The following is a 113,471-nucleotide window of genomic DNA, read 5'->3' as shown; positions in this document are numbered from 1 at the left end:
GGTCTCGACGGCGGCGAGTGCTGCTGCGGCCTCTTCGGCTGCAGCCTCGTCGGTGTCGGCATCGGCCAGCATCAGGGCGTCTGCATCCGGAGCACTCTCGTGTACCGGGATCCCCATGTCATTGATCATGCGGATGATGTCTTCCACCTGCTCAGGATCTGAAATGTCCTCAGGCAAGTGGTCGTTGACCTCTGCGTAAGTCAGATACTTCTGCTCACGACCCAGGGTGATCAACTCTTTGATACGAGATTGCTGCTGCGCTTTTACGGACATAACACCCTATCCACTGAAGGTCTTGGCGGGCTGAAAACAAGCCGAGGATTATACCTCGGTTTTGGCTTTAGGCGCCAGTTGGGGACTTGCTGCTCTGCGAGGAGGCCAGGCTGTAGTGCTCTCTGAGCAATGTCTTTTCCTCGTCTGTGAGCTCGCTGGGGCTTTTATGAATGATGCTGCGGAGCGCCTTTTCACGCCGCCTCTGCGATTGACTGTTTGCAAGTGTAGTAATGGTGTCGAAAAACTGCTGTTCAAGGTTGTCACCCTGGATCAGCCATTCCTTCTCCGCCAGCGCCCGCAGCAGGCGACCTTGTTCGGTGCCGTGCCAGCGGGCGATCAGTTGCAGCGAACGCAGGTTGGGCGCTTTCTGCAGGGCACCGACCAAGGCCACGAGAAGCTGAGCGTAGGTGTCATCTTCGTCGGCGAAATGGCTGACATCTTCGACCTTCTGCGCCAGGTGCGGATGGTGCAGCAGCGTGCGCAGTGCGATCAGGTGCGGTGATTCGACGCTCACGGCAGTGCGCGGGGCACGTGGCGCGAAGTCGCCCTTGCCCTTCTTGTTCCACTTGCCGCCACCGTCTTTTTTCCAGCTGCCCTTACCGCCTTCGTTGCTGCGCTCGTAGTGCTGCTGGGGCGGTGCGGGCTGCTCGTAACCGCCGACGTCCGGCAGGTTGTCGTAGTAGGCGCTGTCGGGGACGTCGCCGTAATCCGGGTAATCGCTACTGGGCGCCTGGCTGGTGGTGCTCGGCGCGTGACTGCGCGGAGCACTGGCGACCTGGCTCAGCGCTTCGCCGGAAAGGCCGGTGATCTCGCTCAGGCGCTGGCGCATCAGGGCGCGCAGGTTGTTGCCGGGAATCTTGTCGATCAACGGCGCGGCCAGGGTCACCAGGTGTGCCTTGCCTTCCAGTGAGCGCGGGTCTGCTTCTTCACACAGCTGCTGGAAGAAGTAGTCGGCCAGCGGTTGCGCGTGCTGGTTGATGCGTGCGCGGAAGGCGTCGGTGCCCTCGGCGCGGACCAGGGTGTCCGGGTCTTCGCCATCGGGCAGGAACAGAAAGCGTGCGCGGCGCCCGTCCTGCAGGCTCGACAGGGTGGACTCCAGGGCGCGCCAGGCGGCATTGCGCCCGGCAGCGTCGCCGTCGAAGCAGAACAGCACGCTGGGCACGATGCGGAACAGGCGCTTGAGGTGTTCTTCGCTGGTGGCCGTGCCCAGTGTCGCCACGGCATTGCGCAGGCCCTGCTGAGCCAGGGCGATGACGTCCATGTAGCCTTCGACCACCATGATCTCGTCGAGATCGCGGTTGTGCTTGCGCGCCTCGTAGAGGCCGTAGAGCTCCTGGCCCTTGTGGAACACCGGGGTTTCCGGTGAGTTGAGGTACTTGGGCTTGTCGTCGCCCAGCACGCGGCCGCCGAAGGCGATCACCCGGCCGCGGCTGTCGCGGATGGGGAACATGATGCGGTCGCGGAAGCGGTCGTAGCGCCTGCCGTTCTCGGCGTTCTCGATCAGCAGGCCGGCGTCGATCATGACTTTCTGCTGCAGGGCATCGGCGCCCAGTTGCTTGAGCAGGTTGTCCCAGCCGGGCGGTGCGAAACCAATGCCGAAGTCGCGGGCGATTTCGCCGGTCAGGCCGCGGCCCTTGAGGTAGTCCACCGCGTATTTACGTTGTGGATGGCTTTTCAGTGCCTGGCGATAGTGCTCGGCGGCGGCATTGAGCAGCGGGTAGAGCGGTGAGTCGACCGGCTGTCTGGGTTTGTGTCCGCGACCACTTTCCTCGCGCGGCACGTCCATGCCGGCGCGTTTGGCCAGCTCCTCGATCGCCTGGGGGAATTCCAGTTGATCGTGGTCCATGACGAAGCCGAGGGCGTTGCCGCCGGCGCCGCAGCCGAAGCAGTAGTAGAACTGCTTGTCGGGGCTGACGGTGAAGGAGGGGGTCTTTTCCTTGTGGAACGGGCAGCAGGCGCTGTAGTTCTTGCCGGTCTTCTTCAGCTGGATGCGCGAACTCACCACATCGACGATGTCGGTGCGGTTGAGCAAGTCATCGATGAAGGATTGCGGGATCAGGCCGGCCATAGGCGCTCAGCATACTGCCCGGCGCAAGCGCGGGACAACGATGGGTAGAAAAGCAAAAACTCCGCTCACTCGCTGAAGCGCGAGGCGGAGTCTTTCAAATGCAATGCCCGGCCAGAGCCGGGCATTCGAGCGTTGCGTGTACGGTATTAGTACAGGCGAACGCTGCGACGCTGTTCGCGCTGCACTTTCTTGGCGTGACGCTTAACAGCGGCAGCGGCCTTGCGCTTACGCTCAGCGGTCGGCTTTTCGTAGAATTCGCGGCTACGGACTTCAGCCAGTACGCCGGCTTTCTCGCAGGAGCGCTTGAAACGACGCAGGGCTACGTCGAAGGGTTCGTTCTCTTTAACTTTGACGGCTGGCATCCAGGTCGTACCTTCGTTAATTACCGGTGTTCAACGCGCTCCCGGCAAATGGCTCGGGTTGCGTCGGTTTTTAAGGGTTGCGGATGTTACCCCCTCGAGCCGAGGAATGCAAAGGCCTCTGATCGAAAAGCGCTGGCCGCTCCGCCGGGCGGCGCTTATCATGCGCGCCTTTGTTCCACGCGGCAAATCAAGGCTCAAGCTCCATGCTCGTACTGGGATTGGAAACCTCCTGCGATGAAACCGGTGTCGCGCTCTATGACAGTGAGCGCGGCCTGCTGGCTGACGCCCTGTTCAGCCAGATCGACCTGCATCGCGTCTACGGCGGCGTCGTGCCGGAATTGGCCTCGCGCGATCACGTCAAACGCATGCTGCCGCTGATTCGCCAGGTGCTGGATGAGGCGGGCAAGCAGGCCGGCGACATCGACGCTCTGGCCTACACGGCAGGCCCTGGCCTGGTCGGCGCGCTGCTGGTCGGCGCGTCCTGCGCCCAGGCGCTGGCCTTTGCCTGGGATGTACCGGCCGTCGGCGTGCACCATATGGAAGGTCACTTGCTGGCTCCGATGCTGGAAGAGCAACCTCCAGCCTTTCCGTTCGTCGCCTTGTTGGTGTCCGGTGGTCATACCCAGTTGGTGCGAGTCGATGGCATCGGTCAGTACCAGTTGCTCGGCGAGTCGCTGGACGACGCTGCCGGTGAGGCCTTCGACAAGACTGCCAAGCTGATGGGCCTGAACTATCCGGGCGGCCCGGAGATCGCCAAGCTGGCCGAGCAGGGCACGCCGGGGCGTTTCGTTTTCCCCAGGCCGATGACCGATCGTCCGGGCCTGGATTTCAGCTTCAGCGGCCTCAAGACCTTTGCGCTCAATACCTGGCAGCAATGCCGCGACAACGGTGACGACCTCGACCAAGCCCGTCGCGACATCGCGCTGGCCTTCCAGCAGGCGGTGGTCGAGACTCTGACCATCAAGTGCAAGCGCGCGCTCAAGCAGAGCGGGCTGAACAGCCTGGTGATCGCCGGTGGCGTGAGTGCCAACAAGGCGCTGCGCGAGCATCTGGAGCGCATGTTGGGCGAGATGAAGGGCAAGGTGTTCTATGCGCGGCCACGCTTCTGCACCGACAACGGCGCGATGATCGCCTACGCCGGTTGCCAGCGTTTGCTGGCCGGGCAGCATGAAGACCTGGCGATCAAGGTGCAGGCGCGTTGGCCGATGGAGTCGCTGCCGGCGATTTAACGAAACGCATGTACCGTAGGAGCGGCTTCAGCCGCGAAAATCGCGGCTCAGCCGCTCCTACGGGTTGTTCAAAAGCGCCGCTCGCGGCCGGCGAACAGGTCACGCAGATTGCTGCGGTGGCGCCAGACGATCAGCCCAGCCAATACGCAGGCTGGCAGCAACGCCGCCGGTTGTTGCCAGGCCAGCAGCGGTAGCGTCAGCGGTGTAGCGATCAGCGAGGCCAGCGAGCTGGTGCGGGTCAGCAGGAATACCAGGGCCCATGCCGCCAGGGCGAGCAAGGCGGCTGGTGGGTAGAGGCCGAGCAGCATGCCGGCGGCAGTGGCCACGCCCTTGCCGCCACGAAAACGGAAGTACAGCGGGTAAAGATGGCCGACGACGGCCGCCAGGCCGATCCAGGCTTGTTGGTGCAGGCTGAGGCCGAGCAGCTTGGCGATCAGGATCGGTAGCAGGCCTTTGAGCAGGTCGCCGATCAGCGTCATTACGGCGAGCTTCTTGCCGGCCACGCGCAGCATGTTGGTGGCGCCGGGGTTGCCCGAGCCGCTGACGCGCGGGTCTGGCCTGCCAGCGAGTCGGCTGAGCAGGATGGCGAAGGACAACGAACCGAGCAGATAGGCAAGGATTGCCAGAAGCCAGAACATGGTGGCCATTCCAGGGCATGGGGTGGCCCGATTCTAACGAGGTGCAGCGCCCTTGTCGTGGCGCGGAGAGTGCGGGTGGACAGAGTATTTATCGAGGGGCTGGAAGTCGACACGGTGATCGGCGCCTACGATTGGGAGCGCGACATTCGTCAGTGCCTGCGTCTGGACCTGCAGATGGGCTGGGACAATCGCCCCGCCGCAGCCGGTGACGACCTCAACCTGGCGCTCGACTACGCCAGCGTGTCCACGCGTATCCAGGCCTTCGCGGCCGAGTCGCAGTTCATCCTGGTCGAGACCTTCGCCGAACGGCTGGTGCAGACCCTGATGGATGAATTCAACATTCCCTGGATGCGTCTGAAGCTGACCAAGCCCGGCGCGGTGCCAGCCGCACGCGGTGGCGTGGGCGTGGAGATCGAGCGCGGATGCCTCTGACACGCGTCTTTCTCGGCCTCGGCAGCAATATCGAGCGCGAGGCTCACCTCGTCGCGGGGCTCGATGCACTGACGTTACTGCTCAGTGATATGCGCTGCTCGCCGGTGTTCGAGAGCCATGCCGTAGGCATCAAGAGCGGCAATTTCTTCAATCTGGTGGTGGTGGGCGAGACGGAGCTGCCGCTTTTGGAGTTGGACCGCCGCCTGAAATTCATCGAAGCCGACAATGGCCGCTACGCGCCGGACCGCAAGGGGTTGCCGCTGGACATCGACGTGCTGCTGTATGGTGAGCAGGTCGGTAATTTCAACGGCCTGATCCTGCCGCGCGCGGAAATTCTCAAGAACGCCTTCGTGCTCTGGCCGCTGGCGCTGTTGGCACCGCAGCTACAGCACCCGGTGGATGGTCGTTCGTTCGCCGAGCTGTGGGCTTCGGCGCAGATTGATCAGCAGCTCTGGCCGGCGGCCTTCCAGTGGCGCGGTGTCGAGCTGACGCCGGTAGAGTTGCTGCAGACGCGCCCTGCGTAGCCCGGGTGCAATCCGGGGATCGGCCTCAGAATCGCCCAGGATTTCATCCGGGCTACAGCTGCTGCGGCGGTCTGTAGGAGCCGGCTTGCCGGCGATGATCGCCCGCAAGCGGGCCCCTACGAGGGGGCATGTTGCGCTTTGTAGGCCTTGAGCGCTTGCAGGCGTTCGCGGTTGAGCGCCTCGCCCAGCTCTGCACCCTTGAATCCTTTCTCCAATAGCGGTTTGACCGGCACTTGCCGGGCAGCCTCGGCAGCGCCCAGGAGGTAAGCTGCCTGCGGGTAGTCGCGTTGCTCCAGGCCCAGGCGACCGCGCGCATCCATCTCGCAGGCCGCGACGAATTCGGCGAAGCGCTGCGGGCGGCGAAACACGTCGAAACGTTGCAGCAGTTCCAGTAGCGTCGAGGGGCGCAACTCCAGTGCGCGATGGCCATGGGTATGAAACTCGCCGACCAGCATTGCCAGCTCGGCGCAGTCGCGGGGTGCTTTGCAGCGCTCGTTGATCGCCTGGATCAGTGGCAGGCCTTTGGGCTCGTGGGCGATATGCCGTGGCCATTCGGCCTCCGGTGTGAGGCCTTTGCCGACGTCATGCAGCAGGCAGGCCCAGCGCACGTTCAGCGGCTGGTCGTGCTCCGCACACTGGCGCAACACGCACTGCACATGCACGCCGGTATCGATTTCTGGATGGTGTGCCTGCGGTTGCGGCACACCGAACAGATCGTCGACTTCCGGCAGCAGGGCGGCCAGCGCGCCGCAGTCGCGCAGCACCTGGACGAACACATCCGGGCGCGGCTCCATCAGGGCGCGGGATATTTCCTTCCAGCTGCGCTCGGCTGTGAGGTGGGCCAGCTCGCCGGATTCGGCCAATTGACGCATCAGCTCAAGGGTTTCTGGCGCGACGCTGAAACCGAGCGGTGCATAGCGAGCGGCGAAGCGGGCCACGCGCAGGACGCGCAGCGGATCTTCGGCGAATGCCGGCGAAACGTGGCGCAGGATGCGGGCCTCAAGATCTTGCTGGCCGCCATAAGGGTCGATCAGGTTGCCCTGGTCGTCCTCGGCCATGGCGTTGACGGTCAGGTCGCGGCGGATCAGGTCTTGTTCCAGGGTGACGTCGGGGCTGGCGTGGAAGGTGAAGCCGCCATAGCCGCGCCCGCTCTTGCGCTCGGTGCGGGCCAGTGCGTACTCCTCGCCCGTTTGCGGGTGCAGGAACACCGGAAAGTCGGCGCCCACCGGACGATAGCCGAGTTCGAGCATTTGCTCGGCGCTGGCGCCAACCACGACCCAGTCCACTTCACTGATGGGACGGCCGAGCAGGCGATCGCGCACGGCGCCGCCGACTGTGTAGATCTGCATGTCTGTTCCTCCACTGAGCGCAGAGGATACCGAAGATCGAGGTGGGACGCGCCGTGTGGGCCGGTTTATGGGGCCAGGGCGCGATCATGGCCGGCAGCTGGACCTGCAACCGCTCAGATCGGCGGAATGATCAGGTCCAGCCTCGGGTATTCGCTGTCGTTCTCCGAGCTGCCGCGTGGTGGTACATGCTGGGTGGTGATCAACTGGTCGCCCTGGCAGACCTCCAGGTGAATGTCGAAGCCCCACAGCCGGTGCAGATGCTTGAGTACTTCGCCAGTGGAGTCACCCAGTGGTTTGCGGTCGTGTTGCTGATGGCGCAAGGTCAGCGAGCGGTCGCCGCGGCGGTCGATGTTCCAGATTTGCACGTTAGGCTCGCGATTGCCCAGGTTGTACTGCGCGGCGAGCAGCTCACGGATGGTGCGATAACCCGGTTCGTCATGAATGGCCGGTACCAGCAGCTCGTCCTTCTGGTCGTCGTCGAGAATGCCGAACAGCTTGAAGTCGCGAATCACCTTGGGCGAGAGGAACTGCAGAATGAAGCTCTCGTCCTTGAAGCTGTTCATGGCGAACTTGAGCGTGGTCAGCCAGTCGCTGCCGGCGATATCCGGGAACCAGCGTTTGTCTTCTTCGGTGGGGTTTTCGCATATACGGCGAATGTCGCGGTACATGGCAAAACCCAGGGCGTAGGGGTTGATACCACTGTAGTAGGGACTGTCGAACGGCGGCTGGTAGACCACGCTGGTGTGCGACTGCAGGAACTCCATCATGAAACCGTCGGTGACCAGGCCTTCGTCGTACAGATCGTTCATCAGGGTGTAGTGCCAGAAGGTGGCCCAGCCTTCGTTCATCACCTGAGTCTGACGTTGCGGGTAGAAGTACTGGGCGATCTTGCGCACGATGCGAATCACCTCGCGCTGCCAGGGCTCCAGCAACGGCGCGTGTTTTTCCAGAAAATAGAGGATGTTTTCCTGCGGTTCGGCGGGGAAGCGCTTGTTGTCCTTCTCGCCACCCTTGTCCGCGTTCCTGGGAATGGTGCGCCACAGGTCGTTGATCTGCTTCTGCAGGTGTTCCTCGCGTTCCTTCTGGCGCCGGCGCTCTTCTTCGGCAGAGATGGGGTAGGGGCGTTTGTAACGGTCGACGCCGTAATTCATCAGCGCGTGGCAGGAGTCGAGCAGCTCCTCCACGGCGTCGATGCCATAGCGCTCCTCGCACTGCATGATGTACTGCTTGGCGAACACCAGGTAATCGATGATCGAGCTGGCGTCCGTCCAGGTACGGAACAGGTAGTTGCCCTTGAAGAAGCTGTTGTGGCCGTAGCACGCGTGGGCAATCACCAGTGCCTGCATGCAGATGGTGTTCTCTTCCATCAGGTAGGCGATGCACGGGTCGGAATTGATCACGATCTCGTAAGCCAGGCCCATCTGCCCGCGCCTGTAGCCTTTCTCGGTAGCGAGGAAATGCTTGCCGTATGACCAGTGGTGATAGCCCAGCGGCATGCCGACCGAAGCATAGGCATCCATCATCTGTTCGGCGGTGATCACTTCGATCTGGTTGGGGTAGGTGTCCAGCGCGTAACGCTCGGCGATGCGCGCGATCTCCTTGTCGTACTGGCGGATCAGGTCGAAGGTCCACTCCGAACCGGTGGACAGCGGTTGGCGTTTTTTGGCTGTAGCGCTCATGGCATTGACCTCAACTCACCAGGCGACGCTGGAACAGTTCGCGGAACACCGGGTAAATGTCCGCGGCGGACACCAGCTGCTGCTGGGCGAAGCTGTCGGCGAAGGCTTCGGCCACCTGTTCGTACTCGAACCACAGCGCCTGGTGCTCACGTGGGGTGATCTCGACGTAGGTGAAGTACTGCACGAACGGCATGATCTGGTTGATCAATATATCCCTGCATACCGGTGAGTCGTCATTCCAGTTGTCGCCGTCCGACGCCTGGGCGGCATAGATGTTCCACTCGTTGATCGGGTAGCGCTCGGCCATGACTTCCTGCATCAGCTTCAGCGCGCTGGAAACGATGGTGCCGCCGGTCTCGCGGGAGTAGAAGAACTCTTCCTCGTCGACCTCTTTTGCACTGGTGTGGTGGCGGATGAACACCACGTCGATCTTGTCGTAATTGCGCTTGAGGAACAGGTAAAGAAGGATGAAGAAGCGCTTGGCCACATCCTTGGTGGCCTGGGTCATGGAGCCGGAAACGTCCATCAGGCAGAACATCACCGCCTTGGAGCTGGGGTTGGGCTGCTTGGTCAGCAGGTTGTACTTGAGGTCGAAGGTGTCGAGAAACGGCACGCGATGGATGCGCACGCTGAGGCGTTCGATTTCTTCGTGAATGGCCTGTATATCGCCGAAGTTGTCCGGCTCTTCACGTCGCAGTCGCTCCAGTTCGGCCTTGGCTTCGCGCAATTTGGCGCGGCTGGAACCGGACAGGGCGATACGCCGAGCGTGGGCCGAACGCAGGGTGCGCACGATGTTGATGCGTGAGGGGTTGCCCTCGTTACTGATGCCGGCGCGCACGGTCTTGAAGGTTTCCGCGCCGGTCAGGTGGCGTTTGACCAGATTGGGCAGCTCCAGGTCCTCGAACATGAAGTCGAGAAATTCCTCCTGGGTGATCTGGAAGACGAACTCGTCCATGCCCTCGCCGGAGTTGCTCGCCTTGCCACTGCCGCGTCCACCGCCGCCGCCTTGTGGTCGTGGGATGCGCTCGCCGGTGGTGAATTCCTTGTTGCCGGGGTGGACGATGGTCTGCTTGCCGCCACGGCCGTGATGCAGCACTGGCTCATCGATATCGCGGCCGGGAATGCTGATCTGCTCGCCGTGCTCCATGTCGGTGATGGAGCGCCGGCTGACGGCTTCCTCCACCGCCTTCTTGATGTGTTCACGGTAACGCCGCAAAAAGCGCTGGCGGTTCACCGTGCTCTTGTTCTTGCCATTCAGGCGCCGGTCGATCACATAGCTCATAAGCCCCTCCGGGGCGGCTTCAAGCTGCAAGCCGCAAGCTGCAAGTAAGCGAAGGGCGTCCAGCGCTCCCGCTCGTTCTTGCCGCTTGAAGCTTGTAGCTTGCGGCTGCTGTTATTGCGATTTGCGAACCCGCAGGTACCACTCCGACAGCAGGCGCACCTGCTTCTCGGTGTAGCCGCGCTCGACCATGCGTTTGACGAAGTCGTTGTGCTTCTGCTGATCCTCCTTGCTGCCCTTGGCGTTGAAGCTGATGACCGGGAGCAGGTCCTCGGTGTTGGAGAACATCTTCTTCTCGATGACCACGCGCAGCTTCTCGTAGCTGAGCCAGGTGGGGTTCTTGCCGTTGTTGTTGGCGCGGGCGCGCAGCACGAAGTTGACGATCTCGTTGCGAAAATCCTTCGGGTTGCTGATGCCGGCAGGCTTTTCGATCTTCTCCAGCTCCTCGTTGAGCGCCACGCGGTTGAGGATCTCGCCGGTCTCCGGGTCGCGGTACTCCTGATCCTGAATCCAGAAGTCGGCGTACAGCACATAGCGGTCGAAGATGTTCTGACCGTATTCGCTGTAGGACTCCAGGTAGGCGGTCTGGATTTCCTTGCCGATGAACTCGATGTAGCGCGGCGCCAGGTACTCCTTGATGTAGCGCAGGTAGCGCTCGCGCACCTCGGCGGGGAACTGCTCCTGCTCGATCTGCTGCTCCAGCACGTACAGCAGGTGCACCGGGTTGGCGGCGATTTCGTGCGGGTCGAAGTTGAACACCTTGGACAGGATCTTGAAGGCGAAGCGGGTCGACAGGCCGTTCATGCCCTCATCGACACCCGCGCTGTCGCGGTACTCCTGGATCGACTTGGCTTTCGGGTCGGTGTCCTTGAGGTTCTCGCCGTCGTAGACGCGCATCTTCGAATAGATGTTGGAGTTCTCCGGTTCCTTCAGGCGTGACAGGGTGGAGAACTGGGCAAGCATCTTCAGGGTGTCCGGCGCGCAATGGGCCTTGGCCAGCGAGCTGTTGATCAGCAGCTTGTCGTAGATCTTGATCTCGTCGGTCACGCGCAGGCAGTACGGCACCTTGACGATATAGATACGGTCGATGAAGGCCTCGTTGTTCTTGTTGTTACGGAAGCTGTGCCACTCGGACTCGTTGGAGTGGGCCAGCAGTATGCCGCTGTAGGGAATCGCGCCGAGGCCTTCGGTGCTGTTGTAGTTGCCTTCCTGGGTGGCGGTCAGCAGCGGGTGCAGCACCTTGATCGGCGCCTTGAACATCTCGACGAACTCCATCAGGCCCTGGTTGGCCCGGCACAGCGCGCCCGAGTAGCTGTAGGCGTCGGCGTCGTTCTGCGGGAATTCTTCCAGCTTGCGGATATCCACCTTGCCGACCAGAGCGGAGATGTCCTGGTTGTTCTCATCGCCTGGTTCAGTCTTGGCCACGGCGATCTGGTTGAGGATCGACGGGTACAGTTTGACCACGCGGAACTGGCTGATGTCGCCGCCGAACTCCTGCAGGCGCTTGGTGGCCCAGGGCGATATGATCGAGTTGAGGTAGCGGCGCGGAATGCCGTAATCCTCTTCGAGGATGGCGCCATCCTCGGTGGCGTTGAACAGCCCCAGGGGCGACTCGAATACCGGTGAGCCTTTGATGGCGTAGAAGGGCACCTTCTCCATCAGCTGCTTGAGCTTCTCGGCCAGCGAGGATTTACCGCCGCCCACCGGGCCCAGTAGATAGAGAATCTGCTTCTTCTCTTCCAGGCCCTGAGCGGCATGGCGGAAGTAGGAGACGATCTGGTCGATGCACTCTTCCATGCCATGGAAGTCGGCGAAGGCCGGATAACGGCGGATGACCTTGTTGGAGAAGATGCGTGACAGGCGTGAATCGCTGGAGGTGTCCAGCAGTTCCGGCTCGCCAATGGCCATCAGCAGGCGCTCGGCCGCAGTGGCGTAGGCGCTGCGATCCTGTTTGCACAGTTCGAGGTACTCCTGCAGCGAGTACTCCTCCTGGCGGGTCGCCTCGAAACGTTGTTGGAAGTGACTGAAAATGCTCATGACTTCACCTCGCTCGATGCTGAAAGCTGGCTCGGGATCGGTCGTGCAGGTGCTGGGTAACCCCGGCCTAGAGACAAGTCGGGAAGAATCCCCCAAAACCTAAAAGTCGTTACCGATGGCCCGATGCCGGTTGGCCGGCTCTACCTTGAGTGGGATGGCCTGAGTAACAGAATAGTTCGTTCTGCCGAGGGTCAAGGGCTGGGTAACGATAACTGGATGTTACCGTACGTCGGGAAGTGGCGGCAGACCAGAGCGGGCGCGGCTTGCCGCCTGGAGAAATTTATTCTTCGCTGCTTTGAGCCGTTTCGCTCGGGTAAGTGGCGCGCCACAGTTCGAAACCGCCGTCGAGGCTGTACACCTCGGAGAAGCCCTGGCCGACCAGATAGGCCGCTGCGCCCTGGCTGGAGTTGCCGTGGTAGCAGGACACGATCAATGGCGCGTCGAGGTCGGCGTGGGTGATGAAATCATGCAGGGAGTGGTTGTCCAGGTGACGCGAGCCGCTGATATGGCCATTGGCGAAGCTTTGCGGGTCGCGAATGTCGACCACGACGGCACCCTGGGTGCGCAGCTCCTGCGCCTGTTGTGGAGAAATGCGTTTGAACTCGCTCATGTTCGTTGCCTTCGAGTGATTCGTGGGGCGCCTCTGGCGCTTATTCCTTGGGACAGGTGCAGCGGTGAAGTGCTCCGCTGTCGACATCGAGCAAGGTCATCGCACCGCCCCAGACGCAGCCGGTATCCAGCGCGTAGAGGCCGGGCTCCGTGCAGTTGCCTTCCAGCGCTGCCCAGTGACCGAAGATGATCTTCTCACCGCGCATCTTGCGCTGCGGGTGGCTGAACCAGGGGGCGAAGCCGGGCGGGGCGCTGCCAACACCTTCCTTGCTCTTCAGATCCAGCGTGCCATCGGCCTTGCAGAAGCGCATACGGGTGAAATAGTTGGTGATCACCCGCAGGCGAGTCACGCCGTGCAGTTCCTTGTTCCATTTGGCCGGTTCGTTGCCGTACATGCCGTCGAGAAACAGCGGCAGACGGGCATCGTCACGCAACGCTTCTTCGACCTCGGCTGCGCGGCGTAGCGCCTTGCTCAGCGTCCATTGTGGAGGGATGCCGGCATGTACCAGGGTTACCTTGCGCTCGGCGTCGTGGTGCACCAGCTTCTGCATGCGCAGCCAGTCGAGCAGGTCGTTACGATCCGGCGCATCGAGAATCTCGCGCAGGGTATCGCCCTTCTTCAGACGTTCGATATTGTGCGCTGCGGCCAGCAGATGCAGGTCATGGTTGCCCAGTACACAGGTGATCGCATGACGAATGGAGTAGAGAAAACGCAGAGTCTCCAGCGACTGCGGGCCGCGATTGACCAGATCGCCGACCAGCCACAGCTGGTCTTGCGCCGGATCGAAAGACACTTGTTCGAGCAGGCACTTGAGCGGTTTCAGGCAACCCTGCAGGTCGCCGACGGCATACACCGCCATCAGTGAAGTGCCCCCGGTACGGCGAGGCGAAACGGAGCGATGGTCGCATCGAAGCGTTTACCGTCCTCGGCGAGCATCTGGTAGCTGCCCTGCATGGTGCCGACCTGCGTGGCCATGACCGTCCCGCTGCTATAGGTGTGGCTGGCGCCGGGTTCGATGTGCGGCTGCTGGCCGATCACCCCGGCGCCGCGGACCTCCTGCACACGGCCATCGCCGTCGGTGATGATCCAGTGACGCGACAGCAACTGAGCCGGTAGCTCGCCGTTATTGGCGATGGTCACGGTGTAGGAGAACGCGTAGCGGTTCTGCTCCGGCTGCGATTGGGCTGCCAGGTAGCGGGTGGTGACGCTGACGTCGATCTGATAACGAGGGTCGGACATGCGCGTGATCCGTTTAGCGTGATTGCAGTTTAGTCCTGCTCGGCCGAAGGCTGCAGGGCCAGCTGGTCGGCCAGGCGGACGAAGGCGGCCAGATCCAGCTGCTCGGGGCGCAGGCTGCCGTCGACGCCTGCCGCTTCGATGGCCTCGGCGGGCAGCAACTGCTTGAGCGTGTTGCGCAGGGTCTTGCGGCGCTGGTTGAAGGCTTCACGCACGACGCGCTCGAGCAGGTGATGGTCCTTGGCCGGGTGCGGCAGGGTTTCATGCGGCACCAGGCGGACGATGGCCGAGTCGACCTTGGGCGGCGGGTTGAAGGCCCCGGGGCCAACGTTGAACAGATGCTCCACGCGGCAGTGGTACTGCACCATGATCGACAGGCGACCCCAATCTCCACCGCCTGGGCCGGCGGCCATGCGCTCGACCACTTCCTTCTGCAGCATGAAGTGCATGTCGCGAATCAGCGGTGCGTTGTCCAGCAGATGGAAAATCAGCGGCGTGGAGATGTTGTAGGGCAGGTTGCCGACCACGCGCAGGCTGCGTGGCGCCGCTTCGAGGCGGGCGAAGTCGAATTTCAGTGCGTCGCCCTGATTCAGGCGAAAGCGCGGATTGTCACCGAACTTGCCTTGCAGGATAGGGATCAGGTCGAGGTCGAGTTCGATCACGTCGAGCTGCGCGCCGCTGCCGAGCAAGCCCTCGGTAATGGCACCCTGGCCTGGGCCGATTTCCAGCAGGTGCTCGTCCTCCTTGGCGCGAATGGCGCGCAGGATACGGTCGATCACCCCGGCATCATGCAGAAAGTTCTGGCCGAAGCGCTTGCGCGCGCGGTGTTGGTATTCGGACATGGCGACAGCTCCAAGTCTCAAGCTGCAAGCATCAAGCAGGCGCCGAGAGCGATAAGGCAAAGTCACGCAGTTTAACAGCGAAAGATGCTGCGGCTGTAGGCGCGCGCGGATTTTGTGACCCTGACGGGCCGTAGCCCGGATGCAATCCGGGAAAGCATGGCGGCGATGGCCCTGGATTGCATTGGGCCATATGGCCGGTCGTGATCAACCCGCCGCTAGTGGCTTGCTGCGGGTGGCTGCTGCCATCTGGTAGGCCGTCTCTAGCGCCACCTGCAGGCTGCCGGTATCGATATTGCCGGTGCCGGCCAGATCCAGGGCAGTGCCATGATCCACCGAGGTGCGGATGATCGGCAGGCCCAGCGTGACATTGAGCGCCGCGCCGAAGCCCTTGAACTTGAGCACGGGCAGGCCCTGGTCGTGGTACATGGCCAGTACGGCATCTGCATGTTCGAGATACTTCGGTGTGAACAGGGTGTCGGCCGGCAGCGGTCCCATCAGGTTCATGCCTTCGCTGCGCAGACGCTCCAGTGTCGGTTCGATGATCTCGATTTCCTCGCGGCCCAGATGACCGCCTTCGCCCGCGTGCGGATTGAGCCCACACACCAGGATGCGCGGCTCGGGGATGCCGAACTTGCCTTGCAGATCGGCATGCAGGATGCGCGTGACGCGTTCCAGGCGCTCGGCGGTGATGGCGGCTGCGACGTCTTTCAGCGGCAGGTGCGTGGTGACCAGCGCGACGCGCAAACCACGGGTCGCCAGCATCATCACCACTTGCTGGGTATGGGTGAGTTCGGCGAGAAACTCGGTGTGGCCGGAGAAGGCGATGCCCGCTTCGTTGATCACGCCTTTGTGCACGGGGGCGGTGATCATCCCGGCAAATGTCCCGTCCAGGCAGCCCTGGGCTGCGCGGGTGAGGGTTTCCAGCACGTAGGCGGCGTTGGCAGGCGTCAGTTCGCCGGGGGTGGCAGGGGCCGCCAGCGGCGTATCCCAGACATACAGGGCACCTGCTGCTGCAGGGCCGTCTGGCCATTGCTGTGGGCCTGCGGTCAGCAATTCGATATTCAGCCCCAGCTGTTTTGCGCGGTCTGCCAGCAGCTTGCGACTGGCGATGGCGACCAATGGCGCAGGTTGTGCCTGCTGCGCCAGCAGCAGGCACAGATCGGGGCCGATGCCGGCTGGCTCGCCGGGTGTGAGGGCAAAGCATTGCTGCGCAGTCATGGTCGCTCTCTGTAAAGGCTGGGGCGTCAGTTTACGCTGCAGGGCCGATCACGAAAAAGCCCGGCACTTGGCCGGGCTTTTGGGGCGATACCGCTATTACAGCTTGGTCTCGACGTAGGCTTCGTCGCGGATCTGGCGCAACCAGGCCTGCAGTTCCTCGTCGTACTTGCGGTTGCGCAGCAGGTTTGCGGCCTGTTGTTCGCGGAACTGCGCGCTGCTGTCGGTGGCGCGGCGGCCCATGACCTGCAGTACGTGCCAGCCGTACGGGCTTCTGAAGGGTTTGGACAACTCGCCGCTGGGAGTATCGTTCATCACTTCGCGGAATTCGGGAACCAGCGCGTTGGGGTCGATCCAGTTCAGGTCGCCCCCATTGAGCGCGGAGCCCGGATCTTCGGAGAAACTCTTCGCCAGTTCGGCGAAGTCCTCGCCAGCGACGATGCGGTCATGCAGGCGCTCGACCAGGCGAAGGGCCTCTGTCTCGCTGCGAATCTCGCTGGGCTTGATCAGGATGTGGCGAACATGCACTTCGTCACGTACCTGGGTGTCGCCGCCGCGTTTCTCGATCAGCTTGAGGATGATGAAACCGCCCGGGGTTCGCACCGGCTCGGTGACTTCGCCCGGATTCAGCTGGCTGATCATGCTGTCGAACGGAGGCGGCAACTGGCCGGCCTTGCGCCAGCCCATTTCACCACCTTCCAGGGCGTTCTCGCTGGCAGAGCGAGAGACGGCCAGTTGGGCGAAGTCCGCGCCTTGCTGCAGTTGCTGATACAGCTCCTGCGCCTGACGATCGGCAGCCTGGATTTCGCTGGAGGATGCACCCTCGGAAACCGGGATCAGGATATTGGCCAGACGGAACTCTTCCGACAGCTGCATCTTGCCCAGATCAGAGGCGAGAAAGTTCTGCACTTCCTGATCGGTGACCTGGATGCGTTCGGCCACGCGGCGCTGGCGCACGCGGCTGATGATCATCTCGCGACGAACCTGGTCACGGGCGTCGGTATAGGACAGGCCGTCACGTGCCAGCGCTTCGCGGAACTGCTCCAGGCTCATGCCGTTACGCTGGGCGATGGTACCCATGGCCTGGTTCAGCTCTTCGTCGGTGATACGGATGCCGGAGCGATCGCCGATCTGCAGCTGGATGTTCTCGATGATCAGGCGTTCGAGCACCTGCTGGCTGAGTACGTTATCGGGAGGCAGGGCGCCGCCGCGCTTGTCGATGGTCTGTTGCACTTCACGCAGGCGAGCGTCGAGTTGGCTCTGCATGACCACGTCGTTGTCGACGATGGCCACGACGCGATCCAGTGGGCGAACCTGGGCCTGAGCCGTTGCCGCCAGCAGTGCTGCGCCCAATAACAGGGGGCGCAGGCGATCAGAAAGCTTGGTCTTCACGTTCACGGTAACCTTGAATGCCTTGGTCGAGGAAAGATTCCACCTTGTTGCCAACAACGCCGCCGAGGCCCTTGAGGACGATCTGCAGGAAGATGCCGCGGTCCGGCTCGTCGTTGCGCGATGGGTCGAGGCTGACTTCGTCGTAATCGATCCAGTAGCGGTTGATCAGGCGCAGTTTCCAGCAGCAACTGTCGTATTCGAAACCACCGAAGGCTTCGAGGGTACGGTTGCGGCCGTAGTCGTACTGCCAGCGCGAGATCAGGCTCCACTGCGGAGCCAGCGGCCAGATGACGGAGAAGTCATGCTGGTCGATCTTGTAGTAGTTCTTGATGTAGTTGGGGTTCGGCTGTCCGTTGCCCAGCGTTGGATTGCCATAGTCCGGGTTAGTGGTCCAGGTGCCACTGTCACGGTCGTAGCGCAGGGTGTCGTTGCGGTAGCGATAGCCGAAGTTGACGATCTTGTTCGGATTGGCTTCCGGCTGGTAATGGAACATTGCGCTGCCCGAGCGGGTGCTGTGCTGGTCCGGATCCCAGTTGAAGGTCGAGGAGAAGCGCCAGTCGCGGTTGAATCGATACAGGTACTCCAGTGCGTACGGAGATACATCTGAGGTGGCATCCTGGCGGCCGCGATAGTCGATCCCCGGCATCTGCACCTTGCGGTCTTCGAAGTAGAAGGCTTGTCCGATGCTGAAACGCTGACGCTCGAAGCCGTTCGACTCGACCCAGCGGCTGGTCACGCCCAGCGACAGCTTGTTCTCGTCACCGATGCGATCCTTGCCGCTGAAACGGTTCTCACGCCACAGCGAGGCGTAGCTGAAGGTCGGCTCGCCGGTGTCGAAGACCGGGATATCGGTCTGGTCTTCTTCAGGCACGTAGAGGTAGAACGCACGCGGCTCCAGGGTCTGGCGGAAGTCCTTGCCGAACAGCTGGGTGTTGCGGTCGAAATACAGACCGCTGTCGACGCTGAACAGGCCCACGCCGCGGTTGGGCGAACGCTTGTAGTCGACACCGAACCACTGATTGTTTGGATCGTTTGTCGCCAGCTCAGATTTACCCTTGCCATCCAGGTTGATCTGGTACTGCGTCTGCAGATACTTGACCTGAGGTTTGACGAAGCCCCAGCTCCAGTTCAGCGGCAGGGCAACACCTGGTTCCAGGTGCAGACGTTCACCGTCTGCGCGGTTAAGACCGGTCAGGCGTTCGTCATACCAGAGGTCTTGCGGACGACCGGTCACGCCGTCCTCGTCGACGAAGAAGCCCGAACGCAGGTTGCGATCGAAGCGCACGTATTCGGTGCCGTAGGTGAAGTCCAGGCCACCCGGATTGAACGGCAGCTTGCCGTCCAGGGTGATCTGCGGCAGACGATCATAAGGCGTCACATCGGTGATGTTGGCCAGTTCGTATGCATGCACGTTCAGGCGTGCGGTATAGCTGCCACCGCGATAGGTCAGGGTGCCGCGCTGGTCGACGTAGGTTTGCTTGTCGATGCCCAGGTCGGTATCGAGATCCTGGAAGTAGTAGGGGTCGCTGATATTGGTGTAGTCGACCTCGGCGAGCAGGCGCGAGTTGAGCCCCTGCTTGTGCTGCCAGCTGTACATCCAGCGCTGATCTTCGTACTCGGACTGCAGTTTGCGCTCGTCTTCGCTGTCGTTCAGCCATGCGCCGCCGACCTGGCCTTCGCTGCTCTCGGTCAGGTAGCGGAACTCACCTTCCATCAGCAGGCCGCGTTGGGCCATGTAGGTCGGGTACAGCGTGGCGTCGTAGTTCGGCGCCAGGTTGAAGTAGTACGGCGTTTGCAACGAGAAGCCGTTGCTGCTCGACGTGCCGATGCTGGGTGGCAGGAAGCCGGACTGGCGACGGTCGTCGATCGGGAAGTAGATGTACGGGGTGTAGAACACCGGAATGTCCTTGACCCGCAGTGTGACGTTGGTCGCGGTGCCGAAGCCGGTCGCCGGGTTCAGGGTGACGTTGTTGCCTTTCAGGTGCCAGGCATTGTCGCCCGGTTCGCAACGGGTGTAGGTGCCATCCTTGAGGCGGATGATCGCGGTCTCTTCGCGCTTGGCGTAGAGCGCGCTGCCGCGCACGTGGGCCTGATGCATCACGTATTCGGCGTTGTCGATACGGGCTTCGCCGTTATCCAGCTGCAGTTCGGCGCGGTCGCCGACCACCAGCGTACCCTTGTCGCGCAGACGCACGTTGCCGACCAGTTCACCACGGTTTTCCGTCTGGTGCAGGCTGGCTTCGTCGGCCTCGACCTGCATGCCGGACTGACGCAGGACGACGTCGCCTGCGAGCGTGGCGATCTGCTTTTCCTGCTCGAAGCGCGAGGCCTTGGCGGAAATGAACATCGGTGCCTCGTCCAGTGGCGTGGTGTCATCCATGCCCGGACGCAGCGGCTCGACGTAGGTGCCTGCGCAGTAAGGACCGGCCTCGGCCAGTTGCGCGGCAGTCAACTTGTCGCGCGGGACCCAGTCCAGGTGACTGTAATCAGGACTGCGCGAGGCGAGGGCACGGCCCTTGCTTTCGGTGACCAGCACCGGGGCAGCATCCTGCTTGGCTACGGCCTCGCTGGTGGCGCCACCTACGCTGACAGCATCACGGCTGTGCACCGGGCGCGGAGGCAGGGCGCTGGCCGCCGATTTCGGCGCGCAGGCCCAGCCGCCCGTGGGTGACGCCTGGCAATCGTATTGCTCGGCGGCAAAGGACTGTAGGCTGAACGCGGGCTGTAAGGCCAGGAGGCTGCCGGTGACCAGCAGCGGGAATTTTTTGCGGAACGCGGGGTATTTTACTGCCATCTTGTTAGTCCGGGCTTCCTGCGCGCTATCGGCCCAGGGGCCGCACGCCTCTCGATGGGCTGAAAAAGATGCTGGATAATAAAGCATGACCCGCGCAACGGCTAGCGCCGTCGGAGACCCCTTGATGTCTGAACACGATGTACGTCTGCAACAGCTGCAAACCTGGCTCGTCGAGCAATTGCCCTCCCTCTTCGCGGCACGCGAATGGGGAGCGGTGCCTGAGGCCGAACTCACTCCCGCCAGCAGCGATGCCAGCTTTCGCCGCTATTTTCGTTGGCAGGCCGGTGAGCGCAGCCTGATCTTGATGGATGCGCCGCCACCTCAGGAAAACTGCGAACCCTTCGTGCGTATTGCTGCATTGCTGGCCAGCGCCGGTGTGCATGTGCCTCAGGTGTTGGCTGCCGATCTCGAGCAGGGCTTCCTGATTCTCGATGACCTGGGCCGCCAGACCTACCTGGACGTGATAAACGAACACAATGCCGACGCGCTGTTCGACGATGCCATCGAGGCCTTGCTGCAGCAGCAGCGTTTACCGCTCGACAGCCATCTGCCGCATTACGACGAGGCGTTGCTGCGTCGTGAGTTGCAGCTGTTTCCCGAGTGGTACGTCGAGCGCCATCTGGGGCATGCCTTTACACCTGAGCAGGAAGCAGCGTGGCAACGTATCAGCCGCCTGTTGATCGACAGCGCCCTGGCACAGCCCAAGGTGGTGGTGCATCGCGACTTCATGCCGCGCAACCTGATGCAGAGCGGGCCTAATCCCGGCGTGCTGGATTTCCAGGATGCCGTCAACGGCCCGGTCACCTATGACATCACGTGTCTGTTCAAGGATGCGTTTCTCAGTTGGCCCGAGGTGCGCGTGCAAAGCTGGCTGCAGGACTACTGGCAGCGTGCCAAGGCAGCGGGCATTCCGGTACAGGCATCGTTCGACGACTTTATGCGAGCCAGTGACCTGATGGGCGTGCAGCGTCACCTCAAGGTCATCGGCATCTTCGCGCGCATCTGCCACCGCGATGGCAAGCCCAAATACCTCGGCGATGTGCCGCGTTTCTTCTCTTATATAGAGGCTGTGCTGGCGCGTCGGCCGGAGCTCGCCGAGTTGGGTGAGCTGTTCGCCAGCCTGGCGAAAGATGAAGGGGCACGTGCATGAAGGCGATGATCCTCGCGGCGGGCAAGGGCGAGCGCATGCGTCCTTTGACGCTGCATAAGCCAAAACCGCTGGTGAAGGCGGCGGGCGTGCCGTTGATCGAGTATCACATCCGTGCGCTGGCGGCCGCTGGTTTCACCGAACTGGTGATCAATCATGCCTGGCTCGGCCAGCAGATTGAGGATTACCTCGGCGATGGCTCGCGCTTCGGCGTGCATATCGTCTATTCCCCCGAAGGTGAGCCACTGGAGACGGGTGGCGGCATCTTCAAGGCGCTGCCGCTGTTGGGTGCCGAGCCATTTCTGGTGGTCAATGGCGATATCTTCACCGACTACGCCTTCGCCGCACTGCGTGAGCCGCTCGCCGGTCTGGCGCATCTGGTGCTGGTGGATAACCCGGCGCATCACCCGCAGGGCGACTTCGTGCTGGCGGCGGGGCAGGTTCGTGACGGTGAGGCGACAGGCGAGCGGTTGACCTACAGCGGTCTCGCCGTGCTGCACCCGCGTCTGTTCGGCGCTTCTCAGCCCGGTGCCTTCAAGCTGGCGCCGCTGCTGCGTGAGGCGATGGCGGCCGGGCAGGTCAGTGGCGAGTATTATGGCGGCTGCTGGGTCGACGTCGGTACGCACGAGCGCCTGGCCGAAGTCGAGCGTTTGTTGCAGGAGGCGCGCTAGGTGTTGTGGCCGGCCACCATGCTCGGGGCTGCCGCCGGCCTCGCCCTGGCCAGTATCCCAGGTGCTCTGCTGGGCGGTCTGCTCGGACAGGTGCTGGACCGTCGTCTGCGCCTGCATGGCTGGGACAATCTGCGTGAGCGTTTGGGCGGTCGCGCGGCGCCGACGGATGACGATTTGCTGTTTCTGATGCTGGGGCGTCTGGCCAAGAGCGATGGCCGGGTGGTGCAGAGCCATATCCAGCAGGCGCGCTCGGAAATGCAGCGGCTGGGGTTGGACCCGGTGGCTCAGCGTCGCGCCATCGAGGCTTTCTCCCGTGGCAAGACCGGGCGTGACAACCTGCGTGCGCCGCTGCAGCGTCAGCGTGAGCGCGCCGATCTGTTGCTGCGAGCCTGCTGGCGCATGGCCTGGGTCGATGGCCGGGTGTCGGCCAGCGAGCATGAACTGATCCTGCTCTGGGGCAAATGGCTCGGCTGGGACAGTGCCCGGCTCGATAGTCTGGGTGAGGAGTACGCGCCGCGTCGCAGTCAGCAGCCGGCACCGGCTGGCGGCAGTTACCAGGAAGCGCTGCGGTTATTGGGTGTGAATGAAGGCAGCGAGCCGGAGCAGATCAAGCGCGCTTACCGGCGGCTGCTCAGCCGGCATCACCCGGACAAACTGGCCGGCTCCGGCGCCTCGCCCGAGCGCATCCGCGAAGCCACCGACACCACGCGCCAATTGCATCAGGCCTACGCGCTGATTCGCCAGCGCCGGGGGATTCGCTAGCCGGTAGTTTTCAGCCGCCTGCTAGCTGCCTGCGGCGCGTATGTGCTGCGTCAGCCAGCCGCGTAGACGGCGGTAGAGCTGTTCTTGCTGAACATCCAGATTGCCTGGCAGCGCCTTCATCGACACCTGTACGTACGTGGGTAGCTTCGCTCGCTTGCTGGCCTGCAGGCGCTTCAAGGCAGCCGTGCGGTCGGTGGCTTGATCCTTGTAGAAGAAGTCGCCGGTGGCCACGGCCAGCTGTGTGACCATTTCATCCAGTGGCGGCGCGAAGCCGGCAGGTAGTTCGGCTGCCACCATCAGCAGATTCTGCACGTTGTCCGGCTGGCGTTCGCTCAGGTAGCGCGCGGCCCAGTAGGCGCCGCTGCCGTGGCCTAGCAGGACGATTTCCCTGGCTTGCTGCTGGCTGGCGAAGGCGATGGCGGCATCGATGCGCGCCATCACGCGATCGACGTGGGCCTGACGCCGCTGCTCCGGGCTGATCGCGCTGCTGTCCGTGGGTTGAACACCTTCTGCCGCCGGCGTTTGTACAGGGTCATCGGCAGCGGAAGCCGCCTCGGTACTTGCAGGATCAGCGGGCACCGCTGGAGTGTCGGCGCTGGCATCACGCAGTGGCAGCGGGTCACCGTCCGGGTCCGGCAGCGTCAGGCTCAGGCTGTGCCAGCCGGCGTCGGGCAGCTTGCGCCGCAACGGACCGACAGCCGCGGCGCCATCGGCATTTTCCACGTCGCCGGGCACCAGGATCACCGCGCCACTGGGTTCGCCGACGTTGGCCGGAAGCCAGAGGGCGAGGAAGCTTTCTGCGCCGGCCTGCAGCATCTGCTGCTCACGCTTGTCCAGACGTTGCTCAAGCACCTGTGCGTCGCTGACGCTGCGTTCGGGCAGCAGTGGGCGTTCGCTGGGAGTCGATGTTTCGGCCTCGCCGGGCGTCGCGTTCTGTGTGTCCTCGGTCGGCTCCTGCGCCCAGCTCGTGGCAGTGCAGAACAGGCAGAAACCGAGCAGTGCGAGTGAGTTCAAGCGCATCGATGAAGCTCCTTGGTGACTGCTACAGAGCCTAATGCCGAGCTCCGCTTTTGTCAGGCGATTAGCGCAAGACTGGAGTAAGGTAGGGGATCGCGTCACCGGATTCGCCGTGCATGAACTCCCTTCTCCGTTCCCTCGCCCTCCTGCTGATGCTGGCCATTCCCACCGCCTGGGCCGAGAGCACGCGCATGCCATTGCGCCCCGCTTTCGATGCCGAGCAGCGCGCCTGGCTCAAGGAGCATCCGGTGCTGCGCGTGGGCCTTGTCCAGCAGGCGCCCTGGGTCGTGCGTGACCAGAACCGACAGTTGACGGGCGCCAATGTCGAACTGATGCAGCGTCTGCTCGAAGGCATGGGTGTGACCCCCGACTGGCGCTTGTATCCGAACCTGGGGGCCCTGGAACGTGCCGCAAGCGCCGGCGAGGTGGACCTGGCCCCAGGCCTGCAGCAGACACCGGCCGGCCTGCGCATCTGGCATTACTCCATGCCTTACCTGCGCGTACCGCATCTGGTGGTTGGCGAGCGTAGCGGCAATGGCGCGGTGGATCTCGACCAACTGCCGCTGGAGCAGAGGGTCGCGTTGCGTACGCCGAGTCAGGCTGCCGAATACCTGGAACGGACTCATACCAACCTGCGTCTGCGCGCGACGACTTCGGAGCGTTCGGCGTTGCTCTTGGTTCTGAATCAGGAGGTCAGCTACGCGGTGCTGGATGAAGCGAGCCTCAGCCTGCTGCTACGCGAGTCACGCTTCTCCAGTTTGAGCATCGTGGGTGACATAGGTCTGCCGCAGCTCCTGCGTCTGGCCACGCGCCGCGATCAGGCGCTGTTGCCCGGCATCGTCGATCAGACCCTGAAGGCACTGCCGGCTCGCGAATTGGAGGCGTTACGGGAAACCTGGATGCCTTTGCGCTATCCGCAGTCCACTGATTTCGTCGGTTTCTGGAAGACGCTCGCGCTATTTTTCGGTCTGGTGTTGATGCTGGTTGCAACTGCGCTCTATCGGCAAAGGCAGCAGACGCGTTTGCTGGAGCGAGGGCTGCTGGGTGCCCGTGGTGAGCTGGATCGTCACCAGCAGGCGGCCGAGGCATTGCGTCTGAGCCAGTTTTCCATCGACCACAGTACGGTGGGCATTCTCTGGGTCAACTGGGACAGTCACCTGCGCTACGCCAACCGCGCCGCCGAACGCATGCTTGGCTACGCCGCTGGCGAGCTGGTGGACAAACCATTGAGTCAGTTGGAGCCCGGCCTGCACATGGATCGTTGGCTCAACCTGTGGAAGCGCGTGCGTGAGCAGGAAGAGGGTTCCCCCAGCTTCGAGGTCGACTGCCTGCGCGCCGACGGCAGCCGCATGCCGGCCGATGTTTCCCTGAGTTTCCTGCGTTATCGCCAGGCCGAGTATCTGGTGGTGTTTCTCAGCGACGTCACCGAACGCCGTCGGGCGCGTGCGGCGCTGGAGGAGAGCGAGGCACGCTTCAAGGGTATCGCCGGCAACGTGCCCGGCCTGGTGTTCCGCCTGGAGCGCGCCGGGCCGGGAGCGGTGGTCAACTTCGCCTACATCAGCGAGGCCAGTCAGGACATGGTCGGCTGGCCGGCGCACGAGTTGCAGCGCGAGGAGCGCGGTATCCGCAGCCTGGTGCATCCGCAGGATCTGAACAGCTATCTGAACAGCCAGACGCTGGCGCTGGAAGGCGAGAGCGACTGGTACTGGCAGGGGCGCATCCTCACCGCCGATCAGGAGGTGCTGTGGGCCGATATCCGCACCACCGCGCGCCCGCTGGGCAATGGGCGTGTGGTCTGGGACGGGATTCTCTGGGATATCACCGAGAACAAGCTGGCCGAGCTGGCGCTGGCCGACTCGCGGGCGCGTCTGCGCGAACTGTCGGCGCACCTGGAAAGTGTGCGCGAGGAGGAAAAGGCACGGATCGCCCGCGAAGTGCACGACGAGCTGGGGCAGGTGCTGACCGTACTCAAGCTGGAAACGGCGATGTGCGAGTTGGTTTGCGCCGGACAGATTCCCGAGCTGGACGAGCGCCTCAACAGCATGAAACGCCTGATCGCTCAGTTGTTCCAGCTGGTGCGTGATGTGGCCACGGCGCTGCGCCCGCCGATTCTCGATGCCGGCATTGCCTCGGCCATCGAATGGCAGGTACGGCGTTTCGAGGAGCGCACGCAGATTCCTTGTCTGGTCGAAGTGCCGGAGCACCTGCCGCATCTGCCGGATGCCCAGGCCATAGGTATGTTCCGCATTCTCCAGGAGGCACTGACCAACGTGATGCGACATGCCGGTGCGCACAGCGTCGAGGTGCGCCTGTGGCAGGAAAGGGGCGCCTTGTGTCTGTCGGTCGTCGACGATGGCAAGGGCTTCGATCCGGCGCTGCGCAAGCCGGGGCAATCCTTCGGCCTGGTCGGCATGCAGGAACGCATGCTCATGCTCGGCGGACAGTTGCAGATTGACAGCCAGCCGGGCGAGGGCACTACGCTGTGTGCGCGTATCAATCTGGAAGAGGAGATCGCAGCGTGATTAGGGTACTGGTGGCCGAAGACCACACCATCGTTCGGGAAGGCATCAAGCAACTGATCGGTATGGCGCGTGATCTCGAGGTGGCCGGCGAAGCCTGTAACGGCGAGCAACTGATCGAGGTGTTGCGCCGCACCTCTTGCGATGTGGTGCTGCTGGATATCTCCATGCCCGGCGTCAATGGTCTGGAGGCCATCCCACGTATTCGCGCGCTGACCGAAGCTCCGGCGATTCTGGTGCTGTCGATGCACGACGAGGCGCAGATGGCGGCGCGTGCGCTCAAGGCCGGGGCGGCCGGCTACGCCACCAAGGACAGCGACCCGGCGCTGTTGATCACCGCGATTCGCAAGGTGGCCGGCGGTGGGCGTTATATCGATCCGGCGTTGGCCGACCGCATGGTCTTCGAGGTCGGCCTGACCGATTCGCGTCCACCTCATGCGCAACTGTCCGAGCGTGAGTTTTCGGTGTTCGAGCGTCTGGTTCGGGGAGAGGGCGTCAACGATATCGCCCTGCACCTGGCGATAAGCAACAAGACCGTGAGCACGCACAAGGCGCGTCTGATGCAAAAGCTCGGCGCGCATTCGATGGCCGATCTGGTGCGTTACGCGATGGAGCATCGCCTGGTCTGAGTTGCGCATGGCTTTGCGTGCAGAGTGCGCGGTGCGCACCAATGCCGTGGAACCGGAAGATTGGTGCGCGCAGCCCAGGCGGCCCCGCGACACCTTACGGGCGTGATGCCCGAGATACTGACTCGGGATTTGTAGGACAATCCCTACACGAGATTCTCCTCGCGCCTGATATCAGCTTGTCATCCCGCCCGATTTTTCGCCCTTTCTCGCCGACCTAATCTTGGGTCATCGGCCTGAGACAAGAACAAGGGTGTGGTGTGATGGCAAACGATGTACTGGTGAGCTTCCGTGGCGTGCAGAAGAGCTATGACGGCGAAACGCTGATCGTCAAAGACCTCAACCTGGATATCCGCAAGGGTGAGTTCCTGACCCTGCTCGGCCCGTCCGGCTCCGGCAAGACCACCAGCCTGATGATGCTGGCCGGTTTCGAGACGCCGACCGCTGGCGAGATCCTCCTCGATGGGCGCTCCCTGAACAAACTGCCGCCGCACAAGCGTGACATCGGCATGGTGTTCCAGAACTACGCGCTGTTTCCGCACATGACCGTGGCCGAGAACCTGGCCTTCCCGCTGAGCGTGCGTGGCATGTCGCGCACCGACATCAGCGAGCGGGTCAAGCGCGCGCTGTCGATGGTACAGCTCGACAGCTTCCGCAACCGCTATCCGGGCCAGCTCTCCGGTGGCCAGCAGCAGCGCGTGGCGCTGGCCCGTGCGTTGGTGTTCGAGCCGCAACTGGTGCTGATGGACGAACCCCTCGGTGCGCTGGACAAGCAACTGCGCGAACACATGCAGATGGAGATCAAGCACCTGCACCAGCGTCTGGGCGTGACCGTGGTCTACGTGACCCATGACCAGGGCGAAGCGCTGACCATGTCTGATCGTGTAGCTGTGTTTCACCAGGGCGAGATCCAGCAGATCGCCGCGCCGCGCGAACTCTACGAAGCGCCGCACAACACCTTCGTCGCCCAGTTCATCGGTGAGAACAACCGCCTGGCTGGCGAGCTGATCAGCCGCGATGGCGAGCAGTGCGTTGTGCGCCTGGCGCGTGGTGAAGAGGTGCGCGCCACGGCAGTCAATGTCGGCGCAGTGGGCGATGCCGTGAGCCTGTCGATCCGCCCCGAGCGCATCCGTTTGAATGGCCACAGCGAAACCTGCCCGAATCGTTTCTCCGGGCGTATCGCCGAGTTCATCTACCTGGGTGACCACGTGCGTATTCGCATGGAGGTCTGCGGCCAATCCGATTTCTACGTCAAACAACCTGTGGCCGAGCTCGATCCGGCCCTGACGGTTGGTGACCTGGTTCCGCTCGGCTGGTCTGTCGAGCATGTCCGCGCGCTGGATCCACTCCAAGCCGAGTGAGCCTTTCGCGCAGTGCTTCACCTTTACCCCGAAACACAGAGGAGCTGATAAGAATGACGAAATCCCTGAAGCTCGCGGCGTTGGCCCTGGGCGTTAGCTGCGCCATGCCGGCACTGGCGGTGGATCTGACGGCGGTTTCCTTCGGCGGCGCGAACAAGGCGGCGCAGGTCAAGGCGTTCTATGAACCCTTCGAGAAGGACACTGGCAACAAGGTGCTGGGCGGCGAATACAACGGTGAGATGGCCAAGGTCAAAGCCATGGTCGACACCCGCAGCGTGAGCTGGGACCTGGTGGAGGTGGAGTCTCCGGAGCTGGCCCGCGGTTGCGACGAAGGTCTGTTCGAGGAACTCGACCCGGCGCAGTTCGGCGATGAGGCTAACTTCATCGACGGCGCAATCCAGCCGTGCGGCGTCGGCTTCTTCGTCTGGTCCACGGTGCTGGCCTACAACGCCGACAAATTGAGCGCTGCACCGACCAGTTGGGCCGACTTCTGGGACGTCGAGAAATTCCCGGGCAAGCGTGGCCTGCGCAAGGGCGCCAAGTACACCCTGGAGTTCGCCCTGATGGCCGACGGCGTGCCGGTCAAGGACGTATACAAGGTGCTGGCCACCAAGGAAGGCCAGGATCGAGCGTTCAAGAAGCTCGACGAACTGAAACCCAATATCCAGTGGTGGGAAGCCGGTGCCCAGCCGCCGCAGTACCTGGCCTCCGGCGACGTGGTGATGAGCTCGGCCTACAACGGTCGTATCGCGGCCGTGCAAGCCGAGAGCAACCTGCAAGTGGTGTGGAACGGTGGCATCTACGACTTCGACTCCTGGGCCATCCCGCGTGGCGCCAAGAACGTGGAGCTGGCCAAGGAATTCATCGCCTATTCGGTCAAGCCGGAGGCGCAGAAGACTTACTCGGAAAACATCGCCTACGGTCCGGCCAACAAGCAGGCCATCGAGTTGCTGGCGCCGGAGCGTTTGAACCTGATGCCGACCACCCCGGAAAACATCGCCAACCAGGTGGCCATCGACGTGACCTTCTGGGCTGACTATGGCGAGCAGCTGGAGCAGCGTTTCAACGCCTGGGCCGCCCGTTAAGCAAGGTGTCGCGCAGCGACGCCTTCCTCGTCCCCTTCTCCTGCGGGAGAAGGTGGCGCTTAGCGCCGGATGAGGGGGCGGAGCTGCCCAAATGATGTTTGTCGTATCCCCGAATTTCTGCCGCCTGGAGCGGCCTTAGCTTGCGGAGTTGTCCATGGCCGCCGTACTGCCTGCCAACGATTTGCCTGGGCCGAGCCTGAAGCAGCGTCTGGCTCGTGCCGAGCGTTTCAATCGCCTGAAATCCAAGGCGCTGATCCTGCCGCTGTTGCTGTTTCTCCTGCTGACCTTCCTGCTGCCCATCGGCGCGCTGCTGATGCGCAGCGTGGACAACCCTGAGGTGGTCGGCAGCCTGTCGCGTACCGTCGAGGCGATTGCCGGATGGGATGGCCGTGGTCTGCCGGATGAATCGGTATACCGGGCGATTGCCGACGATATGCTCGAGGCGCGGCGCAACCAGAGCCTGGGCGATCTGTCCAAGCGCCTGAACATGGAGCTGGCGGGCTTCCGTAGCCTGGTCAGCAGTACCGCTCGCAAGTTGCCGCTGCGCGAGGAACCAGCGTCCTACCAGGAAGCCTTTCTCGACATGGACGAGCGCTGGGGCGATCCCGCCTACTGGCAGGTGATACGCCGCAATGCTTCGTCGGTGACGCCCTACTATTTGCTGGCCGCGCTCGATCACCGCATCGACGACCTTGGCGAACTGGCCAAGGCCACACCGGACCAGGCCATTTATCTGGACATCTTCGCCCGCACCTTCTGGATGAGTCTGGTGATCACCGCCATCTGTCTGGTGCTGGCTTACCCACTGGCTTACCTGCTGGCCAACCTGCCGACGCGCCAGGGCAACCTGCTGATGATTCTGGTACTGCTACCGTTCTGGACCTCGATTCTGGTGCGGGTGGCGGCCTGGATCGTGTTGCTGCAGTCGGGCGGGCTGATCAACAGCGCGCTGATATCGCTGGGCATCATCGAGCAACCGCTGCAACTGGTGTTCAACCGTAGCGGCGTGTACGTGGCCATGGTTCACATCATGCTGCCGTTCATGATCCTGCCGATCTACAGCGTGATGAAGGGTATCTCGCCCAGCTACATGCGTGCGGCGGTGTCGCTGGGTTGCCACCCGTTCGCCAGTTTCTGGCGGGTGTACTTCCCGCAGACCCTGGCCGGTGTCGGCGCCGGTTGCCTGCTGGTGTTCATCCTGTCGATTGGCTACTACATCACCCCGGCGCTGCTGGGCAGCCCGAACGACCAGATGATCAGCTACTTCGTCGCCTTCTACACCAACACCACCATCAACTGGGGCATGGCCACGGCCCTTGGCGGCCTGCTGCTGGCCGCGACCCTGGTGCTTTACGTGGTGTACAGCTGGCTGGTTGGTGCGAGCAAGCTGAGGCTTGCTTGAAAACGGTCTGCACAGCAGGCCATCTGATGACCCTCTCCCATTCATGGGAGAGGGTGCCCGAAGGGCGGGAGAGGGCGGCTATTAGTTGCGCCCATCCCTCTCCCCTACGCCGGGCGCCCCCAACCCCTCTCCCGCAAGCGGTAGAGGGGAGCTTAAAAAGCTCACTGGAGTAAAACCGCATGCTCAGCCCCTACATGTCACCCGTCGAGCGTCTCTGGTACTACGGCCTGCGCATTCTCTGCGGCCTGGTGCTGCTGTTTCTGATCCTGCCGGTGCTGGTGATCGTGCCGCTGTCGTTCAACTCCGGCACCTTCCTGGTCTATCCGCTGCAGGGCTTCTCGCTGCGCTGGTACGAGGACTTCTTCATGTCCGCCGACTGGATGCGCTCGCTGAAGAACAGCCTGATCATCGCCCCGGCCGCGACCATGCTGGCCATGGTCTTCGGCACCCTGGCGGCCATCGGCCTGACCCGTGGCGAGTTTCGCGGCAAGGCGCTGGTGATGAGCCTGCTGATCTCGCCGATGATCGTGCCGGTGGTGATCATCGGTGTGGCCAGCTATCTGTTCTTCGCCCCGCTGGGCATGGGCAACAGCTACCTGTCGCTGATCCTGGTGCATGCCGTGCTCGGCGTGCCGTTCGTGATCATCACCGTGTCGGCCACCCTGCAGGGCTTCAACCACAACCTGGTGCGCGCCGCCGCCAGTCTCGGCGCCTCGCCACTGACGGCGTTTCGCCGGGTGACCCTGCCGCTGATCGCGCCGGGCGTGATCTCCGGCGCACTGTTCGCCTTCGCCACCTCGTTCGACGAAGTGGTGGTGACCCTGTTCCTCGCTGGCCCCGAGCAGGCCACCCTGCCGCGGCAGATGTTCAGCGGTATCCGCGAGAACCTGTCGCCAACCATCGCTGCCGCGGCGACCCTGCTGATCGGCTTCTCGGTGTTGCTGCTGCTGACTCTGGAGTGGCTGCGTGGGCGTAGCGAGAAGCTACGCACTTCGATGCCGGAATAGATCGCCGCAGTTGTATGTTCAGGGCCTCGCTGGGAAACCGGCGGGGCCTTGCTCGTTTCCGGGCGTAGAATGTGCAGTTTCTCCTGTCCCAACAAGGCGGCCAGATGGACTTCGATGATCCCGGTTTTCGTGAGCTGATCGACGCGTTGCACGATGGCGTCTACATCACCGACGCCGATGGCATCACCCTCAAGGTCAACAGTGCTTATGAGCGCCTGACCGGGCTGCGTGCCGAGGACGTCGTCGGCCAGCACATGCAGGCGCTGGTAGAGCAGGGCGTGATCTCGCAGTCGGTGTCCTTGCGTGTGCTCAAGGAAGGCAAGGCGCTGTCGCTGATGCAGAGCGTCAGCCAGGGCAAACGCCTGCTGGTCAGTGGTACGCCGATCTTCGCCAGCGATGGCCGCGTGCGTTACGTGGTCAGCACCGTGCGCGACATGACCGAGCTGTTGCGCATGAAGCATGAGCGTGATGAGCTGCAGCAGCTGAAGCAGTTACGCAGCAGCACGGCCAGGCTGCATGCCGGGCAGCGTGACGATCTGCTCGATGCCTCACCAGTCGCCGATCAGCCCGCTTCCGGGCGCGTCTTCATGCAGGCGCGGCAGGTCGCTGCCAGCGACGTGAAGGTGCTGCTGCAGGGGGAGACCGGCGTTGGCAAGACCCTGATCGCCCAGTACATCCACAAGAGCAGCCCGCGCGCAGCGCAGCCGTTCCTGGCGCTGAACTGCGGTGCGCTGCCGGAGAACCTGATCGAAGCCGAGTTGTTCGGCTATGTGCCGGGCGCGTTCACCGGTGCAGGCAGCAAGGGCAAGCGCGGTCTACTGGAGCTGGCGCACCAGGGCACGGTTTTCCTCGATGAGATCGGTGATCTGCCACTGCCGCTGCAGGTCAAGCTGCTCAAGGTGATCGAGGAGAGCCGCTTCATCCCGGTCGGTGGCCTGGAGTTGAAGGAGGTGGACGTGCGCATCATCACCGCCACCCACCACGACCTGCGTACGATGGTCGCCGAGGGGCGTTTTCGCGCCGACCTCTACTACCGGCTCAACGTCGTGCCGATCCACATTCCGGCCTTGCGCGAGCGCCCCGAGGAAATTCAGCCGCTGCTGGATTTTTACCTGGCCGAATTCAACCAGCGTTATGGCCGAGCGCTGAGCTGGGAACTCGAAGCGCTCGATGCACTGACCGACTACGCCTGGCCCGGCAATATCCGCGAGCTGATCAATCTGGTCGAGCGCCTGGTGGTCACCTGCAGTGGCGAACGCATCGAGCTGTTCGACCTGCCTGAGGAGATGCGCATCGCCCGCAGCGCCGCAGGCGAAGACGACCTGCTGCCATTGCGCAAGCAGGTGGAGAACCTTGAGCGGCGCCTCATCCGCCGTGCGCTGATGCAGCACAAGACCACCCGAGAGGCAGCCAAGGTGCTTGGTCTGAGCCAGGCGACGCTGGTGCAGAAGATGAAACGCTGGGAACAGGGTTGATTGAAAAATGGATCGAATCACGGTCTTTTGATTGATTTTCTGATCAAGCGCAGCCCGTAGCGCGCTGTGACAAATCGACGCAAGCCTTCTACCACGCCGCTTTCGGCGAGCTGGCACAGGAATGGCTATGGCAAGCCCCGAACCCGCTCAGCACAACAACGCATAAGGGGCCTGCTGATGAACACTGCCGCATTCAAGATCGCCAACAAGCTGCTGACCGGCCAGGGTGCCGTGGAGCAATTGGCGCTCGAACTGCCTCGACTGAATATCACCAACCCGCTGATCGTCACCGACGCCATCCTGATCAAGTCCGGTACGGTCGAGCATGTCCTCAAACAGCTCGGCGAGCGCCGCTATGGCATCTATGACGGTGTCGAGCCGGAGCCGGAGATCGCCATCGTCGAAGCCTGCGCCAAGGTCTATCGCGACGGCGGTCACGATGGTCTGATCGGCGTCGGCGGCGGCAGCGCCATCGATATCGCCAAGGCCGTGGCCGGTTATGTTGGTCATGACGGTGCACTGGAAGAGCTGTTCGGTGTCGATCAGATCAAGCGCAAAGGGCCGCCGCTGATTGCCATCCCGACCACCGCCGGCACCGGCTCGGAAGTGACCAACGTGTCGATCCTCTCCGACAAGCAGGCCCAGCTGAAGAAGGGCATCGTCAGCGATTACCTGCTGCCCGACGTGGCCCTGGTCAGCCCGCTGATGACCCTGACCTGCCCGCGCGGCGTGACCGCTGCCAGTGGCGTCGATGCATTGGTGCACGCGGTGGAGTCCTATCTGTCGGTCAACGCTTCGCCGATCACCGATGCCCTGGCCATTGGCGCCATCAAGCTGATCGCCAAGGCGCTGCCCAAGGCCTATGCCAACCCGGCGGATCTGGTCGCTCGCGAAGACATGGCCACTGCCAGCCTGATGGCCGGCATGGCTTTCGGCAATGCCGGCGTTGGCGCTGTGCATGCGCTGGCCTACCCGCTGGGCGGTCGTTTCAACATCGCTCATGGCGTCAGCAATGCCTTGCTGCTGCCCTACGTGATGGCCTGGAACAAGCTGGCCTGCGTCGAGCGCATGGCCGAGATCGCTGCTGCTCTTGGCGTGCAAACGCATGGCCTGGGCGACAAGGCCGCCGCCGACCTGGCCGTCGAGGCCATGGCCGAGCTGTGCGCCAGCGTCGACATTCCCAAGGGCATGCGCAGCTTCGGTGTACCGGAAGACGCCATCCCGGCCATGGCCGAGGAGGCGAGCAAGATCGACCGCCTGATGCGCAACAATCCGCGGCGCCTGACGGCTGGCGACATCGAACAAATCTACCGCGCTGCCTACTGATTACCGCAACGAAGATGACAGGCCCCAGTGTGCTGGGGCCGGCTGAAATACAACTCTAATAAAGCTGGGTGACTCAAATGTCCGAACTGCATCAACAAGACCTTGGTGTGGAAGCCCCCTACTGGCCGGTGGGGCCATTCAAGGTGCGTCTGCCTTTCATTCATTACCGCTTCGAAATATCCGACTACATGCAGGGCCTGCTCATGTGCGCGGTGGATCTGGCGGCGATTCCGTTGATGACGGAATTCCTCGGCATGCCTTTCGAGGTGGCGCTGGCGGTGGTCATGCTCAACGGGCTGCTGTACCTGACCCACCACCTGCTGGGCGACCCGGTGGTTCCGGGCTGGATCACCCCGGCGATTCCGCTGTTGATGGCTTACTGCAGCCAGTTCCCGGAGGGCCCGGAGCGGGTGCATGCGCTGATTGCCTTCCAGTTGATGCTCGGGGTGTTCTCGATAGGCCTGGGCATGACGGGTATGGCACGCAAGGTGGTGTCCTTGGTGCCCTCTGCGCTCAAGGCCGGCATCATCATGGGCGCCGGCCTTAGCGCGGTGGTGACGGTATTCAAGGAAGGCGGTCGCTTCGACAGCTTCCCCTGGACCATTTCCATTGCCATCGGCATCGCCTTTTACCTGGTGTTTTCCATCCATTTCCAGGAGCTGAAGAAGCGCAATCGCTTCTGGTGGAACTTCGCCAAGCTGGGCATCTTCCCGATCATTCTACTGGCGGTAATCGTCGCGCCGATTTTCGGCGAGGCACCCTGGCCCAGCATCGAGTGGGGTATCAGCCAGCCGGACTTCGTCACCCTGTGGAACGAATACACCGTATTCGGCCTTGGCATGCCGCCGCTGATGATGTTCGTCACCGCCATCCCCACCGTGTTCGCCGCCTATCTGGTGGTGTTCGGTGACGTGCTCGGCGCCAAGGCGATCCTCGGCGAGGCCGACCATGTGCGCCGTGACGAGAAGGTCGACTTCAACCCTAACCGCTCGCACCTGATCTTTGGTGGGCGCAATGCCTTCATGAGCATCTTCGGGCCGGACGTGGCCATGTGTGGCCCGCAGTGGTCCGCCATGCAGGTGGTAATCACCGAGCGCTTCAAGGGTGGCGCCAAGGCGATGAAATCGATCTACGGCGGGGTTGGCTCGTTCCGTTGGGGCACCAATACCGGTCTGCTGTTGTTGCCGGTGGTGACGCTGGTGCAGCCGATCCTCGGTGTTGCGCTGGCGCTGACTCTGCTGATCCAGGGCTACGTCAGCGTGCGCCTGGGCATCATGGAGGCGCGCAGCCAGCGTGACCTGGGTATCGCCGGGGTGATCGGTGCGGTGCTGGCGATCAAGGGCGCCGGCTGGGCCTTCGCCATCGGTGTTGGTCTGTGCGCGCTGATCTATGGGGCAAGGATGTTCCGTGGCGAGAACGACCAGACCTTCACCAAGGATCTGCCGCCCGCCGAGTGAGGCCTGTGCAATCCCCAATTCAGCCGAGGGGCGAACGCCTCCCTCGGCAGCAGGAGAAAATCATGCAACTGAACGATCCCGATCTGCTGCGCCATCAGGCCTATATCGATGGCCAATGGTGCGACGCCAGCAATGGCGATGTGACTGAAATCTTCAACCCTGCCAACGGCGAGTTGCTGGGCGTCGTGCCGAACATCGGCGGCGCGCAGGCCCGTCAGGCCATCGAAGCGGCGCAGGCTGCCCAACCCGCCTGGCGTGCGTTGACGGCCAAGGAGCGTGCGGCGCGACTGCGCGAATGGTACGAACTGATGCTGGCCAACCAGGAAGACCTGGCCCGGATCATGACCGCCGAGCAGGGCAAGCCGCTGACCGAAGCGCGTGGTGAGGTGCTCTACGCTGCTTCGTTCATCGAGTGGTTCGCCGAGGAGGCCAAGCGCGTCTACGGCGACACCATTCCCGGCCATCAGCCGGATAAGCGCTTGATCGTGACCAAGGAGCCCATTGGCGTGACCGCAGCGATCACGCCCTGGAACTTCCCGGCGGCGATGATCACCCGCAAGGCCGGCCCGGCGTTGGCCGCTGGCTGCGCCATGGTGCTCAAACCGGCGCCACAGACACCGTTCAGTGCGCTGGCGCTGGCGGTGCTGGCCGAGCGCGCGGGCATCCCGGCCGGGCTGTTCAGCGTACTGCCGGCCGATGCCGAGCGTTCCCGTGAAGTCGGCGCCGAGCTATGCGCCAACCCCATCGTGCGCAAGCTGTCGTTCACCGGTTCCACCGGCGTCGGCATCAAATTGATGGAGCAATGTGCGCCGACGCTGAAGAAGCTCTCGTTGGAGCTTGGTGGCAATGCGCCGTTCATCGTCTTCGAGGACGCCGATCTGGATGCTGCGGTCGAGGGCGCGATGGTCGCCAAGTACCGCAACGCCGGGCAGACTTGCGTCTGCGCCAATCGCCTGTATGTGCATGAGTCCGTCTACGACGCCTTTGCCGAAAAACTGGCTGTAGCTGTGGCCAAACTGCGGGTTGGGCCGGGTGATGAAGCAGGCGTCGTCATTGGCCCGCTGATCGACGGCAATGCTGTGGCCAAGGTGCAGGCTCATCTGGCCGATGCGCTGGAGAAGGGCGCCAAGGTGCTGCAGGGCGGCAAGGCGCACGCGTTGGGCGGGCATTTCTTCGAACCCACGGTCATCACCGGTGTCACCGCGGATATGCGCGTGGCCCGCGAAGAGACCTTCGGCCCCCTGGCACCGCTGTTCCGTTTCAGTGACGAAGCCGAAGTGGTGCGTCAGGCCAACGACACCGAGTTCGGTCTGGCCGGCTACTTCTATACCCGTGACTTGGGCCGCACCTTCCGTGTAGCCGAAGCGCTGGAGTACGGGATGGTGGGTATCAATACCGGGCTGATTTCCAATGAGGTCGCGCCATTCGGCGGCATGAAATCCTCTGGCCTGGGCCGTGAAGGCTCCAAGTACGGCCTGGATGAGTATCTGGAGATCAAGTACCTCTGCCTCGGCGGTATCTGAGGCAGGCGGCTCACGGTGGGAGGGACTTCAGTCGCGATTGGCTTGGCACAAAAGCCAGAAGCTCGCCGCTGAAGCGCCTCCCACTGTCTCCTGCGCTTGTCGATCAAGGGCGCCACAGCCGTTACAATGCGCGTCACCGTGATCCAGCACTCAGAGGTGCGCCATGCAACCCTTCGCCATCGCCCCGTCGATCCTTTCCGCCGACTTCGCCCGCCTGGGTGAGGAAGTGGACAACGTACTCGCCGCCGGGGCGGACATCGTCCACTTCGATGTCATGGACAACCACTACGTGCCCAACCTGACCATCGGCCCGATGGTCTGCTCGGCGCTGCGCAAGTACGGCATTACTGCGCCGATCGACGCGCACCTGATGGTCAAGCCGGTGGATCGCATCATCGGTGACTTCATCGAGGCGGGCGCTTCCTACATCACTTTCCACCCGGAAGCCTCCGAGCATATCGACCGTTCCCTGCAGCTGATCAAGGCTGGCGGCGCCAAGGCCGGCCTGGTGTTCAACCCAGCCACCCCGCTGGACGTGCTCAAGTACGTGATGGACAAGGTCGACATGATCCTCTTGATGAGCGTCAACCCCGGTTTCGGCGGGCAGAAGTTCATCCCCGGCACCCTCGACAAGCTGCGTGAGGCCCGTGCGCTGATCGATGCCAGTGGCCGCGAGATCCGCCTGGAGATCGACGGCGGCGTCAACGTGCAGAACATTCGCGAGATCGCCGAGGCGGGTGCGGACACCTTCGTCGCCGGTTCGGCAATCTTCAACCAGCCGGACTACAAGGCGGTGATCGACGCCATGCGCGCCGAGCTGGCCGTGGTGCGTGGATGAAACCGCTGCGCGCATTGTGCGGCGGTGAGCTGCCGCGCCTGGTGATGTTCGACCTGGACGGCACCCTGATCGACTCGGTGCCGGATCTGGCCGAGGCGGTCGACCGCATGCTGATCGAGCTGGGTCGCCCGCCGGCTGGCGTTGAAAAGGTGCGTGACTGGGTCGGCAACGGCGCGCGGGTGCTGGTGCGCCGCGCCCTGGCTGGCGGCCTGGATCATGCAGCTGTGGGCGAGGCTGAAACCGAGCAGGCGCTGGCGCGCTTTCTTGATATCTATGCCGACTGTCATCACCTGACCGCGTTGTATCCCGGCGTGCACGAGTTGCTCGAAGCGCTGAGCACGGCGGCCGTCGAGCTCGCCGTAGTGACCAACAAACCGGAGCGCTTCGTCGCGCCGTTGCTGGAGCAGGTCGGCCTGGGCGGCTATTTCCGCTGGATCATCGGCGGCGATACCCTGGCGCAGCAGAAACCCGACCCGGCTGCGCTGCTGCAGGTGATGCGCCTGGCCGGGGTCGAGGCGGCGCAATCGTTGTTCGTCGGCGACTCGCGTAACGACGTGCTGGCCGCGCGCGCTGCCGCGGTGCCCTGCGTCGCCGTGAGTTACGGCTACAATCACGGCCGGCCGATTGCCGAGGAGCGGCCGAGTCTGGTGGTCGATAGCCTGGCCGAGCTGCTGTAATTGCATTTGTGCGTAGGAGCCCGCTTGCGGGCGATGATTCGGTTGATCGCCCGCAAGCGGGCTCCTACGGGTTGCTTAGCCTGAGCGGCTGCGCTACCTTGGCCGCTCTCCCCATTCCCCGCCTGTCGAGATCGCACCGTGGTGGTTAGCTGCAAACTCTGGATGAAAGTGATCAAGGCTCTGGCCCGTTGGCGCTGGCGCGCCTGATCTCGTCCTGCCGCCGCCGCGCGGCCCGTTTGCACCCGACCGTTTACCCCGAGCCATGAGGCTGATCATGACCCATGAAGAATTCCTGCGTTTAGCCGCTGAAGGCTACAACCGCATTCCGCTTGCCTGCGAAACCATCGCTGACTTCGATACCCCGCTGTCGATCTACCTGAAACTGGCCGATGCGCCCAATTCCTACCTGCTGGAGTCTGTGCAGGGCGGCGAAAAGTGGGGCCGCTACTCGATCATCGGCCTGCCGGCGCGCACCGTGCTGCGTGTGCACGGTCATGAGGTGGTGATCACCACCGACGGCGTCGAGGTCGAGCGTCATGAGTGCGCCGATCCGCTGGCCTTCGTCGAGCAGTTCAAGGCGCGCTACAAGGTGCCGACCATCGCCGGGCTGCCGCGCTTCAATGGCGGGCTGGTCGGCTACTTCGCCTACGACAGTGTGCGATACGTGGAGCCCAAGCTGGCTGCCGGGGTGAACCCCGATGTGCTGGGCACGCCGGACATCCTGCTCAATGTCTCCGATGCCGTGGTGGTGTTCGACAACCTGGCGGGCAAGATGCACGCCATCGTGCTGGCCGACCCGGCTGAGGCGCAGGCCTTCGAACGTGGCCAGGCGCAACTGCAGGAAATCCTGCACAAGCTGCGTCAGCCGTTCACCCCGCGTCTGGGGGTGGATCTGAACAAGCCTGCGGGCGAGGAGCCCGCGTTCCGCTCCAGCTTCAGTCGCGAGGATTACGAACGCTCGGTCAGCGCCATCAAGGATTACATCCTGGCGGGCGACTGCATGCAGGTGGTGATTTCCCAGCGCATGTCGATTCCGTTCAAGGCGGCGCCCATCGACCTGTACCGCGCGCTGCGTTGCATCAATCCGACGCCTTACATGTACTTCTTCAACTTCGGCGATTTCCATGTGGTGGGTTCGTCGCCCGAGGTGCTGGTGCGTGTCGAGGACAACCTGGTCACCGTGCGGCCCATCGCCGGCACCCGCCCGCGTGGCGCCACCGAAGAGGCCGATCTGGCGCTGGAAGAAGACCTGCTGGCCGATGCCAAGGAAGTCGCCGAGCACCTGATGCTGATCGATCTGGGCCGCAACGACACCGGGCGCGTCTCGGAAATCGGTTCGGTGAAACTCACCGAGAAGATGGTCATCGAGCGTTATTCCAACGTCATGCACATCGTTTCCAACGTCACTGGCGAGCTGAAGAAGGGCCTGACTTCGATGGACGCGCTCCGGGCCATCCTGCCAGCCGGCACCCTGTCCGGTGCGCCGAAGATCCGCGCCATGGAAATTATCGACGAGCTGGAGCCGGTCAAGCGCGGCGTCTACGGCGGTGCGGTCGGTTACTACGCCTGGAACGGCAACATGGACACCGCGATTGCGATTCGGACTGCGGTGATCAAGGACTTTGAGCTGCACGTGCAGGCCGGCGCCGGCATCGTTGCCGACTCGGTGCCCGCGCTGGAGTGGGAAGAAACCCTGAACAAGCGCCGCGCCATGTTCCGTGCCGTCGCGCTCGCCGAACAGACTGCCGTCCAGGCCCAGGAATAAGAGGAGCCGTACCATGCTTTTGATGATCGACAACTACGACTCCTTCACCTACAACGTCGTGCAGTACCTGGGCGAGCTGGGTGCCGACGTGCACGTGATCCGCAACGATGAACTGACCATCGCCGAGATCGAGGCTCTGCAGCCCGAGCGCATCGTCGTCTCGCCCGGCCCTTGCACGCCTACCGAGGCCGGTGTGTCCATCGAGTCCATCCTGCATTTCGCCGGCAAGCTGCCGATCCTGGGTGTTTGTCTCGGCCACCAGAGCATCGGCCAGGCCTACGGCGGTGATGTGGTGCGTGCGCGCCAGGTGATGCATGGCAAGACCAGCCCGGTATTCCATGAGGACAAGGGCGTGTTCGCCGGCCTCAACAACCCGCTCACCGTGACCCGCTATCATTCCCTGGTGGTCAAGCGTGAAACCCTGCCGGATTGCCTGGAAATCACCGCCTGGACCCAGCATGAAGACGGCTCGGTCGACGAGATCATGGGCCTGCGCCACAAGACTCTGAACATCGAGGGCGTGCAGTTCCATCCCGAATCCATCCTCACCGAGCAGGGTCACGAACTGTTCGCCAACTTCCTCAAGCAGACCGGAGGCGTGCGCGCATGAATATCAAGGAAGCTCTGGGCCGCATCGTCGCCCAGCTCGATCTGACCACCGAGGAAATGCAGGCGGTGATGCGCGAGATCATGACCGGCCAGTGCACCGACGCGCAGGTCGGCGCCTTCCTTATGGGCATGCGCATGAAGAGCGAGACCATCGACGAGATCGTCGGCGCCGCCAGCGTCATGCGTGAGCTGGCCGCGCCCGTGGTCATCGATGCCGAGCGGCTGGTCGATACCTGCGGCACTGGTGGCGACGGCATGAACATTTTCAACGTCTCCACCGCGGCAGCCTTCGTCGTCGCGGCAGCCGGCGGCAAGGTGGCCAAGCACGGCAACCGCGCGGTCTCCGGCAAGAGTGGCAGCGCCGATCTGCTCGAAGCCGCCGGCGTCTACCTGGGGCTCAAGCCCGAGCAAGTGGCGCGCTGTGTCGAGAGCGTGGGCGTCGGTTTCATGTTCGCGCCGTCTCATCACGGGGCGATGAAGCACGCCATCGGCCCGCGCCGCGAGCTGGCGTTGCGTACCCTCTTCAACATGCTTGGCCCGATGACCAACCCGGCAGGTGCCAAGCATCAGGTCATCGGTGTATTCAGCCAGGCGCTGTGCCGGCCGATGGCCGAAGTGCTGCAGCGCCTGGGTAGCGAGCACGTACTGGTGGTGCACGCGCAGGATGGGTTGGACGAAATCAGCCTGGCCGCGCCAACCTTCATTGCCGAACTCAAGAATGGCGCGGTCAGCGAGTACCGCATCCAGCCCGAGGATTTCGGCATCAAGAGTCAGAGCCTGATCGGCCTGACCGTCGACAACGCCGAGCAGTCGCTGGCGCTGATCCACGATGCCCTCGGCCGGCGCAAGACTGACAATGGCCAGAAGGCCGCCGACATGATTGTGCTCAACGCTGGCGCGGCGCTCTATGCTGCTGACCATGCCAGCAGCCTGCGCGAAGGTATGCAACTGGCGCATGACGCCCTGCACACCGGCCTGGCGCGCGAGAAGCTGGAAGAGCTGGTGTCCTTTACCGCAGTATTCAAACAGGAGAACGAAGGGTGAGCGTGCCAACCGTACTGGAGAAGATCGTCGCCCGTAAGTTCGAGGAAGTCGCGGCACGTCGCGCTCAGGTCAGCCTGGCCGAGATCGAGGCTGCTGCGCGCAGTGCCGACGCACCGCGTGGCTTCGCCCGCGCGCTGCTCGAGCAGGCGGCGCGCAAGCAACCGGCCGTGATCGCCGAGATCAAGAAGGCCTCGCCGAGCAAGGGCGTGCTGCGCGCCGACTTCGTACCGGCGGATATCGCCCGTAGCTACGAAGCGGGCGGCGCCACCTGCCTGTCGGTGTTGACCGATATCGATTTCTTCCAGGGCGCCGATCAGTACCTGCAGCAGGCGCGCACCGCCTGCGCGCTGCCGGTGATCCGCAAGGACTTCATGGTCGATCCGTACCAGATCGTCGAAGCGCGTGCACTGGGCGCCGACTGCGTGCTGTTGATCGTGTCCTGTCTGGATGACGTACGCATGGCCGAGCTGGCCTCGGTGGCCAAGGACGTCGGTCTCGACGTGCTGGTCGAGGTGCATGACGGCGACGAACTGGAGCGTGCGTTGAAGACGTTGGATACGCCACTGGTGGGTATCAACAATCGCAACCTGCACACCTTCGATGTCAGCCTGGAAACCACCCTCGACCTGCTGCCGCGTATTCCGCGTGATCGTCTGGTGGTGACCGAAAGCGGCATTCTCAATCGCGCCGATGTCGAGCTTATGGAGATCAACCAGGTTTATGCCTTCCTGGTCGGTGAAGCCTTCATGCGTGCGGAAAGTCCGGGCAGCGAATTGCAGCGCTTGTTCTTTCCCGAACGCGGCCGGCCGGCTGTCATCGGCAACGATCCTGAGTAAGACGCATAAAAAAGCCGGCAATCAAGCCGGCTTTTTTATGGAGGCTGGTTCAGCGCGTGCCGAAGACCACCATGGTCTTGCCTTTGACGTGTACCAGGCCCTGTTCTTCCAGCGACTTGAGTACCCGACCGACCATCTCGCGGGAGCAGCCGACGATGCGGCCGATTTCCTGACGGGTGATCTTGATTTGCATGCCATCCGGATGGGTCATCGCATCCGGCTGCTTGCACAGGTCAAGCAGGGTGCGCGCAACACGGCCAGTGACATCGAGGAAGGCCAGGTCGCCGACCTTGCGCGTGGTATTGCGCAGGCGCTCGGCCATCTGGCTACCGAGGGCGAAGAGGATTTCGGGGTCTTGCTGGGTCAGTTCGCGGAACTTGGCGTAGCTGATTTCCGCTACTTCGCATTCGGTCTTGGCGCGAACCCAGGCGCTGCGTTCCTTCTCTGAGCCATCCTTTTCGAACAGGCCCATCTCGCCGAAAAAGTCGCCAGAGTTGAGATAGGCGATGATCATTTCACGGCCATCGTCATCCTCGATCAGGATGGTGACCGAGCCCTTGACGATGAAGAACAGGGTTTCGCAGCGATCACCTGCGTAGATGATGGTGCTTTTGGCTGTGTAACGACGGCGATGACAATGTGCGAGAAGCTTGTCGAGGTTCTTGATCTTTGGTGTAAGGGTAATAGCAACCATGCCCGAGTCCCGAATATGAAAAGTGAAGGCCTTTGTCCAACGGCAATTTCTTATTTGTTATCCGGCCAAGTGTGACAGCATTCCGACGCCAGCTTAACAGACATACTATGACCAAGGAGTTTTTTGCGACTTGGGTAACGTTACGGCGTGGAACTTTCGCGCATTCGGCGCACATCGGATTGCAGCCTGCCTGTGCTAATCTGCCGAACTTTTCCACTCTGGGAGCCAATATCGATGAAAGCGCGTGTGCAATGGGCCGGTGAAGCTCTGTTCCTCGGCGAGTCCGGTAGTGGCCATGCCGTGGTGATGGACGGTCCGCCCGATGCGGGTGGTCGTAACCTCGGTGTTCGGCCGATGGAGATGCTGCTGATCGGCCTCGGTGGCTGCAGCAACTTCGATGTGGTCAGCATTCTGCGCAAGGGCCGCCAGCCGATAGAAAGCTGCGAGGTGTTCCTCGACGCCGAGCGCGCAGACGAGGAGCCCAAGGTGTTCACCAAGATCCACCTGCACTTCGTGGTCAAGGGCCGCGGGCTGAAAGAGGCTCAGGTGAAGCGGGCGGTGGAGCTGTCGGCGGAGAAGTACTGCTCGGCCTCGATCATGCTGGGTCGTGCCGGTGTGGATATCAGCCACGATTACGAAATCGTCGAGCTGGGCTGAGGTTTGCTGGAAGTAACGAGGGCGCCGATTGGCGCCCTCGTTCGTTTCAGATGCGGTAGGTGCTCTTGGTCATGACCTTCGACAGCAAGGTCATGCCGAACTTGATTGGCGCCGGGAAGCGCACACCGCCGGCTGCGATGGCGCTGTTGGCGTGCTGCTGTTCGTCGATGCGCATCTGTTCGAGGATGGCGCGTGACTTGGTGTCGTGCTCGGGCAGTTGCTCCAGGTGCTCGTCCAGATGCTTGCACACCTGATCTTCTGTGGCGGCGACGAAGCCCAGACTGACGCGATCACTGACCAGTCCGGCAACGGCGCCAACGCCGAAGGACATACCGTAGAACAGCGGGTTGAGTACACTGGGCTGGCTGCCCAGCTCACGAATGCGCTGTTCGCACCAGGCCAGGTGGTCGATTTCCTCATCAGCCGCATGCTCCATGGCGCTGCGCACTTCCGGGAGTTTGGCGGTCAGCGCCTGGCCCTGATAGAGCGCCTGGGCGCACACTTCTCCGGTGTGATTGATGCGCATCAGGCCGGCGACGTGGCGCGACTCCTCGCTGCTCAGCTCGGTCTCGTTCTGTACGATGGCAGGCGATGGGCGACCCGGCGCACCGCTGAATGGCAGCAGTGTGCGCAGCGCTGCATCGGCTTGCAGCAGCAGGCGGTCGACGGGGGAATACTGACGTTCGCTGGCCATGGGGCACCTCCAGAGGTAACAACCGGGCTAGTTTACTGCAAAGTCGCCAGGTCGTCCGCGCTCAAGGCAGCTCGCGCAGCACGCGAAAGCCCAGGGCATAGTCGCGATGATGTGGCTGCTTGAGATCGCGCATGCTGCTGCGCAGGTAGACCGGGCCGCTGTTCCAGGCGCCGCCGCGCACCACGCGCGGGCTGTTGTCGAGCAAGCCGGCGCTCTGTGTTTCGCTGCCGTCGAAGCGCTGGGTGAAGTTCGAGGCTGTCCATTCCCAGACGTTGCCCGCGGTGTCATGCAAGCCGAAGCCATTGGCTGGGAACTGACCGACGGCCGCCGTCTTGTTGCGCAGCAGGCGTGAGCTGGCGCAACCGCGGCAATGAGCGCGGGGTGCCTGTTCATCGCTGTCGAGTTCGTCACCCCACCAGTAGTAGCTCTGGCTGCCGCCGCGTGCCGCATATTCCCATTCGGCTTCGGTAGGCAGGCGATAACGCGCGCCTGTCTCGCGTGACAGCCACTGGACATAGGCGTGAGCGTCACGCCAGGACACATGAATCACCGGGCGCTGCGCCGAAAGGCCCCAGCCCTCGTTGTCAGGCATGGGCAGCCCGTTGGCGTCGGCGTACTTTTGCCAGTCGGCGAAGGTGACTTCGTAGCGACCGATGGCGAAGGCTTGATCGAACGCAGTCGATCGTTGCGGGCGCTCGTTGTCATTGCCACGACCGCTGGCATCGCCAATGCGGAACTCGCCAGCCGGAATCACCACCATTTCGGGGCCCTGAGCGCCACCGGGCAACGGGTCGCTGATGGTTTCGCTGGCGACGACTGGCAGGTTGACCAGCAGGCCGGCTGCGATGGCCATGGATACTGTGACACGACGCGCTTTCAGCACTTGCACGGGGTGATGCCTCCGGCGACGATCTGCGTGTTCAGGCGGTCCATGCTGTAAGTTCTCGATGCTGTGAAACCGCGGATGGTAACCCTGCGTGCCTGGCTGGCCAAATCTCACAAGGAGTCGGTGTTGAAGAACGATATTCATGATCTTGGGCTGGTGCTGGATTCCAAGGTCAAGCTGGTGGTGATCGAGTCCTGGGACGAGCTGCGCGTGCTGGAAACCCTGACAGGTTTGGCGATCAAGCGCGGTCTCGGCCTGCACACCTGGTCGGTGACCGAGGGCCTGCAGCGTCTGGGTTTCGGCGGCGCAGCGGTGGACGAGTCTGCGACCCTCGAGCCCGAAGCGGCTCTGCGCATGATCAAGGCCGATCTGCAGCCGAACCTCTACGTGATGTGCGACCTGCATCCCTTCCTCGATGACAACCCCAGGCTGGTGCGCTTGCTCAAGGAAATCGCCATGAGCGAGGCCGCACACAAGCCGACGCTGGTGCTGGTGTCGCATGCGCTCAAGCTGCCTGCCGAAGTGCAGCGTTTCGCGGCACGCTTCAGTCTCGCGCTGCCGTCGGAAGACGAACTGCTGAGCATCGTGCGTGACGAGGCGACGCGTTGGAGTGAAGGCAATCGCGGCGCACGCGTGCGCACCGACAACCGCACCTTGCAGCAGGTGGTGAAGAACCTGCGCGGCCTCAGTCATGCCGAGGCACGCGCGCTGGCGCGCAACGTGATCTGCGATGACGGCGCGATCACCCAGGAAGACATCCCGGAGCTGAACAAGACCAAGTTCCAGCTGCTGGATCTGGAGGGCGTGCTCAGCTTCGAATACGACACCGCGCGCTTCGCCGAAGTCGGCGGGTTGGTCAACCTCAAACGCTGGCTGGCCGAACGTCAGGCCGGCTTTCTCGAAGGCAAGCTCCTTGATGCGCCGAAAGGGGTGATGCTGGTCGGCGTACAGGGCGGTGGCAAGAGCCTGGCGGCCAAGGCCGTTGCCGGACTCTGGGGCTTGCCGCTACTGCGTCTGGATTTCGCCTGCCTGTACAACAAGTTCTTTGGCGAGACCGAGCGTAATCTGCGTGAGGCGCTACGTCTGGCCGAACAGATGGCGCCCTGTGTGCTGTGGATGGACGAGGTGGAGAAGGGGTTGGCCAGTGGCGACCACGACGGAGGCGTGAGCCAGCGTGTGCTCGGCACCCTGCTGACCTGGATGGCCGAGCGCAAGGCACCGGTGTTTGTGGTGGCCACGGCCAATGCCATCGACCGTCTGCCGCCGGAACTGGTACGCAAGGGGCGCTTCGACGAGTTGTTCTTCGTCGACCTGCCCAGTGCCGAGGTTCGTGCCGACATCTTCCGTATCCACCTGCAACGCCGTGAACTGGAGCCAGGCGGCTTCGATCTTGCGCAACTGGCTGCTGCCAGCGAGGGCTACTCTGGCGCCGAGATCGAGCAGGCAGTGGTCAGCGCGTTGTACGCAGGTCAGGCGCAGCAGCAGGCGGTCGATCAGGGTTTGCTGCTGCGTGCGCTGCAGAGCACGGCGCCGCTGTCGGTGGTAATGGCCGAGCGCTTGGCGGCGTTGCGGGAGTGGGCCGATGGGCGGACGGTCAATGCCGGCTGAGCACCCGGTCAGGCGCCGGTGAAGGGGCGGGTCAGGCGACCACTGAGTTTGCGTACCAGCCAGCGCGGGGCGAGGCGTGGACTCAGGGCCAGCAGGCGGTTGCGCCAGCCGGGAATGATGATGGCGCGATTCTTTTCCAGTGCGCGAACGGTGATCAGCGCCACTTCCTCGGCGCTCATCATCAGCTTGCTGCCGGCAATCCGCGTGACGTCCATCTGCGCCGCACGGAAAAAGGCGCTGCGGGTCGGGCCGGGGCAGAGTACTGACACACGCACGCCGCGGCTTCTCAGCTCTTCGCGCAAACCCTCGGAAAAGTTCAGCACATAGGCCTTGCTGGCGTAGTAGCTGCTCATCCAGGGGCCGGGCTGGAAGGCCGCGACCGAGGCGACGTTGAGAATCTGCCCGCTGCCGTGCTCGGCCATGCGCTGACCGAGTGCGTGACACAAGCGGGTCAGTGCCAGCACGTTGACTTCCAGCTGCTCCAGCTCGCGACTCCAGTCCTGCTCCAGGAACGGACCGGCGCAGCCAAGGCCGGCGTTGTTCACCAGCAGATCGACATGCCACTGGCCTTCTTCCAGCTCCAGCAGCAGGCCGGACAATTGCAGCGGCTCGCTCAGGTCGCAGAGGCGAAACAGCACGTCGACGCCGAAGCGCTGGGCCAACTCGCAGGCGATGCTTTCCAGCGCATCACGCCGTCGCGCCACCAGAATCAGGTTGCGCCCACGGCGCGCCAGGGCCTCGGCCAAGGCCAGGCCAATGCCGCTGGACGCTCCGGTGATCAGTGCATAACTGCGCATGGTCGAGGGTTACTGCTCCTGAAACTCGGCAGCGCGCTCGACATAACCCTGGTACTGCGGAATGGCGATGGCGGCGACGATACCGGTCACTGGCACCAGCAGGAACAACCAGGCCAGTACCTTGACTGCGGTGCTGTTGGGGGGCGGTGGCGGGCCGTAGCGGTTGACGCCCTGAGTGCCGGGGATGATCAGCATCAGCAGGGCGAACACGCTGCCGACGACCGGGATCAGGTGGACCAGCAGCAGCCAGCCGGACCAACCGATGTCATGCAGACGCTGCACGCCGATGAAGACGCCGATCACGACCGCAGCAATACTGACGATACCCAGCGCCAACATGGCCAGGGTCGAGGACATCGCGGCAATGCCGGTACCGATCAACATGATCGGGATGAAGCACAGCGTCATCGCCATCAGCCAGCCCAGGTAACGCACGCGGCCGATCCGGCCGCTGACGCCGAGAACCTTGAGCTCGGAGTACTGCGGCAACTGCTCGGCGACATTCGCCTGGGGTGGCGCATAGGGCGATGCAGTCGCTGCGACGGGAGCTGGGGCAGGAGCGGCTTCGGCCAGCTGTGCCTGGCGGGCGAGGTATTTGTCGATGATGATGCCGCAGGCAGAGCACTCGCTCGCCTTGGCTTGCTCATGGCCGCATTTGGGGCAGGTCATGTCCGAGGTAGCGGCCTCCACAGCCTGCTCGGTTTCGGCTTCGGTCGGCACCAGGCTCATGCTGGCGGCCTGATCCAGCTCCTTGCGCACCTTGGCGCCCGCCTTTTGCAGCGCGTTGAGGTACTGCTCCGCCTCGCCTTCGCCCAGATCACGCTTGAGCGCCACCGGCGCTCCGCTGAACAGACTGTCGATACGAGCAAGGTCGCTCTTGAACAGGCGGGCCAGGTTTGTCTTGACCATTTCCAACGATGCCTCGGGCATTAGTTGACCGTCGAACACGATCTTGTAGCGCGGTTGATTCATGCGAGCTTCCTTGTCGGCGGGAAGTGGAGGTGAGCGAAGCGCCCGTTGAGCAGCGGGCGAGGCATAAGCCTAGAGTGCCGCGAGGCCAATATACAAGCGGCCTGACGCGGAGCTCCTGGCTATTTTTCAGGCGTTGCCTATTGTGCTCCAGCGGCCGACCAGTTGGCCGCGGCGTAGTAGACGTATTTCGCTGAAATCACCCAGCACACCTTCGCTGGTCGCAGGGCGCAGAAATACCCAATCGTTGCTCGTCAGTTGTGTGCCTTCACCACCGATCAGGCGCTCCTGATTGGCGCTACGGCCATAGAGTTCGTCGTAGTCGAGCCCGGCCGGTGAGACGGGCTGCGCCGGCCAACGACCGCCGTAGAGGTAGTAGGCGTTCTCTCGGTTGGGGTTCCAGGCGCTGATCAGGGGCTTGAGTGGTTGCAGGTAGGGCAGGGCGCCGTCGACCACCTTGAGTACGGGGCTGGCGATCCACAGGGCTGGCTGATGTTCCTCCAGCAGTGGCGTGTCGAACTCCGCGGGCTTGAGCAGGGCGGAACCGACGGCGACTTCATTGAGCGAAGTCTCCTGCTGGCTGTGCAGCAGGTAGGTCAGACTGCCTGCACCGTTGAGCAGCGGCTTTGCTGGCCAAAGATCGCTGAACCCCTGAGCGTTGCTGATGAATTGTCGATAACGCGCATCGCTCTCGCTGAATGCTCGCCGCTGACTCTGCCAGGGTGGGCTGTGCGCGACATGCGCGTCATAACCCATCAGCCCCTGTAGTTGCAGTGTCGGCTGCTGGCGAAGCTGCTGCAGTGCCTGAGCCAGCGCCTGCGGGGTGGCGAAACCGCCGCGTTCCAGGCCAACGTCGATTTCCAGTGCGATGCGCAGCGGTCGCCCCAGTGCCTTGGCCAGTTCGGCGTACTCCATGAGGCGCCGCTCGCTGTCGATCAGCCAGGTCACCTGGCGGTTGGGATCGAAATTCAGGTGGTGCGCAAGTTGGCGATAGAAGTTCAGGGCCGCAGCGACCGGCATGGGTTTGCCAAGCAGCAGGTCGGCCTGGGGAAAGCTCCTGGCCAGGCGATTCAGTTGCGGCTGATGAAAGACCATGAAACGCTGGGTCTGCAGACGCTTGGCCAGGTATTCCAACAGACCGGTGCTGGCCAACGACTTGGCGACCAGGCGCAGCTGGAGGCGGCTGCCTAGCCGTGCTGCCAGCAGGTCGGCGTTGGCGTCGAGCCGATCGAGATCGAGCAGCAGGATGGGGATGCCCTCGCCATCGCGCTGCAGTTGCCGGTTGAGTTCGGCGAAGTAGGCGTCATGCTCGCGACCATGATCGGCCGGGCGCAGCGCCCAGCCACCGAGCAGGCCGAGCGCGCCCAGCCCCAGCAGGTGGCGACGCTTCATTGCGGCCAGCGTTGCCCCAGCGCTTGGCTACGTGTCAGTGCGGCGCGATATTCGTGGTCGAGTCGCGACACCAGCTCCTGCACCGACGGCAGATCGTCGATGCCGCCAACGCCCTGGCCGGCCGACCAGACGGTTTTCCAGGCCTTGGCTTCTTCATCCATCGGCTTGAGCTTCTCGCCGTAGTTGATATCGCCCTTGTTCTGCAGCTGTCTCAGGTCGTAGCCGGCCTGCTCCAGGCTCTGGCGCATGAAGCTGGCCGGTACACCGGATACGGCGGGTGTGTGAATGATGTCGGCGGCCCGAGCTTCGAGAATCATCGCCTTGTAATCGGCCGACGCGTTGTTCTCGGTCGTGGCGATGAAACGGGTGCCCATATAAGCCAGGTCGGCGCCGAGCAGCTGCGCGGCGAGAATTTCGTGGCCGTGATTGAGGCAGCCGGACAGCAACACGGTCTTGTCGAAGAACTGACGAATCTCGGCCAGCAGGGCGAAGGGACTCCAGGTACCGGCATGGCCGCCAGCGCCGGCGGCCACGGCGATCAGGCCATCCACGCCAGCCTCGGCAGCTTTTTCGGCATGGCGGCGGGTGGTCACGTCATGGAACACCAGGCCGCCGTAGCTGTGCACCGCATCGACCACTTCCTTCACCGCGCCCAGGCTGGTGATGACGATGGGCACGCGCCGCTCGACGCAGATGGCCAGATCCGCCTGCAGGCGCGGATTGCTGTTATGCACGATCAAATTGACTGCGTAGGGTGCGGCGTTGCTCGCGAGGCTGGCTTCGATCTCGTCGAGCCAGGCGGCGAAACCGGCGCTCTCGCGCTGGTTCAGCGCCGGAAAGCTGCCGACGATGCCGCTGTTGCAGCAGGCACTGACCAGCGCCGGGTTGGACACCAGAAACATCGGCGCAGCGACCAGAGGCAGGCGCAGGCGTTGTTCGAGCAGGGCAGGCAGAGACATGGCGAACTCCTCAGAAGGGGCGGACGACAACCAGGATGACGATGCCCAGCAGGGCCAGCACCGGCGCTTCATTGAACCAACGATAGAACACGTGACTACGGCTGTTCTCGCCGCGGGCAAAGCGCTTGAGCTGAGCACCGCACAGGTGGTGATAGATCACCAGGGCCACCACCAGCGTGAGCTTGGCGTGCATCCAGCCCTGCGTGAAGTAGTACGCCGAATTGAGGCTGAACAACCAGATGCCCAGGCCCAGCGTGGCGATCATCGAGGGGATCATGATGCCGCGATACAGCTTGCGCTCCATGATGCAGAAACGTTCGTGACTGGCGGCGTCGCTGCTCATGGCGTGATAGACGAACAGACGCGGCAGATAGAACAGGCCGGCGAACCAGCAGACCATGGCGATGATGTGCAGAGCCTTGAGCCAGAGATAGAGCATTTTCGCTTCCCGCGCTGAAAAATGGCCTCGATAGTAGAGGCAGCTGACGGTCTGCGTCACCTCCGCGGTTGGAGCTTGGCCGATGCGGCTTTATCATCGGCAACTTTCCAATGGCTTTTGCAAAGGGGCATGTGATGATCAAGGTCGGTATCGTCGGCGGCACGGGCTACACCGGTGTCGAACTGCTGCGTCTGCTGGCGCAACACCCGCAGGCAGAGGTGACCGTGATCACTTCCCGTTCCGAGGCCGGCCTGCGCGTCGATGAGATGTACCCCAATCTGCGCGGCCACTACCCTGAACTCGCGTTCAGTGTGCCGGATGTCGCCACCCTGGGCGCCTGTGATGTGGTGTTCTTCGCCACCCCGCACGGTGTGGCCCATGCTCTGGCTGGTGAGTTGCTGGCTGCCGGTACGCGGGTGATCGATCTGTCCGCCGATTTCCGCCTGCAGGACGCCGAGGAATGGGCCAAGTGGTACGGCCAGCCGCACGGCGCTCCCGAGTTGCTGAGCGAGGCGGTGTACGGTCTGCCCGAGGTCAACCGCGAGGCGATCAAGACTGCCCGTTTGATTGCCGTACCCGGCTGCTACCCGACCGCCACTCAGCTGGGGCTGATTCCGCTGCTCGAAGCCGGACTGGCCGAGACCGGTAGCCTGATCGCCGACTGCAAGAGCGGTGTCAGCGGTGCCGGCCGTGGTGCCAGCGTTGGCTCGCTGTTCTGCGAGGCCGGCGAGAGCATGAAGGCCTACTCGGTCAAGGGCCACCGTCACCTTCCGGAAATTCGTCAGGGGCTGCGCCAGGCAGCAGGTAGCGATGTCGGCCTTACCTTCGTGCCGCACCTGACACCGATGATTCGTGGCATTCACGCGACCCTCTATGCGCGCGTTGCCGATACCTCGGTCGATCTTCAGGCGCTGTTCGAGAAGCGTTACGCCGGCGAGCCCTTCGTCGATGTGATGCCGGCGGGCAGCCACCCGGAAACCCGTAGTGTGCGCGGAGGCAACGTTTGCCGTATCGCCGTGCATCGTCCGCAGGGCGGCGACCTAGTGGTGGTGCTCTCGGTGATCGACAATCTGGTCAAGGGGGCCTCGGGCCAGGCGGTGCAGAACATGAACATCCTCTTCGGTCTCGACGAGCGCCTCGGTCTGTCGCACGCGGCCCTGCTGCCGTGATACCGGGCTGGGAGGTCCGCCTCAGGGATCCTCGTCGCGAACGTAGACGCCGTTGGCTGCAGTTGCTGCTGGTGCTCGCCATCCCGGTGGCCTTTGCCCTGGGATGGTACTGGCCGCAGGCGCAGCCGCAACAGGCGCCCGCGGATACGCGGGCACTGCTGACTCGCCTTGCCGAACAGGAGCAGGAGCTGGAGTTGCTGCGCCAGCGCCTGGCCGTGGTCGGCAGTAGCGACAAGGTCACGCAGCAGGCCATGGAGCAGAATCGTCGTACCATCAAGCTGCTGGAAGAGCAGATCTTCAAGCAGCAGCAGGATCTGGCCTTCTACAAAGGCGTGCTGGCACCTGCCAGTCGTCGTGAAGGTATTCGCATTCGCGCCTTTGAGCTGCAAGCCACGGACGCGCCGCAGCGATTTCGCTACAAATTGCTGATGAGCCGAGTCGGTGCCAGTGATGAGGCATTACAGGGGCGTTTGCGTATTACTGTCGAAGGGCAGCAGAACGGTAAGCCGGCCTCGTTGGAGTTGGCGGCGCTGTCCGACGAGGTAAGCGAGAGCAGCATTGCGTTCTCCTTCAAGCACTTCCAGTCCTTTCCCGAAGCGGGTCGTTTCGGCGAGCTACAACTACCTGCGGGCTTCGAGCCGCGTCAGGTCAGGGTTCAGGCGGAGGTCGAGGGCGACAAGCCGCTGAGCCGTACATTCGAATGGATAAAATCAGGAGCGATAGCCACCCATGTGGAGTAAAGACAAGACCAAACCCGACTTGCAGCGCTTCAGCGGCAAGACCAGCCTGATTGCCGCTGGCGCCGAGCTGGTAGGCGACATGCGCTTTCAGGGCGCGGTGCAAGTGGATGGTCGGGTCACCGGTAATCTGCTGGCTACCGAAGGGCTGGTGCGCGTGAGTGCAGGCGGCCTGGTTGAAGGTGAGATACGGGCACCCCATATAGTGATCGATGGAGAGGTGAGTGGTGATGTATTCGCCAGTGGCCATCTTGAGCTGGGTTCACGCTCTCGGGTTCGCGGCAACCTGCATTACGGCCTGATGGAGATGGCCATGGGGGCGCAGATCGAGGGGCGTCTCTGTCATATCAAGGATGGTGAGCGGCCACTCGAGCTTCCCGCTACGCTGGAAAACGAGCAATAGTTGACCAATTTTGTAGGGCAAGCGGATAATGCACGCCCAAAGCAGTATGGCGCATGGCGCCGGGAGTCCAGAATGAGCGTCGAAACCTTCACCCCTGCCCCCATGCACTTTACCCAAGGCGCGGCCAGCAAGGTGAAGAACCTGGTCGATGAAGAGGGTAATCCGCGCCTGAAGCTGCGCGTGTTCGTCACGGGCGGCGGCTGCTCGGGCTTTCAGTACGGTTTTACCTTCGATGAGGACGTGGCTGAGGATGACACCATCGTCGAGCGCGAAGGCGTTAGCCTGGTGGTCGATGCCATGAGCTTCCAGTATCTGGCTGGCTCCGAGGTCGACTATCAGGAAGGGCTGGAAGGTTCGCGTTTCGTGATCAAGAACCCCAATGCCACCACCACCTGTGGTTGCGGGTCGTCCTTCTCGATCTGAATGTATCGCCTGATGACAGACGCCGTGCTCGATGCGCGGCGTTTTCGTTTTCACGCCGGGTAGATGGCGCCAAGCACGCGCAGGCCTTTGGCGCCGGTCACGCTCGGGCGATTACCAGCAATGCCCTCAAGCGCGCAATGTGCCAGCCAGGCGAAGGCCATGGCTTCGACCCAGTCCGGATCTACGCCCTCAGTCGCGGTGCTGCTCACCTCGGTTCCAGCCAGCATCTCGCGCAGGCGCTTCATCAGACAAGCGTTGTGCGCGCCACCTCCACACACCAGCAGAGCATCCGTGTGAGCCTGCGCGTTGCGTAGGGCGCTGACGATACTGCATGCGGTGAGTTCTACCAGGGTGGCCTGAACGTCTTCGCTGGCCAGTCGCGACGACGCTTGCAGATGGCCAAGCAGCCAGTCGAGGTTGAACAGTTCGCGACCGGTACTCTTCGGGCCCTGGGTGGCGAAGAAGGGATCGCTCAGTAGTCGCGACAGCAGCGCGCTGTCTACCTTGCCGCTGGATGCCCAGGCACCGTCACGGTCATAGGCCAGGCCCTTGCAATGCTGAATCCAGGCATCGAGCAGAACGTTGCCAGGGCCGCTGTCGAATCCCAGAACCTCCTGGCCGGGTGAAAGCAGGCTGAGGTTGCTGAAACCGCCGACATTGAGCACGGCAACCTGCCGCTGGCTATTGCCGAACAGGTCATGGTGGAAGGCTGGGACCAGAGGAGCCCCTTGACCGCCAGCGGCAACATCGCGCCGGCGGAAGTCTGCGACCACGCAAATGCCCGTAAGCTCGGCCAGCAGCGCAGGGTTGCCGATCTGGATGGTGAAGCCGCGCGCCGGTTCATGGCGCACCGTCTGGCCATGGCTGCCGATGGCGCGAATCTGCTGCGCGGTCAGGTTCTGTTGCTGCAGGAGTTCGTTGACAGCGGCAGCGGCCAGTTCGACCCAGTGTTGTTCTGCAATGGCTGCGCGTGCCAGTTCATCATTGCCAGAGGTGCACAGCGCCAGCAGGTCGCTACGCAGTTGTTCTGGCATGGGGCGGTAGAGCGTGGCGAGAAGGTGAGGACGCTGATCCTGATCGATCAGCGCGATGTCCAGTCCGTCCAGGCTGGTGCCGGACATCACGCCAATATAGAGGGCCACGGCTTACTGCTGGTTGGCGGCTAGCATGGTGGCCTTTTCCTGGTCCATGCGTGCCATCAGCGGTTTGCTCAGTTGCATGAAGCGCTGTTTCTCGCTCGCTGCAATGGGGTCTGCCATCGGCAGCTTCTGGCTGAGTGGATCGACGTGTACACCGTTTACCTGGAACTCATAGTGCAGGTGAGGGCCGGTGGAGAGGCCGGTAGTACCGATATAGCCGATGATCTGGCCTTGTTTGACGTTCGCACCGTTGCGAACACCTTTGGCAAAACCCTGCATGTGTGCGTAAAGGGTGCGATAGCGCTGGCCGTGCTGGATGATCACGGTATTGCCGTAGCCACCGTTACGCCCTGCCAGTGCTACGCGACCGTCACCGGCAGCCTTGATTGGCGTGCCACGTGGCGCGGCATAGTCGACGCCCTTGTGTGCACGGATCTTGTTCAGGATCGGATGCTTGCGACCCGTGGAGAAGCGCGAGCTGATGCGAGCGAAGTCCACCGGAGTGCGGATGAACGCCTTGCGCATGCTTTCGCCATTGGCGTTGTAGTAGCTGGTAGTGCCTTGTTTGCTGGTGTAACGCACGGCGGTGTAGGTCTTGCCGCGATTGGTGAAGCGCGCCGAAAGGATGTTGCCGGTGCCTACGGGCTTGCCGTTCACTACCTTCTCTTCGTAAATCACTTCGAATTCGTCACCTTCGCGAATATCCATGGCGAAGTCGATGTCGTAGCCAAACACGTTGGCCAGGTCCATGGTCAGGCTGTGCGACAGGCCGGCACGCTTGGCGGAGAGGAACAGCGAGCTGTTGATCACGCCGCGGCTGTATGCGGTGACCACCTCAGGCTTGATCTGATCACGCTCGAAGTCGAAGCCTTTATCGGTACGGCTAAGGCGAATGGTTTCCAGATCGTTGAGCTTGCTCTGCAGGCTCTTCAGCTTGCCATCTTCGTTCAGCTCGAAGTCCAGCACCTGGCCCACTTTGAGACGGCTGAACTGCTTGGCGTCCTTGCTGCTATTGAGGGCTTCGTGCAGATCATTGGCGTTCAGACCAACCTTGGCGAATACGGTAGAAAGCGTATCGCCATTGCTGACCGTGATGTTGTGGCGGTTGGGGTCGGAAGGAGGAGTGGTGTCAGCTGTTTCTAGGCGGTCTTTGTCAGCGTCTTCTGCGCTGTTCTCTGCGGTGTTCGCGCTTTGCTCGATCTTGGCGAAGGGCGAAGCGGCGCCAGGCACTGGCTGTCCCGCTCGGAGGTCGTCCTTTTCCTGCAGCACCTGCTCGGTATCGTTACCGAGGTCCAGGTCGAGAAAGGTTTTCTGCGCTTCGACTTCACGCGAAGGAAACACCAGCAGAGCCAGGCTCAGCAGCGCAGCTACGCCGCTAGCAGCCAGGATATGGCTTTTAGGGTAGGGCGGGGCTTTGGGGATATTTTGCGTCATGGCGTGAGGCGTTTTCTTGGAATATGCATTAACTGTATAAAATATAACCAAAATCGGCTTGGGGCAACCCTTGACATGCCGAACGGACGCTCAGGGCGCTTACCCTGGGCAAAACTTGTAATTAGTCCGCGATCTTGTATGGTTGGTTCCCTTTCAATTTCCAGTGGTTGCGGGTTCTGTCATGAAGTCGGTCGAAGAGCAGCTGGCGCTGATCAAGCGCGGTGCAGAAGAGGTTCTGGTTGAGGCTGAGCTGGTCGAAAAGCTCAAGCGTGGTCAGCCGCTGCGGATCAAGGCGGGTTTCGACCCTACCGCGCCGGATCTGCATCTCGGTCACACCGTCCTTATTAATAAGCTGCGTCAGTTTCAGGACCTCGGTCATCAGGTGATCTTCCTGATCGGCGACTTCACCGGAATGATCGGTGACCCCAGCGGCAAGAGCGCTACCCGTCCGCCGCTGACACGTGAGCAGGTTCTGGATAACGCCGAGACCTATAAACAGCAGGTTTTCAAGATTCTCGACCCGGCCAAGACCGAGGTGGCCTTCAACTCCACCTGGATGGATCGGATGGGGCCTGCCGATTTCATTCGTCTGACGTCGCAGTACACCGTAGCGCGCATGCTCGAGCGTGATGACTTCGACAAGCGCTATAGCAGCAACCAGCCGATCGCCATTCACGAGTTTCTCTACCCGCTGGTTCAGGGCTACGACTCCGTGGCGCTCAAGGCCGATGTCGAGCTGGGCGGTACCGATCAGAAGTTCAACTTGCTGATGGGGCGCGAGTTGCAGCGCGCCTATGGTCAGGAATCGCAGTGCATCGTCACCATGCCGTTGCTGGAAGGTCTCGATGGCGTGAAGAAGATGTCCAAGTCGCTGGGCAACTACGTCGGCATCCAGGAAGCGCCGGGTGTGATGTACAACAAGCTCGTCTCCATGCCCGATGCGCTGATGTGGCGTTACTTCGAGCTGCTCAGCTTCCGCTCCATGGAGGAGATCGAGCAGTTCAAGCGTGATGTCGAGCTGGGGGCGAACCCGCGTGACATCAAGATCAAGCTGGCTGAAGAGCTCGTTGCGCGTTTCCATGGCGCAGAAGCTGCTGCCAATGCGCATCGCTCCGCAGGTAACCGCATGAAGGATGGCGAACTGCCGGAAGATCTGCCAGAGATCGAGTTGCTCTCGATCGAAGATATGCCGATCTCGTCCGTCCTTAATAAGGCAGGCCTGGTGAAGAATGCTGCGGTTGCTCGTGACCTGTTGGGTTCGGGCGGTGTGCGCGTCGATGGTGAAGTGGTTGATCGCACCTTCCTGTTCAAGCTGGGGTCGGTTCACGTCTGCCAGGCAGGCAAGAAGGCCTTTGCGCGTATCACCCTCAAGTCCGAGTAATAAAACTGCAATTTCTGCTTGACGTGCATTCTGCTGGCGGTAGAATGCGCGCCACTTCAGCGATGAAGCTCTTCAAAAACTTCTTGTTAATCAATAAGTTAAGTTTAAAAGAGGGGTTGCAAAGCGTCCTATACGAAACCCCAGATCGCCAACGCGGTCTGGGGTTTCTTCTTTGTGCGCCGGAAAACAACGCTTCGCGTAGGGTGCGCTACGCGCACCACCAATGACGCCGACATGCCGGTGCGCACGGCGCACCCTACGGTATGTCGGCGTTTGGCTCCGCTCGGGTAGAATGCGCGAATTCTGCAGGGGACTTTCATGTCTGACTCGCCGCCCGATCCTTCCTCGTCATCCTTGCCGATTGAGCAACTGGTCGCCTGCCATGAGTGCGATCTGCTGATGCACAAGCCGGTGCTGCAGGACGGGGAGAGTGCGGAGTGCCCTCGCTGCGGTTATGAGCTTTTCAGCCATCGTCACCATGTCGTGCGGCGTAGCCTGGCACTGGTACTGACGGCTCTGCTGCTCTATATCCCAGCCAACTTCCTGCCGATCATGCAACTCAACCTGCTGGGTCAGACCTCGCAGGACACCGTCTGGAGCGGTGTGATTGGCCTGTATGAAAGCGGCATGCAAGGTATCGCTGTTGTGGTGTTCCTGAGCAGCATGGCTGTTCCGCTGCTCAAGTTGCTTTGCCAACTGCTGGTGCTGCTGAGTATTCGTATGGATATCGGTCGTAGCTACGGTCTGTTGCTCTACCGGGTCTACCATGACATGCGTGAGTGGGGAATGCTCGAGGTCTACCTGATGGGCATCCTGGTGGCGATGGTGAAGTTGATGGACCTGGCTGACTTGAGCCTCGGTCTGGGGCTGTTCTGTTTTATCGCGCTGCTGCTGGTGCAAGTCTGGCTGGAGGTGACCATGTCACCGCATCAGATCTGGGAAGCCTTGTCCGGGGAGGATGTCCATGCGGGCGATTGAGGCTGGATTGCTAGTCTGTCACGAGTGCCATCAGCTCAATCCTGCCGACGTTGATGCCAAGCATCAGTACTGCAGCCGCTGTGGTGGCCAGATTCATGCCCGCCGGCCCAATAGCCTGATCAGAACCTGGGCCTTACTGCTGACGTCGGCGATTCTCTACATCCCGGCTAATCTGCTGCCTATCATGACAGTCAACAGTCTTGGCAAGGGTTCGCCTGCGACCATCATGGGCGGCGTACTGGAGCTCATTAACTTTGGCATGCTGCCTATTGCGGCGGTGGTCTTTATCGCCAGCATTCTGGTACCGACTTTCAAGTTGGTGGGGATTGCGCTGTTGTTGTACTCGGTGCAGCGTCATCAGCCGATGTCAGCGCGCCAGCGCATCCTCATGTACCGCTTCATCGAGTGGATTGGCCGCTGGTCGATGCTCGATATTTTCGTCATCGCCATTCTGGTGGCGGTGGTGAATTTTGGCAGTCTGGCCAGCATCGAAGCTGGAGCCGGCGCCGCAGCTTTTGCCAGTGTGGTGATACTGACCATGCTGGCAGCACTGACTTTCGACCCTCGCCTTATCTGGGATAACACGGAAACCGATCATGACTGACCTTCCTCTGGCCAAGACGCGTCCTGCTTCGAACTGGTCAGCCATTTGGGTGTTGCCCTTGCTCGCGCTGGCGATAGGGGGTTGGTTGGGCTGGCGTGCCTATTCCCAGGCCGGCATTGAAGTTCAGGTGCTGTTTGCGAACGGTTCCGGCATCCAGGCCGGCAAGACCGAGGTGATCTTCAAGGGGATCGCGATCGGCAAGGTCACCGAGCTGACGCTCGATCGCAGCGGAGAGCGACGTGGGGTAATCGCCACGCTGGAGATGGACAAGGAGACTGAACCCCATCTGCTCAGTGGTACGCGCTTCTGGCTGGTCAAGCCGAGCGTGACCCTGGCTGGCATTACCGGTTTGGAAACACTGGTATCCGGTAACTACATCGCGGTTAGCCCGGGTGAGGGCGAGCCGACCCGGAAGTACACGGCATTACCCGAGGCGCCGCCGCTGGCAGACGACGTGCCTGGCTTACATTTGACGCTCAAGGCCGAGCGCCTGGGCTCGTTGAACAGGGATAGTCCGGTGTTCTACAAGCAGATTCAGGTCGGCCGGGTGAAGAGCTACGTGTTGGGCGAAGATCAGAGCACGGTTGAGGTAAAGCTGTTCATCGAGCCGCAATATGCGAGCCTGGTGCGTAAGCACACACGTTTCTGGAACGCCAGTGGCGTTTCGATCGATGCCGGGCTGTCTGGGGTCAAGGTGCGTACCGAGTCGTTGGCCAGCATCGTTGCCGGGGGTATCGCCTTTGCCACGCCTGAACACCGCAAGGACAGCCCGGCCACCGACCCGAACATTTCCTTCCGCCTCTACGAGGACTATGACGCCGCACAGGCGGGTATCCGCGTCTCGCTGAAGCTGCACGATTTCGAGGGGTTGGAGCCGGGACGCACGCCGGTGATGTACAAGGGCATTCAGGTCGGCCATATGAAGACGTTCAAGGTCGATGCCGATCTGGACGGTGCTCAGGTGGAACTGATGCTCGATCCGCGCACCGAGGACTACTTGGTCGAAGGCACTGACTTCTGGGTGGTCAGACCATCCATCTCGCTGGCCGGCATCACCGGTCTGGAGGCGCTGGTCAAGGGCAACTACATCGCTATTCGTCCTGGCGAGAGTGGCAATCCGCCGCGCCGCGAGTTCGAGGCCCGGGCCAAGGCGCCACCGCTGGATCTGGGCGCGCCGGGCTTGCATCTGGTGCTATTCAGCGACGCACTCGGGTCGATGGAGGTGGGGAGCCCGATCCTTTACCGGCAGGTCAAGGTGGGCTCGGTGCAGAGTTTTCAGTTGTCGCGTGACGACAGCCAGGTGGTACTAGGCGTGCATATCGAGCCGGAGCACAGCCATCTGGTCAACACGTCGAGCCGTTTCTGGAATGCCAGTGGCATCACTCTCAAGGGTGGGCTGTCTGGGGTGGAGGTGAAAAGCGAGTCGCTGCAGACCCTGCTGGCCGGTGGCATCGCCTTCGAGACGCCGCAGCCGCAAGCGGCTAGAAGCGATCGACGGGTGCAGCGTTTTACCCTTTACGCCAATCGCGAGAGTGCGCTGCAATTGGGGCAGCAGATCAGCATTCGGGTCAGCAACGGCGACGGTCTGCAGCCTGGTACGGCGATTCGCTATAAAGGCCTGGAGGTTGGCACGGTGGAGAGCATGAGCCTAACCGACGATCTGCAGGGCGTGGTGTTAGGGGCGCGAATTACCCAGGCGGCCGAGCGTATCGTTCGCGAAGGCACGCAGTTCTGGGTGGTGAAGCCGGAACTGAGCCTGACACGCGCAGCGAATCTCGGCACCCTGGTCAGCGGTCAGTATCTTGAAGTGCAGCCCTCGGCACAGAAGGGCGCGCGCCGTACCGAATTCACCGCATTGGCCAGTCCGCCGAATCAGGCCGTGCGCGAGGAAGGCTTGCGCCTGGTGCTGAGCGCGCCGCGGCGTGGCTCGATCAAACCTGGGGTGATCGTCAGCTACCGCGAGGTGCCGGTGGGCAAAGTGGTGGATTTCGAACTGGGTCCGACTTCGGATCGCGTGTTGATTCATGTGCTGATCGAACCGCGTTATGCGCCGCTGGTCCGTTCGGGCAGCCGCTTCTGGAATGCCAGTGGCATCGGTGTCGATGCTGGGCTGTTCAAGGGCGTGAAGGTGCGCACCGAATCGCTGGAGGCGCTGCTCGAGGGCGGCGTCGCCTTCGCCACGCCGAACAATCCTGAGATGGGTGGGCCGGCGCAGCCGGGGCAGACGTTTGCACTGTTCGACGAGCCGCAGGATGTCTGGATGCAGTGGGCACCGAAGATCGTACTGGAGTAGGGGCACACTTGACCGATGCACTGCCCGTCAGGGTGGATGTGAAAAGCGACATCCACCCTACGGACTGCAAACCATGGAAATGAAAGGGGCCGCATTGAGCGGCCCTTTCATTTTTGTGGCTATAAAAGCTCGCGGCTGAAGCCGCTCCTACAGGTGCATCCTGAACTGTGGGAGGGGCTTTAGCCGCGACAGGCCGTCAGGCTGGTTCGACCGCTTCGGCCTGCTGAGGCACCTCGACCTTGGCACTTTCGCGCGGCTTGATGAACTTCCAGTCCGCCTCGTCGATGTAGATGCCGTTGGGGCCGCTGCCGCCTTCCAGGTCGATGGCCACGTGTGCCGAGACCTGCGGCTTCACCGAGGCCAGGATCGGCACGAAGCCGAGCTGCAGACTGGTCTCGATCAACGCCTGCTGGTTGCGTTCGTCGATGTCGGCCGCCTCGTCGAGGTAGTAGGGCAGGCGCACGCGCCCGGCCTGCTCGCGATCCATCAGGTGCAGCAACAGGTACATGTTGGTCAGCGCCTTGATGGTCATGGTGGTGCCGTTGGAGGCAGCGCCATCGATGTCGGTGTGGATGATCGGCTGGCCGTGCACCTTGGTGATCTCGAAGGCCAGCTCGAACAGATCCTTCAGGCCCAGCTGGTTGCCGTTGGCCGCAACCAGGCGCGACAGGTAATCCTTGGCTTCCTCGTTCTTCGCGTCCTGGTCGGCTGATTGCGACAGGTCGAACACCGACAGGGTCTCGCCTTCCTCGTACTGGCCGGCACTGTGGATGATCTGGTCGATATGGCGTAGGGCTTCCTTGTTCGGCGCCAGGACGATGCGGAAGCTCTGCAGGTTGGAGACCTGGCGCTTGTTGATCTCACGGTTGAACAGCGCCAGCTGGTGTTCCAGGTTGTCGTAGTCGCTGCGGATGTTGCGCAGGGTACGGGCGATGTCGGTGACTGCCGCACGGCGCGCCTTGGCCAGCGTCAGCGCCTCGTCCTGGCGGTGGGCGTAGGCGTTGACCAGCAGTTGCAGGCGGCGCTCGACGTCGTCCTCGCTGTCGAACTTGGCCACCCCTTTCAGGCGCACCTGGGCGTAGAGCGCTTCGATCTGGCCGTCGATGCGCTGCAGTGCCTGCCAGGTGTCCTGGTAGTCGTTGAGCAGCGGCAGCAGGTTGTCCAGCGAGTCGTCCACCGGTTCCATGAACGGCGTGCCGAAGGGCAGGTCGGCCGGCAGCAACTGGCGACGGCGCAGGGCGTCTTCCAGGGTGCGCTCCTTGGCTTCCAGATCGGCCAGTTGGCGGCCGACCAGTTGCAGCTTGGCGGAGAGTTGCTGCACGCGCTCGGCGAAGGCATCGCTGGCACGCTTGAGTTCGTCCTGGGCGCCTTCCAGCTCGGCCAGGCGCTCCAGTTTCTGTGGCTCCTCGGCAGCCAGGGTCTGGCTCTTGCGGAAGTCTTCCAGCGCTTTCTGCGCATCCAGTACGGCCTGATACAGCGTCTCGGCCTGGGCCTTGCTGGCGGCACGGTCGGCGGCGACCGATTGCTGGGTCTTGAGCTGCTTGAGTTCGCGCTCCAGGCGATCCTTCTGGTCGCGCAGAGCGGCGCGATCGGCCAGTGCCTGCAGCGCTGGCGGTTCGATATGGCTGAGGTCGATGGACAGGCCCGGCACGGCGAAGGTATCGCCCTTGAAGCGATCAAGCACCGCTTCGACCGCCTTGACCCAGTCATCGCCCTCGGCCTGGATGCCTTTCTCGCCGAGCGGCAGGCTGAACAGCTGGCCGTTGAACAGGCGCATCAGGCGGTCGACGTCGGCCTGGCTGAATTCCTCGCGCAGGCGCGAGTAGCTGTTGTTGTCGGCGTGATCGAGCTGCTGCTTGACCGACTTGAGGCGTTTTTCCAGATCGCGCAGACGTTCGTCCAGGTCTTCGCTGGAGAACTGGCGTGATTGCGCCAGGGCTCCGGCCAGTTCGTCGTGGGCGTCCTTGGCGGCGAGCAGTTGCTCCTCCAGCACCTTGGCATCGTCCACCAGAGCGAAGCGGTTCTTCAGCACGGAAAGCTCGCCGAGCCAGCGCTGGATCTCGCTGATCTCGCGTTCCAGGCGCATCAGCTCACTGGTACCGCCACGCTGTTCGTTCTGCAGGCCGTCCTGCTCGTTGCGGTAATGCTCGGCCTGGATCACCAGCTCTTCCTTGCGCGCATCGGCGTAGTCGTGCCAGGTGCCCAGCAGGTTGTCGAGCAGTGGCGAGAGACGGTGCAGCTTGCCGCGCAGCGTCTCGCGCTGAGTGACGCCCGAGGCCAGTGCCTCGATCAGCGGGCCGGCGGTGACCAGGGCCTGGTAGTCCTGTTCCATACGGCGTACATCGCGGAAGGCTTCCTCGGTGGCGGCGATGTAGTCGACGCTGCCGGAGCGCAGGCTGTGCTCGAAGGCATCCAGGAACAGTTGCTTGAGTTTCGCCGCAGTGATCTCGCGCATGTGCAGCAGGTTGATGAACAGCGCGCGGAAGGTCTTCAGGCTCTGCTCGCTGGTCGAGCGCAGCGGGATCAGGGTCAGGTCCAGCGGGATGCTGGTGTGGCCGCCGACCAGCAGGCGCCGCAGTTCGTCGGGCTTGAGTTCGTAGGCGGTGATACCGGCCTGGCCGAGGTTCTTGAACAGTTCGCGCTGACGCAGGCAGGTGCCGTTGTGCTGATAGTGCTCCAGATCCAGCTCGCCGGCGTAGGCGAAGAACTGGTGACCGAAGCCACCACCCGGGCCGCGACCGGCCACGCCGATCACGTGCGGGCCATGGGGCAGGGCGACTTCGACGAGGATGTAGCTGGTGTCGCTGGCGAAGTAGAACTTGCGCGAGGCTTCCAGGCTGTACTTGCCGAAGCTCATGTCCGACATGCGCGCCAGGATCGGGAACTGCAGGGCGTTGATCGAGGCGGACTTGCCCAGGTTGTTGGCGCCGTAGACTGACAGCGGGTTTTCCAGCGGGAACAGGCCGAGGCTGTAGCCGGCGGTGTTCAGCAGGGCGAAGCGGCGGATACCGTAGCGTTCCTGGCTCATGCGTCCATCTCCTGTGCAGCGCGTTCGTCTGCCATGGCGCGGGCCAGGGCATCTTCCTCGGATTCTTCGATATCGATGGTCGCGGTCGTGTCGGCATCGCCGTCATCGTCCAGCAGCACCGGCGCCGGCAGCGGCAGGTCACTGCTGTGCAGGCTGGCGGCCAGGTCGCGGTCGTGCTGCACCGACAGGCAGACGTCGAGGAAACGGTGCATCGGCGGCAGGAAGCGGTACACGCCGTTGCTGTCCTCGGCGAAGCCGAGCTGGATGAGGCGGCGGATGATCTTGTCTTCCAGCTCCTCGAAGGTGGTCACCTCGGCCTGCAGGAACAGGTCGCGGTACTTCTCCAGCAGCGCCGGCAGCTCGTCACGGCCGATGCTGCCGCCGTCGAGCACGGAAAGCGGGTCACGGCCCTGGTCAGCGAGATGTTCCACGAGAATGAAGGTGAACAGCGCCAGGCGCTGGGCGGTCTTGTTCACCTGCGGCGCGACCTGCTCGGGGACGAAGTAGTAGAAACCGCGCGGGTCGCACACCAGCTCGAAACCGAGGGCGCGGAACAGCGCGCGGTACTGGTCCTGCATGCTGGACAGCTGGGCGTAGCACTCCGGCTCGCTGCGCGAGATGTGGTAGCCCTTGAACAGATCGCGGAAGGCGGCCGCGAGCTGGGTCATTTCTTTTAGATCGATGTTCATGGCAATCCGTTGGCTAGTGGAGCCGAGTAGGGTGCGCCGTGCGCACCGGGTCGTCGGTTATGGTGCGCACGGCGCACCCTACGGAGTCTTGAGCAGGGCATAGGAGCTGAGGCTGACCTCGTGTTCGCGGGTCAGGTACGGGCGGCGCTCCAGGCGTTCACGCTGGAAGCGTGACTCGCGCGACAGACGCGAGAACCAGTAGAGCAGCTCGTCGGTAGCGCCTTCCGGCTCCTGTTCCAGCAGCCAGGCCATCAGGTCCGGCAGCGGCAGCGCCTGTTCGCAGCGCTCGATCATTTCCCGCGCGGTTTTCGGCGCCTTGGGCGCGCCGCCCTTGCGGCTGCCGCTGGCCTTGGGGAAATGCGCCGGCTTGGCTTCGAAGCGCGCCAGGGCATAGACGTAGGCTTCGACCTGGCTGGCACTACCCAGGAAGTTGCTCTGCGGTCGAGTGAACAGCGGCATGGCGGCCTGTGGCACAGCGTCGATGCCCTTCTTGCGGATCACTGACAGCGCCAGTGCCGCGCCACGTGTCACGGCGTTGTGACGGCGCGCTTCCTCGCGTAGCGGCAGCAGCAGCTCGCGAGCCTTGCGCAGGGTCAGCTGGGCAGTGGTCTGCATTTCCAGGATGCGCGCGTGGGTGCGCAGCAGCAGGTCGTCGTCGACCAACTGGCCGAGGCGCTGCTGGTCGCCGAGCAGGCGCAGCAGCACCTGTTCGACGCGGCGCACGCCTTGCTCGAAGGCGCCGTCGGCGGCGACCAGCTGGATCATCGGCTCGACGTATTCGTCCCAGGTGGCCAGTACTTCGGCATAACGCTGGCGCAGGGGAATCTGCCGATCCGAGGTCTTGGCGCGGTCGGCCACGCTGACCAGCGCCTGTTCGTCGTTGGCCAGTTTCTTCAATACGTCGCGCACACGCATGTCGAGCAGGCGCAACTGGCGCGCCAGGTCGTTGGCATCGCGCACCTCGAAAGCGTCCTGGATATAGCCGGCCAGGCGCTCCAGATGGCGCAGGTAGGCTTCGATCTCCAGGCACAGGCCCAGGCGGTGCTCGCGGCGCAGGTAGGCGAGAAAGTCGTGGATCTGCGCGTTGAGCTCGAAACGGTTGGGGCTCTTGGCCACCGGCACCAGGATGTCCAGACGAATCCAGGTGTCGAGCAACGCAGTGGTGTCGCTGGGCGTGGCGTCGGGCAGTTGCGCGGTGAGCTGGCCGCGCAGCTCCACCAGGCTCAGGGTGCCGGCGTCGAAACGCTCGCAGAGCGGTTCGAGCAACGTCCAGTGTTCGGCGAGGGCGCGCAATACGCGCTTGGGATCGATCATCGAGGCGCCGGTTCCAGGCAAGTTAAAAGCAGCGATTGTACTGCAAGGTGGATGCCGGGTTTGAGTCCGAATCGATCAGAGGCAGGTGACGCTATTCGGCACATTGGGACGGGCTGTGCGTGGGAAACGCTGGCAAGTGTTTGAAAAGCCGAGAAAACCTGGGTTGGAGAGGTGGCACGCTTTCTGCCGTGGTTAGCCGTGAACCTGTTTGTGGAGCCCCTGATGTCTGCCCTTGCCTTGAATGTCGATGCCCGTTGGCATGAGCTGCAGCACCAGCGCGATCTGAACTGGGATCTGCACGCCATTACCGACCGTGCCCAGGCCATCGCTTTCCTGCGGCGTTTCGAAAACCGCCTGTGCATTTACTCCAGCTATGTCGAGAAGCTCTACAGCAACTACAGCTTCGTGGTGCCGCACGATGAGCAGGGCGGTATCACCATCCTGCCGGACGAGATGGCCTGGCATGACACCTTTCACGATATTCCCGCCGATGCGGTGGAGCCCACCGGCGTGCACATCCTGCCTGGTGAAGCGGTGGGGTTCGACGGCCTATATATGAAGGTGCCAGGTGAGTCGCGCCTGATTGCCTCGCGCGAATTGCCGTTCCAGGCCGGCTTGCGTCTACTGATCGAGCGCTATCGAGCGCGCGGCGAACATTTTCTGCCCGTGCTGGTGAAAGGCGATCTGCGTGAGTACGAAGCGCGCATGCCATCACTGCATTTGCACCGCATCAATCCCGCCAAACTCGCTCACTGCTCGCGCTTGAGCATCGACACCATCCGCGGCGCCATCGCCGAGCATCTGCTGAGCCTGTTTCGCCAACAGTGAGCGCTGCGGATGTTGCGCCAATGTGATCCGCACCAGTCTTGTCCGCTCTGGGGAGGCGCAGGTGATGGACAGGCCTTGCCCGGTCATATCACTGTAACCGCTCGGCCGTAGGGTCTCCGCTCAGCCAGGCCAGACTCCGGTCATCACCGGTTGTACAAAAAATCCCCAATGCCCTTTCGATATTCGCCGGTTATCGGCACAATTCGCGTCCACTTTTTCCCGGGGGCTGAAAGGGCACCTCTAAAAACGTAGGCGAGGCCTTCAGCGCAAGGCAAAAACAGGCGAAAAACGGTCGGAGTCGCGTTCGACTTTACGAGTAGTAAATGAGCATTTTGAGCCTGTTTTTAACGCAGTGATGGCAACGCAGGTAGTTTTTAGAGGTGCCCGAAAGACCTCCATTGATTGACCTTGCTGGGGCGACGAGATGATCCAGACGCCGTACTACCTCATCGACAAACAGAAGCTTCTGGTCAACCTGGAGAAGATCGCCTACGTGCGTGAGAACTCCGGTGCCAAGGCGCTGCTGGCGCTGAAATGCTTCGCCACCTGGTCGGTGTTCGACCTGATGCAGCAGTATATGGACGGTACGACCTCGTCGTCCCTCTACGAGTTGAAGCTCGGTCGGCAGAAGTTCGCCGGCGAAACCCACGCCTACAGCGTGGCCTGGGCCGACGACGAGATCGAAGAGATGGTCGCCAACTGCGACAAGATCATCTTCAACTCCATCGGCCAACTGGAGCGTTTCGCCGAGCGTACCGAGGGCACCATTCGCGGCCTGCGCGTCAATCCGCAGGTGAGCAGCTCCGATTACCTGTTGGCCGACCCGGCGCGGCCGTTCAGCCGCCTGGGCGAGTGGGACCCGGCGAAAATCGAGCAGGTCATGGGCCAGATTTCCGGCTTCATGTTCCACAACAACTGCGAGAACGGCAGCTTCGAGCTGTTCGACAAGATGCTCACCACCATTGAGGAGCGCTTCGGTCACCTGATCGCTCAGGTCGAGTGGGTCAGCCTCGGTGGCGGCATTCACTTCACTGGCGAGGGCTATCCGATCGATGCCTTCTGCGCGCGCCTTAAAGCCTTCTCCGAGAAATACGGCGTGCAGGTATATCTGGAGCCGGGCGAAGCGGCGATCACCCTCAGCGCCTCACTGGAAGTCACCGTGCTCGACACCCTGTACAACGGCAAGCACCTGGCCGTAGTCGACAGCTCCATCGAAGCGCACATGCTCGACCTGCTGATCTACCGCCTCAACGCCAAGATGGCGCCGAATGACGGCGAACACACCTATATGGTGTGCGGCAAATCCTGCCTGGCCGGCGATATCTTCGGCGAGTACCAGTTCGACAAGCCGCTGCAGATCGGTGATCGCCTGTCGTTCATCGACGCGGCGGGTTACACCATGGTCAAGAAGAACTGGTTCAACGGTCTGAAAATGCCGTCCATCGTGGTGAAACAACTCGACGGTAGTGTCGAGGTGGCGCGCCAGTTTGGCTTCGACGACTACCTGTCCAGCCTGTCCTGACATTGCTGCGGTGGGCTGAAGCGGAACGCCGCCCGGCCCACCCTACCAACTGTCCTGATTTGGGTCGTAGGGTGGGCTTCAGCCCACCACCCAAAATACGCATCAAAACGCTTAAAACAACGCAGTTCTCTGGAGGTGAAACAATTGAAGAAGAATGTTCTGATCATTGGTGCAGGAGGTGTTGCCAAGGTGGTGGCCCATAAGTGCGCGCAACACAATGACGAGTTAGGTCGCATTGCAATTGCGTCGCGCAACATCTCCAAATGCCAGGCCATCATCGACAGCGTGCAGGCAAAGGGCGGCCTCAAGCAGCCCGGCGAGATCAAGGCCTATGCGCTGAACGCCCTGGACGTGGAAGCGACCAAGGCACTGATCCGCGAGACCGAGTCGCAAATCGTCATCAACGTCGGTTCGGCGTTCCTCAACATGTCCGTGCTGCGCGCCTGCATCGACACTGGCGTCGCCTATCTGGACACCGCCATCCACGAAGATCCGAGCAAGATCTGTGAAACCCCGCCGTGGTACGGCAACTACGAGTGGAAGCACCTGGCCGAATGCCAGGACAAGGGCGTGACCGCCATCCTTGGTGTCGGCTTCGACCCGGGCGTAGTCAACTCCTACGCCGCTCTGGCGCAACAACAGTACTTCGACACGATCGAGTCGATCGACATCCTCGACGTCAACGCCGGCTCGCACGGCAAGTACTTCGCCACCAATTTCGACCCGGAAATCAATTTCCGCGAATTCACCGGCACGGTCTACAGCTGGCAGAACAGCCAGTGGACCAGCAACAGCATGTTCGAAGTCAAACGCACCGACGATCTGCCGGTGGTGGGCGAACAGAACCTGTACCTGACCGGCCATGACGAGGTGCACTCGCTGTCCAAGCACCTCGACGTACCGAACGTCCGCTTCTGGATGAGCTTCGGCGACCACTACATCAACGTGTTCACCGTGCTGAAGAACCTTGGCCTGCTCTCCGAGCAGCCGGTCAAGACCGCCGAAGGCCTCGAAGTGGTGCCGCTCAAGGTGGTCAAGGCCGTGCTGCCTGACCCTGCCTCGCTGGCGCCGGGCTATACCGGCAAGACCTGCATCGGCGACCTGGTCAAGGGCACCAAGGATGGCCAGCCGCGCGAGCTGTTCATCTATAACGTGGCCGACCACGAAGACGCCTTCGCCGAGACCGACAGCCAGGGTATCTCCTACACCGCCGGTGTGCCGCCAGTAGCCGCCGCGCTGCTGGTCGCGCGTGGCGAATGGGATGCCAAGCGTATGGTCAACGTCGAGGAGCTGCCGGCCGAGCCGTTCCTCAAGCTGCTGGACGTAATGGGTCTGCCGACGCGCATCAAGGATGAGCATGGCGATCGTCCCTGGGATCAGTAAGCCCAGGTGAACCCCGAAAGCCCCGCTGTGCGAACAGCGGGGCTTTTGTTTTATGGGGCAGACGTTGTTTGGTCGCAATCCCGTTGCGACGCTTCCCGCTCCGGCCATTTCACGCGACAATCCGCCCCTGTTGAAAATTCTCTCTCTGGAGCGCCTGTGATTCCTGAACAGCGCCGTCGCGCCTACCTCGACGCCATGCAGGTGGCCACCTGGCTGCCGCGTACCGAACTGCCCTTCGCGGCAGCGTCGCGCCTGGAGCTGCTCGAGCCGCAGCAAGAGGAGTCGTTCGAGCCTGTGCCAGAGCCTGTTGTTGTCACTCCGGTGCCCGTGCGTGAGGCGCCAGTCGAGCGTCCGAAGATCGAGATCCCTCGCCCAGGTGCCCAGCCGCGCCAGGTGGTAGCCGAAGTGCCAGCGGCGGAGCCGGAGCCGGTCGAAGAAAAGCCTGCTCGCGTCAGTGCTCCGCCGCCGCGTTTTTCCCTGCAGTTGCTGCGTGCCGGCGATTGCGCCCTGTTGGTGGAACTGCCCACCGGCCAGCCTTTCCAGAGCCGCGACCCAGCCTACATCCTGCTCAAGGATCTGCTACGCGCTGCGGGCCTGCCGGACAGCCCGCAACTGCTCGGCGAGCCGGTGCGCTGGCCGCTATTGGTGCGCGGCAATATGGATCAAGGCCCGCAAGCGGCGCTGGAATTCGTGCAGAGCTTCGTGGCAGCGCGTCTTGAAGAGCAGCCCAGCGCCTGTCTGTGGCTGGTGGGTCTGCCGGCCATTCGTTTTGCCGGCGAAGGCGACGAACACAGCTACAACCGCGAACTGCAGGTCGAAGGCCTCGGCGCCTGCTGGGCCCTGCCGGGCCTGGAACTGCTGATGGAAGAGCCGGCGCGCAAGCGCGAACTATGGCAGGCCATGCGCCGCGTTCGTCAGCGCTGGTCAGCCCCTGCTCATTCCTGAGAACCCCCGTCTTTGTGCCCGAGTTACGCCCAATGAGCGATGCGATTTCCTTCCGCCCGATGACCGAGGCGGATCTCGATGCCGTGCTGAAAATTGAATACGCCGCCTTCAGCCATCCCTGGACGCGCGGCATCTTCACCGACAGCCTCAAGTCCTATAACTGCTGGCTGATGTTCGAGGGCAATCAGCAGGTCGGCCACGGCGTGATCAACCTGATTCTCGACGAAGCGCATCTGCTCAATATCACAGTCAAGCCAGAAAGCCAGGGGCGTGGCCTTGGTTTGCGTCTGCTCGAACACCTGATGAAAGAGGCGTACGAGCTGGGCGGGCGTGAGTGCTTCCTCGAAGTGCGCGCCAGCAACCAGAGTGCCTATCGCCTGTACGAGCGCTTTGGCTTCAACGAAGTGGGACGTCGGCGTGATTACTACCCGGCAGTGGGTGGGCGCGAAGATGCGCTGGTGATGGCCTGCACGCTGGTCGATTGATTAAAAGCGTAGCCCGGATGCAATCCGGGAAATCGTTGCCCCGGATTGCATCCGGGCTACGGTCTGGCCGTTTGATCGCACCAGGCGTTTCACCCCGGATGCCCATCCACCCGCGCCCGACACAACATCGGCGCGTAATGCCAGACGAACAGTGCGAAGGCCACGCTCCAGCAGATTGCCGCCAGCCATAGCCAGCCGCCACCGGTCGAGACCCGGATCAAAGCGCCCAGATTGAGCAGGCCGAAGGCCCAGGCCATCACACCAGGTGGTTGCAGGGCGCGTCCGGTGTGGCCGAGGCTGACCCGGGCCATCATCGCCAGGATCAGCCCGCCCATCGCACCCACCGCCAATGCATGGCTGGGCTGGCTGGGTTGCGCCAGCCAGCCCAGGTGCCAGGCGGCCATGCCGAGGCTGGCGACCAGCAGCCAGGTGTAGGCCAGATGCAGCGACCACAGCAGCGGCACGCGCCAGATACCCGGCAGGTACCAGCGCCACAGGCGCAGGCCATGCAGCACGCTCAGCACGATAAAGGGCACGGCCAACCAGGACCGGGCCTGCAGGTTATGTCCGCTGGCAAACAGTGCCGCGACCAGCACGCCGCAGGCCAGCAGTAGACGGTCCAGCCAGGGATGGGCGGCGAAGGCCTCGACCCGCCCCAGGCCGCGTTGAGTGAAGAAGGGGATCACCCGTCCACCGATCAGGCCCAGCATGACTGCAATCAGCCACAGTGCAGCCAGTGCCCCTCGGCGTTGCAGGTCGCCATCTCCGATTGCCAGGCCAGCGAGAGTGAGGGACTGACACAGCGCGAGCAGACTCAGGACCAGCAGAATCGGATAGTTGTTGCGCTGTCTTGCGGCAATCAACTGGTGCGCCATCTGCGCGATGAACAGGCCGATAAAGGCCAGTTGCAGGATGATCAGTACTGGCAACGGCACGGGTGCGAACCAGGCCAGGCGCGCCGCCAGCCAAAAACCGAACAGCGCGATCAACGGCCGCCCGCTGAGGCCGGGGCGGCCCGTCCAGGTCTGTACGGCAGTGAGCAGGGAGCCGGCGATGATGGCCAGGCCGAAGCCGAAGGGCATTTCGTGGCGATGCCAGGCCAACATGCCGCCGGGCACCGCAAGGTTTGTCAGACCGTTCAGCACCGCCGCCCAGAGGGCGACGGCGAGCAGGGCGAACAGGGCTCCGGCGAGGAAGAACGGCCGAAAGCCCAGGCGCCAGAGCGGCGCAATGGCCAGGGCCTGCTGGCGATCAAGCAACTGCATGAGCACATGCCCTGTCGTTCAGGCGCTCCTGAGCGATCAGACGTAGCACGTAGCCGATCTTCAGTACGCTGGGGCCGATCAGTGTCAGGCTGTGGGCCAATACCAGTGTCGGCACATTCAGGTGCTTCTCCAGACCGTAGGCCGCGACCAGCCCGACGAGTAGCAGAATCAGGCCGCCCCCGAGCAGTTGGCTGGACAGATGAAGAATGTGCGCAGCTGGAAGATTGAGCGGATACATGGTTTACCTCCTGATTGATCAGCTATCCAGTGCCGAAGCCGGGCCGAAGAATTCGTAGCGGCTTTGCTCGGCGGGAACGCCCAGCGCCTGCAGATGACGCTTGACCTGAGCCATGAAGGGTTTCGGGCCGAGGAAGTAGGCGTCCAGATCGCGCTCGGCCGGCAGCCATTGCTCCAGCAGATCGCGGCTCAGAAAACCGCTGGCGTCGGCCTGGTCGCCGTCCCGCGGTTCGCTGTAGCAAACGTAGTGACGGATCTGTGGGTGTTCGGCGGCATGGGCATCGACCCAGTCGCGGAAAGCGTGCACCTCGGCATTGCGCGCGCAGTGGATGAAGTGGATGGGACGGCCGCTGTGCCGCGCCGCGTCGAGCATGGCCAGCGCAGGGGTGATACCGACGCCGGCACTGATCAGGGCCAGCGGTTTGTCCGAGGCGCTCAGGGTGAACTCGCCAGACGGCGGGAACAGTTCGAGTTCGTCGCCGACCTGAACGTTATCGTGCAGGTGATTGGAGACACGGCCGCCAACCTCGCGCTTGACGCTGATGCGGTATTCGCGACCGTTGGCCAGGGCCGACAGCGAGTAGTTACGGCGCACTTCTTCGCCATCCAGCAGCAGGCGCATGCCGATGTACTGGCCGGGTTGATGGTCGAGCAGGGCGCCGCCGTCGACCGGCACCAGGTGGAAGGAGGTGATCTCGACGCTCTCTACCACCTTGCGCGCCACGCGGAAGCTGCGTGCGCCGCGCCAGCCGCCCGGCGCCGCTGCATTCTCGGTATAGAGCTGCTCTTCGGCGCCGATGAAAATATTGGCCAGTTGCTGGTAAGCCACGGCCCAGGCTTCGATCACCGCGTCGGTGGCGATCTCGGCACCCAGCACCTCGCGGATCGCGCGCAGCAGGCAGCTGCCAACGATGGGGTAGTGCTCGGGGAGAATCTGCAGGGCCACGTGTTTGTTCACCACCTGACGCACCAGCGGGCCGAGGGCTTCGAGGCGGTCGATATGGCGGGCGTACATCAGCACGCCATTGGCCAGGGCACGCGGCTGGTCGCCGCTGACCTGGTGGGCCTGGTTGAACAGCGGGCGCACCTCGGGGTGTTCGCTGAGCATCATCCGGTAGAAGTGGGTGGTCAGCGCCTCGCCGCCGCTTTCCAGCAGCGGCACGGTGGCTTTGATCAGGTCGCGTTGAGTATGGGTCAGCATAAGGGTATCTCCGCAAGACAAATAAAGACGCCGGTGTGGCTCGTCTGGCCAGTTGTGGCGTGCTAGCGTTAGCGATAGATACCTATCAGTAAGCGTGCCAATTAAATAATCCTTAAATATCAGCGGCTTACTTATTTTGTTGTGTTAATGACTCGCTTTGCGTGTGAGTCATAAAGACTTTGAGTAGTCGAAATGACCGCTAATCCTCTGCTGGAAACGCTTATTCCCCTGGTCGCCGATCTGTCTCGCGAGCTGGATGACGGCGAGCGTTATCGCCGCCTGCTCGCTGCCTTGCGCCAGTTGTTCCCTTGCGATGCCGTGGCGCTGCTGCGACTCGACGGCGAAATTCTGGTCCCCCTGGCGGTCGAGGGGCTGAGTCCCGATACCCTGGGGCGGCGCTTCAGAGTCAGCGAGCATCCGCGTCTGGCTGCGTTGCTGGAACACGCCAGGCCGACGCGTTTCGCGGCCGATTGCGGCCTGCCTGACCCCTACGACGGTCTGGTGGAGGGGCTGCATGGCCACCTGGAAGTGCACGATTGCCTGGGCTGCCCGTTATATCTGGACGAGCAGCTCTGGGGCCTGCTGACCCTGGATTCGCTCGACCCGGCCAGCTTTGGCCGACTCGATCTGGACAGCCTGGAAGCCTTCGCCAGCCTGGCCGCGGCTACGGTCAAGGTCAGCCAGCGCATCAGCGGCCTGGCGCAGCGGGTCGAGGCCGAGCGTCAGCTCACCGAGCTTTACAAACAGGCGCGGCAGCAACCGCGCGAGCTGGTCGGGCAGAGCGCGGCGTTGCGCAAGCTGCTGGACGAGATTCGCCTGGTCGGTGACAGCCCGCTCACCGTGTTGATCACTGGCGAGACCGGGGTTGGCAAGGAGTTGGTGGCCGAGGCGATCCACGCGGCTTCGCCACGTGCGCAGCGTCCGCTGGTCAGCATCAACTGTGCGGCGTTGCCCGATGCACTGGTGGAGAGCGAGCTGTTCGGTCATGTGCGTGGCGCCTTTTCCGGGGCCATGAGCGAGCGCAGCGGCAAGTTCGAGTTGGCCGATGGCGGCAGCCTGTTTCTCGACGAGGTGGGCGAGCTGCCGCTGGCGATGCAGGCCAAGCTGTTGCGCGTGCTGCAGAGTGGGCAGTTGCAGCGGGTCGGTTCGGATCGCGAACACCGCGTCGACGTGCGGGTGATCGCCGCCACCAACCGCGACCTGGCGGCTGAGGTGCGTGCCGGACGATTTCGTGCCGACCTGTATCACCGCCTGAGCGTTTACCCGTTGCCGGTGCCGCCGCTGCGCGAGCGTGGTCGCGATGTGCTGTTGCTGGCCGGCTACTTCCTCGAAGAGAACCGCGCACGCCTGGGGCTGCGCAGCTTGCGCCTGAGTTCTGAGGCGCAGAAGGCGCTGCTCGGTCATGATTGGCCGGGCAACGTGCGTGAACTGGAACACCTGATTGGCCGTGCGGCGATCAAGGCACTGGCGCGCCACGGCGAGCGCCCGCGCATTCTCAGTCTGGACGTGCAGGACCTGGATTTGCTGGCGGCCCAGGCGACGGCTGCCATCGACGACGTCCTGGCGCCCATGGATCTGCCCCCGGCAGGCCTGGAACTGCGTACGGCGGTGGACGTATTCCAGCGCCAACTGATCGAGCAGTGCCTGGCGCGTCATCATGGCAAATGGGCCGATGCGGCGCGTGAGCTGGGCGTGGATCGTGCCAACCTCAGTCGTTTGGCCAAGCGTCTGGGGATTCGGTAGCAGGATGGTGGGAGGGGCTTTAGCCGCGATCTGTTCACGTCGCGGCTAAAGCCCCTCCCACATTATCGGCATCTGCTCGTAGCCCGGATGCAATCCGGGGGTTACCGGCCCCGAATTGCATCCGGGCTACAGATACGAAGGGTTAACTCTGTTGGAACACCAGTGCCTTCAGGTCACTGTTCGGATCGATATCCGCGAACTCCGGCGGGTTGTCCAGGCGCCGCTCGAAGTGCAGTTGCGGCGCTTCCTCGGCCATGCTGTCGATCAGGAATGATGGGCCGATATCCGGTGAATTGACGCAGGCCAGCACCGTGCCGCGCTCGGTGAGCAGCTCGGGCAGGCGACGCAGGATCTTGCGGTAGTCCTGGGTGAGGGCGAAGCTACCTTTCTGGAAGGTCGGCGGATCGATGATCACCAGGTCGTAGGGCCCGCTCTTGCGCACCTTGCCCCAGGATTTGAACAGCTCGTGGCCGAGAAACTCCACCCGACTCAGGTCGTGCTCGTTCAGGCGATGGTTGTCGCGCCCGCGTGATAGCGCGGCGCGCGCCATGTCCAGGTTGACTACTCGCTCTGCGCCGCCAGCGATGGCCGCGACGGAGAAACCGCAGGTATAGGCGAACAGGTTGAGCACGCGCTTGCCGCGTACTTCTTCCCGTACCCATTGCCGTCCGAGGCGCATATCGAGAAACAGCCCGCTGTTCTGCTTGCTGCCCAGGTCGAGCAGGTAATGCAGGTCGTGTTCGGTGATCTGCCACTGCGTCTGCGGTTCGCCAGCCAGCCACTCGCTTGCGCTGCCTTCGCGGTGACGATGCTGCAGCAGCAGGCCGCGTGCGCCGCTGTGCTGCCACTGCGGCGAGCGGGTCAGCTCGTCCAGCAGTTCATACAGAGCGGCAAGGTGCTCCGCTTCGGGTTCGCGAAACAGCATCACCAGCACGATGCCTGACAGCCAGTCGACGGTGATCTGCTCCAGCCCGGGCCAGCAGCGACCACGGCCATGGAACAGGCGGCGGGTTTCCGAGCCGGGGTGATTTTCCAGCGCCTGCAGCAGATGATTGCGCAGGGTGGTGAGGGCTGCATCAGTCATCGCGGGTCAGTACTTCCAGCAGCTCGATCTCGAAGATCAGGTTGGAGTTGGGCGGAATCGCGCCCATGCTGCGCTCGCCATAACCCAGGTGCGCGGGCACCTGCAGCTTGCGCTTGCCGCCAACCCGCATGCCCATCAGGCCCTGGTCCCAGCTTCTCGGTTTGTGATATTGCGTTATCATGACCCCTCTACACCCCTCTCCCTTGGGAGATTCCCCTCTGTATTCAGGTTGCGCAGTATGACAAAGCAAGCAATCCCCTACATTCGATTTTCCAGCTACAGGCAAACCGAGGGTGATAGCTACAGGCGGCAGGCTGAGCTGATAGACAGGTGGTTAGCCCAACACCCTGAATACGCACGGTCAAACCTGACATATGAAGACTTGGCCAAAAGTGGGTTTTCTACAGATGATCGAAAGGCTGCAAGCGGGTTTATCCAGATTCGGGAAGCTATCGAGGCGGGGCTAATCCGGGCCGGCGACTGTGTATTGCTTGAAGCTATCGACAGGGCTACCAGACGGGGAACTTGGGATGTTTTCGATTTGCTGGCGCCGATTCTGCGAGCAGGGGTGTCCATCGTAACTATTGAGGATGGTACGGAGTACACCGAGCAAAGTTTACTTGGCACTCAGATATTCCTGTTGATGGCCAAGATACAGGCAGCGCATGGGTATTCTAAAGCGCTCTCAGAGCGCGTATCAGCGTCTTATGAGGCAAGACGTACCAAGGCTAAGGGTGGGGAGAGAATTAAGCGCCATACACCCGTATGGCTCGATTCAGAGGGTAATGTAATTGAAGAGGTGGCACAGCAAATCCGCCTTGTCTTTGATTGGTATATTTCCGGTGTTGGTAAACATTCAATTGCATCAAGAATTAGGCAATCTGGTGTTGAGAAACTTTCTAAATGTTCAGGGCCTACTGTTCAGGGGTGGTTAACTAATCCTGCTGCCATTGGAGCATGGGCTAACACTGACAGCACAGGAGATTTAATCCATGGTGTTTATCCGGCAATTGTAGAGCCTGAAACTTTCCATCTTGTTCAGAAACTTCTAACAGAGCGTAAAACAGAGCGAACGCGCACAAGTAAACACTTTCTTGTTGGATTGGTGAAATGCGCCCATTGTGAGGCGTCAATGGTGTTCCACTTTGTTAATGGAATCCCTGCGGCCATGCGTTGCCTGACACACCATCGTTTAAAGACTGCTGGGTGTATCAATAATAAATCGATCCCTGTAAACATCATTAAGCTTGTTCAGGTGCTTACGTCAAATAGAGCATTCAAGCGGGCATTAGCCAAGCAAACACTATCCAACACTGATAAGCGCAGAATCACCTTAGAGGCTGAAATAGCACAGGCAACCCAGGAGATTAAAAAACTGGTGATGCTGGCGCTGTCTGTTGATCTGCCAGAGATTCAAAGCAAGCTGATAGCACTGAAAGCCGAAAGAGAAGCTTTACAAACTGAGCTTTCTTCCCTGAACACTGGGGATATTATTGTAAGTGAAACTTTGACAGTGTTGAGGGAGGAAAGTGTATTAATGCATTCTGACCCTATTGTGCTGAATGCAATGCTTAAAGATGTTGGATATTCAATTAAATGCGATGTGGTTGGCCGTATCACAACCACTGAGGGGAGGGAAGAATGGGAATACCTGGGTGTGAAGCGCAAGCCCAAGAGCAACAGCACAGAGGCATACAGGCTCTATGAAAAACCCTACACCATAATAATGGTGAATCCTGACCCTACTATAGAAATCCCTGCTATCCACACAACTGACATGCTTTCTGAGGGGGAAACAAACATTCGATATCAGAAATATTCAGGGCTTGTGTTGTCAGCTATGAATGGTGGTGGTGAAGAAGAGCATCTAGACACGCCATATGTCAGGATTATGACTAACGCACGGCAACGTTTTTCGTGAGACTGGTTGAGCCTTTGTTCGACCTCAGAAAGCCATGCCAACCATGCAGTTGTCTGCTAAGCAAGATGTGAACTCACTTACACCCCCGTGGGGGAATGTAACTCTTAAAAAATCCCCGTTTGCTTCAAACTGAAGTCCACCAAGCGTCATGTTAAGCCGCTCAACTACAATGGTGTTGGGCTGGGAAACGCTAAGAATAAGATGAAAAACTCGGTGCGCCTCTCTGATTGTGATAGTTGATCCTTTTACTTCGACGTCCCATGCATTTGAATAGGCCTTCCACTCATTATCTTCAATTTCGAGGCTTATGTTGCCTTCGGAGTCAGTGAATAAGCCAGAGAACAAAAAAGGTTCTTCAGGTAGTTCTGGGGGCTTAATTCTAAATAAAGGTTTTCCGCTTACTTCAATAGGGGTGGGGCAGTTGCTAAGCAACATGCCTCCAAACTTGAGTGCAGGATGGCCGTCAGAGAAATCAAAGAACTCTCTTGTGTATCCTAGTTGCTTGCATTTTGGGCTTCGCATAGCCAATTTCACTCGTGCTTTTGACCACATTCGCGTAGTAACTTTAGCGTGGCACTGAGGGCACAACAATGCTATGCAATTTGGATCGTGGGTTCTCGCGTCTTTAAATTCGGGGTCTACATGTTCATACTGAACAATACCAAGTCCACAAACAACACAACCGAAACCGTCGCGTTGCCTAACTTGACGTTTAATATCGGCAGGTATATCGCGGCTTAACCCAAATGCGTTAAAAATCTTTGTCATGGTATTTGATGCTGCTAAATAATTATTATGTGGCATTCCTGTCGCGCGTTAGGCCTGCTAGCCTCTGACAGCCTCCTGAATACCTGTGTGGAGGTGCCTGATGGACAGGAGTAGGGCTTAACGGTGTGGATAACTCCCACTCCCTTCTTTTTCTATAATATCAAAATATCTGGCCATTACAGGAAATGCGCTATATAGCCCCTGCAAGGCCCTACAAGGCGTTTTAAGCCTACAGGGCTACCATCGTACTACCTCGCATAGAAAATCGCTGTATGAAGCTATTTGATGGCCTGTGCAGCGTATATAGCTATCGCCTCAAGGGAATTTGATATCTAGCTTACTGAGAAGCCTGGACACTTGCACAGCTTGCCAGCTACCCACTACACCCTTGGGGGATGCAATGCCTTTAGTGTTCAGCCATTCAGCCAACCCCTTGAGCGTGCTCACCTTGTCAAACATTGCTGCCTTGATATGGCTGGCGTAATCCTCAGCACGAGCTAAAGCCGCTTGTTTGTTTGCCTGCTGGGCGATCTTGTATGTATGTGCTTTGTGGGCTGCTGCGCGCCCGGCATTGCGCTTGTCGATCTTGGCTTGTGCTTCGATATCGCCAGCATCAGCACGATTAGCCAGAGCTTTCAAACCATCCTTTGTACGTTGAGCGATGAACTCTCTTTCCTGCTGGGCCAACATCGCATAAATGTGAAGCTCCATCGTAGAAGCCTTGGGCATGGATGCCACTTTGAAATTTGCACGCTTCATCAGACCGGCGATGTGCTCAACGTCGCGGCTGAGGCGGTCAAGCTTGGCCACCACTACCGGCAAGCCTGTGGCGAATGCTTTGGATGCTGCTGGGCGCTCCAGGGGGTGAACTGAGCCAGACACACCAACGTCGATGTATTCATTAACGATGTTCCAGCCATTAGCCTTTGCGGATTGCTGAATGTATTCGCGCTGAGCATCCAGACCTAACCCGGATTCACCCTGACCCTTGGTCGATACACGCAGCAGAGCAACAACGTCCATTTCCGTTCCCCCTCAATCTGTTTACATCATGTTGAGGTGTATTTTACATGTCGTTGTCGGTCGTCTGCAAGATGTAAATAGGGATTCCCAGGGATTCTCCAGGGGGGAATGCCGATTGTTGGATGAATTTTTCATCCCTGAACACTTTTGCATGACAGAGAGGGGAGGATTTTGCTTAACACACAATCAAGCAGCAGCAGAAAGAATGCGGGGTGTAGCTATATTGAATGTTGGGAGGGGAGGGGGGATGCTGTATGTGCCCCCCGTTATTCCCTATTATTCCCGCATTTCTACAGAGTTATTCTGGCCACTCTCTGTAATTACAGTTGAAATTCAGGTAGCTATCGAATAATTCAGAGGCTTCCTGTTCAAGCTCAGCCAGTAGTTTCTGCTCTTTCTGTTCTGCCTTCTCTCTCTCTTTGCGCTCATGGTTGGCTTTACGCTGAGCAATTAGATTGGCTTTCGCCTGTTCCACTTCGTCACGAATCCTATTTTCATACTTCGTCTTGACGTTAGCCTTAACATTCTCAAGCTCTGCTTGAATCTCTTCTTCTTTCTTTTTGAATGGGATCACAAACGGGTGGCTCAGATGCCTGCCATTGGTGTCATGTTCATATCCCTGCTTGAGAAGGTCAGCCATTTTTCTACAAGCATCTATCAAGTATTCTTCAGTGATGACGAATGTTGTGTGCCCTGGGGCATTGAGCCATTCCCGACACGCAACTTCCTGTAAAGACTTCAGTTCCTCGACATTGAATCGACTTGGGGTTTTCACTGTAACTTCTTTGTTATCGATAATTGTTTTACTCATTTATATTTCTCCCTATTAGTGCTTGTTAATAATGAATTGTTTAAACTGCTTAACCATTGCCTTCTTGTCAGCTTCTTCCTTGTTCAAAGGCTTGCTAACATTTGTGGTGGTGGCATTTGTGATGCTTTTAGCTGGTGCTGGCTTGCTGGCAAAGATATCTGCTAGTGATGGCTGTTTGTTTGGGTTGGTTGTTAGCCAATTGTTGTAGACGGCTAGTGATTCTTTGGTGGTTGGAATGTATTTCGATGACTTTCTGTGCATCTCAATATGTGTATGAATTACACCGGTGATTACATTTTTATTTAATACGAAAAATTGCATATTTATATATCCTCATTTGTTTATTTTAGGCAATAGATGCCCATGTTTATGACTCTTGCGAAGTCAAATTCTTTAGTGATTTTTATTTTTTAGCGCGACACGCAGGATAAGACTAGAAAGGTAATCCTGTCTCAAACAAGGCAATGTCTATAGCAGATGCCGGCACATAGCAACCATTTTCTAATGTGTGTGGCTCGCCCGCAATTTCATACAGTATGCAGCCGTTGCTTTCTCGTTTATTAGGTTGATTAGCTTTATGTGTGTGCTGCTCATCAGCCGATTTGCCGTTCGATTGATAACGGATTTGCGGCCTACTTGCATTGGCAATCGGACGCTCCTCTACATAATCTTTGGCATCTGCAACACTTCCGTCATCCTCTGAATCAACGATCCAAGCCGGTGCGTCATCGAATGGAATGGATTCCATAGCCCACTCTTCACCAGCAGAATTGTTATTTTCAATATATCGTTCTATAAGCTCTTTAGAGCTGTTTTCTGGTGCAGGTGCTACGTCTGCATCAGATTCACTAGAAAACGCTTCTGCGGGCTTATTTGGGGCTTTCTCGGGCTCTACTAACACTAGGTCTCTGAGTAGTGTGTAACTATTCGATTTATGCCCACCAAATATACGGGTTTGATTGATCTGGAGATAACCGCTGCCGACTTTCTCCCCGTTTTCATCAACTGCATCAGATAGGGTGTTGATAAATCGTGAAACTGTTTTTTCTGATACGCCACAAGCCAAACCAATGTCTGCTTGATTTTCGAAATATAGTTGATCTTTATCTTTGAAGAACTTGTACTGAGAAAGGATGTAGAGCCAAACAATCTTTTGCTCTGCGCTCAGTTTGATTGTCTCGCCAGTGTTTAAGTTAACAAACCCAACAGCAGACAGAATATTCTTGTATGCGCGCAGATAGCTGTCGATTTCTTTTTTAGTTTGTGCAAAAACTTCTGTTGCCATGTTTTGAATTCTCCTCATATAGTGGGACGACTTTGTTTTTGTGAGCTTCACTGATCAGAACATTGATAATATGTTGGAATGCATGGCTTCCCATGACAGTACGTAATTCAATCAGTTCTTTCTGTGCTCGTTCATTTAAGTTAATTTTCATTCTCTAATTCTCTTTGATTGGAGTGCATGCGCCATCTTGACGTATATCTATGTTTCTTATTTCTGTTGAATAAGAATAAAAACTAAAGCATCCTGAACACGACAGCATTTCTAACTGAAGGAATACAGTCAGTATTTAGATATCATCATATCCAGTGATGGGGCTTTTGCTTTTTGCTTTTTATTCTTTATTGCTAATATGTCTATGAGTGAGCGCAGTGAGCGAAATAGACATATGCTCTTTCTTTCTTTTTTATTATTATCATTATTACTAATATCATTATTACTATGCGGACTTCATGTCTTATGGCCATGTGACTCTGTGTCTGTTGGCGTTGTACCATTGCAGCATTCTGCAAGCAAGAAGTTTAATTGTTAAAAATACATCTAATTTAATTGATGACTCTATTATTCAATTTAGAGAATTGTTGCTTCAATTCGTAATCCAACATATGACCTTTCAATAGTTTAACAATTAGAGCTGACAGGGATGTTTGCATGTTTGCATTGTTTATTGATTCGACTAGCCATGCAGGTACGTTCACTGAAACTCGATATTGCCGTTTAGTTCTTTTTCTTTCTGACATTGTTATTTTCCTTTTCTGTAATTGTTGTTATTAGGTGCCAGGGATTTCACATAATGGAAAGTATAGATTTCTCCCCCAGTATTGATTCCCTGAATTAGATGCAATTGTGTCGCTGCCACGTACAGTGATTGCTGTTTTAGCTGCGTCCACTGAAAAATAGAACCCAACACTGCTCGCAGATTCATTAACTGAAAATGGAACAGCTTGTGTAGCATCTCTAAAGATCACCCAGGGCATGCCGTCGAATGTAGTGGTGATTGCTGCTGATGTTGTGGAATTAGCTACTGTGAGGTTTGGTCCTGGCACTGCTGCAATCTGCTTAACTCTCGGATACTTTCTTGATGATGAAAAATTCAAATCCCCATTAGCATCGAATATCTGTAAGCCAAAACCTTCATCACCAGTGTTAGTAACAGACTTTGCTGTTGATGCAAGGGCTAAATCAAATGTTCCTCTTGTGCCCAAATTGCTTATATACAACAGTAAGTTATTTCCAGATCGCCTTATGTGTGTCCACCCATACCAAAGCCCAGCACGGGGACGTAACAATAGTGTTGGTGCCTCTGGCCAGCCTGAATATGGAATAACGACAGGATCAATACCTGTTGGCATTGCTAGATTTGGAAGGTAGGTGTGTACATAGATGTTTGGTTCATTTGACGATATGAGCAAATCTCCAGACGTATTATAGATTTCAATTCCTGCTGTCATTGTTTTAGTGCCGCCCAATAATGCGTTTCAGTTGGTGTGAAATAATCAAATCTCCTAACAGTGAATGAACCGTTGTTTATCCGTGTCACTACATACCCTGTACATGATACATACCAAGTTCCATCGTCTACCATTCCCGGCACACTAATAGTGTATGACTGTGAAGAGGTGGTGAATGTTAGTTCTCCAGATGCCATTAACTTGGCTAGTTTATCTGTAAGGTCGGCAACGATGTTCCCGTCTGCATCCCACACTTGCAATCCTTGCATTACACTTCTCCTAATCTTGATTCAATGTTTGTGATTTGAAGGCTGTTTGCTTGCATCAGTAAATGATTGATCATTTTTGAAACACGCTGACGCTGATAGAAAAGTTTCAGTCTGCAAGCTGTACTGCAAGTGGTACGGGGTCGCCCTATAGTCGGTTGTGTTAGTGATGCGCCACACATGAAACATTCAGTAGGTTTCATTGATGCTCTCCTTGTTATAGTTCTTGTTTGGATGTTTGCCACCGAACATCTTGATAGCATCAAGATAAGTGAAAGCAATTGTGTTGTTGATATTCAATGATTCAGTCCATCTGCGGAATGCAATAGAGCAAGCATCCGAACATGTGACTTTTGAAGATCGGACAAATTCATATTCTGCATTGCACCAAATGCAATGTTTGGTAAATTTAGGCAATAGTTTTCCCTCCATTAGGTTGTTAATAGATAAAAAGGTGTCGGTTTAACGAATTTCGGACAATGAAAAGCCCCCAGGGGAGGGGGCTCTTAGAATTTGGTGCCAGCTTTACGTCATAAGGAAAGGATAAACTTATGAGAGGCTGGCGAGCCTATAGACAGAGGTAGGAGCCTATAGACTTTGGGATTTAAATAATGCGCTGTTTATATGTCAAACAGCGATTAGACGCTGGCAAGTAAGCCAGCACACAAGGAAACTTTAGAAGGAACTAGAAGGGCAGGATAAATTTTTATTTATCTACAACTATATATTACCACATTATTTCCAGTTGTCAAGTGTTTTATTAATTTTATTTCAACTTTCTAGTCAAGAAAGTGCATATAGAATCAAACTTTGAGAGCAACTTAGGGAGTTATGTTTTATAAAACCCAGTAGTTATGCGGGTTGTAGAGCATTTGATGCTGTAAATAAATGCAACTACCGTTCGTCGGAAAGATGTAACAAATTGTGTGTTGCCACTAATAAAGACCCTGCTCCCAGCCCTTGATCACCCGGCCGGTGCCGATCACGCACTGGAACGGTTTGCCGCGCGACCAGGAGGAGTCGAACTCGCTGCCGCCCTCCAGCCAGCCACGGTACTGGGTGGTGATCAGGGCGCCCTTGACCACGGCCTTGCCGTCGCCGGGTTGCAGGTCTTCGATGATCAGTTCTTCAGTCATGTCGGGGTTTCCTTGCGGTGACGGTTTTGACTGGCCTGTACCGAGCGTTCGGCGGGCACGCGTAGTTGGATCAGCAGGTAGTCGGAGAATGCGGGCGCATAGCCCTGCAGGGCGACGGCGCCGGCCATGCAGCTCAGCCAGCTTTCGGCTAGCGCCTGATCGATCGGCCATTGCGAATGGAAGGCCGGGATGCTGATGCTGCCGTATTTTTCAGCGAACAGGCGCGGCCCGCCCAGCCAGCCGCTGAGGAAGCACGCCAGCTTGTCGCGCGGGGCGCTCAGGTCGGCCGGATGCAGGGCGCGCAGGGAAGCGGCCTCGGGGCGTTCGTCCATCAGGCGGTAGAAGTCGTCGACCAGTCGGCGCAGGCCGTCGATGCCACCGGCAGCCTGGTAGGAGGCATCGCCGGTGCCGTAGGGAGGTGTGTGGCTCATCGCGTTGTTCCGCGGAAAAGGCGCCATTGTAACTGCTCGCGTAGAATGGCTTGCCAGTTTGAGGCACACGCCCCTGTGGGAGGCGCTTTGGCGGCGACTGTCGCGGCTAAAGCCCCTCCCACAAGTAGCCCGTAAGCACCGAGTTTGAATCCGTAGCCCAATCCCAATGACGCAACCCCAGCAAGGCTTCGTGCTCAGCCGCCATTGGCGCGACACGCCGGAGGGCACCGAGGTGGCCTTTTGGCTGGCCACTGATGCCGGCCCGCGCCAGATACGCCTGCCGTGCCAGGACTCGGTGGCTTTCATCCCGGTCGAGCAGCGCGCCTGGGCCGAACCGCTGCTGCGCACCGAGCCGGGCGTCGAGCTGCGTGAGCTGGCATTGCGCGACTTCAAGCATCGCCCGGTGCTGGGGCTGTACTGCCGCCAGTACCGCCAGTTGCTGCAGTTGGAGAAGAAGCTGCGTCAGGTCGGCGTGGACGTTTACGAGGCCGATATCCGTCCGCCGGATCGCTACCTGATGGAGCGCTTCATCACCGCCTCCGTCAGCTTCGAGGGCGCTTTGCAGGAAGACGGCAGCCTGCTGTGCAAGTCGCTCAAGCCCGCCGTTGATTACCGCCCGGCGCTGCGCCTGGTGTCGCTGGACATCGAGACCAGCGCCCGCGGCGAGCTGTATTCCATCGCCCTGGAAGGTTGTGGTCAGCGCCAGGTGTACATGCTCGGCCCAGCCAATGGTGACGCCAGCATCGTCGACTTCGACCTGGAGTACTGCGACAGCCGCAAGGCGCTGCTCGAACGCCTGAATGACTGGCTGCAGCGGCATGACCCGGACGCCATCATCGGCTGGAACCTGGTGCAGTTCGACCTGCGCGTGCTGCGCGATCACGCCGAGCAGCTCAAGGTACCGCTGATTCTGGGGCGAGGCGGCGACGTGATGGGCTGGCGCCAGCACAACAGCAGCCAGCATTACTTCGCCGAGGCGGCCGGGCGGCTGATCATCGACGGTATCGAAGCCCTGCGCTCGGCGACCTGGAGCTTCTCGTCGTTCAGCCTGGAATCGGTGGCGCAGACGCTGCTCGGCGAAGGCAAGGCCATCGACACGCCCTATGCGCGGATGGACGAGATCCAGCGCATGTTCGACGAGGACAAGCCGGCGCTGGCTCTCTATAACCTCAAGGACTGCGAGCTGGTCACGCGCATCTTCGCCCATACCGACCTGCTCGCCTTCCTGCTGGAACGCTCCAGCGTCACCGGCCTGGCTGCCGACCGCAGTGGCGGCTCGGTGGCCGCCTTCATCCACCTGTACCTGCCGCCCATGCATCGCCTGGGTTTCGTCGCGCCGAACCTCGGCGACATTCGCGGCGAGAACAGCCCCGGTGGCTTCGTCATGGATTCGCGCCCTGGTCTGTACGACTCGGTGCTGGTACTGGACTACAAGAGCCTGTATCCGTCGATCATCCGCAGCTTTTTGATCGACCCACTGGGCCTGGTCGAAGGCTTGCACCAGCCGGATGACGAACACTCGGTGGAGGGCTTTCGCGGCGCGCGCTTCTCGCGTACCCGGCATTGTCTGCCGGCCATCGTCGAGCGTGTCTGGCAGGGCCGAGAGGTGGCCAAGCGTGACGGCAATGCAGCCTTGTCACAGGCTCTGAAGATCATCATGAACGCGTTCTACGGCGTGCTCGGCTCCAGCGGCTGCCGCTTCTTCGATCCGCGTCTGGCCTCGTCCATCACCCTGCGTGGGCACCAGATCATGAAGCGCACGCGCGAACTGATCGAAGCCGAGGGGCATGCGGTGATCTATGGCGATACCGATTCCACCTTCGTCTGGCTCGGTAGTGCGCATGGCGAGGAAGATGCCGCGCGGATCGGCCGTGGGTTGGTGAGCAAGGTCAACGCCTGGTGGCGTGAGCATCTGCAGCAGGAATACGGCCTGACCAGCGCGCTGGAGTTGCAGTACGAAACCCACTATCGACGCTTTCTCATGCCCACCATCCGCGGCACCGAAGAGGGCAGCAAGAAGCGCTACGCCGGTCTGGTGCTCGGCGCCGATGGCAGCGAGCGCATGGTATTCAAGGGCCTGGAGACAGTGCGCACCGACTGGTCGCCACTGGCCCAGCGCTTCCAGCAGGAGCTGTACCGTCTGGTGTTCGCCGGGCAGGCCTACGAGGACTACGTGCGCGACTACGTCAAACGCACCCTGGCGGGCGAGTTGGACGAGCTACTGGTCTACCGCAAGCGCCTGCGTCGGCGCCTCGATGACTACCAGCGCAACGTACCGCCACACGTGCGTGCTGCGCGCCTGGCCGACGAGCACAACCAGCATCTTGGCCGGCCCTTGCAGTACCAGCGCGGCGGCTGGATCAGCTACCTGATCACCACGGGCGGGCCGCAACCGCTGGAGCGTCTGCTGTCGCCAGTGGACTACGAACATTACATCAGTCGCCAGTTGAAGCCTGTGGCTGATGCCATCCTGCCGTTCGTCGGCGGCGAGTTCGAGCGGCTGGTGGATGGGCAACTGGGGTTGTTCTGAAGCCTTCGGATAAACAGCGAACCCCGTAGGAGCCCGCTTGCGGGCGATCCTGGTGCCGGCGGCTGATCGCCAGCAAGCTGGCTCCTACAAGACGGCAGCAGACTCTGTGGCGTCGTAGAGCCGGAAATACTTTGCAAAAGTCGTCTCGTTGAGCAGCGTTCGCGGCCTGAGTATCGTTGCGCCCGTGATACCGGGCCCCTCTGGCGGTTAACCCCCGCGATGTCGGATCACAGTCTGTTCAATCTGACTGTAGGAGGGGCTCATGACTGCCCTAGAACCGTTTCTCTTCGCCGACTTCCTCGGCACGGCCACCTGGTTGTGGCTGGTCTTCATCGCTGTCGTCATCTCCCTGCTGGCCTTCGACCTTGGCGTACTGCATCGCGATAACCGCGAAATCGGCGTGCGCGAGAGCCTATTGTTGTCGGCCGGCTACATCACTGCGGGTCTGCTGTTCGGTGTCTGGGTGTTCTTCCAGAAGGGCGGCGACGCCAGCATGGATTACCTCACCGGCTTTCTGATCGAGAAATCGCTGTCGATGGACAACGTGTTTCTCATGGCCATGATCTTCAGCTTTCTCGCCATTCCACGGCAGTACCAGCACAAGGTGCTGTTCTGGGGAATCATGGGCGTGCTGGTACTGCGGGCGATCATGATCGGCCTGGGCGCCGCGCTGATCCACGAGTTCGCCTGGATCCTCTACGTGTTTGGCGCCTTCCTGTTCTTCACCGGTGTGAAGATGCTGTTCTCCAAGCTCGACGATGCGCCTGATCTGCAGAACAACGTGCTGGTGAAGTTCCTGCGCAAGCACCTGCGCGTGACCGAGAATCTCCACGGTCAGCGCTTTTTCGTCCGCCAGGACGATGGCCAGGGCCGCAGCGTGCTGTGGGTAACACCGCTGTTCCTGGCGCTGATCCTGATCGAGTGCGCTGACCTGGTGTTCGCCATCGACAGCGTGCCGGCGATCTTCGCCATTACTCAGGATCCGTTCATCGTCTACACCTCGAACATCTTCGCCATCCTCGGCCTGCGTGCCTTGTATTTCGCCCTTGCCGCGCTGATCCACCGCTTCGCCTACCTCAAGTACGCGCTGGCGCTGGTACTGGTGTTCATCGGCGCGAAGATCTTCCTGGTTGGCATCATCGGCAAGATCCCGGCGGTGGTGTCCCTGAGCGTGACCCTGGGCCTGCTGATCGGTGGCGTACTGCTGTCACTGTACAAGACCCGTGACCAGCCGCCCGCGCAGATTTGATCACAGACTCTAGCCCGGCTATGCACGACGTGTGGCCAGGCTTTCGCAACTGGAGAACCATGATGCACAAACACTGGAAAAACCGACTTGAACCTGCCGCACTGGGCCTGGCGTTGATGGCTCTGGTCGGCTGTGATGCGGCGGAACAGTCCGCGCAGAAACTCGCTGAGGAGGCGAAGAAGGAAGCGCAGGCGCTGATCAACGACTCGGTCGGCGAAGTGGTCGATGAGGTTAACCGCCAGGTGGACTCTCTGCAGGAGTCCACCAATCGCGCCTTGGGTAAAACCGAGCCGGAGGAGGAAGCTGAAACGGAGCCCCAAGAGGCTGAGAAGACCCGCGAAGAGGGCGTTGAGACCTGAATCGCCATGCCGTCAGGCGCAGCGCGGCCCCATCAGTTGTGCTCAGCGCCTGCCGGATACAGCAGTGCGCTCATCAGCAACCCTGGCAGTTGTGCCAGGACGAACAACTGCCATTGACCCAGCAGCAGCTCCTTGAACACCTCACTGAGGCTCCAGGTATTGCCGTATGAGGGCGCCAGCAGGATGACGGCGCAGTAGGCGCTGAGTGCGGCGCTGGCGACGAAGATCAGCTGTGCAGTGGCCTTGCCGTGACGCCTCAGCCCAATGCTCGCCACGATAAACAGCAGCAGGCCGGGTAGCGAGGCGATCGTCAGTTCCAGCCACAGCGAAGTGTGCGGATCCAGCGTCAGGGGCCAGGCCAGTCCCAGGCGAGAGTGCTGCAGTTCGCTGGTCAACAGGCCAATGAACAGTGCGGTGGTCGGAATCAGCGCTAGGCCCGGTAGCGCACGTCTCAGGTTCTGGCGCATGTACGCAGCAAGCGTGCCGGGCAGAGTGCTGCGGCATTCAGGCCGTGGCGGGCCAGATGTTCCGGCAGCGGCTGTCGACGGATCAAGGCTGCGCACGCCTGGCCCATGGCCGCGCTGGTCTGGATGCCGTAGCCGCCCTGTGCTGCTACCCAGAAGAAGCCATCCGCGTGGGTGTCGAAGCCGCCGACCAGATCGCCGTCGGCGACGAAGCTGCGCAGGCCGGCCCAGGTATGCGCCGGGCGGCGAATCTGCAAGGTGGTGTGTGCCTCTATCTGATGGATGCCCAGTGCGATATCGAGCTCTTCCGGTTGCACGTCATGCGGCACCACCGGGTCGGCATTGGCGGGTGAGCCCAGCAGCAGGCCGGCATCGGGTTTGAAGTAGAAGGACTCATCCAGGCTTACCAGCGCCGGCCAGGCCTGGCAGTCGACACCCGTCGGACCGTCAAAGGTGAAGGCCGCACGGCGTTTGGGCTGCAGGCCGATGCCGGGCAGCCCGGCCAGGTGCGCGACCTCATCGCACCAGGCACCGGCCGCATTGATCAGCACGGCCGCGCGGTAGCTTTGCCCGGCGCAATCCACCTGCCAGCCGCCAGCGTGGCGCATGATCGCCAGCACGTCGCGGTTGCAGTGAATCTCCCCACCTTGTTGGCGGATGCCACGCAGGTAACCCTGGTGCAGCGCTGCGGTATCGATATCGGCAGCGCTGGGGTCCAGCAGTGCGCCATGCACGCGCTCACGGCGCAGCACAGGCACCAGCGCGCAGGCCTCGTCAGTGCCGAGCAGGTGAGCCTCGGTGACATGCTCGCGGGCTTGCGCGTACTGGCGCTGCAACTCGGCGGCGTCACCGCTGAAATCCACCACCAGCTCGCCGCGCGGCGTCAGCAAGGGATGTTCGGCGAAACCGGCTGGTGGTGCGTCATAAAAGGCGCGGCTCGCGGCCGTCAGTGCGCGGACCTGCGGTGTGCCGTAGGCCACGGTGTAGAGCGCGGCCGAGCGGCCGGTGGCGTGATAACCGGGCTGCGCCTCGCGCTCGAGCAGCAGCGTCTTGCCGTGGCTGGCGAGGAAGTAGCCGGTCGAAGCGCCGGCAATGCCGGCGCCGATGATCAGGTAATCGCAATGCTGCATGGCGTATCAATCAACGGGGTCAAATGAAAAAGGCGAAGCTGGAGGGCTTCGCCTTTGGTTTGCCTGTGCCGCTTCAGTGCTTGCGCGGTACCGGCTTGAGCAGTTCGTCCGGCGGCATTTCACACTGGATCTTGCGGCCGATCAGCGTTTCGATCGGCGGCAGGGCGAAGGCATCGTCCTCGCCGGCGAAGCTGATCGAGGTGCCGCTGCTGCCGGCGCGGCCGGTACGGCCGATGCGGTGCACGTAATCGTCCGGGTCTTCCGGCAAGGTGAAGTTGATCACGTGGCTGATGGCATCGACGTGGATGCCGCGACCGGCAACGTCAGTGGCGACCATCACGCGGATCTTGCCTTCGCGGAAGCCTTCCAGGGCGCGAATGCGCTTGTGCTGGGGAATGTCGCCGGACATCTGCACGGCACTGATGCCGTCGCGGGTCAGGCGCTCTTCGATGCGCCGCACTTCGTCCTTGCGGTTGGCGAAGACCATGACCCGCGTCCAGTCATTCTGGCTGATCAGGTTGTACAGCAACTTGTATTTATCGGCCGAGGCCACGGCGTAAACGTGCTGCTCGACGGTGTCGCTGGCGACGTTCTCTGGCTCGATCTCGACGATGGCCGGGTTGACCGTCCACTGCTTGGCCAGGTTCATCACGTCGTCGGTGAAGGTGGCGGAGAACAGCAGGGTCTGGCGGTCGCCCTTCATCGGCGTCTGGCGGATGATCTGGCGTACCTGCGGGATGAAGCCCATGTCGAGCATGCGGTCGGCTTCGTCCAGCACCATCACTTCGACCATGTCCAGGTGCACTTCGCCGCGCTGGTTGAAGTCCAGCAGGCGGCCCGGTGTGGCCACGAGGATGTCGCAGAAGCGCGATTCCAGCTGCTTGAGCTGCTTGTCGAAGTCCATGCCGCCGACGAACTGCATCACGTTGAGGCCGGTGTACTTGGTCAGCTCGGCAGCGTCCTTGGCGATCTGCACCACCAGTTCGCGGGTCGGCGCGATGATCAGCGCGCGTGGCTCGCCCATGTAGCGCTCTTTCGGCGGTGGGGTTTGCAGCAACTGAGTGATGATCGAGATCAGGAAGGCTGCGGTCTTGCCGGTGCCGGTCTGGGCGCGGCCAATGGCGTCCTGGCCCTTGAGGGTGTAGCCCAGTACGCCAGCCTGGATCGGCGTGCAGTAGGGGAAACCCAGGTCATGAATGGCGTGCATCAGCTCGGGGGCGAGCTTGAAGTCATGGAAGCGCGTCTTGCCTTCGGCGGGCTCGACCACGAAGTCTTCCAGCTTCCAGGTATCCACCGGTTTGGCGGGGCGCTCGCGGCGCGGCTTGTCAGCCTTTGGCGGGCGGGGCTGTTGCTGCGCCGGGCTATCGCCTGCGGTCTCGCTGGTGGTGCGGGCGGGCTTGTTCTTGCGGGGACGCTTCTGCTCTGCGTCACCGCTCTGGGCGGGCGCTGTTACGGGTGACGGCGCTGGTTGTGGCTGCTCGTCTTCGGCTTTGCCGAACATTTTCTTGAGTGCTTTGAGCACGGGCTTCTCATCGACTGGTTAAGGAGTGAACGCCCGCCAGTGTAATGCAAGACGCGGGCGTGGCGAAGTGCTTCGCTCGCGTCTGTCAAGAGGACCGTGCGCTCAGGGCCTCATTTCTCCGGCAGGCTGGCCAGCAGCAGGCGCTGTACATTGCCGCCCATGATCGCGGCAATGGCGTCATTGTCGAAGCCGGCGGTTTGCAGTCCCTCGGTAATTTGCGCCAGGCCGGTGACGTCGAACGGCGTATGCACGGTGCCGTTGAAGTCCGAGCCCAGGGCGACGTGCTCGATGCCGACCTTGTCCGCCGTATAGCGGATGGCTTTGACGATGGCGGCGACCGAGGTGTCGCAAACGGCGGTGCTCCAGTAGCCGATACCGATCACCCCGCCCGTGGCGGCGATGGCCTGCAGGTGCTTGTCGCTGAGATTGCGCGTGCCGGGGCAGGTGCCCTCGACGCCGGTGTGCGAGACCAGCACCGGGCGCGTGGCCATGGCCAGCACATCGTCGATCAGCGGGCGCGAGGCGTGGGCCAGGTCCACCAGCATGGATTTTTCTTCCAGGCGCACGATCACCTGGCGCCCCAGCGGGGTCAGGCCGCCCTTTGCCAGGCCGTGGGCTGAACCGCCCACTTCGTTATCGAAGAAGTGGGTCAGGCCGGCGATACGAAAGCCTGCATCAAAGAGCGTATCGACATTCTCCAGCTGATTCTCGATAGGCTGCAGGCCCTCGGTGGCGAGCAGGCCTGCCACACGTTGCGGGTCTTTGTCCCAGGCCTCGATGAAACGGGCCAGGTCTGCGCGGCTGCGAATCAGCACCAGGCGCCCTTCGCTGGCGTGCGCCGCATCCTGCAGCTTCTGCGCCTGGTACAGCGCGCGCTGCAGCAGGCTGTTCCAGGTTTCCCGTGGCCAGCGCTGGGCCATGGCCAGCAGGGTGATGTTGTCGCTGTCGGCGGCGTTGCTCTCCATGTTCAGCCCGCGTGGCGTCTTGGTCACGGTGGAGAACACCTGCAGGCCGAGGCGACCTTCGAGCATGCGCGGCAGGTCGGAGTGACCGTAGTCGTAGCGTTTGAGCAGATCGCGCTCCCAGAGCAGGGCGTCGTCGTGCAGGTCGGCGACGAACAGCCCCTGGTGCAGCTTCTGCGCGCTGGCGCTGGCTGGATAGGGTGGCGGGCTGGCGACGCTGTTCATCTGCGCGTCGATGACTTGGGGCAGGCCCAGTACGGCGAGGGCGGAGAGGGGAACGAGCAGAAGCAGGGCGATCAGCAGTTTGCGCATGAGTAGCCATCCAGGCGTGTTGTTATGCTCGGCACTGTAGCAAGGGAAGGGGCGGCGGTGCGCGGCAGCTCTGTGGGAGGCGCTTCAGCGGCGATTCGGTCGCGGCTAAAGCCCCTCCCACAATGCCTAGCGCACCAATGTCGCAAATTATCAGCCGCAGAGGCAGTTACGCCCCTGTTGCTTGGCTTGGTACAGCGCCGTATCGGCACGTGCAATAAGGCTTTGCAGGCTGTCCTGATGGCGCATCTGCGCGAGGCCGATGGAAATGGTGACGCCGGGCAGCACGCCGACCGGCGAGTAGAAGGAGGCGATCTGCTCCAGGCTGATACGCAGGCGCTCACCGATACCGCGTGCAGCCTCATCGGCGATCTCCGGCAGGAGAATGACGAACTCCTCGCCACCGAAACGTATCAGGCTGTCCTTGGCCCTCAGCTGGCTGCTCAGGGTATGCGCCACCAGGCACAGGGCGTAGTCGCCGGCCAGGTGGCCGTGCTGGTCGTTGTAGGCCTTGAAGTGGTCGACATCGAGCATCAGCAGCGACATCGGTTGATCGTTGAAGGCACAGCGGGTGCTCTCGCGCTCGAACACGTGCTCCAGCCAGCGCCGGTTGAAGCAACCGGTGAGGGTGTCGACGTTGGCGTTTTGCTCACTGTCGAGAATCTGCCGGTTGCCTTGGCGTACGCGATCGCAGAGCAGCTCCAGCAGGTTCTGCATCATCTGCGGGGATTGCTGGAACAGCGCCACCAGGGACTCGCGATGCAGGCGCAGGACGATGGAGGGGCGCTCGGCCACCACGTAGGCGGAGGGATGTTCGTTGTCGATGAAGCTGATTTCACCGGCGCAGTCGCCGACTTCGAGGGTGCTGACGGCCTGGTTGTCCAGTGACCCCAGGTAGACGCGCAACTGGCCATCGATCAGCAGATAGAGGTGCTGGTTGCGATTGAAGGGGGAGAGCAGCACTTCGCCGGCTTCCAGCTCGCAGGCGCGAAATTCCCGCAGCAACTGGTCCAGGCTGCTGGTGGCGACATTATGAAATAGTCGCAACTGTTGAACTTGCTGCAGGTCTGCCTGCCAGTGCGCCACTTTCATTACAATCTCGTCGGGCCTGACCGGGCGAAAAGCCCGAGGCACCATCAACGCTCCCTGTCGTGTCTACGAATAGCGTTCGACATTATTCCCGGGCTTCAGGCGTGGCAATGCTTGCCTGAAGCTCTGCCGACCAGCGGTTGCACGAAAATGCAAAGCTGTTAACTGGTGCGCGTCCTTGCGCGCTCTGGATCACGCTGCGAAGTGGATGCGATGGCCTACCGCGTAGCCGGACAGCCGCTCGCCAATGGTGGCAGCCAATGCCTGATCCTGATTCGGCAGGTGGATGTGGGCCAATTGACCGGCCTTGTCATCGTTCAGCACTTCGACCCGAACAGCCGGGTGCAACTCATCGACGGCAGCCTGGTAAACACGGGCGATGGCATCGAAGCGCAGCGCTGGTTTGAAGGTCTTGCCCACCGCGGTGAGCGGAATGGCATCGATGATCCAGGCGTCCTTGGGCACCGCAGCGCGTTCGGGAATATGGGCGGCGGCATGTTCCAGCAGTTCGACTTCGCTGACCTGTGCGCCCGGCTTGAGCTGCACGTAGACCACCGGCAATTCGCCGGCCTTTTCATCTGGCTTGCCCACGGCCGCGGCCATGGCGACGGCGGGGTGCTTGTGCAGGGCGTCCTCGATCATCTGCGGGTCGATGTTGTGACCGCCACGGATGATCAGATCCTTGCTGCGCCCGGTCAGCCAGATGTAGCCGTCGGCATCGACGCGACCCAGATCGCCGGTGTTGAACCAGTCGCCATCGACCCAGATGCCGGCGTTCTTGCTCGCCTGCAGATAGCCCTTGAACACCGTAGCGCCACGGATGCACAGGTTGCCGATCTCATCCTGCTCGGCATCCCGGAGATAGCGTCCCTGCTCGTCGAGTACCTTGATGCGCACTTCGCAGTAGGGCATGGGCAGGCCGATGGAGCCGGGGCGGCGTTCGCCTGCCGGTGGGTTGGCGCAGCTGCCGCAGGTGCCCTCGGTCAGGCCGTAACCTTCGATCAGAGTCAGGCCGGTCTTGGCCTCGAACTGGCGGATCAGTTCCACCGGCATCGGCGCGGCGCCGCACAGGGCGTATTTCAGCGAGGACAGGTCATGACCCTCGCTGGGAATCTGCAGCAAGCCGGCGTAGATGGTCGGTACACCACTGAAGAAGCTGACCTTGTGGCGCGCGATCACTTTCCAGAAGTTGCTGATCAGCGTGGTGTTGCGATAACCCTGCGGCGTGGCCAGCAGCACTTCCGCGCCGCCGATGAAGGCCGTAAGCCCGGTGACGATCACGCCGTTGACGTGGAACAGCGGCAGGCCGCAAAGCGTCACGTCGCCGACGCCGAAGCGGGTCACCAGGTTCATGCTGTAGGCCATCGCCACTTCGTTGCCGTGGCTGTGCGGCGCCAGTTTCGGCGTACCGGTGGTGCCGCCGGTGTGGAAGTAGCTGGCGATGTCGTCGGCGGCGATCACACGACCGCTTTCCAGGTGGTCGGCGGGGCACGCGGCGATGGTTTCATCGAAATCCAGCACGCCCTCAGGCAAAGGGCCGCGCTGGGCCTTGATCGCGCTGCGTTGTGGCTCGGGCAACAGGTTGGCCATGTCCACGCAGAGAATCGCTTTCAGCTCTGGCAACTGATCGCGCAGGGAGTCGACCTTGTCCCACAGCTCGGTGCCGGGGAAGGGCGCCAGGGTCACCAGCAGCTCGGAGTCCGACGCGTGGATCAGCTCGGCGATGTGCTCGGGATCGAGCAGCGGGTTGATCGCATTGACGATGCCGGCCGCCTCGCCACCCCAGATGGTGTAGTGGGTCTGTGGCAGGTTGGGCAGCAGGAAGGACACCGCCTTGCCAGGACGCAGGCCCAGGCGGTGGAAGGCGTTGGCGGTCTGGGTGATCTTGCCGAGCAGTTCGGCATAGTTCAGGCGCAGCGGGGTTTCCTCTCCCGTACCCTGGGCAATGAACGACAGCGCCGCTGCCTCGGGACTGGCCTGCGCCGTGCGGCGAATCAGCTCGAAGGTGCTGCTGGGCAGATCGCGATCACTCAGCGCGGTGCGCTCGATCCGTTCGATATCCTGCAGTGTGCGAATGAGGGGCGCGGTGCTCATTTATCGTGCATCTCTCGGGTCGGTCAGTCGGCCAGCAGTTGGCCCAACCATTGGGCGATATCGCGAATCTCTTCCGGCAGCACCTCGTGCGCCATCGGATAGTCGCGCCATTGCACCGGCACCCCACAGGCGTGCAGGCGGTCATACGCGGCACGCCCCATATCGGGTGTCACCACGTCGTCGAATCTGCCATGTAAACAAAGCACCGGCAGTTGTCTTTTTGTATCCGCCAGCGGCATGTCGTCGCTGAAGGTCGGGGCGTAAGTCGAGAGTGCCAGTACCCCGCCGAGGACCTCTGGATAGCGCACAAAGGCAGTGTGCAGCACCACAGCGCCGCCCTGGGAGAAGCCCGCCAGGACGATGCGTTCAGGGGCGATGGCGCTTTCGCGCTCGGCTTCGATCAGGGCGATCACCTGGTCGGCGGACTCTTCCAGTTGTGCCTGGTCGATGGCGCGGGCCGGGCTCATGGCGAGGATGTCGTACCAGCTCGGCATGCTCCAGCCTCCGTTGATGGTGACCGGGCGGGTTGGCGCCTGCGGCAGGATGAAACGTGTGCTAGGCAGGCGCTCCTGCAGCATCTCGGCGACCGGCAGGAAATCGTAGCGGTCAGCCCCCAGCCCATGCAGCCAGATCACGCTGGCATCGGCGGATTGTGGGGGCTGCAAAATCATGGGTGCGGTCATTGGTAGCTCCAGTGTGGTGCGGGCGCCTTAATTTGGGGCGGCGCCCTGTTCAAGGCTTGTCTAATCTGTGAAGAAGTTGTCGCACGGGTGAATCTTTTGCCCTTGACCCTCTCATATCCGGCCATTTGCCATGTGCTGGTACGGGGCTTGCTAAGTCTCACTCGGACTGACGACGCGGTGCGCTAACGGTAACACTGTGCCACTGCGCACCGCTCAACAGGCAGGAATCTGCTGTGTGGGGTTCCTAATAGACCGTCGGGGCGGTTGATCGCCCAGATGGATGACGATCCGTCTCTGGCCCGTTCAATCAATGGGCTGGGCGGGGGCAGTTGGCCAGCAGAGGGTAAAGCCGACTAGACTCCTGCCTGACGTTCGAACTTCTCGTCGATGCCGTTGCTGCCAGCGGATCGCGTGCCTCAAAAGGGTGGGGAAGGCGGACGGAGACTCCAACACAACAAGAGCAACTGGAGGTTTTTGATGAAGATGGTGAAATCCACCCTGGCTGTGCTGACCACCGCAGCTGTGCTCGGTGTCAGTGGCTTTGCTCAGGCAGGCGCCACCCTGGATGCAGTGCAGAAGAAAGGCTTCGTGCAGTGCGGTATCAGCGACGGTCTGCCTGGCTTCTCCTACGCCGATGAAAAAGGCAACTACCTGGGTCTCGACGTTGACGTCTGCCGTGCTGTTGCAGCTGCGGTTTTCGGCGACGCGACCAAGGTCAAGTACAGCCCGCTGACCGCCAAGGAGCGCTTCACCGCGCTGCAGTCCGGCGAAGTCGACATCCTGTCGCGTAACACTACCTGGACCAGCTCGCGCGACGCCGCACTGGGTCTGAACTTCACAGGCACCAACTACTACGACGGCCAGGGTTTTCTGGTGAACAAGAAGCTGGGCGTTTCCAGCGCCAAGGAACTGGACGGAGCTACTGTCTGCATCCAGGCCGGTACCACCACTGAGCTGAACCTCTCCGACTACTTCCGTGCCAACGGCATGAAGTACACCCCCATCACCTACGATACCTCCGACGAGAGCGCCAAGTCGGTCGAAGCCGGCCGTTGCGACGTGCTGACCTCCGACCAGTCGCAGCTGTATGCACAGCGCATCAAGCTGGCCAACCCGGACGACTATGTCGTGCTGCCGGAAGTCATCTCCAAGGAGCCTCTGGGCCCGGTCGTGCGCCAGGGTGACGAAGAGTGGTTCGACATCGTGCGCTGGACCCTGTTCGCCATGGTCAACGCCGAAGAACTGGGTGTGACCTCGGCCAACGTCGAAGCGACTGCCAAAGACACCAAGAACCCCGACGTAGCCCGTCTGCTGGGTACTGAAGGTGAGTTCGGCAAAGACCTCAAGCTGCCGAAGGACTGGGCAGTACAGATCGTCAAGCAAGTCGGTAACTACGGTGAGACCTTCGACCGTAACGTCGGTGCCGGCAGCGAGCTGAAGATCGAGCGTGGCCTCAACGCCCTGTGGAACAAGGGTGGTCTGCAGTACGCACCGCCGGTGCGTTGACCGTCCACAGCGGCAGGCGAGAACCTGTTCATAGGCTTGCGAGCTAGAGGTATGCAAGGAAAAAACAGGCGAAGAAGCGCAGTTTACGAGTTGTAAATGAGCATTCTGAGCCTGTTTTTGACGCAGCAGGCCCGACGCGCAGCAGATTATGGACCGGTTCTCGAGGCCTGCCGCTGTCGTTTCCGATTTACGTGAACTCCGGCCGGCTTGCGTGCGGCCGGGGCTTCCATGAGGGTTGTCATGCACACGACTGCTAATGCCCCGCGCCCGCGAGGATCGCTTCTGAACGATCCGCAGGTGCGTGCTTGGGCTTTCCAGATCATTGCCGTTATCGCCGTTGTGGCGCTCGGCTGGTTTCTCTTCCAGAACACCCAGGCCAACCTGGAGAAGCGCGGGATCATTTCCGGCTTCGCATTTCTCAATAACAGCGCCGGCTTCGGTATCGCCCAGCACCTGATCGACTACACGGAAAGCGACAGCTACAGTCGTGTGTTCCTGGTCGGCTTGCTCAATACCCTGCTGGTGTCCTTCATCGGTATCGTGCTGGCCTCAATCCTCGGCTTTCTGCTGGGTGTGGCGCGGCTATCGCCCAACTGGCTGATCAGCAAGCTGGCCACCGTTTACATCGAGATTTTCCGCAACATTCCGCCGCTGCTGCAGATCCTCTTCTGGTATTTCGCGGTATTTCTCGCCCTGCCTGGCCCTCGGCAGAGCCTGGGTGTTGGTGAGATGTTCTTCCTCAACAGTCGCGGTCTGTACATGCCGGCGCCTGGCCCTTCGGAGAGTTTCGGGCTGTTCGCGGTGGTCCTGCTGGCAACTATCGTCGGCATCATCGCCCTGGGACGCTGGGCCAAGAAGCGCCGCGAGGCCACTGGCCAGATCTTCCCGCTGCTGTGGACCTCGCTGGCGCTGATCGTGGTGATTCCCGGTCTTACCGTGCTGATTGGCGGCAACCCGCTGGTGTGGAGCGTACCGGAGTTGACCGGTTTCAACTTCCGTGGCGGCTGGGTGATGATCCCCGAGCTGATGGCGCTGACCTTGGCGCTGACCATCTACACCGCAGCCTTCATCGCCGAGAACGTTCGCTCCGGGATCATGGCGGTCAGTCATGGTCAGACGGAAGCGGCACGCTCGCTTGGGTTGCGCCCGGGCGTCACCCTGCGGCTGGTGATCATCCCGCAGGCACTGCGCGTGATCATTCCGCCACTGACCAGTCAGTACCTCAACCTGGCGAAGAACTCGTCCCTGGCCGCCGGTATCGGCTACCCGGACATGGTTTCACTGTTCGCCGGCACCGTGCTCAACCAGACCGGCCAGGCCATCGAGGTGATCGCCATCACCATGAGCGTGTATCTGGCCATCAGTATCAGCATTTCCCTGCTGATGAACTGGTACAACAAGCGCATCGCGCTGACTGAGCGGTAAGGAGCAGCCATGCAGACTCATACATTCAAACCGGACCTGCCGCCGCCGCGCATGAGCGTCGGTGCGGTGGGCTGGCTCAAGGCCAACCTGTTTTCCAACTGGTTCAACAGCCTGTTGACCCTCTTCGCGCTTTATCTGATCTGGCTGGTGGTGCCACCGCTGCTGCAGTGGGCGATCATCGATGCCAACTGGGTGGGCAGCACCCGCGCCGACTGCACGCAGGAAGGTGCGTGCTGGGTGTTCATCCAGCAGCGTTTCGGTCAGTTCATGTACGGCTTCTACCCCAGCGAACTGCGCTGGCGCGTGGACGCCACGCTGTGGCTGGCCATCGTCGGTGCGGCGCCGCTGTTCGTGCCGCAGATGCCGCGCAAGGCGTTCTACGGCCTGGGCTTCCTGGTGATCTATCCGGTGATCGCCTGGTGCCTGCTGCATGGCGGCGTATTCGGCCTGAGCGTGGTATCCACCAGCCAGTGGGGCGGCCTGATGCTGACTCTGGTGATCGCCTCCGTCGGCATCACCGGCGCCTTGCCGCTGGGTATTCTGCTGGCACTGGGACGACGTTCCAACCTGCCGGCGATCAAGGTCATCTGCGTCACCTTCATCGAGTTCTGGCGCGGTGTGCCGTTGATCACCGTGCTGTTCATGTCCTCGGTGATGCTGCCGCTGTTCCTGCCCGAAGGCATGCATTTCGACAAGCTGATGCGTGCGCTGATCGGGGTGATCCTGTTCCAGTCCGCCTACATCGCCGAAGTGGTGCGCGGTGGTCTGCAGGCCATTCCCAAAGGTCAGTACGAGGCGGCCGCGGCCATGGGCCTGGGCTACTGGCGGATGATGGGCCTGGTGATCCTGCCGCAAGCGCTGAAGCTGGTGATTCCGGGCATCGTCAACGTCTTCATCGCCCTGTTCAAGGACACCAGTCTGGTGATCATCATCGGCCTGTTCGATCTGCTCAACAGCATCAAGCAGGCGACCACCGACCCGGCATGGCTGGGTATGGCCACCGAAGGCTATGCGTTCGCCGCGTTGGTCTTCTGGATTTTCTGTTTCGGCATGTCCCGCTATTCGCTGCATCTCGAGCGGAAGCTGGATACCGGCCATAAGCGTTAGGAGCTGATCAGTATTTGCTGCGCGTCGGCCAGGCACTGATGAACGTGCCTGGCCATGGCTCGAAATCCTGAATCAGCCCTCGAGAGGAGTGAATTTATGAGTGAAGCAATCAAACAACCCAGCGCCGAGCCGATGATCCTGGTGCAGGGTGTGAACAAGTGGTACGGCCAGTTCCACGTGCTCAAGGACATCAACCTCAGCGTGCAGCCGGGCGAGCGCATCGTCCTGTGCGGCCCGTCCGGTTCGGGCAAGTCCACCACCATTCGCTGCATCAACCGCCTGGAAGAGCACCAGCAGGGGCGTATCGTGGTCGATGGCACCGAGCTGACCAGCGACCTCAAGCACATCGAAGCGATTCGCCGCGAAGTGGGCATGGTCTTCCAGCACTTCAACCTGTTCCCGCATCTCACCGTTCTGCAGAACTGCACCCTGGCGCCGATGTGGGTACGCAAGATGCCCAAGCGTCAGGCCGAGGAAATTGCCATGCACTTTCTCGAGCGCGTGCGCATTCCCGAGCAGGCCAACAAGTTTCCGGGGCAACTCTCCGGCGGTCAGCAACAGCGTGTGGCGATTGCCCGCGCGCTGTGCATGAAGCCGAAGATCATGCTGTTCGACGAGCCGACCTCGGCCCTCGACCCTGAGATGGTGAAAGAGGTTCTGGACACCATGATCGGCCTGGCCGAAGACGGCATGACCATGCTCTGCGTGACCCATGAGATGGGTTTTGCCCGCACCGTGGCCAACCGCGTGATCTTCATGGACAAGGGCGAGATCGTGGAGGAGGCCGAGCCGAACGCCTTCTTCACCAATCCGCAGAACGAGCGCACCAAGCTGTTTCTCAGCCAGATCCTGCACTGAGCCGGCATCGCGCCATCGATCAGGGAGCCTTCGGGCTCCCTTTTTCTTGGGCCACGGGATGCGCCCTGAGGTAGGGTGCGCCGTGCGCACCGCGAACCCGTAGGCGTCTCGAATATCCTGCGCCCCCAGACCAGATTGGCGTGCAAGGCCCACCCTAAGGGGCCGGCGGCGCGGCTCCGTTGCCCTGCATGCGCTTGCGGAAGGCGCCCGGCGTTTCCCCGCACAACTGCTTGAAGCGCTTGGCGAAGGTGGCACGATCGGCGAAACCCACCTGACTGGCGACCTGCTCCAGCGACTGCGCCGAATCGGTCAGCGCCTGCTGCGCCAGACTGATACGCAGGCGCTGCAGGTAATCGCCCGGGGTCAGCCCGGTGGTCTGTTTGAAGCGCCGCAACAAGGTACGCGGCGAACAGTGTGCCTGCTGCGCAAGACGGTTGAGATCGATCACTTCGGCGTGATGCTTGCGCAGCCAGGTCAGCAGCGGGGCAAGGGATGTGTCTTCGCTGCTGGGTAGCAGCGGGGCGAAACGCTTCTGCGTACCGCGCTGACGCTCGATCACCATGGCGCTGGCGACCTGTTGCGCCAGCCATTCGCCGGCATGCAGGGCTATCAGGTGCAGGCACAGGTCGAGCCCGGCCTGGGCACCGCCGGAGCAGAACAGCGGACCGTCCTCGGTCAACAGCAGATCGCTGCGCAGGTTCACCTGGGGAAAGTGCCGGGCGAAGGCATCAGCCAGAGCCCAGTGGGTGGTCGCCTGGCGCCCATCGAGCAGGCCGGCAGCCGCCAGCAGGAAGGCGCTGCTGCACAGGCTGGCTACCTGTTGCTGGTCGCGTTGGGCCAGCCAGGGCAGGAGCTTGGCGTTGCTTTCCAGCGTGCGGGTGATGGCGCTGCCGGTGGCGGGAACGATCAGCAGGTCGGCTTGCTCGGCCAACTCAAGGCCGCCATCGACCAGAATCTGCGCAAACTCCAGGTGCATGGGTTGGCCATCGAGACTGAAACGCTGCAGCTGAAAACGGGGTGCTCCGGCCAGACGATTGGCCAGGCTGAAGGCGTCCTGCGCCATGCTCAGGCTGGAACAGATGGTTTGCGGGCAGACGTACAAGGCGATGCGCAGCATAACGGTGACCTGGAATGGGGTTGGCGATTATTGACACAAAGTTGTCTTTATAGCCAATCGCCACACCCTTCTTCTGCGCCCAGACTAGGCTACATTCACCATCGCGCCGCAGGGTGCGCTGTGCGCACCGATGTCATCGCATCGTTGGCGGGTGAACCCGAACCACAACGCCGCAGGAGCGAACCATGAGCCACGCCAACGCCGAATTGATCCAGCGTTTCTACAGCGCCTTCCAAAAGCTCGATGCCGAGACCATGGCTGGCTGTTACGCCGAGGACGTGCGTTTCTCCGACCCGGTCTTCGTCGACTTGCGCGGCGCGGAGGCGGGCGATATGTGGCGCATGCTGTGCAGCCGCGCCGAAGACTTCTCGCTGACGTTCGACGCGGTGCACGCCGACGATCATGCCGGCAGCGCGCGCTGGGTCGCACGCTACCGTTTCAGCGCCACCGGTCGTCAGGTGGTCAACCACATTCAGGCGCGCTTCGTGTTTCGTGACGGGCTCATCGTCGAGCATCGCGATCACTTCGATCTATGGCGCTGGGCACGTCAGGCGCTAGGTGGCAAAGGGCTTCTACTGGGTTGGGCACCACCGGTTCAGGCTGCCATTCGTCGACAGGCGGCACGCGGGCTGGCCCAGTTTCGCGGCACGCGCTGAGGCGGGCGAAGGAACGCAGTGGTAGGCTAGCCGGTCTTAGCCTTCAATAAAGAGTGCGCACATCGGGTGCCGCACCTCAACTGCCAATCGAGACCTGCCGTGACCGAACTGATCGTTGCCGTAAAACAGGCCAAAGCCTGGGGGGTCCATGCCGTTACCGCCAGCGGCGTGATCCTTGCCCTGCTGGCATTGCTGGCCGTGCTCGACGGCCAACCCAAGCAATGCCTGTTGTGGCTCGGCCTGGCGCTGCTGGTCGATGGCCTGGACGGCTCGCTGGCGCGCCGTTACGACGTCAAGGGCGTGCTGCCGCACTTCGACGGCTCGACCCTCGACCTGGTGATCGACTATCTCACCTACGTATTCATCCCCGCGATCTTTCTCTACCGCTTCATCCCGCTGCCGGATTACACGCCGCTGTTCGCCGTGGGCCTGATTCTGCTGTCCTCGCTGTTCTGCTTCTGCAACCTGAACATGAAGAGCAAGGACAACTACTTCGTCGGCTTCCCGGCAGCGTGGAATGTAGTGGTGCTGTATTTCTTCATCCTTGATGTCCATCCCTGGATCACCCTGGGCGTGATCGTCCTGTTGGCCGGCCTGACCCTGACCAAGATGAAGTTCCTGCATCCGTTCCGCGTACGTCAGTTCATGCCGCTGAACATCCTCGTGACCTTCGTCTGGATGCTCTCCAGCGCGCTGCTGATCCTGCAGTACCCGGTCAATCAGTTCTGGCTGCTGGCACTCTGGTGGTTGGCTTCGGCTTACTTCGTCGGCATGTGCCTGTGGCGCTCGGCGCGTGAGTGGTTTCCCGCTCGCGGATGAATGCAGCAGTCGAAAAAGCCTGGTTCGTCTATCTGGTGCGCGCCGCCAATGGCGCGCTGTATTGCGGCATCAGCGATGACCCGCAGAGGCGTTTCGCCCAGCACCAGAGTGGCAAGGGCGCCCGGTTCTTCCATACCAGTCCGGCACTGGCCCTGGCCTACGTCGAAGCCTGTGCCGGCAAGGGCGATGCGTTGCGCCGTGAGCGTGCGATCAAGCGCCTGAGCAAAAGCGCCAAAGAAGCACTCATTCTGGCCGTTGATGGCGGTTCATCAGCCTGAGACGGTTGCGCGCATGTGACGCGCGGGTAAGCTGAGGACTTTTGATCCGACGCGGAGCGCGCCATGCATGAGTTGATCCTTCATCACTACCCGACCTCGCCGTTTGCCGAGAAGGCCCGCCTGATGCTGGGCTTCAAGCAACTGTCCTGGCGTTCGGTGATGATCCCGCCACTGATGCCCAAGCCCGATCTCACCGCGCTGACCGGCGGCTACCGCAAGACGCCGGTGCTGCAGGTTGGCGCCGACATCTACTGCGATACCGCGCTGATCGCTCGCCGCCTGGAAGCCGAGAAGGCCACCCCGGCGCTGCTGCCCGAAGGTCAGGAGTTCAATGTCAGCCTGCTGGCGCAGTGGGCCGACTCGGTCTTGTTCCAGCATGCCGTGGCGCTGGTGTTCCAACCCGAGTCGATGGCGCTGCGCTTCGCCAAGGTGCCGCCGGAGTTCGCCAAGGCCTTTGCAGCCGACCGTGGCGCGCTGTTTTCCGGTGGTACGGCGACTCGGCTGCCACTGGAGCAGGCCAAGCACAATTGGCCTGCACTGATGGGCGCATTGCAGCGCCAGTTGCAACGCGAGCAGGGCGATTTCCTCTTCGGTGAACCGTCGCTCGCCGATTTTTCCGTGGCTCATTGCCTGTGGTTTCTGCGCGGCACGCCGGTTACCTCGCCGCTGGTCGACGACTACCCGGAAGTCGCTGCCTGGCTTGGTCGTGTGCTCGGCTTCGGCCATGGTTCGTTGAGCGAGATGAGCAGCGAACAGGCGATCGCGGTGGCGCGTGAGGCGACTCCGGCAGCGCTGCCGGAAGAGGATTTTGTCGAGCCCAATGGCTTCAAAGCTGGCCAGGCGGTGAGCATCGCTGCCGTGGACTATGGTGTCGACCCGGTGCAGGGCGAGTTGCTGCATGCCGGGCGCGACGAGCTGATCCTGCGTCGCGAAGATGAGCGCGCCGGCGTCGTGCATGTGCACTTCCCGCGCTTGGGCTTTCGTATCGAGGCGCGCTGAGGCCTCTCGCGCCGCCTGTCAGTAGGCGGCGCGAATGGCTCGTACGTCGTAGCCGTGGATGACCTGCCCGCGCAGGTCGATCACCGGCACGCCGCGGCCACCGAGCGCCTGATACTGAGCGCGACCGGCGGCATCGGTCTCGATATTCACTTCGCGATAGGCGATGCCGTCCTCGGCGAACAGCTCGCGAGCCTTGGCGCAGTAGCCACACCACTGCGTGGCGTAGAGCACCACCTCGCCGCTGGCGTTACGCGCCTGGGGCGGGTCGATCCAGCGCTCTATCCTGTCCCAGTTCTGCCACAGGGCCAGAGCGGCGAGCATCAGCAGAATCGTCTTCATGGTTTCGCATCCTTGTGTGATGGCGCAGTCCTGCCAGCGTAAACCGCGCCGGGCCATGCTGCCATATCAACCCGTGGCCCAACCTACAAATGCATCAATCCTGGCGACGTTTGAGCTGGTCTTTCAGCTGTGTCGGCAACTGGCGAATGATCAGCATGTCGCGGCCTTCGTCATACTCGACCTTCGAGCCCAGCAGGTGTGCCTCGAAACTGATCGACAGCCCCTCGGCACGACCGGTGAAGCGCTGGAACTGGCTCAGGGTGCGTTTGTCCGCCGGAAATTCCGGCGCCATGCCGTAATCCTTGTTGCGGATGTGTTCATAAAAGGCCTTGGGGCGCTCTTCGTCGATCAGGCCGGAGAGCTCGTCGAGGGTGATCGGCTCACCGAGCTTGGCCTGGCTGGTGGCGTAGCCGACCAGGGTCTTGGTCTTTTCGCGGGCCTGCTCTTCGGGCAGGTCTTCGCTTTCCACGTAATCGCTGAAGGCCTTGAGCAGGGTACGGGTCTCGCCCGGGCCGTCGACGCCCTCCTGGCAGCCGATGAAGTCGCGGAAGTAGTCCGAGACCTTCTTGCCGTTCTTGCCTTTGATGAAGGAGATGTACTGCTTGGACTGCTTGTTGTTCTGCCACTCGCTGATGTTGATGCGTGCGGCCAGGTGCAGTTGGCCGAGGTCCAGGTGCTTGGCCGGGGTCACGTCCAGCGCGTCGGTCACCGCCACGCCCTCGCTGTGATGCAGCAGGGCGATGGCCAGGTAGTCGGTCATGCCTTGCTGGTAGTGAGCCAGCAGCACGTGGCCGCCGGTGGAGAGGTTGGATTCCTCCATCAGCTTCTGCAGGTGTTCGACGGCCTGACGGCTGAAGGCGGTGAAATCCTGTTCGCCGTCGAGATAGGCCTTGAGCCAGCCGCTGAACGGGTAGGCGCCGGATTCTTCGTGGAACAGACCCCAGGCCTTGCCCTGCTTGGCGTTGTAGCTCTCGTTGAGGTCGGCCAGCAGGTTCTCCATGGCTTGCGACGTGGCCAGCTCGCTGTCGCGAGCGTGCAGCACGGCGGGGCTGCCGTCGGGCTTCTTGTCGATCAGGTGGACGATGCAGTGGCGGATCGGCATGGCGGTCTCGTGGGCAAATGAAACAGGGGCGCAGTTTACCCGAAGCGGGTGATGGATTCTGGTGCGGATGTATCCGTGAGCGGTGTTGAAAGTCATGTAGCCGTCGCGGCTAAAGCCCCTCCCACAGTGTGCAGGGTGGATGTCGCTGTTTACATCCACCGTTGTGGTGGATCGATGAAGCGTGATCCACCCTACATCTGCCGTCGCTGCTGCAACACGCGCAGCCGCTCGATCACGTAGCGTACGTGCATGTGCAGTTCGTACAACTCGTTGGAGTACGACAGTGGCACTTCCACGGCTGCCAGCTCGTCTTCCATCTGTTCCAGGCGTTCGATCTCGCTGCCCAGCTCGTCGGGCAGGGAGCCGGCGTGCAGCTTGCGGTCGACTTCGCGCAGGTGCTTGTACCAGCGGTAGATGCGCGCACGGATGCGCCACTGGTAGATCGGTCCGACGGCCTTGAACAGCGGGATCATCACCACGATCAAGGGGATCAGCAGGATGATGTAGCGGTCGGCCAGCGAGGCGATACGAAACGGCAGGTAGCGCTGCAGGATTGGCAGGCCCTTGTCGTAGTAATGCCCGGCATCCTTGTGCAGTTCGAAGGTGCGAGGCTCGGCGCTGGGAAAGGTGCCGGCGGCGTCGAGCAGAGTGCCGTCGCGCATCACTTCACGGCTGGCCGCGAGAAACAGTGGCACCAGACCGGGGTTGAAGTCGTCATTGACCACCAGGGTCGCGACCGGAGCGAGGGTGACGATGTCGCGATCAGGTGCATTGCTGGCCAGATCGAGCAGGCCTTCGCCGACGGTAACCTGATTGAAGAACGGCAAGCGCGCTGCGTAGGCGGCGGCGCGACGAAAGTGCGCCAGGGCGATGTCCGGGTTGGCCGCCAGTTGTTGCACCAGGGCGTTTTCTGCCGGGCCAACGAAGAATGCGGCATCCAGTTCGCCGGCCATCAGCGCGCGGGCGGCTTTGCCACCCCCGATACTCTGCCAGCTTTCAGGATAGTGTTCAGGCTCGATGGCATTGGCGCTGAGGATGGCATCGCTGGCAGCACGGGTGCCGCTGCCTTCGCCGCCCAGACCGAGGCGCAGTGGCAACAGGTCGGCAATGCGATCCAGCGCCACGTCACGTCTATAGAACAGCCACAGGGGCTCCTGATAGATCGCACCCAGGCTTTCCAGCTGACGCTGTTCTTCGGGTACCAGTTGACGCTCCAGGCCGCTCTGCACCAGGGCGATCTCTACTTGCGGGTCCTTGGCCAGCAGACGCTGCAGGTTGTCGCGCGAGCCAGAGGTCGGCACCAGATTTAGCTCGAACCCTTCCTTGGCCAGTTCTTCCTTCAGGCGTTCGGCGAACTGCTGGTAGGCGCCCCCTTGGGCGCCGGTGGCCATGCTGGCACTCATCGGCGGTGGCGGCGCGACGAACTGGAACAGTGCCCAGACCAGGCCAGCCACCACCGGGACGATCCACAGGTTGGCCAGGATCATGATTTTCAGGTCGTTTAGTACGCGGCGCATGGGGCTTCCTTTCGGCGAAATCAGGGTAAGGATAGAACCCTCTGCGCCTCACGGTCACCTGTAGGGTGGATGACACTCTTTCATCCACCATCAGGCTCGCGGTGGATCGCAGAGGTGTGATCCCCCCTACGCCAGCGCCTTGTGCCTCGCACGCAGATGACTGAGCAGCAGCAGGGCGGCAAGCAGCCCTGCGGCATACAGCGCATCGCTGCCGAGCATCACCAGCAGCGCTGCACAGAGCAGCCCGCTGAGTCCGGCCAGCAGGCGCCAGATGCCACTGAGCAGCACCCAGCCGGCGGCCATGCTGAGCAGGTAGATCAACACGAAGTTGCCGTTGGCATAGCGGATCAAATCATCTACCGACAGGTTCAAGGTGGCCGAGAGCATCGCGCATAGCGCACAACAGATCACCACCAGCAGCAAGGCTCTGCCGGGTACGCCCTGGCGGTTGCGCACGGCCAGTCTGGCAGGCAGGCGGCCTTCATCGGCCAGGCTCCAGATCAGCCGGGCGAAGCCCTGGATGTACACGTTCATCGAGGCGAAGCAGGCCAGGTAACCGAGCACTGCCACCAGAACGCGCGCCTGCTCGCCCAGCAGTTGCTCGAACAGACGGGGCAGGGCGGTGGTGTCGCTGTGCACGTCGCCGTAGGTGGCAAAGCTCAGCACCGCCACCGAGCAGGCCCAGTACACCAGGCCGGCCAGCAGCACGCCGAGTAGCAGCGCCAGGGGGAAGTCACGCTCGGGGTGTTTGAACTCCTCGCCCAGATGGGTGAAGGCCTCGATACCGACGAAGCACCAGAACATCACCCCCAGCGCCGTCGGTAGCAGGTGCCATTGGCCCTCCATCGCCGGCAGCAGTGGTTGGCTGGCGCGCGGCAGGTCACCGACCCACCAGATCAGCGCCACGCTGGTGACGATGGCCACGGCGATCAGCCCCTGCAGCATGCCCGATGCTTTCGGTGGACGCTGGCCAAGCAGGAGAATGGCGCCCAGCGTGGCCAGTTCGATGAGCAACAGGCCACTGCGATCGAGATCGAACAATGCCAGCCAGAAGCCGCTGGCGATATGCAGAGCCGCCGGCAGACCGACCGGCAGCACGGCGAGAAACAGCAGGGCGCTGACCCCTTCCATGCGCAGACCGAAGGCGCGGCCGATCAGGTGCGGCGCGCCGCCGGCATGAGGGAAGCGCTTGCCCAGCTGGGCGAAGGTGAACGCCACTGGCAGTACCAGGACGATCAGCAGCATCCAGGCCCATAACGACGCTTCGCCCGCCGCCGTGGCCGCCAGGGCCGGCACCACGAAGATGCCGGTGCCGAGCAGCGAGGTGCTGAGCAGGGCGATGCCCTGCAGCAGGCCCAATTCCTTGTTCAATCGACTCATGGGGTATGCTCACGCCTTTGCAGATACCGCCATGGTAGAGCGCCGCCTGATTACAGGGTGTCGCCTTTTGCCGACGAAATGGCGGTTTCCCACGTCAACCTGATTGCCGCCCCGAGAAGCCCCGTGGACAAGTTCGATCGTCAGATCCTCGCCCTGCTGCGCAGTGATGCGCGTACCTCCGTCAGCCAGATCTCCCGTGAGGTCAACCTGTCACGTTCGGCGGTCAGTGAGCGGATTCGTCACCTGGAAGAGAGCGGGGTGATTCGCGGCTATCACGCCCAGGTCGCGGTGCCCGGCGAGGGTGGGGTCAAGGCCTTCCTCGAGCTGTTCTACCAGAACGCCCGTTGCCAGGATTACGTCGAGCGCATGCGCGAATACCCGGAAATCCGCCATTGCAGCGGC

General features: G+C 61.5%; 104 protein-coding genes and 2 pseudogenes (2 of these 106 cut by a window edge). 51 read left to right on the top strand and 55 right to left on the bottom strand.

All coding sequences use genetic code 11. The features are described from left to right. The 3 genes from rpoD to rpsU all read right to left on the bottom strand — a co-directional run. Window positions 1–273, bottom strand: partial view of an RNA polymerase sigma factor RpoD gene (gene rpoD, locus GV002_RS19630; RefSeq protein WP_160019940.1) — the 5' portion only. The gene continues 1,575 nt to the left of window position 1, outside the view; 273 of the gene's 1,848 nt are visible here — the first part of the coding sequence; it begins with the start codon at window positions 271–273; its stop codon lies beyond the left edge, outside the window. A 67-nt stretch (window positions 274–340) separates the two neighbouring features. Beyond that, window positions 341–2,341 (bottom strand): DNA primase, encoded by a 2,001-nt coding sequence (gene dnaG / locus GV002_RS19625; protein WP_160019939.1) that lies wholly within the window; start codon window positions 2,339–2,341, stop codon window positions 341–343. A 146-nt stretch (window positions 2,342–2,487) separates the two neighbouring features. After that, window positions 2,488–2,703 (bottom strand): 30S ribosomal protein S21, encoded by a 216-nt coding sequence (rpsU, locus tag GV002_RS19620; protein ID WP_003290642.1) that lies wholly within the window; start codon window positions 2,701–2,703, stop codon window positions 2,488–2,490. A 203-nt stretch (window positions 2,704–2,906) separates the two neighbouring features. Between rpsU and tsaD the strand changes: the two genes are divergently transcribed. Further along, the gene (gene tsaD / locus GV002_RS19615; RefSeq protein WP_160019938.1) at window positions 2,907–3,932 is read left to right on the top strand and encodes a tRNA (adenosine(37)-N6)-threonylcarbamoyltransferase complex transferase subunit TsaD; all 1,026 of its coding nucleotides are present in this window, start codon (window positions 2,907–2,909) and stop codon (window positions 3,930–3,932) included. Window positions 3,933–4,000: 68 nt separating this feature from the next. On the opposite strand, the gene plsY is transcribed toward tsaD, so the two are convergent. Next, window positions 4,001–4,570, bottom strand: a complete 570-nt coding sequence (plsY, locus tag GV002_RS19610) for a glycerol-3-phosphate 1-O-acyltransferase PlsY (protein WP_160019937.1) — start codon at window positions 4,568–4,570, stop codon at window positions 4,001–4,003. Between the two features lie 75 nt (window positions 4,571–4,645). On the opposite strand from plsY, the gene folB reads away from it, so the two are divergent. Together folB and folK are read left to right on the top strand one after the other, a co-directional pair. After that, window positions 4,646–5,002 carry a dihydroneopterin aldolase gene (folB, locus tag GV002_RS19605; protein WP_160019936.1) on the top strand — a complete coding sequence of 119 codons (357 nt, stop codon included), beginning with the start codon at window positions 4,646–4,648 and terminating at the stop codon, window positions 5,000–5,002. Then, on the top strand, window positions 4,993–5,526 hold the full coding sequence (gene folK, locus GV002_RS19600) for a 2-amino-4-hydroxy-6-hydroxymethyldihydropteridine diphosphokinase (protein ID WP_160019935.1): 534 nt from the start codon (window positions 4,993–4,995) through the stop codon (window positions 5,524–5,526). The genes folB and folK overlap by 10 nt, the downstream gene beginning before the upstream one ends. A gap of 116 nt (window positions 5,527–5,642) precedes the next feature. On the opposite strand, the gene GV002_RS19595 is transcribed toward folK, so the two are convergent. The 11 genes from GV002_RS19595 to GV002_RS19545 all read right to left on the bottom strand — a co-directional run bounded on the left by GV002_RS19595 (window position 5,643) and on the right by GV002_RS19545 (window position 19,959). Continuing rightward, window positions 5,643–6,875 (bottom strand): multifunctional CCA addition/repair protein, encoded by a 1,233-nt coding sequence (locus tag GV002_RS19595; protein WP_160019934.1) that lies wholly within the window; start codon window positions 6,873–6,875, stop codon window positions 5,643–5,645. A 113-nt stretch (window positions 6,876–6,988) separates the two neighbouring features. After that, window positions 6,989–8,554, bottom strand: coding sequence for a SpoVR family protein (locus GV002_RS19590; RefSeq protein WP_160019933.1), 1,566 nt, complete (start codon window positions 8,552–8,554; stop codon window positions 6,989–6,991). 10 nt (window positions 8,555–8,564) lie between these two features. Continuing rightward, complete coding sequence (locus tag GV002_RS19585; RefSeq protein ID WP_160019932.1) at window positions 8,565–9,836, bottom strand: YeaH/YhbH family protein; 1,272 nt, start codon at window positions 9,834–9,836, stop codon at window positions 8,565–8,567. Window positions 9,837–9,947: 111 nt separating this feature from the next. Then, the gene (locus GV002_RS19580) at window positions 9,948–11,870 is read right to left on the bottom strand and encodes a PrkA family serine protein kinase (protein ID WP_160019931.1); all 1,923 of its coding nucleotides are present in this window, start codon (window positions 11,868–11,870) and stop codon (window positions 9,948–9,950) included. Between the two features lie 280 nt (window positions 11,871–12,150). Beyond that, entirely contained in the window at window positions 12,151–12,480 is a 330-nt protein-coding gene (gene glpE, locus GV002_RS19575; protein WP_160019930.1) for a thiosulfate sulfurtransferase GlpE, read from the bottom strand. Window positions 12,481–12,520: 40 nt separating this feature from the next. Then, complete coding sequence (locus GV002_RS19570) at window positions 12,521–13,339, bottom strand: symmetrical bis(5'-nucleosyl)-tetraphosphatase (protein ID WP_075750080.1); 819 nt, start codon at window positions 13,337–13,339, stop codon at window positions 12,521–12,523. Beyond that, window positions 13,339–13,719 (bottom strand): Co2+/Mg2+ efflux protein ApaG, encoded by a 381-nt coding sequence (gene apaG / locus GV002_RS19565; protein WP_160019929.1) that lies wholly within the window; start codon window positions 13,717–13,719, stop codon window positions 13,339–13,341. Before apaG ends, GV002_RS19570 begins: the two co-directional genes overlap by 1 nt. Window positions 13,720–13,748: 29 nt before the next feature. Then, window positions 13,749–14,558 carry a 16S rRNA (adenine(1518)-N(6)/adenine(1519)-N(6))-dimethyltransferase RsmA gene (gene rsmA, locus GV002_RS19560; RefSeq protein WP_160019928.1) on the bottom strand — a complete coding sequence of 270 codons (810 nt, stop codon included), beginning with the start codon at window positions 14,556–14,558 and terminating at the stop codon, window positions 13,749–13,751. 204 nt (window positions 14,559–14,762) lie between these two features. Then, window positions 14,763–15,776 (bottom strand): 4-hydroxythreonine-4-phosphate dehydrogenase PdxA, encoded by a 1,014-nt coding sequence (gene pdxA, locus GV002_RS19555; protein WP_160019927.1) that lies wholly within the window; start codon window positions 15,774–15,776, stop codon window positions 14,763–14,765. Window positions 15,777–15,872: 96 nt separating this feature from the next. Further along, a complete protein-coding gene (locus tag GV002_RS19550; RefSeq protein ID WP_160019926.1) occupies window positions 15,873–17,165 on the bottom strand; it encodes a peptidylprolyl isomerase in 1,293 nt (430 codons plus the stop codon). After that, entirely contained in the window at window positions 17,146–19,959 is a 2,814-nt protein-coding gene (locus GV002_RS19545; RefSeq protein ID WP_160019925.1) for an LPS-assembly protein LptD, read from the bottom strand. Before GV002_RS19545 ends, GV002_RS19550 begins: the two co-directional genes overlap by 20 nt. A gap of 124 nt (window positions 19,960–20,083) precedes the next feature. Between GV002_RS19545 and GV002_RS19540 the strand changes: the two genes are divergently transcribed. The 3 genes from GV002_RS19540 to GV002_RS19530 are packed head-to-tail and all read left to right on the top strand — an operon-like array spanning window position 20,084 to window position 22,539. After that, entirely contained in the window at window positions 20,084–21,109 is a 1,026-nt protein-coding gene (locus GV002_RS19540; protein WP_160019924.1) for an aminoglycoside phosphotransferase family protein, read from the top strand. Further along, a complete protein-coding gene (gene murU / locus GV002_RS19535) occupies window positions 21,106–21,777 on the top strand; it encodes an N-acetylmuramate alpha-1-phosphate uridylyltransferase MurU (protein WP_160019923.1) in 672 nt (223 codons plus the stop codon). The genes GV002_RS19540 and murU overlap by 4 nt, the downstream gene beginning before the upstream one ends. Then, complete coding sequence (locus GV002_RS19530) at window positions 21,778–22,539, top strand: DnaJ domain-containing protein (RefSeq protein WP_160019922.1); 762 nt, start codon at window positions 21,778–21,780, stop codon at window positions 22,537–22,539. It abuts the gene before it with no gap. 21 nt (window positions 22,540–22,560) lie between these two features. Here the strand turns inward: GV002_RS19530 and GV002_RS19525 are convergent, their stop codons facing one another. After that, the gene (locus GV002_RS19525) at window positions 22,561–23,559 is read right to left on the bottom strand and encodes an alpha/beta hydrolase family protein (protein WP_160019921.1); all 999 of its coding nucleotides are present in this window, start codon (window positions 23,557–23,559) and stop codon (window positions 22,561–22,563) included. A gap of 113 nt (window positions 23,560–23,672) precedes the next feature. Between GV002_RS19525 and GV002_RS19520 the strand changes: the two genes are divergently transcribed. The 16 genes from GV002_RS19520 to trpC all read left to right on the top strand — a co-directional run bounded on the left by GV002_RS19520 (window position 23,673) and on the right by trpC (window position 43,106). Beyond that, window positions 23,673–26,078, top strand: a complete 2,406-nt coding sequence (locus tag GV002_RS19520; RefSeq protein ID WP_160019920.1) for a PAS domain-containing sensor histidine kinase — start codon at window positions 23,673–23,675, stop codon at window positions 26,076–26,078. Next, entirely contained in the window at window positions 26,075–26,704 is a 630-nt protein-coding gene (locus GV002_RS19515; protein ID WP_160019919.1) for a response regulator transcription factor, read from the top strand. The genes GV002_RS19520 and GV002_RS19515 overlap by 4 nt, the downstream gene beginning before the upstream one ends. A gap of 260 nt (window positions 26,705–26,964) precedes the next feature. Next, entirely contained in the window at window positions 26,965–28,062 is a 1,098-nt protein-coding gene (locus GV002_RS19510) for an ABC transporter ATP-binding protein (RefSeq protein ID WP_160019918.1), read from the top strand. A gap of 53 nt (window positions 28,063–28,115) precedes the next feature. Continuing rightward, complete coding sequence (locus GV002_RS19505) at window positions 28,116–29,147, top strand: ABC transporter substrate-binding protein (protein WP_160019917.1); 1,032 nt, start codon at window positions 28,116–28,118, stop codon at window positions 29,145–29,147. A gap of 154 nt (window positions 29,148–29,301) precedes the next feature. Then, entirely contained in the window at window positions 29,302–30,549 is a 1,248-nt protein-coding gene (locus tag GV002_RS19500) for an ABC transporter permease (RefSeq protein ID WP_160019916.1), read from the top strand. A gap of 179 nt (window positions 30,550–30,728) precedes the next feature. Further along, entirely contained in the window at window positions 30,729–31,556 is an 828-nt protein-coding gene (locus tag GV002_RS19495; RefSeq protein ID WP_160019915.1) for an ABC transporter permease, read from the top strand. Window positions 31,557–31,660: 104 nt separating this feature from the next. Then, on the top strand, window positions 31,661–33,031 hold the full coding sequence (locus tag GV002_RS19490) for a sigma-54 interaction domain-containing protein (RefSeq protein WP_160019914.1): 1,371 nt from the start codon (window positions 31,661–31,663) through the stop codon (window positions 33,029–33,031). A 177-nt stretch (window positions 33,032–33,208) separates the two neighbouring features. Continuing rightward, on the top strand, window positions 33,209–34,357 hold the full coding sequence (locus GV002_RS19485) for an iron-containing alcohol dehydrogenase (protein WP_160019913.1): 1,149 nt from the start codon (window positions 33,209–33,211) through the stop codon (window positions 34,355–34,357). A 77-nt stretch (window positions 34,358–34,434) separates the two neighbouring features. Beyond that, window positions 34,435–35,814: a membrane protein gene (locus GV002_RS19480; protein WP_017675656.1), complete on the top strand. Its 1,380-nt coding sequence runs from the start codon at window positions 34,435–34,437 to the stop codon at window positions 35,812–35,814. A gap of 62 nt (window positions 35,815–35,876) precedes the next feature. Continuing rightward, window positions 35,877–37,337 carry an NADP-dependent succinate-semialdehyde dehydrogenase gene (gabD, locus tag GV002_RS19475; protein ID WP_160019912.1) on the top strand — a complete coding sequence of 487 codons (1,461 nt, stop codon included), beginning with the start codon at window positions 35,877–35,879 and terminating at the stop codon, window positions 37,335–37,337. Window positions 37,338–37,500: 163 nt separating this feature from the next. Continuing rightward, on the top strand, window positions 37,501–38,175 hold the full coding sequence (gene rpe / locus GV002_RS19470; RefSeq protein ID WP_160019911.1) for a ribulose-phosphate 3-epimerase: 675 nt from the start codon (window positions 37,501–37,503) through the stop codon (window positions 38,173–38,175). Then, window positions 38,172–38,852 (top strand): phosphoglycolate phosphatase, encoded by a 681-nt coding sequence (locus tag GV002_RS19465; protein ID WP_160019910.1) that lies wholly within the window; start codon window positions 38,172–38,174, stop codon window positions 38,850–38,852. The genes rpe and GV002_RS19465 overlap by 4 nt, the downstream gene beginning before the upstream one ends. 274 nt (window positions 38,853–39,126) lie before the next feature. Further along, the gene (gene trpE, locus GV002_RS19460; RefSeq protein ID WP_160019909.1) at window positions 39,127–40,617 is read left to right on the top strand and encodes an anthranilate synthase component I; all 1,491 of its coding nucleotides are present in this window, start codon (window positions 39,127–39,129) and stop codon (window positions 40,615–40,617) included. Window positions 40,618–40,630: 13 nt separating this feature from the next. Then, the gene (locus GV002_RS19455) at window positions 40,631–41,227 is read left to right on the top strand and encodes an aminodeoxychorismate/anthranilate synthase component II (RefSeq protein WP_021488787.1); all 597 of its coding nucleotides are present in this window, start codon (window positions 40,631–40,633) and stop codon (window positions 41,225–41,227) included. Beyond that, window positions 41,224–42,270: an anthranilate phosphoribosyltransferase gene (gene trpD, locus GV002_RS19450; RefSeq protein ID WP_160019908.1), complete on the top strand. Its 1,047-nt coding sequence runs from the start codon at window positions 41,224–41,226 to the stop codon at window positions 42,268–42,270. Before GV002_RS19455 ends, trpD begins: the two co-directional genes overlap by 4 nt. Further along, window positions 42,267–43,106 carry an indole-3-glycerol phosphate synthase TrpC gene (gene trpC, locus GV002_RS19445; RefSeq protein ID WP_160019907.1) on the top strand — a complete coding sequence of 280 codons (840 nt, stop codon included), beginning with the start codon at window positions 42,267–42,269 and terminating at the stop codon, window positions 43,104–43,106. The genes trpD and trpC overlap by 4 nt, the downstream gene beginning before the upstream one ends. A gap of 49 nt (window positions 43,107–43,155) precedes the next feature. Here the strand turns inward: trpC and crp are convergent, their stop codons facing one another. Beyond that, window positions 43,156–43,800: a cAMP-activated global transcriptional regulator CRP gene (crp, locus tag GV002_RS19440; protein ID WP_017675648.1), complete on the bottom strand. Its 645-nt coding sequence runs from the start codon at window positions 43,798–43,800 to the stop codon at window positions 43,156–43,158. Between the two features lie 234 nt (window positions 43,801–44,034). Between crp and GV002_RS19435 the strand changes: the two genes are divergently transcribed. Continuing rightward, complete coding sequence (locus GV002_RS19435; protein ID WP_160019906.1) at window positions 44,035–44,457, top strand: OsmC family protein; 423 nt, start codon at window positions 44,035–44,037, stop codon at window positions 44,455–44,457. A gap of 46 nt (window positions 44,458–44,503) precedes the next feature. Here the strand turns inward: GV002_RS19435 and coq7 are convergent, their stop codons facing one another. Both coq7 and GV002_RS19425 read right to left on the bottom strand, forming a co-directional pair. Next, window positions 44,504–45,151 carry a 2-polyprenyl-3-methyl-6-methoxy-1,4-benzoquinone monooxygenase gene (coq7, locus tag GV002_RS19430; protein ID WP_160019905.1) on the bottom strand — a complete coding sequence of 216 codons (648 nt, stop codon included), beginning with the start codon at window positions 45,149–45,151 and terminating at the stop codon, window positions 44,504–44,506. Between the two features lie 61 nt (window positions 45,152–45,212). Next, window positions 45,213–46,040 carry a formylglycine-generating enzyme family protein gene (locus GV002_RS19425; protein WP_160019904.1) on the bottom strand — a complete coding sequence of 276 codons (828 nt, stop codon included), beginning with the start codon at window positions 46,038–46,040 and terminating at the stop codon, window positions 45,213–45,215. Between the two features lie 123 nt (window positions 46,041–46,163). Between GV002_RS19425 and GV002_RS19420 the strand changes: the two genes are divergently transcribed. Next, window positions 46,164–47,645, top strand: a complete 1,482-nt coding sequence (locus GV002_RS19420; protein WP_160020208.1) for an AAA family ATPase — start codon at window positions 46,164–46,166, stop codon at window positions 47,643–47,645. Window positions 47,646–47,653: 8 nt separating this feature from the next. Here the strand turns inward: GV002_RS19420 and GV002_RS19415 are convergent, their stop codons facing one another. The 5 genes from GV002_RS19415 to hemJ form a co-directional block, all read right to left on the bottom strand. Beyond that, the gene (locus tag GV002_RS19415; protein ID WP_160019903.1) at window positions 47,654–48,442 is read right to left on the bottom strand and encodes an SDR family NAD(P)-dependent oxidoreductase; all 789 of its coding nucleotides are present in this window, start codon (window positions 48,440–48,442) and stop codon (window positions 47,654–47,656) included. A 9-nt stretch (window positions 48,443–48,451) separates the two neighbouring features. After that, window positions 48,452–49,414: a DUF805 domain-containing protein gene (locus tag GV002_RS19410; protein ID WP_160019902.1), complete on the bottom strand. Its 963-nt coding sequence runs from the start codon at window positions 49,412–49,414 to the stop codon at window positions 48,452–48,454. Between the two features lie 126 nt (window positions 49,415–49,540). Beyond that, window positions 49,541–50,803, bottom strand: a complete 1,263-nt coding sequence (locus GV002_RS19405; protein WP_160019901.1) for an alanine racemase — start codon at window positions 50,801–50,803, stop codon at window positions 49,541–49,543. Then, window positions 50,800–51,762: an NAD(P)H-dependent flavin oxidoreductase gene (locus GV002_RS19400; protein ID WP_160019900.1), complete on the bottom strand. Its 963-nt coding sequence runs from the start codon at window positions 51,760–51,762 to the stop codon at window positions 50,800–50,802. Before GV002_RS19400 ends, GV002_RS19405 begins: the two co-directional genes overlap by 4 nt. Window positions 51,763–51,772: 10 nt before the next feature. After that, complete coding sequence (gene hemJ / locus GV002_RS19395; protein WP_160019899.1) at window positions 51,773–52,201, bottom strand: protoporphyrinogen oxidase HemJ; 429 nt, start codon at window positions 52,199–52,201, stop codon at window positions 51,773–51,775. A 134-nt stretch (window positions 52,202–52,335) separates the two neighbouring features. Between hemJ and argC the strand changes: the two genes are divergently transcribed. From argC to erpA, 4 genes are all read left to right on the top strand, one after another. Next, the gene (argC, locus tag GV002_RS19390) at window positions 52,336–53,370 is read left to right on the top strand and encodes an N-acetyl-gamma-glutamyl-phosphate reductase (protein ID WP_003463435.1); all 1,035 of its coding nucleotides are present in this window, start codon (window positions 52,336–52,338) and stop codon (window positions 53,368–53,370) included. 71 nt (window positions 53,371–53,441) lie between these two features. After that, complete coding sequence (locus tag GV002_RS19385) at window positions 53,442–54,110, top strand: DUF6776 family protein (RefSeq protein WP_256667141.1); 669 nt, start codon at window positions 53,442–53,444, stop codon at window positions 54,108–54,110. Further along, the gene (locus GV002_RS19380; RefSeq protein WP_160019898.1) at window positions 54,100–54,510 is read left to right on the top strand and encodes a bactofilin family protein; all 411 of its coding nucleotides are present in this window, start codon (window positions 54,100–54,102) and stop codon (window positions 54,508–54,510) included. Before GV002_RS19385 ends, GV002_RS19380 begins: the two co-directional genes overlap by 11 nt. Before the next feature lie 72 nt (window positions 54,511–54,582). After that, the gene (gene erpA / locus GV002_RS19375; RefSeq protein ID WP_160019897.1) at window positions 54,583–54,933 is read left to right on the top strand and encodes an iron-sulfur cluster insertion protein ErpA; all 351 of its coding nucleotides are present in this window, start codon (window positions 54,583–54,585) and stop codon (window positions 54,931–54,933) included. A gap of 50 nt (window positions 54,934–54,983) precedes the next feature. Here the strand turns inward: erpA and GV002_RS19370 are convergent, their stop codons facing one another. Next, a complete protein-coding gene (locus tag GV002_RS19370; RefSeq protein WP_160019896.1) occupies window positions 54,984–56,075 on the bottom strand; it encodes an anhydro-N-acetylmuramic acid kinase in 1,092 nt (363 codons plus the stop codon). Window positions 56,076–56,078: 3 nt separating this feature from the next. Further along, on the bottom strand, window positions 56,079–57,506 hold the full coding sequence (locus GV002_RS19365; protein WP_160019895.1) for a peptidoglycan DD-metalloendopeptidase family protein: 1,428 nt from the start codon (window positions 57,504–57,506) through the stop codon (window positions 56,079–56,081). 181 nt (window positions 57,507–57,687) lie between these two features. On the opposite strand from GV002_RS19365, the gene tyrS reads away from it, so the two are divergent. The 4 genes from tyrS to GV002_RS19345 all read left to right on the top strand — a co-directional run bounded on the left by tyrS (window position 57,688) and on the right by GV002_RS19345 (window position 62,762). Further along, window positions 57,688–58,887: a tyrosine--tRNA ligase gene (gene tyrS, locus GV002_RS19360; RefSeq protein WP_160019894.1), complete on the top strand. Its 1,200-nt coding sequence runs from the start codon at window positions 57,688–57,690 to the stop codon at window positions 58,885–58,887. Window positions 58,888–59,205: 318 nt separating this feature from the next. Further along, on the top strand, window positions 59,206–59,865 hold the full coding sequence (locus GV002_RS19355) for a paraquat-inducible protein A (protein ID WP_160019893.1): 660 nt from the start codon (window positions 59,206–59,208) through the stop codon (window positions 59,863–59,865). Then, on the top strand, window positions 59,852–60,469 hold the full coding sequence (locus GV002_RS19350; RefSeq protein WP_143511319.1) for a paraquat-inducible protein A: 618 nt from the start codon (window positions 59,852–59,854) through the stop codon (window positions 60,467–60,469). The genes GV002_RS19355 and GV002_RS19350 overlap by 14 nt, the downstream gene beginning before the upstream one ends. Beyond that, window positions 60,462–62,762 carry a PqiB family protein gene (locus GV002_RS19345; RefSeq protein WP_160019892.1) on the top strand — a complete coding sequence of 767 codons (2,301 nt, stop codon included), beginning with the start codon at window positions 60,462–60,464 and terminating at the stop codon, window positions 62,760–62,762. The genes GV002_RS19350 and GV002_RS19345 overlap by 8 nt, the downstream gene beginning before the upstream one ends. A gap of 196 nt (window positions 62,763–62,958) precedes the next feature. Here the strand turns inward: GV002_RS19345 and mksF are convergent, their stop codons facing one another. From mksF to mksB, 3 genes are all read right to left on the bottom strand, one after another. Continuing rightward, entirely contained in the window at window positions 62,959–65,790 is a 2,832-nt protein-coding gene (mksF, locus tag GV002_RS19340; protein ID WP_160019891.1) for an Mks condensin complex protein MksF, read from the bottom strand. Beyond that, window positions 65,787–66,479: an Mks condensin complex protein MksE gene (gene mksE, locus GV002_RS19335; RefSeq protein ID WP_160019890.1), complete on the bottom strand. Its 693-nt coding sequence runs from the start codon at window positions 66,477–66,479 to the stop codon at window positions 65,787–65,789. The genes mksF and mksE overlap by 4 nt, the downstream gene beginning before the upstream one ends. A 78-nt stretch (window positions 66,480–66,557) precedes the next feature. Next, on the bottom strand, window positions 66,558–67,793 hold the full coding sequence (gene mksB / locus GV002_RS19330; RefSeq protein WP_160019889.1) for an Mks condensin complex protein MksB: 1,236 nt from the start codon (window positions 67,791–67,793) through the stop codon (window positions 66,558–66,560). A 222-nt stretch (window positions 67,794–68,015) separates the two neighbouring features. On the opposite strand from mksB, the gene GV002_RS19325 reads away from it, so the two are divergent. The 5 genes from GV002_RS19325 to rimI all read left to right on the top strand — a co-directional run bounded on the left by GV002_RS19325 (window position 68,016) and on the right by rimI (window position 72,956). Next, on the top strand, window positions 68,016–68,621 hold the full coding sequence (locus GV002_RS19325) for a hypothetical protein (RefSeq protein WP_160019888.1): 606 nt from the start codon (window positions 68,016–68,018) through the stop codon (window positions 68,619–68,621). A 424-nt stretch (window positions 68,622–69,045) separates the two neighbouring features. After that, entirely contained in the window at window positions 69,046–70,143 is a 1,098-nt protein-coding gene (locus GV002_RS19320) for a carboxynorspermidine decarboxylase (RefSeq protein WP_072426134.1), read from the top strand. A 144-nt stretch (window positions 70,144–70,287) separates the two neighbouring features. Continuing rightward, window positions 70,288–71,526, top strand: a complete 1,239-nt coding sequence (locus GV002_RS19315) for a saccharopine dehydrogenase family protein (protein WP_160019887.1) — start codon at window positions 70,288–70,290, stop codon at window positions 71,524–71,526. A gap of 156 nt (window positions 71,527–71,682) precedes the next feature. Then, on the top strand, window positions 71,683–72,471 hold the full coding sequence (locus GV002_RS19310; RefSeq protein WP_160019886.1) for an energy transducer TonB: 789 nt from the start codon (window positions 71,683–71,685) through the stop codon (window positions 72,469–72,471). 32 nt (window positions 72,472–72,503) lie between these two features. Beyond that, window positions 72,504–72,956: a ribosomal protein S18-alanine N-acetyltransferase gene (gene rimI, locus GV002_RS19305; protein WP_021488733.1), complete on the top strand. Its 453-nt coding sequence runs from the start codon at window positions 72,504–72,506 to the stop codon at window positions 72,954–72,956. A gap of 89 nt (window positions 72,957–73,045) precedes the next feature. On the opposite strand, the gene GV002_RS19300 is transcribed toward rimI, so the two are convergent. From GV002_RS19300 to hmpA, 3 genes are read right to left on the bottom strand one after another with little or no spacing between them, the layout of a single operon-like run. Next, window positions 73,046–74,221: an NnrS family protein gene (locus tag GV002_RS19300; protein ID WP_160019885.1), complete on the bottom strand. Its 1,176-nt coding sequence runs from the start codon at window positions 74,219–74,221 to the stop codon at window positions 73,046–73,048. Further along, window positions 74,208–74,459 (bottom strand): transmembrane sensor/regulator PpyR, encoded by a 252-nt coding sequence (locus tag GV002_RS19295; protein ID WP_160019884.1) that lies wholly within the window; start codon window positions 74,457–74,459, stop codon window positions 74,208–74,210. The genes GV002_RS19300 and GV002_RS19295 overlap by 14 nt, the downstream gene beginning before the upstream one ends. Window positions 74,460–74,477: 18 nt before the next feature. After that, a complete protein-coding gene (gene hmpA, locus GV002_RS19290) occupies window positions 74,478–75,659 on the bottom strand; it encodes an NO-inducible flavohemoprotein (RefSeq protein ID WP_160019883.1) in 1,182 nt (393 codons plus the stop codon). A gap of 192 nt (window positions 75,660–75,851) precedes the next feature. Between hmpA and norR the strand changes: the two genes are divergently transcribed. Continuing rightward, window positions 75,852–77,402, top strand: coding sequence for a nitric oxide reductase transcriptional regulator NorR (gene norR / locus GV002_RS19285; protein ID WP_160019882.1), 1,551 nt, complete (start codon window positions 75,852–75,854; stop codon window positions 77,400–77,402). A gap of 142 nt (window positions 77,403–77,544) precedes the next feature. Here norR and GV002_RS19280 read toward each other — a convergent pair whose 3' ends face one another. Together GV002_RS19280 and GV002_RS19275 are read right to left on the bottom strand one after the other, a co-directional pair. Next, window positions 77,545–78,486, bottom strand: a complete 942-nt coding sequence (locus GV002_RS19280; protein WP_160019881.1) for a class I SAM-dependent methyltransferase — start codon at window positions 78,484–78,486, stop codon at window positions 77,545–77,547. Beyond that, window positions 78,479–78,643, bottom strand: a pseudogene (locus tag GV002_RS19275) (FKBP-type peptidyl-prolyl cis-trans isomerase); the annotation flags it as partial. The gene GV002_RS19280 and the pseudogene GV002_RS19275, both read right to left, overlap by 8 nt. Window positions 78,644–78,724: 81 nt before the next feature. Between GV002_RS19275 and GV002_RS19270 the strand changes: the two are divergent. Continuing rightward, window positions 78,725–80,407 carry a recombinase family protein gene (locus tag GV002_RS19270; protein WP_160019880.1) on the top strand — a complete coding sequence of 561 codons (1,683 nt, stop codon included), beginning with the start codon at window positions 78,725–78,727 and terminating at the stop codon, window positions 80,405–80,407. A gap of 24 nt (window positions 80,408–80,431) precedes the next feature. Here GV002_RS19270 and GV002_RS19265 read toward each other — a convergent pair whose 3' ends face one another. From GV002_RS19265 to GV002_RS19225, 9 genes and pseudogenes are all read right to left on the bottom strand, one after another. Continuing rightward, on the bottom strand, window positions 80,432–81,211 hold the full coding sequence (locus tag GV002_RS19265; protein ID WP_160019879.1) for an HNH endonuclease: 780 nt from the start codon (window positions 81,209–81,211) through the stop codon (window positions 80,432–80,434). A 279-nt stretch (window positions 81,212–81,490) separates the two neighbouring features. Next, a complete protein-coding gene (locus GV002_RS19260; RefSeq protein ID WP_160019878.1) occupies window positions 81,491–82,198 on the bottom strand; it encodes a recombinase family protein in 708 nt (235 codons plus the stop codon). A 298-nt stretch (window positions 82,199–82,496) separates the two neighbouring features. After that, window positions 82,497–83,009, bottom strand: coding sequence for a hypothetical protein (locus tag GV002_RS19255; RefSeq protein WP_160019877.1), 513 nt, complete (start codon window positions 83,007–83,009; stop codon window positions 82,497–82,499). Window positions 83,010–83,024: 15 nt separating this feature from the next. Beyond that, window positions 83,025–83,330: a hypothetical protein gene (locus GV002_RS19250; RefSeq protein ID WP_160019876.1), complete on the bottom strand. Its 306-nt coding sequence runs from the start codon at window positions 83,328–83,330 to the stop codon at window positions 83,025–83,027. 112 nt (window positions 83,331–83,442) lie between these two features. Then, window positions 83,443–84,294 (bottom strand): DUF6945 domain-containing protein, encoded by an 852-nt coding sequence (locus tag GV002_RS19245; protein WP_160019875.1) that lies wholly within the window; start codon window positions 84,292–84,294, stop codon window positions 83,443–83,445. Window positions 84,295–85,061: 767 nt separating this feature from the next. Continuing rightward, the gene (locus GV002_RS19240) at window positions 85,062–85,742 is read right to left on the bottom strand and encodes a hypothetical protein (RefSeq protein WP_160019874.1); all 681 of its coding nucleotides are present in this window, start codon (window positions 85,740–85,742) and stop codon (window positions 85,062–85,064) included. Further along, on the bottom strand, window positions 85,739–86,011 hold the full coding sequence (locus GV002_RS19235) for a hypothetical protein (RefSeq protein ID WP_160019873.1): 273 nt from the start codon (window positions 86,009–86,011) through the stop codon (window positions 85,739–85,741). The genes GV002_RS19240 and GV002_RS19235 overlap by 4 nt, the downstream gene beginning before the upstream one ends. 938 nt (window positions 86,012–86,949) lie before the next feature. Next, window positions 86,950–87,144 (bottom strand): annotated as a pseudogene (locus tag GV002_RS19230) (FKBP-type peptidyl-prolyl cis-trans isomerase); the annotation flags it as partial. Then, on the bottom strand, window positions 87,141–87,575 hold the full coding sequence (locus GV002_RS19225; RefSeq protein WP_178094733.1) for a group II truncated hemoglobin: 435 nt from the start codon (window positions 87,573–87,575) through the stop codon (window positions 87,141–87,143). The pseudogene GV002_RS19230 and the gene GV002_RS19225, both read right to left, overlap by 4 nt. 166 nt (window positions 87,576–87,741) lie before the next feature. Between GV002_RS19225 and GV002_RS19220 the strand changes: the two genes are divergently transcribed. From GV002_RS19220 to GV002_RS19210, 3 genes are all read left to right on the top strand, one after another. Then, a complete protein-coding gene (locus GV002_RS19220; protein WP_160019871.1) occupies window positions 87,742–90,105 on the top strand; it encodes a DNA polymerase II in 2,364 nt (787 codons plus the stop codon). Between the two features lie 262 nt (window positions 90,106–90,367). Then, entirely contained in the window at window positions 90,368–91,354 is a 987-nt protein-coding gene (locus GV002_RS19215; RefSeq protein ID WP_160019870.1) for a TerC family protein, read from the top strand. A 62-nt stretch (window positions 91,355–91,416) separates the two neighbouring features. Continuing rightward, the gene (locus GV002_RS19210; protein WP_160019869.1) at window positions 91,417–91,713 is read left to right on the top strand and encodes a hypothetical protein; all 297 of its coding nucleotides are present in this window, start codon (window positions 91,417–91,419) and stop codon (window positions 91,711–91,713) included. A gap of 32 nt (window positions 91,714–91,745) precedes the next feature. On the opposite strand, the gene GV002_RS19205 is transcribed toward GV002_RS19210, so the two are convergent. The 7 genes from GV002_RS19205 to GV002_RS19175 all read right to left on the bottom strand — a co-directional run bounded on the left by GV002_RS19205 (window position 91,746) and on the right by GV002_RS19175 (window position 99,966). Continuing rightward, on the bottom strand, window positions 91,746–92,180 hold the full coding sequence (locus GV002_RS19205; RefSeq protein WP_160019868.1) for a hypothetical protein: 435 nt from the start codon (window positions 92,178–92,180) through the stop codon (window positions 91,746–91,748). Then, complete coding sequence (locus GV002_RS19200; protein ID WP_160019867.1) at window positions 92,165–93,307, bottom strand: NAD(P)/FAD-dependent oxidoreductase; 1,143 nt, start codon at window positions 93,305–93,307, stop codon at window positions 92,165–92,167. The genes GV002_RS19205 and GV002_RS19200 overlap by 16 nt, the downstream gene beginning before the upstream one ends. 73 nt (window positions 93,308–93,380) lie before the next feature. Beyond that, the gene (rhlB, locus tag GV002_RS19195) at window positions 93,381–94,829 is read right to left on the bottom strand and encodes an ATP-dependent RNA helicase RhlB (protein ID WP_160019866.1); all 1,449 of its coding nucleotides are present in this window, start codon (window positions 94,827–94,829) and stop codon (window positions 93,381–93,383) included. A 110-nt stretch (window positions 94,830–94,939) separates the two neighbouring features. Next, window positions 94,940–96,103 (bottom strand): dipeptidase, encoded by a 1,164-nt coding sequence (locus tag GV002_RS19190; RefSeq protein WP_160019865.1) that lies wholly within the window; start codon window positions 96,101–96,103, stop codon window positions 94,940–94,942. Window positions 96,104–96,253: 150 nt separating this feature from the next. Then, window positions 96,254–97,192: a GGDEF domain-containing protein gene (locus tag GV002_RS19185; RefSeq protein WP_160019864.1), complete on the bottom strand. Its 939-nt coding sequence runs from the start codon at window positions 97,190–97,192 to the stop codon at window positions 96,254–96,256. 189 nt (window positions 97,193–97,381) lie between these two features. Then, window positions 97,382–99,283 (bottom strand): acyl-CoA synthetase, encoded by a 1,902-nt coding sequence (locus GV002_RS19180; RefSeq protein WP_160019863.1) that lies wholly within the window; start codon window positions 99,281–99,283, stop codon window positions 97,382–97,384. Window positions 99,284–99,306: 23 nt separating this feature from the next. Beyond that, complete coding sequence (locus tag GV002_RS19175) at window positions 99,307–99,966, bottom strand: alpha/beta hydrolase (RefSeq protein WP_160019862.1); 660 nt, start codon at window positions 99,964–99,966, stop codon at window positions 99,307–99,309. A gap of 477 nt (window positions 99,967–100,443) precedes the next feature. Here GV002_RS19175 and GV002_RS19170 point away from each other — a divergent pair, with 477 nt between their 5' ends. From GV002_RS19170 to GV002_RS19155, 4 genes are all read left to right on the top strand, one after another. After that, window positions 100,444–101,472, top strand: a complete 1,029-nt coding sequence (locus GV002_RS19170) for an amino acid ABC transporter substrate-binding protein (RefSeq protein ID WP_160019861.1) — start codon at window positions 100,444–100,446, stop codon at window positions 101,470–101,472. 240 nt (window positions 101,473–101,712) lie between these two features. Further along, window positions 101,713–102,897 (top strand): amino acid ABC transporter permease, encoded by a 1,185-nt coding sequence (locus GV002_RS19165; protein WP_178094731.1) that lies wholly within the window; start codon window positions 101,713–101,715, stop codon window positions 102,895–102,897. A gap of 9 nt (window positions 102,898–102,906) precedes the next feature. Continuing rightward, complete coding sequence (locus GV002_RS19160) at window positions 102,907–104,004, top strand: amino acid ABC transporter permease (RefSeq protein ID WP_160019859.1); 1,098 nt, start codon at window positions 102,907–102,909, stop codon at window positions 104,002–104,004. A gap of 96 nt (window positions 104,005–104,100) precedes the next feature. Then, window positions 104,101–104,862: an amino acid ABC transporter ATP-binding protein gene (locus GV002_RS19155; RefSeq protein ID WP_160019858.1), complete on the top strand. Its 762-nt coding sequence runs from the start codon at window positions 104,101–104,103 to the stop codon at window positions 104,860–104,862. Between the two features lie 154 nt (window positions 104,863–105,016). Here GV002_RS19155 and GV002_RS19150 read toward each other — a convergent pair whose 3' ends face one another. Continuing rightward, a complete protein-coding gene (locus tag GV002_RS19150; protein WP_160019857.1) occupies window positions 105,017–105,979 on the bottom strand; it encodes a GlxA family transcriptional regulator in 963 nt (320 codons plus the stop codon). A 185-nt stretch (window positions 105,980–106,164) separates the two neighbouring features. Between GV002_RS19150 and GV002_RS19145 the strand changes: the two genes are divergently transcribed. The 4 genes from GV002_RS19145 to GV002_RS19130 all read left to right on the top strand — a co-directional run bounded on the left by GV002_RS19145 (window position 106,165) and on the right by GV002_RS19130 (window position 108,731). Then, window positions 106,165–106,635, top strand: a complete 471-nt coding sequence (locus GV002_RS19145; RefSeq protein WP_160019856.1) for a nuclear transport factor 2 family protein — start codon at window positions 106,165–106,167, stop codon at window positions 106,633–106,635. Window positions 106,636–106,734: 99 nt separating this feature from the next. After that, window positions 106,735–107,454 (top strand): phosphatidylcholine synthase, encoded by a 720-nt coding sequence (gene pcsA / locus GV002_RS19140; protein WP_160019855.1) that lies wholly within the window; start codon window positions 106,735–106,737, stop codon window positions 107,452–107,454. Then, window positions 107,451–107,732: a GIY-YIG nuclease family protein gene (locus tag GV002_RS19135; protein ID WP_013716902.1), complete on the top strand. Its 282-nt coding sequence runs from the start codon at window positions 107,451–107,453 to the stop codon at window positions 107,730–107,732. Before pcsA ends, GV002_RS19135 begins: the two co-directional genes overlap by 4 nt. A 63-nt stretch (window positions 107,733–107,795) precedes the next feature. Further along, window positions 107,796–108,731 (top strand): glutathione S-transferase family protein, encoded by a 936-nt coding sequence (locus tag GV002_RS19130; protein WP_160019854.1) that lies wholly within the window; start codon window positions 107,796–107,798, stop codon window positions 108,729–108,731. A gap of 18 nt (window positions 108,732–108,749) precedes the next feature. Here the strand turns inward: GV002_RS19130 and GV002_RS19125 are convergent, their stop codons facing one another. From GV002_RS19125 to yjeH, 4 genes are all read right to left on the bottom strand, one after another. Beyond that, window positions 108,750–109,070: a glutaredoxin family protein gene (locus GV002_RS19125; RefSeq protein WP_160019853.1), complete on the bottom strand. Its 321-nt coding sequence runs from the start codon at window positions 109,068–109,070 to the stop codon at window positions 108,750–108,752. Window positions 109,071–109,164: 94 nt separating this feature from the next. After that, on the bottom strand, window positions 109,165–110,172 hold the full coding sequence (gene yejK, locus GV002_RS19120) for a nucleoid-associated protein YejK (RefSeq protein WP_160019852.1): 1,008 nt from the start codon (window positions 110,170–110,172) through the stop codon (window positions 109,165–109,167). Window positions 110,173–110,363: 191 nt separating this feature from the next. Next, window positions 110,364–111,689, bottom strand: coding sequence for a TAXI family TRAP transporter solute-binding subunit (locus GV002_RS19115; RefSeq protein WP_160019851.1), 1,326 nt, complete (start codon window positions 111,687–111,689; stop codon window positions 110,364–110,366). A gap of 126 nt (window positions 111,690–111,815) precedes the next feature. Further along, the gene (gene yjeH / locus GV002_RS19110) at window positions 111,816–113,069 is read right to left on the bottom strand and encodes an L-methionine/branched-chain amino acid transporter (RefSeq protein ID WP_160019850.1); all 1,254 of its coding nucleotides are present in this window, start codon (window positions 113,067–113,069) and stop codon (window positions 111,816–111,818) included. Between the two features lie 123 nt (window positions 113,070–113,192). Between yjeH and GV002_RS19105 the strand changes: the two genes are divergently transcribed. Next, window positions 113,193–113,471: the 5' portion of an Lrp/AsnC family transcriptional regulator gene (locus tag GV002_RS19105; RefSeq protein ID WP_160019849.1), read on the top strand. The gene runs 141 nt beyond the window's last position; 279 of the gene's 420 nt are visible here — the first part of the coding sequence; it begins with the start codon at window positions 113,193–113,195; the stop codon falls past the right edge of the window.

It is taken from the genome of Pseudomonas sp. 8O (genome assembly GCF_902506495.1).
Classification (GTDB): domain Bacteria; phylum Pseudomonadota; class Gammaproteobacteria; order Pseudomonadales; family Pseudomonadaceae; genus Aquipseudomonas; species Aquipseudomonas chaetocerotis.
This window is presented reverse-complemented; position numbering and strand designations above follow the sequence as displayed.

Excerpts from the sequence above, each read along its gene's own strand:
- GV002_RS19545 (WP_160019925.1), bottom strand. The coding sequence starts at position 19,959 with ATGGCAGTAAAATACCCCGCGTTCCGCAAAAAATTCCCGCTGCTGGTC.
- GV002_RS19495 (WP_160019915.1), top strand. The coding sequence starts at position 30,729 with ATGCTCAGCCCCTACATGTCACCCGTCGAGCGTCTCTGGTACTACGGC.
- GV002_RS19220 (WP_160019871.1), top strand. The coding sequence starts at position 87,742 with ATGACGCAACCCCAGCAAGGCTTCGTGCTCAGCCGCCATTGGCGCGAC.
- GV002_RS19380 (WP_160019898.1), top strand. The coding sequence starts at position 54,100 with ATGTGGAGTAAAGACAAGACCAAACCCGACTTGCAGCGCTTCAGCGGC.
- GV002_RS19415 (WP_160019903.1), bottom strand. The coding sequence starts at position 48,442 with ATGCGCAGTTATGCACTGATCACCGGAGCGTCCAGCGGCATTGGCCTG.
- GV002_RS19250 (WP_160019876.1), bottom strand. The coding sequence starts at position 83,330 with ATGCAATTTTTCGTATTAAATAAAAATGTAATCACCGGTGTAATTCAT.
- GV002_RS19225 (WP_178094733.1), bottom strand. The coding sequence starts at position 87,575 with ATGAGCCACACACCTCCCTACGGCACCGGCGATGCCTCCTACCAGGCT.
- GV002_RS19185 (WP_160019864.1), bottom strand. The coding sequence starts at position 97,192 with ATGAAAGTGGCGCACTGGCAGGCAGACCTGCAGCAAGTTCAACAGTTG.
- tyrS (WP_160019894.1), top strand. The coding sequence starts at position 57,688 with ATGAAGTCGGTCGAAGAGCAGCTGGCGCTGATCAAGCGCGGTGCAGAA.
- rsmA (WP_160019928.1), bottom strand. The coding sequence starts at position 14,558 with ATGTCCGAATACCAACACCGCGCGCGCAAGCGCTTCGGCCAGAACTTT.
- GV002_RS19325 (WP_160019888.1), top strand. The coding sequence starts at position 68,016 with ATGTCTGCCCTTGCCTTGAATGTCGATGCCCGTTGGCATGAGCTGCAG.
- GV002_RS19590 (WP_160019933.1), bottom strand. The coding sequence starts at position 8,554 with ATGAGCGCTACAGCCAAAAAACGCCAACCGCTGTCCACCGGTTCGGAG.
- GV002_RS19480 (WP_017675656.1), top strand. The coding sequence starts at position 34,435 with ATGTCCGAACTGCATCAACAAGACCTTGGTGTGGAAGCCCCCTACTGG.
- rpe (WP_160019911.1), top strand. The coding sequence starts at position 37,501 with ATGCAACCCTTCGCCATCGCCCCGTCGATCCTTTCCGCCGACTTCGCC.
- pdxA (WP_160019927.1), bottom strand. The coding sequence starts at position 15,776 with ATGACTGCGCAGCAATGCTTTGCCCTCACACCCGGCGAGCCAGCCGGC.
- GV002_RS19160 (WP_160019859.1), top strand. The coding sequence starts at position 102,907 with ATGCAGACTCATACATTCAAACCGGACCTGCCGCCGCCGCGCATGAGC.
- yjeH (WP_160019850.1), bottom strand. The coding sequence starts at position 113,069 with ATGAGTCGATTGAACAAGGAATTGGGCCTGCTGCAGGGCATCGCCCTG.
- GV002_RS19405 (WP_160019901.1), bottom strand. The coding sequence starts at position 50,803 with ATGAAGCGTCGCCACCTGCTGGGGCTGGGCGCGCTCGGCCTGCTCGGT.
- GV002_RS19525 (WP_160019921.1), bottom strand. The coding sequence starts at position 23,559 with ATGCGCTTGAACTCACTCGCACTGCTCGGTTTCTGCCTGTTCTGCACT.
- GV002_RS19130 (WP_160019854.1), top strand. The coding sequence starts at position 107,796 with ATGCATGAGTTGATCCTTCATCACTACCCGACCTCGCCGTTTGCCGAG.
- GV002_RS19510 (WP_160019918.1), top strand. The coding sequence starts at position 26,965 with ATGGCAAACGATGTACTGGTGAGCTTCCGTGGCGTGCAGAAGAGCTAT.
- GV002_RS19465 (WP_160019910.1), top strand. The coding sequence starts at position 38,172 with ATGAAACCGCTGCGCGCATTGTGCGGCGGTGAGCTGCCGCGCCTGGTG.
- dnaG (WP_160019939.1), bottom strand. The coding sequence starts at position 2,341 with ATGGCCGGCCTGATCCCGCAATCCTTCATCGATGACTTGCTCAACCGC.
- GV002_RS19165 (WP_178094731.1), top strand. The coding sequence starts at position 101,713 with ATGCACACGACTGCTAATGCCCCGCGCCCGCGAGGATCGCTTCTGAAC.
- GV002_RS19175 (WP_160019862.1), bottom strand. The coding sequence starts at position 99,966 with ATGACCGCACCCATGATTTTGCAGCCCCCACAATCCGCCGATGCCAGC.
- norR (WP_160019882.1), top strand. The coding sequence starts at position 75,852 with ATGACCGCTAATCCTCTGCTGGAAACGCTTATTCCCCTGGTCGCCGAT.
- GV002_RS19270 (WP_160019880.1), top strand. The coding sequence starts at position 78,725 with ATGACAAAGCAAGCAATCCCCTACATTCGATTTTCCAGCTACAGGCAA.
- GV002_RS19145 (WP_160019856.1), top strand. The coding sequence starts at position 106,165 with ATGAGCCACGCCAACGCCGAATTGATCCAGCGTTTCTACAGCGCCTTC.
- trpD (WP_160019908.1), top strand. The coding sequence starts at position 41,224 with ATGAATATCAAGGAAGCTCTGGGCCGCATCGTCGCCCAGCTCGATCTG.
- murU (WP_160019923.1), top strand. The coding sequence starts at position 21,106 with ATGAAGGCGATGATCCTCGCGGCGGGCAAGGGCGAGCGCATGCGTCCT.
- coq7 (WP_160019905.1), bottom strand. The coding sequence starts at position 45,151 with ATGGCCAGCGAACGTCAGTATTCCCCCGTCGACCGCCTGCTGCTGCAA.
- apaG (WP_160019929.1), bottom strand. The coding sequence starts at position 13,719 with ATGTCCGACCCTCGTTATCAGATCGACGTCAGCGTCACCACCCGCTAC.
- folK (WP_160019935.1), top strand. The coding sequence starts at position 4,993 with ATGCCTCTGACACGCGTCTTTCTCGGCCTCGGCAGCAATATCGAGCGC.
- tsaD (WP_160019938.1), top strand. The coding sequence starts at position 2,907 with ATGCTCGTACTGGGATTGGAAACCTCCTGCGATGAAACCGGTGTCGCG.
- GV002_RS19580 (WP_160019931.1), bottom strand. The coding sequence starts at position 11,870 with ATGAGCATTTTCAGTCACTTCCAACAACGTTTCGAGGCGACCCGCCAG.
- GV002_RS19210 (WP_160019869.1), top strand. The coding sequence starts at position 91,417 with ATGCACAAACACTGGAAAAACCGACTTGAACCTGCCGCACTGGGCCTG.
- GV002_RS19485 (WP_160019913.1), top strand. The coding sequence starts at position 33,209 with ATGAACACTGCCGCATTCAAGATCGCCAACAAGCTGCTGACCGGCCAG.
- GV002_RS19505 (WP_160019917.1), top strand. The coding sequence starts at position 28,116 with ATGACGAAATCCCTGAAGCTCGCGGCGTTGGCCCTGGGCGTTAGCTGC.
- GV002_RS19200 (WP_160019867.1), bottom strand. The coding sequence starts at position 93,307 with ATGCAGCATTGCGATTACCTGATCATCGGCGCCGGCATTGCCGGCGCT.
- rpsU (WP_003290642.1), bottom strand. The coding sequence starts at position 2,703 with ATGCCAGCCGTCAAAGTTAAAGAGAACGAACCCTTCGACGTAGCCCTG.
- GV002_RS19435 (WP_160019906.1), top strand. The coding sequence starts at position 44,035 with ATGAAAGCGCGTGTGCAATGGGCCGGTGAAGCTCTGTTCCTCGGCGAG.
- GV002_RS19350 (WP_143511319.1), top strand. The coding sequence starts at position 59,852 with ATGCGGGCGATTGAGGCTGGATTGCTAGTCTGTCACGAGTGCCATCAG.
- GV002_RS19255 (WP_160019877.1), bottom strand. The coding sequence starts at position 83,009 with ATGAGTAAAACAATTATCGATAACAAAGAAGTTACAGTGAAAACCCCA.
- GV002_RS19355 (WP_160019893.1), top strand. The coding sequence starts at position 59,206 with ATGTCTGACTCGCCGCCCGATCCTTCCTCGTCATCCTTGCCGATTGAG.
- GV002_RS19490 (WP_160019914.1), top strand. The coding sequence starts at position 31,661 with ATGGACTTCGATGATCCCGGTTTTCGTGAGCTGATCGACGCGTTGCAC.
- GV002_RS19410 (WP_160019902.1), bottom strand. The coding sequence starts at position 49,414 with ATGAATCAACCGCGCTACAAGATCGTGTTCGACGGTCAACTAATGCCC.
- GV002_RS19400 (WP_160019900.1), bottom strand. The coding sequence starts at position 51,762 with ATGTCTCTGCCTGCCCTGCTCGAACAACGCCTGCGCCTGCCTCTGGTC.
- GV002_RS19280 (WP_160019881.1), bottom strand. The coding sequence starts at position 78,486 with ATGACTGATGCAGCCCTCACCACCCTGCGCAATCATCTGCTGCAGGCG.
- GV002_RS19570 (WP_075750080.1), bottom strand. The coding sequence starts at position 13,339 with ATGGCGGTGTATGCCGTCGGCGACCTGCAGGGTTGCCTGAAACCGCTC.
- GV002_RS19150 (WP_160019857.1), bottom strand. The coding sequence starts at position 105,979 with ATGCTGCGCATCGCCTTGTACGTCTGCCCGCAAACCATCTGTTCCAGC.
- GV002_RS19265 (WP_160019879.1), bottom strand. The coding sequence starts at position 81,211 with ATGCCACATAATAATTATTTAGCAGCATCAAATACCATGACAAAGATT.
- GV002_RS19155 (WP_160019858.1), top strand. The coding sequence starts at position 104,101 with ATGAGTGAAGCAATCAAACAACCCAGCGCCGAGCCGATGATCCTGGTG.
- GV002_RS19235 (WP_160019873.1), bottom strand. The coding sequence starts at position 86,011 with ATGCAAGGATTGCAAGTGTGGGATGCAGACGGGAACATCGTTGCCGAC.
- GV002_RS19205 (WP_160019868.1), bottom strand. The coding sequence starts at position 92,180 with ATGCGCCAGAACCTGAGACGTGCGCTACCGGGCCTAGCGCTGATTCCG.
- GV002_RS19260 (WP_160019878.1), bottom strand. The coding sequence starts at position 82,198 with ATGGACGTTGTTGCTCTGCTGCGTGTATCGACCAAGGGTCAGGGTGAA.
- mksE (WP_160019890.1), bottom strand. The coding sequence starts at position 66,479 with ATGAACATCGATCTAAAAGAAATGACCCAGCTCGCGGCCGCCTTCCGC.
- GV002_RS19190 (WP_160019865.1), bottom strand. The coding sequence starts at position 96,103 with ATGCGCAAACTGCTGATCGCCCTGCTTCTGCTCGTTCCCCTCTCCGCC.
- GV002_RS19245 (WP_160019875.1), bottom strand. The coding sequence starts at position 84,294 with ATGGCAACAGAAGTTTTTGCACAAACTAAAAAAGAAATCGACAGCTAT.
- GV002_RS19520 (WP_160019920.1), top strand. The coding sequence starts at position 23,673 with ATGAACTCCCTTCTCCGTTCCCTCGCCCTCCTGCTGATGCTGGCCATT.
- GV002_RS19455 (WP_021488787.1), top strand. The coding sequence starts at position 40,631 with ATGCTTTTGATGATCGACAACTACGACTCCTTCACCTACAACGTCGTG.
- GV002_RS19240 (WP_160019874.1), bottom strand. The coding sequence starts at position 85,742 with ATGACAGCAGGAATTGAAATCTATAATACGTCTGGAGATTTGCTCATA.
- plsY (WP_160019937.1), bottom strand. The coding sequence starts at position 4,570 with ATGTTCTGGCTTCTGGCAATCCTTGCCTATCTGCTCGGTTCGTTGTCC.
- gabD (WP_160019912.1), top strand. The coding sequence starts at position 35,877 with ATGCAACTGAACGATCCCGATCTGCTGCGCCATCAGGCCTATATCGAT.
- GV002_RS19365 (WP_160019895.1), bottom strand. The coding sequence starts at position 57,506 with ATGACGCAAAATATCCCCAAAGCCCCGCCCTACCCTAAAAGCCATATC.
- GV002_RS19115 (WP_160019851.1), bottom strand. The coding sequence starts at position 111,689 with ATGCGCCGCGTACTAAACGACCTGAAAATCATGATCCTGGCCAACCTG.
- argC (WP_003463435.1), top strand. The coding sequence starts at position 52,336 with ATGATCAAGGTCGGTATCGTCGGCGGCACGGGCTACACCGGTGTCGAA.
- GV002_RS19585 (WP_160019932.1), bottom strand. The coding sequence starts at position 9,836 with ATGAGCTATGTGATCGACCGGCGCCTGAATGGCAAGAACAAGAGCACG.
- GV002_RS19295 (WP_160019884.1), bottom strand. The coding sequence starts at position 74,459 with ATGTATCCGCTCAATCTTCCAGCTGCGCACATTCTTCATCTGTCCAGC.
- GV002_RS19320 (WP_072426134.1), top strand. The coding sequence starts at position 69,046 with ATGATCCAGACGCCGTACTACCTCATCGACAAACAGAAGCTTCTGGTC.
- hemJ (WP_160019899.1), bottom strand. The coding sequence starts at position 52,201 with ATGCTCTATCTCTGGCTCAAGGCTCTGCACATCATCGCCATGGTCTGC.
- GV002_RS19595 (WP_160019934.1), bottom strand. The coding sequence starts at position 6,875 with ATGCAGATCTACACAGTCGGCGGCGCCGTGCGCGATCGCCTGCTCGGC.
- hmpA (WP_160019883.1), bottom strand. The coding sequence starts at position 75,659 with ATGCTGACCCATACTCAACGCGACCTGATCAAAGCCACCGTGCCGCTG.
- erpA (WP_160019897.1), top strand. The coding sequence starts at position 54,583 with ATGAGCGTCGAAACCTTCACCCCTGCCCCCATGCACTTTACCCAAGGC.
- GV002_RS19345 (WP_160019892.1), top strand. The coding sequence starts at position 60,462 with ATGACTGACCTTCCTCTGGCCAAGACGCGTCCTGCTTCGAACTGGTCA.
- GV002_RS19135 (WP_013716902.1), top strand. The coding sequence starts at position 107,451 with ATGAATGCAGCAGTCGAAAAAGCCTGGTTCGTCTATCTGGTGCGCGCC.
- GV002_RS19300 (WP_160019885.1), bottom strand. The coding sequence starts at position 74,221 with ATGCAGTTGCTTGATCGCCAGCAGGCCCTGGCCATTGCGCCGCTCTGG.
- mksF (WP_160019891.1), bottom strand. The coding sequence starts at position 65,790 with ATGAGCCAGGAACGCTACGGTATCCGCCGCTTCGCCCTGCTGAACACC.
- mksB (WP_160019889.1), bottom strand. The coding sequence starts at position 67,793 with ATGATCGATCCCAAGCGCGTATTGCGCGCCCTCGCCGAACACTGGACG.
- GV002_RS19180 (WP_160019863.1), bottom strand. The coding sequence starts at position 99,283 with ATGAGCACCGCGCCCCTCATTCGCACACTGCAGGATATCGAACGGATC.
- crp (WP_017675648.1), bottom strand. The coding sequence starts at position 43,800 with ATGGTTGCTATTACCCTTACACCAAAGATCAAGAACCTCGACAAGCTT.
- rimI (WP_021488733.1), top strand. The coding sequence starts at position 72,504 with ATGAGCGATGCGATTTCCTTCCGCCCGATGACCGAGGCGGATCTCGAT.
- yejK (WP_160019852.1), bottom strand. The coding sequence starts at position 110,172 with ATGCCGATCCGCCACTGCATCGTCCACCTGATCGACAAGAAGCCCGAC.
- GV002_RS19500 (WP_160019916.1), top strand. The coding sequence starts at position 29,302 with ATGGCCGCCGTACTGCCTGCCAACGATTTGCCTGGGCCGAGCCTGAAG.
- GV002_RS19540 (WP_160019924.1), top strand. The coding sequence starts at position 20,084 with ATGTCTGAACACGATGTACGTCTGCAACAGCTGCAAACCTGGCTCGTC.
- glpE (WP_160019930.1), bottom strand. The coding sequence starts at position 12,480 with ATGAGCGAGTTCAAACGCATTTCTCCACAACAGGCGCAGGAGCTGCGC.
- GV002_RS19170 (WP_160019861.1), top strand. The coding sequence starts at position 100,444 with ATGAAGATGGTGAAATCCACCCTGGCTGTGCTGACCACCGCAGCTGTG.
- GV002_RS19215 (WP_160019870.1), top strand. The coding sequence starts at position 90,368 with ATGACTGCCCTAGAACCGTTTCTCTTCGCCGACTTCCTCGGCACGGCC.
- GV002_RS19125 (WP_160019853.1), bottom strand. The coding sequence starts at position 109,070 with ATGAAGACGATTCTGCTGATGCTCGCCGCTCTGGCCCTGTGGCAGAAC.
- trpE (WP_160019909.1), top strand. The coding sequence starts at position 39,127 with ATGACCCATGAAGAATTCCTGCGTTTAGCCGCTGAAGGCTACAACCGC.